This window comes from Pelagicoccus sp. SDUM812005 (assembly GCF_031127875.1).
Classification (GTDB): Bacteria; Verrucomicrobiota; Verrucomicrobiia; order Opitutales; family Opitutaceae; genus Pelagicoccus.
This window is the reverse complement of record NZ_JARXIA010000006.1, coordinates 173015-288357: the sequence shown is the minus strand read 5'-3', so window position 1 is coordinate 288357 and position 115343 is coordinate 173015. Positions and strand designations below refer to the sequence as shown.

Genomic DNA, 115343 nt, shown 5'->3' with positions numbered 1-115343 from the left:
ATACAACCGCGTTCAAAGCGATGTAGAGCGGCAAGAAGAAAACTATCTTCAGGGACCCGACCACTGCCTTTCCTAGGCTTTGCCCCAGGCTGCGCCCCTCCAGGTCCATCTCCTTGCCCTGAAAGAAGAAGAGCGAGCCCTTCACCATGCGGGAGCTGAAATAGGCCGCGCGAAAAAGGCCTCGCCGAATCCAGTGCGACTCGCGCACGTTCTTCATGATCTTCAGGTAAAGGTTCTCCCAGAGCCGCGGCGCCGAAGCCATGATCGTCGGCTTCACTGCCTTCAGGTCGTCGCCCAGCGTTCGCAGGCTAGTAAAGTAGGTGCAGCAGCCGTTGCTCACCGCGATCATGTGAAAGATCCGCTCGTAGCTGTGCCACACCGGCAAGATCGAAAGCAAGCGATCGTCCGGCTCCAAAGGAAACGGCAAGTTGCGCACCTGGGATGCCATGTTCGCATGGGTCAGCTGGACCCCCTTGGGAATGCCCGTCGTGCCCGAGGTATAAATTAAGGTAAACAGGTCCTCCGGCTTGATCTGCGCCATGCGGGCCTCGATCTCGCGATCTCCCGCCGCCCGCAGTTCCTTGCCCCGCTCCACCAAATCGTAAAGCCCCAGCACTCCTTTCGGCGGCTCCGCCTTGGGATCCATCAGGATCAGATGCGTCACCTTGTCTAGCTTCGGCATCACCCGAATCACCCGCTCCAGCAAGCGGACATTCTCCACGAAAACCACCTTCGCGTCCGAATGCTGCAAGATGTATTCAATTTCCTGATTCGTAACGTCCGTCCCGCGCGGAACGTCCGCTGCCCCGCACATCAGGATCGCGTAGTCCGCGATGTTCCACTCCACCCGATTGTCGGCCAGCAATCCCACATGGTCGCGAGCCTCCACCCCGAGCTCGATCAGGGCCGACCCGAGAAAGAGTCCGAAATCGTAGAGGTCGCGGTAGCTGACCGGCTTGTACACGCCCTTACGGACGCGAGATGCGAAGGCAGGCCTGTCGCCATAACGTTCCGCCGCTAAGCGGTACATTTCCGCTAGATTTTCAGATGCGATACCTTGAAACTTCATTACCTGATGGGATGGGGAGGGGGCACTATGACTGATATCAGCCCTTTCCCGTTTCAAGCAAGAAGGCAGGCTTATTGCCCGCGGAAGCGACGCTTTCACATTTTCCCATTGCCACCGCCCAAATCACGAGAGAAGCCTACCGCCTCCAAGACAAATCTCCTATGCCAGTCCTCAGCGTCACAGAATTGACCATCAGCTTCAGCGGCCCCGCCGTACTGGAAAACGCCAGCCTGCACATCGACCGCGGAGAGCGGGTCTGCGTGCTCGGCCGCAACGGCGCCGGCAAGTCCACCCTGCTCAAAGTCATCTCCGGCGAATACGGAGCCAATTCCGGCTCCATCACCTTTCCCGAAGGCGGAGTCGCCACCGCCCTTCCCCAAGAAATCCCCCAGGACCTCGACGCCACCGTCCGCGAAATCGTCACCTCCGGATTCGGCGCCGACGGCGATGCCCTGCTGGCCCTGCACGCCGACCTCCCGCACGAGCACCTCGACCCGGAGCGCCAGTGGCAAATGGAAGCCAGCATCGAGCAAACCCTCAAGGACCTCCAACTCGACCCCGACGCCCACTTCTCCACCCTTTCCGGCGGACTCAAGCGCCGCGCCCTGCTCGGCAAGGCCCTCGTCTGCGAGCCCAGCGTGCTCATCCTCGACGAGCCGACCAACCACCTCGACATCGAGTCCATCCTCTGGCTCGAAGACTTCCTCATCGGCAGCAAGCTCACCCTGCTCTTCGTCACCCACGACCGCTCCTTCCTCAAGAAGCTCGCCACCCGCATCGTCGAAGTCGACCTCGCCCAGCTCAACAGCTTCCGCTGCGACTACGAAACCTACCTTACCCGCAAGGAAGAGCTTCTCGAAATCGAAGCCAAAAACCGGGCCGCCTTCGAAAAGAAACTCTCCCAGGAGGAAGCCTGGCTGCGCAAAGGCATCAAAGCCCGCCGCACCCGCAACGAAGGCCGCGTGCTCGCCCTCAAGAAGATGCGCGACGAGCGGGCCTCCTGGCGCAGCCGCTCCGGCAACGCCAGCTTCTCCCTCCAGCAAAGCAACAACTCCGGCGCCAAGGTCATCACCGTCAAGCAAGCCACCGTCTCCTACGGCGACAAGCAGATCCTCAAGCCCTTCGACACCCAGATCATGCGCGGCGACCGCATCGGGGTCATCGGCCCCAACGGCTCCGGCAAGACCACCCTGCTCAAGCTCCTGCTCGGCAAGCTGCAGCCCACCACCGGCGCCGTCGAGCACGGCACCAAGCTCGAGATCGCCTACTTCGACCAGATGCGCGACCAGCTCGACTACGAAAAGACTGTCTTCGAAAACGTGGCCGACGGAAACGAAACCGTGCCCGTCAACGGCAAGCAGCGCCACGTCATGACCTACCTGCAGGACTTCCTCTTCACCCCCGAGCGAGCCCGCGCCTCCATCAAGACCCTTTCCGGCGGAGAACGAAACCGACTCCTCCTGGCCCGCCTTTTCACCCAGCCGGCCAACCTCCTCGTCCTCGACGAGCCTACCAACGACCTCGACGCCGAAACCCTGGAGCTGCTCGAGGAACGCATCCTGGAATTCGACGGAACCCTACTGCTAGTCAGCCACGACCGCGAGTTTCTCGAAAACACCGTCACCTCCCTCTTCGTCGTGCAAAGCGGCGGCCAGGTGGTCGAGCACCACGGCGGCTACAACGACTGGCAAGCTCGCCGCAAGCAGCAGACCGCCGCCAAGCAAGCCACCAGCGCCGCCAAGCCCAGCCGCAACAGCTGGAAGGAAAAGAAACCCAAGTTTTCCAACAAGCTTCGCAACGAGCTGGAAGCCCTGCCCAAACGGATCGAGGAACTGGAAGCCCGCAAGGAAGCCCTCGTCGCCGTGCTCGCCGATCCCGCCACCTATCAAGAAGGCGAAAGCAAGATCATCGCCCTCAAGTCCGAAATGGGCGAAATCGAGTCGGAACTGGAAACTGCCTTCGAGCGCTGGGAGGAATTGGAGACCCTTAAGGAGTCTCTTACCGACTCCAACGCATAGGCGCCTGAACGCGCCGCATAGAGCTTCCACTCCATTGCGGCTAGGCAAGTCGCTCTACCCGAGCTGAGAAGCGGCGGAAATTAGCGACGGCTTTACATGAAAAACCGTCTTTTCGCTAGTCAGAGTTTCCGCTTATGGACGATAATAGAAGCTCCAACTCAACCGAACGAAACAGAGCAAAATCACCCCTAGCGCCAAACGAGATGAACAAAGCGAAAAATACCAGGAAAGGCTTCACCCTCATCGAACTCCTCGTAGCCGTGGTAATCCTCGGCGTACTCGCTTCCATCGCCGTTCCCCTTTTCAGCAACTACGTCCGCAACGCCCGAGCAGCCTCCTTCTCGAACGACATCCGCCTCCTAGCCAACGCCGGAGCGCAGTACGCACTCGAGTCCGGCTGGTGGGTGGAGGATTCCTCCTCCGGCGAATTTCCCCCGGAGCTTGAAGGCTACGTCTCGCGCAAGAAGTTCGAGCTCGGCAGCCCGCTCGGCGGCAAGTGGGACTACGAGCAATACGACTTGGGCGACTTCACCTCAGCAGTCGGCGTCCACGGCCCCACTCACGGCGACGACATCTTCGTAGTCGTCGACAAGCGCATCGACGACGGAAACCTCTCCACCGGTGTCTTCCAAAAGGTAGACGCAGACCGCTACTACTACGTTATCGAAGAATAGATCGTCTCCCTACCACTGGCCCGTGCGCAGCATCACCAGCGTACAGGCTTCCAAGGTTTCTATTCCCTCCTGCTCCAATCGAGAGCGAACGCCTTGGTTTTCCGTTCCGGGATTGAAGATCACCCGCTGCGGACGCACGCTCAACAGGTCCTCGAGAATCCCGTCGACCCTCGCCGACCCAATATAGAGCGTCACCGTATCCACTGGATTCGGACAATCCGTTAAAGTTCGAACGACCGGGACTCCCAAAATCGACTCCTCCCGCGGGGCAACCAAAGCCACCTCGTGGCCGGCCTCCATCAGCTGGCGCTGAGCCATGTTCGCATAGCGATCCGGCTTGGGACTGGCGCCCACCACCGCAACCACCGGCTTCAATTTCTCCACCGCCTGCCCCTTCACTTGCGAAAGCGATTCGCTCAAAGCCACGCCATCCATCGCCAAGCCCGCGTCCAACTCCAGAAGCGGAACCAACACGAACGCTCGCTCCCGAATCCGCGGATGCGGCACCGCCAAGTCTTCCTCCTCAATTCTTTCGTCGCCGAAAAAGAGGATATCGATATCCAAGGTCCGCGGACCCCAGCGCTCGCCGCGCACCCGCTTGAGCTCCCTCTCCACCTCCAGGCAAAGAGACAACAACTCCCGAGCCGAAAGCTCCGTATCGAAGCGAGCCACCGCATTCACGAACCAGTCCTGCTCCACGCCTCCGACCGGATCGGTTTTGTAGAAGGACGAAAGCTCCACATTTTGGATACGCCCATCGCTAGCCAACAAGCGAATCGCCCGCCGAATATTCCCCACCTTGCAACCAAGGTTCGAACCCAAGCCAATATAAACCTTATTCATCTCGCTCCCTTTGGATAGTGATGCCAACTGCCCTGAAATTACCGTCGATCGGCGCCTCCGGCTTTCGCACCGTGATCTTCGTTTCCTGCACCAAATCGAAATAGCTGAAGATCTCCTCGGACAATTGCTCCGCATAGCTTTCGATCAAATCGCAGCGAGCCTCGTCCATCAACTGCTCCGCCAAGGCGAACACCTCCGCGTAGTTGACCGTCTGCGCCAATATATCGCTGCGGCCTGCCTTGCGCAAATCCACGCCCAGCTCCACGTCGATATAAAAGGTCTGCCCATTGCGCTTCTCGTCCTCCAAGACGCCAATGTATCCAAAAAGTTCTATCCCCTCTAGGAATACTGTATCCAACTTCTTATTCATCCAAGTCATTCCCTCGGTAAATCAAATCCGCCATGCATACCGCGCGAGCGTTTTCGGCCACGTCGTGCACCCGAAACAGCTCAACGCCCGCCGCCACGCCCGCCACCGTCGTGGCAATCGTTGCCTCGAGCCGCAAGTCCACCGGCAAGCCTAAAGGCTCGGCCGTGATCCGCTTTCTCGACGTTCCCAGCAAGAGCGGAAATCCGAAGGACCGCAGCAAATCCAGCCCCCTCAATATTTCCAAGTCTTCCTGGCGCGTCGTCCCGAACCCCACGCCTGGATCCAACACGATCGCCGGTTCCTTAACTCCAGCAGCAAACGCGATTTCCAAGGACCGCTCCCAGCTTTCGCGGATCCGATCCAAGACCGATCCCTCCTTTTCTCCGCTCCGACCGTTACGCATCAAGACCACGCCGGCCCGATACTTGGCGGCGACCTCCGCAAGCTGCGGATCCGACAAAAAACCGTTTACGTCGTTCACGATATTAGCGCCGGCTTCCAAAGCCGCCTCCGCTACCACAGCCTTCGACGTATCGATCGAAAGGATACAATCCGATCTCCGCGAACGTAGCTCGCGGATCACCGGCACCACGCGAGCCACTTCCTCTTCGAACGACACCGGCTCGAAGCCCGGACGCGTCGACTCGCCGCCAATGTCCACGATCGCCGCGCCTTCCTGAAACATCGACTCCGCCCGGGCCACCGCCGCAAACAACTGCAGGTGCTCGCCCCCATCGGAAAAGCTATCCGGGGTGACGTTCAAAATCCCCATCAACAAGGAACGCTCCCCGATCTCCAGCCGAGCTTCCCCTCCCACTTTCCAATACGCTTTCTCAGACACCATGCGACAACGCCTCCTCGCGCTCCAACTTCAAGTACGCTTCTCTCAATTGAGGCAGCAATTCGACCGCGTACTCAGCCTCCTTACCGCCACTCCCTTGAAATCCTTGCACAGAGCGCGGACCGCCTCCCGAACTCGTCAGAAAGACCTCCGAAGCCTCCAATAGGTCCGCCTCCGAAAATGTCCCCTCTTCCACCGGCGCTCCCATTTCGCGGGCAAGCGCAATGACCTTGCGGCGCACGATCCCATCCAAAAGTCCGCACTCCAAGGCTGGGGTTCTCAAGATCCCCTGATGCACGAAGAAAAGGTTGGCCACCGAACACTCGGTCAAGTTGCCATGCTCGTTGCGGAAAACGCACTCGTCGAAGCCTGCCGCCTTAGCCTTCTCCAGCTCTAGCACGGACTCCATGTAGTTCAGGCTCTTATGCCGACTCGTAAACGCCTGCGACGCTTTCACCACGGAGGAAAGCGTCAAACGACTGGGAGCCGCCTCCCCAGCCAAGCCCTTCGAACGGACGAACATCGCGACCAACGGTCCTGCCCCGGAATCCGATATCACGATTTTGAATACACCTTCTCGAACTACTTCCGCGGCGAACAAGCGCCCCGCTTGCTCTCTCAATTCCGCCTCATCGAGCCGCACCGCCAAGCCAGCCCCCAACGCCGCTCCTTCCAACCGCAGCAGGTGCTCGGCAAAGAAACAGGGCTGCCTCTCCAAAAACTTCATCGTTTCGAAAACGCCGAACCCAAAGGCGAAACCGCGGCTACGCACGGGAAGGGCAACCGCATCCCCCTCCATCAGTTCGCCATTCAAAAAAAGCTTACCCATGCAAACTGCCTCCTAAAGCGCTCACCATTGCTTTTGCCTTCAACAAAGTTTCCTCATACTCGCTGGCAGGGTCGCTGTCCCAAACGATACCGCCTCCAACTTGGAAACAAAGCCGACCGCCTGCAATCCGCAATGTCCGGATCGCAATATTTAGGTCCACCTTTCCCGACACGTCGAAATAGCCAATCGCTCCCGTGTAGATGCCGCGCTCTCCCCGCTCCAGCTCGTCGATCACCTGCATGGCCCGAATCTTAGGCGCCCCCGTAATCGACCCTCCCGGAAACAGCGCCTTCACGCAGTCGATCGGCTGCACCCCTGACTCCAAAACGCCGCTCACATCCGCCGTCTGGTGAATCACGGTCGCATAGCGCTCCAGGCGAAAGAGCTCGTCCACCCGCACGCTTCCGGGCTCGCAAACCCGTCCGAGATCGTTTCGCTCCAGATCCACAATCATCAGCAACTCCGAGCGATCCTTCTCCGAGCGCCCCAGCTCCCGAGCATTCGCTTCCGCCTCCTCCTCGCTTACCCCAGCGGAACGGGTCCCCTTGATCGGACGCGTCGTCGCCCGGCCCTGCCCGATCTGCAAAAATCGCTCCGGCGAGGAGGAAACGATCTGTTCGTCCCCAAAATCCAGATACGCCGAATAGGGAGCCGGACTCTTCTCCGCCAACCGCAAGAACAAGTCGAAGGCGCTGCCCGCGCACTTCGCTTCGAAACGCTGCGAAAGGTTTACTTGATAAACGTCCCCGCAACGGATTCGCGAGCGAACTGACTCCACCGCCTCCAGGTATTCGCTCCGCTCGAAATTGGACTGCAAGGCCTCCTGCAAGGAAAACGCCTCAAGCTCAGGGCCCCCCTCCCCTGCAGCAGCGAAGCGCAAGGCCTCCGAGCTGCGACCTTCCTCCACGCCCAGCCCCGTCAACCAAGTCTCGCGCTTCTCGTGATCGAAAACCAAGGCGCCGTCGTAAACCGCGAAACGAACGCCCGGAACCTCCCCGGAAGAGGGTTTGAGCTGCGTGGCTTCCAAGCTCCGCCCCGCATCGTAGGAAAGGTAGCCAATCGGGCCGCCATAGAAAGGCAAGCCGCCGCCCTCTCCCCCAGCATGCCCAGCGAGCTCCCGTTCGATCGCCTCGAAACAGCGCGAAGAGAGGGTCCGCAGCGGGTTCGCCGCCAGAATCGAATACCGCCCCAAGCCGTAAGCCTGCAACCCGCTGTATAGGAAGGCCAGCCCCGGCTGGCCGCACAAACGCTTGCTCACCGCAATCGGATCGAAAGGCACGTCCAGCTTCTCTTGGATCATCTCCCCACCTCCAAGGCATTTCTTAGAAGATCCATCCCGCCCTCCGTCAGGTAGGCCTCGGGATGAAACTGGACTCCAGAAACTGGATACACGCGGTGACGCAATCCCATGATCTCTCCCGATTCCGATCGAGCGCATACTTCCAGACAATCCGGCAGCGTACCCTCCTCCACCACCAAGGAGTGATAACGCGTCACCGCGAGCGGATTCGACAAGCCCGCGAAAAGTCCCTTTCCGTCGTGCCTGACAGCCCGCACCTTTCCGTGCATCGGTTCCGCCGCTTCCACGACACGACCGCCAAAGTACGCAGCGATCGTCTGCATCCCCAAGCATACCCCCAGAAAGGGAATCTCACGATGCAACGCATCCAATATCTCAATACAATTTCCTGTATCCGCCGGACCTCCTGGGCCCGGAGACAGGACGATCAACTCCGGAGCGAGCTCCCGCGCTTCCTCGGATGCAATAGCATCGTTTCGCCGCACCAAAACCTCCCTCCCCAGCATTCTCAAATACTGGGACAGGTTATACGTGAACGAATCAAAGTTATCTATGAGCAAGATCATGGAGCTCAACCGATCCGCCCTTCCTCTACCAAAGGACAGCCCTCTCCGTCGAAGCGAAGCAGGTGCAGGCTTCGCTCGTCCGCCAAGATGCGCTCGAACAGGATCGAGCGATCGAGCGGCGGCATTTCGACCTCGCCCAGCTCCGAGCGCTCGAAAAAGCGAAATTCGCCTTCCTCGATCTGCCGCGGCAAGGCCATCAACGGCGCGGTCACCTGAAAGACGAACATCAACCAGTGCCCCGTCCCCTCGTAGTCCTTTTCCGACAGCAGGCAACGCAGGGACAGGTCACTCGCGGCGAGCTGCACCCCTACCTCTTCCGCAGCCTCGCGGGCGGCGCACTCGTAAGGCGACTCGCCCGTCGCCATTTCCAGCTTCCCTCCCACCGCGCACCAAAGCCCGAGGTTCGGCTGGCGCTTACGCCGAATCAAAAGCAAGCGATCCCTTGCGTCGCGGAAGTACAACAGGGTTCCGATGCGAAAACTGTTGGCGCTGGCGTTGGGATTGGACTGCGTTGCGGACACCAGCGGCATCCTGCGAAAGCCCGCTCCGGCGCCAATGCAAAAAAAGGCGCCGGCCCGAGCCCAGCTGGCGATTCCTAGAATCGAGGCGACTCGCCTTCGGACGCCCCTATGGCTGGCAAGCGCTCGAAGCGGGACGCGACCGACACCCTCTGGCCGCTAGAGGCTGCCTCCTCGCAGGCCACCATCAGGTCGAACACGTGAAAGGCCATCTCTCCGTTCGCCCGATGCGGACGCTCGCCGCGAATCGCGGCCGCCATATCGGCGATTCCCAAAGCCCGAGCCCCTTCGTAGTTGTGCTGCAAGGACAGGCTTTCCCAACTTCCGCTGGCGCGGCAAACCCGCAACTCGCCGTCGAAGCAATTCGGATCCGGCAAGGAAAGGTTTCCCTCCGTCCCGTACAGGGTCAACATCGGCAGGTTGTGCTCGCCTTGCACGTCGAAGCTGAACATGGCGCTCACGGTGGCGCCGTTTTCGAATTCGATAATGCTTACGTTATGCGTCGGCGTTTCCACCGCGATCTTCGATCCCTCCAGCGGACCGCTGCCCACCGTGCGCTCAGCAAAAACCTGCTTTCCCGAGGCGACCACCGATACCGCCGAACCGAACAGGTTAACCAAAACCGTGAAGTAGTAAGGCGCCATATCCAGGACCGGACCGCCGCCCAGCTTGTAGTAGAATTCCGGATTCGGATGCCAACGCTCGTGCCCCGCGCAGGCGAAAACCGCCGTGCCGCCGAAAACCGAGCCGATGAAGCCTTCGTCCACCAACTTGCGAGCCGTCTGCAGCGGCGAGCTCAAAAACGTGTCCGGAGCGCAGCCTACCCGCAGCCCCTTCTTGGCCGCAAGTTCCAGGACCTGCCGTCCTTCCTCGCGATTCGTCGCGAAGGGCTTCTCGCAGTAGGCATGCTTCCCCGCCTCCAAAATGCGCCGGTTCAGCGGGGCGTGAAACTGAGGCGTGGTCAAGTTGAGCACGATATCCAAATCCGGATCCGCGAGCAAAGCGTCCACCGAAAGCGCCTTCGGCACCCTGAACTCCTCCGCTCTCGCCTTGGCCAAGTCCACATTGAGGTCCGCGCAAGCGACGATCTCGATCTCGCTGTAAAGCTTCGCTCCCTTGAAATACTGCGGACTGATATTCCCGCAACCGATGACACCGACTTTCATTACGTCACTCATATATATAGAAGGAAAACGTTACTAGGCTCCCGCCCCCCTAGCCAGCGTAGTTACGCTGTCCGTATAGAGCAGTTCCCACCCTTACCATGGTGCTGCCTTCGGCGATTGCCTCCGCCATGTCGCCGCTCATTCCCATGGAAAGCTCGGGAAGATCCACTCCGAAGCGCTCGCTCAAGGCATCGCGACACTCCCGCAAGCTGGCAAAAGTCCTTCGCGCCACCTCCGGGTCGTCCGAAAGCGGAGCGATCGTCATCAAGCCCTCCACCCTCAAATTCGGACAAGCCAACGCTGCCTCCAGCAAGGCCGGGGCCTGCTCCAGCTCCGCGCCCGACTTCGCCGGGTCCCGCCCCGCGTTGATCTGCAAAAGTACCGCCAAGCTCCGCCCCGCCTCTCCCGCATAGCGGTCCAGGGCCTGAGCGATCTTAGCCCGGTCTACCGTCTGCACCCGATCGAAATGCTCCGCCACCTTCTTGGCCTTGTTGCTCTGCAAAGGGCCGATCAACTCCCAGGCCAGCTCCGCATCCGCCTCGCCCATCTTGCCCAAAGCCTCCTGAACCCGATTTTCCCCCACCGAACGCAAGCCCGCCTGCCACGCATAGCGAGCGACATCCGCTGGATGATTCTTGGTGACCGGCAGCAGCCGCACCGAATCCACCTCGCGCCCCGCCCTGCCGCAAGCAGCAGCGATCTGCTCGTTCACCCGAGCCAAATTCGCCTGAAAATCTTCGTAAGATACTAGCATTAAGATTTCTACTATTTAGTGTTGCCTCAATAAGCCTAAGTTATAAACCTAGTTAAAAAACTCCTCGCATGCAAATAGACAACTTCAAGATCTTCGCCGACTTAGTCGAAACCAAAAGCTTCTCCAAAGCCGCTCGGCTCAACGGCGTGACGCAGTCGGCGGTCAGCCAGCAAGCGAGGTCGATGGAGAAGCATTTCGCCGCCCTGCTCATCGATCGCAGCCAGAAGCAATTCCAGCTGACCCGCGAAGGCGAGCGCGTCTACCAGTCCGCCAAGGAAATCCTGCACGGCTACGAGAAGCTGCTGAGCGAGCTGATGGAGATGCGCAAGGTCATCTCCGGCACCATCCGCATCTCCACCATCTACAGCATCGGCCTGCACGAGCTGCCTCCCTATATCAAGAGCTTCCTCACCGAATTTCCCAACGTGAACGTACGCGTCGAGTACCGACGTTCCAACCTCGTCTACGAGGACATCCTGCACAACTCCGTCGATTTCGGCCTCGTCGCCTTTCCCCAGAAAAACCGCCAAATCGAGATCACCGACTTCCGCAAGGACCGCCTCATCACCATTTGCCACCCGAACAATCCGCTCGCCAAGGAATCCAGCCTCCAGCTCGAAACCCTCGCCAGCCACAAGTTCATCAGCTTCGATCCCGACATCCCCACCCGCAAGGCGGTGGACCAGATCTTCAAGGAGCAAAAGATCGAAATCGATCCCGTCATGGAGTTCGACAACATCGAGACCGTGAAGCGCGCCGTGGAAATCGACGCCGGTATCGCCATCGTGCCCAAAGCCACCGTGCTGCAAGAGATCAAGCAAGGCACCCTCTGCGCCATTCCCATCGACGGTCCCGCCTTCGATCGCCCGCTCGGCATCCTCCACCGCAAAGGTCGCGTGCTCACGCCCGCCATGAAGAAGTTCATCGACATCCTCACCGGACAAGACCTGCTCGGCGACTGAAGCCGTCTCAGCACTTTTTCCTTGAGATTTCGAGACTGGCTGCCCTCATTCGTCACAGCCCTTCAAGGCTACCTGCCCTCTAAGTTGGCCGGAACGCTCGTCCACGGGCGCAGCCGCCATACCCCGAGCTGGATACGGAACGCCGCACCCTCCAGAGACGATCGGATCCTCGATATAGGATAACCGTGTTCGGAAGCGGAACGTTCAATTTTCCGTATTGTCCCCAGCCATTTCCGAATCATATTCTCCACTCGCTCCATCCAGCGGACTGATGCCGCCTGCCTTGAATTCATCGATCGTCGAGCCCATTCAGCTGGATCCCAATGCCGTTCCCAATCTGAACTCGATGAATTTCCCCCCGCACCAGAACCGAAAGCGACACAGTGCAAAGCCCAGACGATAGAGCCTTCCCCATCATAGGCATCGGGGCCTCCGCCGGAGGACTCGAAGCCCTACAAGTTTTCTTTTCAAACGTTAATCCACAGTTCGAAGCCGCCTATGTGCTCATCCAGCACCTCTCGCCTGACTTCGAGTCGAAGATGGATGAACTACTAGCTCGAAAAGTGGCCCTCCCGATCTCGGTAGCCAGCGACAATGTCCTTCTCGAGACTGGCAACATCTACCTGATGCCACCACGCCATGAGATGGTCATAAGCGACGGGCGCTTGCGCCTGATGGCTATCGACAACAGCGATCACCTCAGCTTGCCGATCGATCATTTCTTCAAGTCTTTGGCGCAGGAGGCTGGGTCACGAGCAGTAGCCGTCGTACTTTCAGGAACAGGCACCGATGGGTCACGTGGAATCAAGCACGTGCACGACGCAGGAGGCTTCGTGGTGGTCCAAACCAACGAAACCGCGAAGTTCTCCGGGATGCTCGTAGCGGCCATGGAGACAGGCAAAGTCGATGCGCAACTGGATCCCGAAGCGATCCCTCGGGCGATCATGAACCGTGCGATGCTTTCGCACGGAACCGCAGCTCTAGACGACAATCCGGAGTTCGACCTCAGCACCCGCAAGGTGCTGGAAACACTCAAAAGCCATTTCGGCATCGACTTCTCTCAATACAATCCGTCGATGATCCTACGCCGCATCAATCGCCGGATGGTTCTCGACGGAAACGACTCTCCCGAAAACTTTATCCGACGCCTCGAAGAGGATCCAGAACGCATCTCGGACCTCTACCAGGACCTGCTGATTGGTGTCTCGTCCTTCTTCCGCGATCCCGACGCCATGCAGTCGCTCGATAAAAACACCGTAGCGCCCCTCGTCGATGCGGCGAGCGACCACGACGAAATACGCGTCTGGGTAGAGGGCTGCGCCGCTGGACAGGAAGCATACACTTTAGGCATCCTTTTCCTGGAAAGGATACGCGTGGCGAATAAACGGACCCAACTCAAAATCTTCGCGACTGACGTACACAAAGAGTCGCTAGAAGTAGCCAGCCGGGGAACCTACGAGGCCGACGAAATAGAATGCCTGGACCCCGAACTCCAAGAACGCTACTTCGAACAAGCCGGGGAGAAATATCGAGCCAAGGAATCGCTACGCTCGGTGATCGTATTCGCGATCCACAACGCGCTGGTCTCTCCTCCCTTCACGCGCATGGATCTCATCTCCTGCCGCAATATGCTTATCTACTTCAAGCCAGCGGCTAAGAAGAAAGTCCTATCCCTTTTCCATTTCGGCTTGAAGCGCGATGGCTACCTCTTCCTCGGCTCCAGCGAGTCGCCGTTCGGCCACGAAAACGAATTCGTGACCGTAGACAAGCGTGCGAAGATCTACAAAAAGATCGAAGCCACCCGTACCACGGTTCTTCCCAGCGAGGGACGAACCTTCAACACCTTCGCAGATTATACGCCCCTCCTAGCGCCCGGGCACAGCTGGGAGCAAAAGATAAATCTGAACCACACGCTTCGCACCTACGAAACACTGCTGGAAAATTACATGCCCCGCAGTCTCCTCATCGATTCCGACTATACGATTCTCCACTCCTTCAAAGGAGCGGAAGCCTTCGTCCGCCTCCCGCCCGGACGAGCGACAGTCAAGGTTCCGGACTGCCTGCCAAGAGCTTTGAAAAACCCTGTATCCGCGGTTTTGAGACGAGCGAAAACCGAGGATGGCCCAACCCGCCTCCTTGGAATCGAATTCGAGTCGGCCGACGGGCTCTCAACGCTAGACATAACCGCGCAACAAATCTTCGACGTACGCACCAAGTCGACTCGCTTCCTGATCGCTTTCGAATCTCGAGAAGAGCCCATCGATAAAACGAGCTCGACCCCTACGGTATTCGCGCCGGAAAGAGAGGATCACGTAAAATCCCTGGAGGACGAACTGAGCACGACCCAAGAAAGCCTCAACTCCGCGATCGAGGAACTGGAGGCGAGCAACGAGGAACTGCAAGCAACCAACGAGGAACTGGTAGCAAGCAACGAAGAACTCCAAAGCACCAACGAGGAACTACAGTCAGTCAACGAGGAACTTCATTCCGTTAACGCAGAACACCAGCAGAAGATACTCGAACTGAGCGATGTCACAGCCGACCTTGAGGGCCTGCTCAGAACCTCTGAAGTTGGAGTATTCTTCCTTGATTCCGCATTGAGGTTGAAACGCTTCACCCCCCTTGTCGCTCAGCTATTTCACCTGCACGCTCCAGACATCGGCCGCTCATTGGAAGATTTCACGACGGATCTTCGCTACCCGGACCTAATCGACGACCTGAAGACTGCTTGCGACGGACAAAGCTCCCTCGAACGACAGGTTTCCGACAAGTCAGGAACCCCTTACCTCGTACGCATCCTCCCTCACTACGTCGACGGCCAGCTCCATGGCGTTGTAGGAACCATTGTGGACATCTCTTCCATCAAGGAAGCAGAAGACAAGGCTCGTCTGCTCTCCTCAATCGTCGAAAATTCGGAGGACGCCATCCTCACCCTCTCGCTCGAAGGCAAGATCAACTCCTGGAATCCAGGAGCGACAAAGCTCTTCGGGTTTACTCCTGAAGAGTCGATCGGCGAGGACCCGAGAAACCTAATCGCGAGCACCGACGAGCAAAAGGAGGAGATCAGTCGCTACATCAGCCAAATACGAGAGGGAAAAAACGTAACTCCGTTTCACACCACCCGCAAAACGAAATCCGGCCGACTTGTCCATGTATCCGTCCAGGTCTCCCCTCTCTACGACGAACTCCACGAGCTGACAGGAATTTCGGTCACGGATCGCGACATCACGGACCTTCACGAGTCGCAAGAGCAAGTCCGCCGCACCGCCGTCGAATCTCGGGTTATCCTTGAAAACTTATCCGAAGGTGTCCTGCGCATCAACGAAGCGGGAATCTGCCTGAACGCGAATCCCCAAGCCGTCAGAATCCTCAACCTCGACAGCCTTAAGGACGTGATCGGCAAACCTCTCGACGAGGTGTTTCGCAAGACGGTCACCGACGATTCCGTTAATCTCAAAACCTTCACCACCACCAAATCTCACACGAAATCCGGGGGAGCAATTTCTCGCTTCGTCGTGAACCGGGTCGGCGAAGCAAAGTCCTGGGTCGAAATGTGGACGCACCCGATCGAGTCAGAGGGCGGTTGCGTAATCTCGCTCATCGACATCTCCCTCCGCATCGAAGCCGAAAAGTTCCGCGATTGGCTCACTACGGTCGTCCACTCCTCCCGAGACCTGATCGGCTCTGCCGATCCAGACGGCATCGTGACGTTCATGAATCCAGGCGGCAGAAAAATGCTAGAACTCGGGCCAGACGAAGATATAACCGCCCATAGAATTTCCGACTTCCACGACCCGGAAACCTTCGAGCACATTCGAAAAGTCGGAATTCCAGCCGCCATGAAAAGCGGACACTGGAACGGCAACACAACGGTCCTCACTCGATCGGGAAAAACAATTCCCATCTCCCAAAGCATCTTCGCGCACCGCGACAAGGAGGGAGCCACCTACGCCATATCCACCATCTGCCGCGACATCTCCGAAAGTGCCGCCTACGAGCGAGCCCTTCTCGAGAGCGAGGCAGAAAGCAGACGCTACGCGACCGCCCTCAGCTCGGTAATCGACAACATCCCCGACATTCTCCTCGTGCTCGACCGCAAGCTCGAGCTCGAGTTTGCCAGCCAAAACGCGCGCTCGCTCATGAATACGCTCGGCAGAGAAACCTTTCTGCCGCCAGAGATCGAAAAACTAGCGGAACAGGTACTCTCAACCCGGAAGCCCTACATCGCCCACGACTACACCGGCGTGATCCAACTCCAGTTCGGAAAGCAGCGTCGCTACCTCCTGCCCCGTATCCAACCCAACTTCGGAGGCAGCGGACCTAAAGACGTCACCGGCGTGACCCTGCTCCTGCAAGACGTTACGGAGTTCCGACTGCTTGACGAAGTGAAATCCAACCTGCTGAGCACCGTTAGCCACGAGCTCAAAACCCCCGTCACGAGCATCCGCATGGCCCTGCTACTGATGCTCGAAGAGAAAGAGAAACTGGACGAAGTGCAACTGACGCTAGTGAGCACAGCCTCCGACGAGACGGAACGGTTGCTGCGTACCCTAAACAGCCTGCTCGACCTCACGCGCTTCGAAGAAGGAGATCACCGCTTAGAGCTCAGCGAAATCAAGCCCGGCGAACTGATCAAGGACGTCTTGAACGACTTCGCAAGCGCCATACGGATGCAAGGCAACGCGATCCGCGTCTCAGTGGACGAAGCGATCCCCTCCTTGCAGCTCGATCTGCAACACATGAAGCACACCTTGGGTAACCTGATTGGCAACGCCATCAAGCACAGCCCCAGCGGAAGCACTATTTACATATCCTGCGAGCTTCACGGCGACGACCAAGCTCGCTTCAGCGTGACGGACGAGGGCCAGGGAGTTCCCGAAGAGTTTCAGGATAAAGTCTTCGACCGCTTCTTCAAGTCCCCCGGAAATTCGAAGCCGGGAACAGGCCTAGGGCTCAGCATCGCGAGAGAATTCGTGATCGGCCACCGCGGCTCTATCGGCGTAAAAAACATCGAGGGCAAGGGAGCCTCTTTCTTCTTCATAATTCCGTTTCGACAGCGCTAAAGTACCTTTTTATGGCTTCTCCTACCAAAAAGATCCTCTTGATCGATGACGAACCATCCATCCTGATAACTTTTAAAATAGCCCTCGGACGATTGGGGTACGAGCTCACCACGGAACAAGTTGCCAGTGCGGGATTGAAACTCGCAAAAGAAGGAAACTTCGACCTCGTCATCGTAGACTACCGCATGCCTGGCCTACACGGCGTGGAAGTGATCGCCCAGATCCGACAAGCTGGCTGCGAAATGCCGATCATGCTGATGAGCGCCTCCGATTCCCCGCTCAATACCCTCCCGGCTCAGCTCCGACGCAACACGAGCTTCGAATCCAAACCTTTGAGCCCGGAGACACTGAAAGAAGCGGTGAAAAGCTTGCTCGAACAAACTGGCGATTAAGCCAAACCAGCATAGCAGGCTTCTAGCCACGACAGCTGCAGATAACTCTTTCAGTCTCGCTCAGAACAACGAACGGACTTTCACAGCGTTCGCCTCGCCGACGCTGAAAGGAGTTCGGGGCCGACGATAACCCCTAACGCCGGCCCCGGATTTGTCTGCTTCTGTCAATAAAGACAGTAGCGTCACTCCCTCAATCCCTGTTGCCAGGGACGGACCTCCGAACAGCATCGCCTGCGCCAAAAGCCGACGAGCGTAGGATATGGCTCAAACTATGCCTCCTTTGAGCAATCCCACGAAAAAGCAGCCGCTCAAATCCGAGCAGCGATTCCTGTATCCGGATCCGCTATACGGTAAACTCGCCGCCAGCCGCCTGCAGGTTCAGCTCAATAGGGGCTCGCGCCTTCGGGTTTCCAGCTACTCCTTCTCTCCGTCGTCCCGCTTCTTGCTTTCCACGACTCCCTTCAGGTTCGAGCCGAGGCGCAGCGTCAACAGGTTCGCGAGGCAAAGAGCGATGGCGATTTCGAAGCGGTTGTAAGCGACCGCCATACCGATCGCCCCCGTATTCCAGATGCTCGCAGCCGTAGCCATGCCCTCCACGGAACCGCCATTCTTGAGAATCGCGCCCCCTCCCAGGAAACCCAAACCGCCGATCAAGCCCTGCATGAGACGGGCGTTATCCTCTACGCCTTCGCCAAGGAACGATTCCCCGACAAGGAGAAAGCTGCAGGCGCCGATCGCCACCAAAGGAAAAGTTCTCAGACCCGCGCTGCGCGAATACTTCTCCCGCTCAAACGCGCAAGGCAACGCGAGAAGGAAGGATATCGCAATGGAACCAAGGTGCTTGAGGGCTAAACTGAATTCGAAAGCTTCCATTCCAATTGATATATGACGGTTGAGGCATGCCGAACCGCTAGGCTCCGCTCTCTTCAATAACCTGCGCCCTTCGCCTAAAGTGGCAACTCGTTCAGCGCATCAAACGCCCTCTCGCTTTGTCCGCGACACCGACACTCAGCAAGCCGAGATGATATGAGCGACGACTTGCATTCCAAGCCGCGCCCAACTCCAGTAAAAGATCACGAGGAGAGATCCCCGTATCCTTCCTATTGATACGCCAAGTTCGGAGCCAGCCAACGCTCGGCCACCTCGACCGAAATCCCCTTGCGCTTGGCGTAGTCCTCGATCTGGTCGCGCTCCAGCTTGCCCACGTTGAAGTAGCGAGCCTCGGGATTGCCGAAGTAGAGGCCCGACACGGAACTGCCGGGATTCATGGCGTAACTTTCGGTCAACGAAACGCCCGTGTTTTCCTCCGCCGCAAGCAGCTTCCAAAGCGTGTCCTTTTCCGTGTGGTCGGGACAAGCCGGATAGCCGGCTGCCGGACGCACCCCGCGGTACTCTTCCTTGATCAACTGCTCCACCGAAAGCTCCTCGGCCTTGCCGAAGCCCCACTGATCGCGCACTTGCTTGTGGATGTACTCGGCCAAGGCTTCCGCAAGGCGGTCGCCTAGGGACTGGGCCAAGATCGCCGTGTAGTCGTCGCCCGCTTGCTTGAAGCGGTTCGCGAAGGTCTCGACCTCCTCGCCGGCCGTCACCGCGAAGCCGCCCAAAACGTCCACGCGGCCGCTGGAACGGGGAGCGATGAAATCCGAAAGGCTGTAGTAAGTGTCGTCGCCGACCTTCTCCTTTTGCTGACGCAGGAAGTGGAAGCGTGCTAGCTCTTCTCCCGCCGACTCGTCTTGCCAAAGCACCACGTCGTCGCCATCCGCGTTGGCCGGCCAAAACGCCGTCACCCCGCGCAAGCGGAACGCCTTTTCCTCGATGATCTGCTTGAGAAGCTTCTGGGCGTCCTCGTAAAGCTCGGTCGCCTGCTGACCGTACTTTTCGCTCTTCAGAATCTTTGGGAATACCCCCTTGAGCTCCCAGGTCCAGAAGAAGGGAGACCAGTCGATGTACTCCGCCACCGTGGCGAGATCGACATCCTGCCAAACCTTCACGCCGTAGCCTTCGGGTTTCGCCAAATCCGCCTGCGCCCAATCGGTGGAGAACGCCTTCTCCCGCGCCTCTTGCAGCGGAAGGATGCGGGCTTGGTTAGCGTTGCCCGCCGCGTGACGTTCGCGCAGTGTGGTTTGAGCCGTATCCAATTCCTGGATAAAGGCGGGCTTCTTCTCCGGATTGAGCAGATCGTTGCAAACGCCTACCACCAAGGACGCATCCGCCACGTGCACCACCGGACCGCTGTAGTGCTGGGCAATCTTGATCGCCGTGTGGGCCTTGCTGGTGGTCGCGCCGCCGATCAGGAGCGGCACGGTGAAACCGCGCCGCTCCATTTCCTTGGCTACATGGATCATCTCGTCGAGCGAAGGGGTTATCAAACCGCTCAGACCAATGATATCCGCCCCGATTTCCAGGGCTGTATCCAAAATCTTATCGCACGGCACCATAACTCCGAGATCCTCGACCTCGTAGTTGTTGCAGCCGAGCACGACTCCCACGATATTCTTTCCAATGTCGTGAACGTCTCCCTTAACCGTGGCAATCAACATCTTGCCGCGAGCGGAGCTAGCGTTGTCCGCCTTCTCCGCTTCCATGAAGGGGAAGAGATAGGCCACCGCTTTCTTCATCACGCGGGCGGACTTGACCACCTGCGGAAGGAACATCTTACCTTCGCCGAAGAGCTTACCCACGATCTTCATACCGTCCATCAGCGGGCCCTCGATCACGTCGAGCGGACGAGGCAACTTCTGGCGAGCCTCCTCCACGTCTTCGTCCACGAATGTGGAAATCCCCTTCACCAGCGAATAGGAGAGTCGCTCTTCCACGGTTCCGGAACGCCACTCGTCGACCTTCTCTTCTACCTTCTTGCCGGACGCGTTGGCTTTGACCTCTTCGGCCATTTCGATCAGGCGTTCAGTGGCCTCCGCATTGCGGTTGAGCAAAACGTCTTCCACTGCCTCGAGCAGCTTGGGTTCGACCTCGTCGTAAACCGCCAGCATGCCTGCGTTCACGATGCCCATGTCCAGTCCAGCCTGGATCGCGTGGTAGAGGAACGCTGCATGGATCGCTTCGCGCACGGGATTGTTTCCGCGGAAGGAGAATGAAATATTGGATACGCCGCCGCTAATGCGAGCGTAGGGGCAAAGCCGCTTGATCTCGCGGGTCGCCTCGATGAAGTCGACCGCGTAGTTGGCGTGCTCTTCCATACCGGTGCCCACCGTGAGGATATTCGGGTCGAAGATGATGTCCTCGGGCGGGAAGTTGAGCTTCTCCACCAACAGGTCGTAGGCCCGCTTGCAAATGCGAACCTTGTCTTCGCGAGTCGCCGCCTGGCCTTCTTCGTCGAAGGCCATTACGATCACCGCCGCGCCGTATCGACGAACCAAGGACGCGGACTCCAAGAATTTCGCTTCGCCTTCCTTGAGGCTGATGGAGTTCACCACGCACTTGCCTTGCACGCACTTGAGACCGGCTTCGATCACCGACCACTTAGAAGAGTCGATCATGATCGGCACCCGGGAGATATCCGGCTCGCTGGCCACCAAGTTGAGGAACTTGGTCATGCAGGCCTCGCCGTCGAGCATGCCTTCGTCGAAATTGATATCGATGATGTTCGCTCCGTTCTCCACCTGCTGGCGGGCCACCGCCAAGGCATCGTCGAACTTCTCCTCCTTGATGAGCTTCTTGAAGCGGGGCGAACCAGTCACGTTGGTGCGCTCGCCCACCATGACGAAGGGAGCCTTCTCGCCCTTCACTTCGAAAGGTTCGAGCCCGGAGAGACGCAGCGCCTTCTCGATCTGCGGGATGGGACGCGGCGGATAATTGCGGGACTTGTCCGCGATCGCCTTGATGTGCTCGGGCGTGGTGCCGCAGCAGCCGCCGATCAAGTTGACGAACTTGTTCTGGGCAAAGTCTTCCAAGAAACGGGCCGTGTCCGCCGGCAGCTCGTCGTAGCCCGTTTCGCTCAGCGGGTTGGGCAGGCCGGCGTTCGGGTAACAGGAGATGAAACAGTCGGCGTTCTTCGACAAGGTCTCGATGTAGGGGCGCATGTCCTGGGCGCCCAGGGCGCAATTGATCCCCACGCTGAGCGGACGGGCGTGCGCCACGGAATTCCAGAACGCCTCGATGGTCTGCCCCGAAAGCGTACGGCCCGAGGCGTCCGTGATGGTCACGCTGAGCATCACCGGCATGCGCTCGCCGCGCTCCTCGAAGTATTCCTCCAAGGCGAAGATACAGGCCTTGAGATTGAGCGTATCGAAGGTCGTCTCCGGCAGGAAAATATCGGCTCCCGCCGCTCCGAGGGCGCGAATCTGCTGCAGGTAGGCCAAGCGCAGGTCGTCGAAGGTCACCGCTCGATATTCGGGACGATTGACGTCCGGCGAGAGCGACGCGGTGCGGTTGGTGGGCCCGATGGCCCCCGCCACGAAGCACTCGCGATCGGGATTCTCCGCCACGAACTCCGCGATCGCTTCCTTGGCCAAACGCACCGAAGCGGCATTCAACGCGTCGACCGCGCTCTGCAGCCCGTAATCGGCCTGCCCGATCACGGTCGCGGAAAAGGTATTGGTTTCGATGATGTCCGATCCAGCCTCCAGGAAAGCCTTGTGGATGCCCTTGATCACGTCCGGTCGGGTCAGCGTCAGCAACTCGTTGTTGCCCTTCAAGTCGCTAGGATGGTCCTCGAAGTGGCCATGGCGAAAATCGGCCTCCTCCAGCTTGTAGCGCTGGATCATGGTCCCCATGGCTCCGTCCAAAAAGAGGATACGCTCGCCCAGCAGTTGGCGAAGGCGTTCGTAGGTTCGGGAAAGCGGAAGGGACTGCGGGTCTGGCGTAGACATAGTGATGACTGTGGAAATTCGAAACGAGCACACCATGCAGGCAGCTGCGTCGGGCTCAAGCTCCGACTGGCTTCCCCCGCAAGCTTCTCTCCACCTCCGAAGCGAGGGTGTTTTTGCGCAAGTAATTACCGATTGAAATAGGCGCCGGGACTCAAGTTTTCCGGAAATCGAGCGATTTATCCCCCAGCCAATAAGTACGCCAACTCAAAGCAACGCATGAGCTTCCGCCTTCCGACTCTCAGAAATCGCCAGCCAACCCACACTGCTGCCACGCCAACCAACACCCAGCAATTACCGTTTGGAATGACCCCCATGGGCAAGATCACCGACCAAGACTACTCCTTCATCCGCGACCTGATCTACAAGGAAACTCGAATCAACCTCGGAGACAGCAAACGCGAACTGGTCAGCGCCCGCCTCGGCAAGCGCCTGCGCGCCAACAGCCTGGGCAGCTACACCGAGTACTGCCAGATGCTGCAGTCCCGCCCCAACAGCGGCGAGCTCTACCACCTCATCGACGCCATCTCGACGAACCACACCTTCTTCTTTCGCGAGATCAACCACTTCAACTACCTCAACAGCCATATCCTTCCCCACTTCCTCAACGGCCGCTTCGGCGCCGGCAAGGAACTGAAGATCTGGAGCTGCGCCTGCTCCACCGGAGAGGAACCCTACTCCCTCGCCATCGCCCTCGAAGAATTCCTCGGACAACAGCAGGGCTACGACTGGTCCATCCAGTGCAGCGACATCTCCAACCGCGTCCTGGACTTCGCCTCCAAAGGCATCTACGACCGCGACCGCCTCAAGAACGTGAAAGCCGAGTGGCTCAAACGCTACTTCCAGAAAGGCGAAAAGCAGATGGACGGCTACTTCCGCGTACGCCCGGAAATCTCCAAGAAGCTCGCTTTCCAACGCCTCAACCTCTTCGCCCCGCAATACCCTTGGCGACAGAAGTTCCAAGTCATCTTCTGCCGCAACGTCATGATCTACTTCGATCGCGAAACGCAGCAGGAACTGGTCGGCCGCCTCGCCCAACACCTCGTGCCCGGCGGCTTCCTGCTCATCGGACACGCCGAAAGCCTCGCCGGCATTCGCCACCCCTACCAGTCCATCAAACCCGCGATCTACCAACTGCCCGCCTAAGCGGAGCCGACTTCGCCCCAGCGCCAGCGCCAACACCGCGCAGCCCCGTCCGGTCAGCTAGCCGTTCGCCACGTAAAAAAGCCGCTAATAGCCCCAATATTTCCCAAAGCCGAGTTGCCAGCGAAGGAGGAAGCCCCAAGCGTCAATCCAACGATCGACCTTGAATTTCCAAACCACCAGCTTCCCCGTGCCAGCCAACGACCTTTCCGCTGCGATCCGCGAACTCGCGGGCGACGCCACCAGCGAATCCTCCCTCGCCGCGCTCGGCCCCGGCATCACCTACCTGCTCGAGCTCCCAGACCGCAGCCCCCGCTTCTTCAGCCGGACTGAAAACGCCTTCCCCCCCGCCTTCTACAAGCTGCTCGACGCCGTCACCACCTGGGACGAGCTGGTCGTCGAACCCCAGCGCGAAACCTACCAGCAAGCCGTCGCCCTCAACCAATTCGAGACCGAGGCCCGCTACCGCATCCAGGTCAACCGCCGGGGCGAAACCCTTCCCGTCGTCGACTACCGCGCCCTCGTGCGCAACGAATCCGGCCAAGCCGTCGCCATCGCCGGACGCCTCGTCGACGACACCTTCCACAGCGTCGCCTTCGACGCTCTCGCCCGCCGCTCCTGGAAGGAAATCGCCGGCTGCATGACCCGCCGCTACCTGCACGACTTCAACAACACCATCGCCGGTATCTACTCCCTCAGCGAACTCTACGCGGAGCCAGGCTCGGACCCGAAATCCACCGCCGAAGCCATGGGACACATCCGCGACTGCTCCATCCGCGCCCAGGACCTCACCAAAAAGATCCGCCACCTCACCACCCTCGAAGCCGGCCAGCGGAACTACTTCGACCTCGGCGACCTCGTCAAAGAGCAAAAGGAATACATGGAAGCCCTTCTGCCCAAAGGCGCCGCCATCGAGATCGATGCCGCCAGCGGACAGCACCCCATCCAGATCGACGCCAACCTCTTCCGCCAAGTGATCCTCCACCTCACCGGCAACGCCGCCGACGCCTGCGGCGAGGACGCGGCCCTGCAAATCCGACTCACCCGCGCCAACCTCGACCGACGCGACTGCGCCGTCATCGAATTCTCCGACAACGGCTGCGGCTTCAAGCCCGACGAGCTCGAAAACGCGACCACTCCTTTCTACACCACCAAAAGCAGCGACAAGCACCCCGGACTCGGGCTCAGCATCGCCAGCAAGTTCGCCGCCGACCTGGGCGGCAGCATCAAGCTCGGCAACAACCCTCACCAAGGCGCCCACATCCGCCTCGTCCTCCCCTTGCTCGAGCAAGAAAGCAAGCCTGCCGCCCCGCCAGCTCCGGAGCCCAGCGCCCAAACGCCCGAGCTCCCGCTGGCCGAAGCCCCCGCAACTCCCCCCGTCGAAAAGGCCGCCCCCCGCTCTACCCCACCCAAGGTCCTCATCTACTCCTGGGAAGACATCGCCCGCCACCCCCTGCTCATCGCCCTGCAAAACGCCGGCTGGGACACTCGCATCCACCTCGAGCCCGGCGAGCTCCTGCTCGACCTCCTGCAAGACGGACAGCAGCTCGACGGCGTCATCGTCTTCAAAAGCGCCCTCGACGAAAAAGCCGAACCGCTCATCTCCGAGCTCGGCCACGCCCGCAACTGCGACAAAGTCGCCCTCATCGCCCTCGGCGAAAGCGTCGACGCCCTCTCGCTTTCCGCAAAAAGAATTTGCGGATTGGTAGCCTCCGGCTCATCAAAACCCTCTGCCTTGCTCAACAAACTAGCCAGCTACTTCAACTGAGCCTCCGCTCCGCCTCGCACCGCACGGCCAACCGCCACCCCCGACCGCAACCATGAGATTCTCCGAGCCGAGATCCAGCAACATCCTCGTCCTAGACGACGACGACATCGTCCTTCTCGCCATGAAGGAAACCCTCGAGCGCGAGGGCTACCTCGTGACCGCCTTCACCAGTCCCAACGAAGCGATCAAGGCCGTCGAAGCGAACCGCTTTTCCACCATCATCTCCGACCACCGCATGCCGGAGATGACCGGGCTCGAATTCCTCGACCTCTGCAAGCAAAAGCAGCCCAACGCCTCCCGCATCCTCATCACCGGAGTGCTCACCCTCAACACCGTCGTCGAGGCCGTCAACAAGGGGGAAATCTTCCGCTTCCTCGCCAAGCCCTGGATCCGCGAAGAGCTGCTCGCCACCGTCGAAAACGCCGTCCAACGCTACGCCCTCGTCGAAACCAACGAAAAGCTGCAAGCCGACACCCTCGACCTCAACGAGAAGCTCGTCGCCAGCAACACCGCCCTCGAGGAAAAAGTCCGCCAGCTCCAAGAGCAAACCCTCATGCTCGACGAGGCCAACCAAGCCCTCGAGCGAAACTTCAAGCACTCCCTCGAAATCTGCTTCCGGCTCATCGAAGCCTTCCACCCCATCCTCGGCCAGCAAACCAAGTCCGTCGTCTCCATCTGCTCCGAGATCGCCAAGTCCGAGCTGCTCGAACCCCGCGAAGCGGAAACCCTCAAGGTCGCCTCCTGGCTCTACAACCTCGGCCGCATCGGCCTCCCTCGAGACCTCGTATCCAAAAGCCTCAAGGACGCCCAAAGCCTCGACGAAACCGAGGAAACCCTCCTGCGCCACTACCCCGTCTACGGCCAAACCCTCGCCTCCTTCGTCGAAAACCTCAACGAAGTCGGCCTCGCCATCCGCTACCACCGGGAACGCTTCGACGGACTCGGCTACCCCGACCAGCTTAGCCGCGAGAGCATTCCGGTGCCCGCCCGCCACCTCGCCGTGGCCATCGGCTTCGTCGAGTGCAACCTCCCTCGCGACCAGGCCCTCGAATTCATCATCCGCGAATCCGGACGCGCCTACCACCCCGAAGCGGTCCGGCTCTTCATGAAGAGCTCCAACCTCACCAACCTGCCCAAGAAAGTACGCGAGATCACCCTCGCCGAACTCGAGCCCGGCATGGTCCTGGCCAAAGGCATCTACAGCCCCTCCGGACTCTTGCTCATCCCCGAAGACAAGCGCCTCACCGGCGGCATCATTTCCAAGATCAAGGAACACGACTTCGCCAACCCGCTCACCCAGCGCCTCATGGTTTTCCGCTGAGCCGCCCCGCAGCCGCAAGCCCTGCGACGCCCGGGACTTGCAGAGGGGAAATTGTAAATCAAATGCGCGTAGCTTCACTGAGCGACGCGAGAAACGCATTTGAGAGAAAGAAACTACGCAGCAGAGGGGCGTTCCGCCTAAATTCTGCTTAAGAAGCGCGAAGGCAAAACCGATCTAGCTCATAATAAATCGCATTTCCCACAATTCCACCGAGGAATAATTATGAGCAACCTCACCTTCGACGACACTACCACTCACTCCTCCTTCTCTTCCGGCAAGTTTCTCACCTTCACCCTCGCGGAAGAGTGCTACGGAGTCGAGGTCCTCAAGATTCGCGAAATCATTCGCATGCAGAAGATCACGCCCGTCCCGCAAATGCCGGAGCACGTCAAAGGCGTCATCAACCTGCGCGGCAAGGTCATCCCCGTCGTCGACCTGCGCGTTAAGTTCAACCTCCACGCCGGCGAAGCGACCGAACGCACCTGCATCATCGTCGTCGACGTCGACGGCGGACAAGGCGTCAACCAGCTCCTCGGACTCGTCGTCGACGCCGTGGAAGAAGTTCTCAACGTCACCGAGGGCGACGTGAAGCCATCCCCCGACTTCGGCACCCGACTCAGCACCGAATGCTGCCTCGGAATCGCCAAGATCAAGGACAGCGTCAAAACCCTCCTCGACATCGAAAAAGTCGTTTCCAGCGAACTCGAAGACGCCCTCGGCTTCTAGAGCGCGCTCTCCCAAGGCCTCGCTCAGCCCAGTCAACCCGCGCTCCCCCCGCGCCAGACTGCTGTTCTCCCGCCCCCCCCCAACGCGGAGACTCACTTTACCCCTCCAGCCGCAGTCCTCTGCCAAGCTAAACAGCACCACCTAGAACTCGCATCGACACACCTTTGACCCTATGAGCGGAGCCCCTACCCTCCCATCCCTTTTTCAGCAACGCGTCGTCGTCGGCGTGGGCGACCTGGCAGTTTCCAACAACGGAAACGTAAACCTCAGCACCTTCGCCCTCGGCTCCTGCGTGGGCATCATCGTCTACGACAAGGAAGCCAAGGTCGGCGGCCTGATCCACATCATGCTGCCGGACTCCACCCTGTCCCCTGAAAAAGCCCAAAAACAACCCGCCATGTTCGCCGATACCGGCATGCCCATCATGTTCCGCAACCTCTGCGGCCTGCGGGCAGAACGGCGTCGCATGCGAGCCTTCGTGGCCGGAGGCGCCTCCGTCATATCCGGCTCCGACATGTTCAAGATCGGCGAGCGAAACATCCTCGCCGTCAAGAAACTCATCAACGCTCTCGGCATCCAAGTCGTGAAAGCGGACGTCGGCGGCGTCAACAACCGCACCATCCACCTCAACGTCGGCACCGGAGAAGTTACCCTCAAAACTCCACTAGGAACCTCAAAATTCAGCCTAGCCTAGCCATGACAGTAGAAGAACTCATTCAAAACACGGATACGCTGCCCCCAGCTCCGGAAGTGCTCCCCAAGCTCGTCAAGATCATGAAGGATCCTGACACCGACGCCAACGACATCGTCCAGCTCATCTCCACCGACGCCGCCATCATGGCCGGCGTGCTCAAGCTCAGCAACTCAGGAGCCTACTCGCCCCCATCCCCCGTCACCGACCTGCAAGACGCCGTCGCCATGCTCGGCATCAAGGAAGTCTACCGCATCGTCAACCTCGTCTCCAGCGGCGACTACCTCGACGGAGCCCTCCCCAGCATGGACATCGGCAAGGGCAGCCTCTGGGCCCACAGCCTCGCCGTGGCCCTCATCATGGACCAGATCGCCAAGGACGCCACCGACACGGAAGGCCTCCCCTACACCCTCGGCCTGCTCCACGACATCGGAAAGCTAGGCATGCACCTCGGCTGCGGCGAGCAATACGTCGACATCTTCAAGAAGGTAGAGACCGAGCGCCTCAGCCTCGACAAGGCCGAAAGCCAAACCCTCGGCTTCGACCACGCCCTCGCCGGTTCCAAGATGCTCGAGCAATGGTCCTTTCCCGAAGAGGTCTACCTCCCCATCCGCTTTCAATACAACCCCATCGAAGCGCCCGAAGCGCACCGCAAGCTCGCCGGAGCCCTCCATGTCGCCAACTGGGGAGCCGCCGTCATCGGCTGCAACGACGGACGCGACAGCTGGGCCCTCGACATGATCGAAGGCGCCTTCGAAATCGAACCCAGCCAGCTCGAAATCGCCATCCTCACCGCCCGCGAACAACTCGAAAAAGCCCGCCGCGCCCTCGCAGTCGGAGCCAACTAGACGCCCAGGCCGCGCCCGCCGTTCTCGCTCTAGGAAATACACCCTAGCGAAAGAACGCCGAGCCCTGAGTAATTTCCGCTAAAGCTGCGGACGTTTCGGACGATGATACCTGCCAAGGATCCAACCTGCCAACACACACGCGTTCGAACATGCAACCCGACGACAAGCTCCTCCAAGCCAATCTTCCCGACGCCCTGCAAAGCGCCATCGAAGACCTCGACCGAGCCTACGACGTCCCCAAGCAACTCCTCCAAGCCGACGTCACCGCCTTCGAAGACCTAAGCTGCTGCGTCTTCGCCTACTTCGCCCGCGACGACGTCTTCTACCTCAACGGCAAAGGCCGCCAGCTGCTTCGCCCCCAACGCCCCACCTTCGAGCCTCGCGCCAACACCGCCCCTCCCATCTTCTGGCTCGAGGACGATCCCAACCTGCAAGCCGCCGACAGCTTCGTCGCCAGCCGCCAACGCCCCATCTACGAAACCCGCGAGCTCGTCACCCTCTCCTGGGGCAAGACCTGGCTGCACGGATCCAAATTTCCCATCCGATCCGTGATCGGACAACCCCTCGCCATCCTTTTCGCAGGCCACCTCGTCGCCCCATCCAAGCAGATAAGACTCGTGGCAGAGCATTACCAAACCGCCCAACAAGGCACCGGAGACAACTAAGATGAAGAAGAACGTACTACTCGTAGAAGACGATCCCGCACTGCGCATGGTCATGCGCGAAGTCCTCAAGGACGAGTTCGACGTCGACGAAGCCGACAACGGAGACGACGGCATCCACAAGGGGCTCACCGAAACCAACGACCTCATCATCCTCGACTACCACCTCCCCAAGAAAGACGGGCTGCAAGTCATCGAAGCCGTCAAGGCCGCCCACCCGAACGTCCCCGTCATCGTGCTCACCGGATTCCTCAGTCCCGACTCCGAAGCCCAGTTCAACCAGCTCGGAGCCAGCAAGATCTTTCCCAAGCCCTTCAACTACCGAGCCCTGCTCGAAGTCGTGCGCAACCTCACCGTCAGCCAGGCTCCAGCCCCCGCGCAATCGCAGGCCAGCAGCCCCAAGGCCCAACCCAAGCCGCTCGCCCCCGCCCAGCTGGCGCCCACCGAAGCCGAGATGTTCGCCGACTCCCTCGCCACCGTGGCCGCCCTCGCCGAAAAGCTGGAATTCCTCCAGTCCGTCACCGAAAAATACTGGATCGAACCCAGCGACATCTCCACCATCCGCGAGACCGCGCGCTGCATGGAAGGCGAAATCCAATCCTTCTACGGCAAAGTCAACAACACCCTCTTCGACGCCGGCGGCTTCACCTCCCCCCTCATCGCCCACTCCAAGAAGCCACACCTCTCAGGCAATAACTGAGCCGCTGTAACAAAGCAGCTAATTCAAGACAAATCGTAAAAAAACCACCTCAGAAAACGCCCCCAAAGCCGATTTATAAATCAAACCTGAACTTGGCTGAGCCTCCCACGCGAAAACCGAGTTCCCATCCACTCACCCTAAAATAAGCCACTCAGCTTCAGGAAAATGAAAATTCTAATCGTAGACGACGATCCCGCCATCCGACTCCTGCTCTTCACCGTCTTCGGCGAGGAACACGACGTATCCGTACTCTGCGACGGCCACAACGCAGTATCCGTCCTTTCCGATCCCAACCACCAGTTCGACGTCGTCCTGCTCGACCTCAAGATGCCCCGCCTCTCCGGCGAGATGGTCCTCGAGTTCCTCTCCGGCTGGCAGAACATCAAGACCAAGTTCATCATCATTTCCGGCTTCCACGACGAAGCGCGCCACTTCAAGTACCCCAACCTGGTGGCAACCCTCGCCAAGCCCTTCAACATCAAGGAACTGGTCCGCATCGTCGAAAGCTCGCACGACAGCGTCGCCGCCCGCTAAGCGCCGCCCGCCAATCCACTTTTACCGTATCAGCGGTTCGGATACCCTCCGAACCGCTTTTTTGCGTCCGGCAAGCCAGCAGCTCCCCATAGACCTAGGCGAAAAGAATTAATTCGCGGCTGCATTTTTCACGGGAGTTCACTCTGCATTTGCCATCTGCAACTTGTGGCCTATGGTTCAACTACTGGAATTCCCAATTGATGAACCCCGCTGACTCCATCCTCGACGCCATGCTCGCCCGTACCGGACAATCCACGGTAGAACGCGGCGAAAACGAGGAAATCAAGCTCACCCAAGCCGAAGTCGACCGCATGCTCGAGGACGCCTACAACCTCGGCATCAAGGAAGGCAAGAGGAGCCTCTTCCACGAAGACACCGACATGGGTACCCAGCTCTTCCAGCAGCTGATGGCGTCCCTGCCCGACCACGTCTACTTCAAGGACCTGCAAAGCCGCTTCATCTGCGTCAACCAATCCATGGCCAAGTACCACGGCGTGGGCGACCCCTCGGCCATCGTCGGAAAATCTGACTTCGACTTCTTCGAAGCCTCCTCGGCCCGCGCCAAGTTCGAAGACGAGCAAGAGATCATCCGCACCGGCAAAGGCTGGAGCTTCAAGGAAGAGCTCTCCGTACACGAAGGAAAAAAGGAACGCTGGGTCATCTCCTCCAAGCTCCCCCTCTACGACCCCGACGGAAAAATCTGCGGCACCTTCGGCCTCTCCCGCGACATCACCAAGCAGAAGATCGCCGAACGCGAAGTCTCCCGCCAACGGCGCCTGCTCGAAACCATCGTACAAATCCTCCCCTGCCGCCTCTTCCTGCGCGACCGGGAAGGCAAGTTCATCCTCGTCAACCAAGAGTACCGCAAAGTCGTCGGCATCCCCCTCGACCTCGACATCACCGGAAAGCTCCTCACCGACGTCGTGGACGACCCACGCGCCGACCGCGTATTGGCAGAAGACCTACAAGTCGTCGAAACCGGCGTCCCCGTCACCAACAAGCTCGAGTACGACAAGAGCATCCTCGCCGGAAACCGCTGGGTGCTCACCTCCAAAGTCCCCCTGCGCACCGAGTCCGACAAGATCGAAGGCATCGTCGGCATGTCGCTCGACATCACCGAGCAAAAGAAAGCCGAAGAACTTGCCCGCAAGGCCAAGGAAGCCCTGCAAGCCAAGAACGAACAGTACGAAGAAGAGCTCCTCGTCGCCCGCCAGCTGCAGGAGCAACTCATGTCCATGGGCTTCAACCAAAGCCGCATGTATTCGAAAAGCGGCGACAAGTGGGACTTCCGAGCCTGCTACATCTACAAGCCCAGCCACCACCTCGCAGGCGACTTCTTCTACCTCATCCCCGTCGACGAGAACCGCATCGGCGTGCTCGTGTGCGACGTCATGGGCCACGGCGTCAAAGCCGCCCTCGTCACCATGCTCATCCGCGGGCTCATGACCGAAATCCCCGACATCCTCGGACACCCTTCCAAAGTCCTCCAGCACCTCAACGAAACCATTCTCTCCCTCGCCGAAGACGACGAGTTCCCCCGCTTCGTCACCGCCGCCTACCTCATCGTCGACCTAAGCAAAGGCGAAGCCATCCTCGCAAACGCCGGACACCCCTGCCCCATCCTCAAGAACAACGAGCACGACTTCCAGGAATGCCCCTGCGACATCGTCGGCCCCGCCCTTGGGCTCCTGGGCGGCGAACCCTTCGGCGACACCCAGTTCCCCTTCACAAGCGAGTCCGAACTCTTCCTATTCACCGACGGCATCATCGAACAAAGCACACCCAGCGGAGCAGACTTCGGCAAGGACGGCCTCGTGCACGCCCTCGGCCTCGCCACCAGCCGCAACATCGACGAGCAACTCGAGCAAGTAACCACTTCCCTCACCACCGCCCTCGACGGCCGCCCCTCCAACGACGACATTTGCGTCGTCGCCCTCAAGATCTCCCCCAACGGCTAAGGCTTCCCCCGCTCGGCCAGTTGCTCGCAGGGCAAGGCAAGCCTGCCCAAAGACGCGAAAAACCCGCGATCCACCGCGATTCCCCGACAGGGCTACTTCGCGAACTTCCCGTAGGCCCGAGCTACCTGCCCCGGCGCCACCTTGGAATACGCTTCCTTCATGCGCGGCGGCAGCGAACACTTCAGCAAGAGGCGCTCGTTCTCGCGATCCACGATCATCAGCTTCATGATCTTGTCGCGACACTCCTTCACCAAAGGGGACAGGATAGGCGACACCGGCTCGCCTGACTCGTTGATCATTCGCAGCAGCTCTAGGCCCTTGTCCAAAACGCCCACAAACTTCTTCTTCTTTTCCAAGAACTCCTCGTTCGGCGGCTCGCCCGTCGACCTCATCAACTGCCCTTCCTCGATAAAAAGTTGGTGCAGGTCAGAGCACAAACGCACGTGCTCGCGCAAAATCGCTTCGGTCTTAGCTGGGTTCATGAAAACGGAATCAGGAGCTTGGTCTTACTGGGCCTTCAGCAATTGAAGGCGGCCCACAAGATCGTCTTCCCAATTCAAGTGTTCAAGCCTCCATTGAGCCATTTCCTTCAGAGAACGCAGGTTCTCGCCCAAATTCGCATCGGCTAACTGCTGGCCGTCCTCCGGGTTCAAAATCTCTTCGTAAGCCAACTTCGCCTTCTCCGGCAAGCCGAGCCGCTCGAAGCAAAGCCCGATCTGGTGGATCGCCGGCCAGCGCCAAGCAGGGGCCGGACTGTAGCGAGCAAGAGCCTGGTAGATGGTCAGGGCGCTGCGGAAGTCCCCGTTCTCGTAAAACTCGTTCGCCAGCTCGTTGCCCGTGCGACGCTTCCAGTAGTCGGCATCGCTCACGTAGCCTTCCTTCAAGTTCGTCTGGGACTGCAAGATGTTCACCACCTCGCGCAAAGCCTCCGGCTTGCGATTCAGCTTCTCGTAGGACTTCGCCAGCAAGTAGCGCAACTCCGGGTTGTGCGGACTTTCTGGATACTCGTCCAAGAAATGCTTCAAGTGCGACACCGCCCGCTGGTAGTTGGCCAGCTCATACAACAAGTAGCACATGCGATAGTGCACCCGCAAACGCTCCACCGGCTTCAGCTCCAACCGAAACAAAGCCTCGTACAAACGATAAGACTCCTGGTACTCCTCCCTCTCCTTGTGCGTCTCTGCGATCGCAAGCTTCGCGTTCAAGGAAACCTGCCGATACTTCTCCAACTGGTCGAACGAAACGTTCAGCGACGAGTTCAACACCTTGTAGTAGCGAGAAATCGCCAGCTCCTGGGCCCCCATCTGGCGATAGATGTCGCCCAACTCCATATAAACCTCCGGCAAGCGCCGACTCTCCGGAAACTCCGTAGCGAGCCGCTCGTAGATCGCAGCCGACTTCGGGAACATGCTAGCCTTGCGGTACAGCTCCCCCATCTTGGAAAGCACCAACTCCTTCTCCGGAACCTCCGTCGGCACGCCCAGGGCCGCCGCGAAGTAGCGTTCGGCGAATTCCACTTCGCCCCCCTTCCACTCCGTCACCGCAGCCTCGTAGTAACGCATTACCTGCTCGGACGCCAATTCCGGATCCAGCTCCCGCTTCGGCTGCACGATCACGATGCGGTTCGGATCGAAGGCAGGGGCGCCTTCCTCCTTGGCATCCCCCTTCTTCCCCTCCGCATTCGCGGGAGCAGGAGACGCGGCGAAAGCAGTTGCCGCCAGCAAAGAAACAAGAGCCAAGCTCGTGAAATATCGGACATTATTCATCGCTATTTTTTATTCAGGGTCGCGGAGCTCTTAATCGTGCTCGTATTAGGGGTCGCCGGCGAAAACGGCACCATGGTGCCCGTCCTGCCCGCATTCGTATCCGTCTCGAAATAAATCAAAACCTCTTCCGGCCTCAGCACCGTGGTACGCTGCTCGTCCAAGTCGAAATGCTCCACCAGCTCTTCCTGGACTTTGCTCCGCGTTTCGATGCGACCCGAGACCACCTCGTGCGGCGCCAACTCGATCACGATCTCCGAAAGCATCGCCGCATTGTTCAGCTCGTCCTCCGTCAAAGCCGTTTCGATCAAGTACGGCATGTACTCGCTGGAAACGAAATTGAACTCCGGAAGCGCCGGCGACGGCGGACGCGCGTTGACCGGATCCGCGTCCGAAAACCGCAACGCCGGCGGAACGTCCACCGTCAGGTAGCCATTCTCCAAGCTCGGCTTCTTCTTCTCGCCGCCACCAATCAAAATCAACCCCGAGCGACGCTTGGTAGAGCCAAGGCTCCGCTTCGCCCGCAACGCTCGCTCCGCCTTCGGCTCCGCTTCAGGGACTTCCGCGGAAAACTCTTCCACAGGCGCCTCAACCGATTCCGCGAAGTCCACTTCGTCCACCGGCTCCGACGCCAAGTTAGACTCCCCATCCGCAAAGGCCTCCATTTCCCGCGTCGCCTTCTGGGAGCTCGCAGCATCGTTGTCCGCCCACCCCCGACGCTTGGCGCGGACCTGCCCCAACTCCAAGGAAGCCGCCCAGCCCGCAGCGCCAAAGCCCGCGAGCAAGCTCATGATAAAGAGAGATCTAAGCGTCCGTTTCCAAGTCATCGTCAAAGTGTTTTTCCAGGTCTTAAAGAGAGAGAATCCCCTACCCCTTTACATCGGTAGTTTCCGCCTCTGTCTTGAGTACTGCCGTCCATTTAGAATCCCTCCGGAAGTCCTTCTGGTTTAAGCCCTTGCGCGGCTCTGTAAGTATCGAGCAGATCTTGCTCCGTGTGCACGTCAAGCGGGCCCGCCCGATCGTCCTCGAAAATGCTCCGCATGGCGGAAGGGATATTGTAGGCGTCCCGGTAGTTCGCCAGCCGCTCCACCGACTGAGCCCACACCGCAAACGGCTTCGAAAGCGCCTCGCCGTCACGCTCCGCCAACTCCACCGCCCGATCGATCACCGCCGGATCGCACATCGGAAAGTTGATGTTGAAATTCACATGCACGTCGCAGGGATGGTTCTCCACGATGTGCTGAAAAACCGGCACCGACGGAACCTCGTCGCCCGCCAATTCCACCGGACGCCGCAAAACCGTAGCCCCGAAGTCCAAGGCCACCCGGGCGATCAGCTCGCTCTCCGTGGAGACCACGATCTCGTCCACGAGCTTCGCCTGCCGCAAGATCTCGATGCCCAGTCCCACCAGCGGCTTCCCTGCGAACGGAAGCAGATTCTTGTAAGCCAGCCTCTTGCTGCCCAAACGAGCGATTATTGATCCAACGACATACATAGAAAACGAAAGCTCACCCTAGGCAGGAATTGCCCAGAGAAACGGAAAGAAGATACGATAAGAGTGATTTTTCAAAACGACACCCCCACAAAGCACAAGGCACGCCAACCCGGATTAAGCGTTACCTATCCAACTTATAATCAAACTATTACATAACACCAATAAAAGCTTTCGATCAAAGTTGGGAATTATTTTCCAGCCCTAAAGCAAAGCGTTACCCACGTCTTTAGTCGCCGTGCTTTTTACAAATGAGGATTGATCTTCTCAACAATTCAAACTCTCTATTGGCCAGCTCAAGCGAGGCTCCTGCCATCCAAGACGGACCGTGCAGCCACTCGCGTCCACCTTCCCACCCAGCCGGCAGCCGACGATTAAGCAAAGACCAGAAGAATGACCCGACTTGTACTCTTTGGCGCCGGACTCGCCGCCCCCCCAATCATAGAAAAAGCAAGCGCTTCAGGTCAGATACTCGCCATCGCGGACAACGACGCCTCGAAATGGGGAACCACTTTTCACGGCTATCCCGTAATACCGCCTCGAGAGCTTACCAGCCTATGCCCAGACCGGGTCATAATCTCCGCCACAGCGACTTTCCCAATTTACAACCAACTTTGCGCACTCGGGGTCGATTCTTCCCTGATTGAATCCCCCCTTCTCGCTCATCGCAACCGAGCGCATTGGGACGCCCTGAAAGCCTCCCAGACCGGGCAGCGAATCTTCATCGTGGGTAACGGCCCCAGCCTACGGACTTCCGACTTGCAGACCCTCCACGACCAGCGCGAGCTCTCGTTCGCTTTCAACAAAATCTACCTCGCATTCGAGGAAACCTCGTACCGTCCTAGCTTCTATCTGGTCGAAGACGACCTCGTCGCGAAAAATAACGCCAAAGCAATTCGGGCGCTCACAGGCTTCCAAAAATTCTTCCCCGACTACCTGCTTCCAGTGCTCGGGGACCCAGACGAACAAACTGCGCTGTTCTACTTCGACGTACAGCGCCCAGAAGACTTCCAGCCTCGCTTTTCGGAAGAAAGCCTGCTCGTTCATTCCGGCTACTCCTGCACCTACTCCGCCCTCCAACTCGCCATTTACATGGGATTCCGAGAAATTATTTTTATCGGCTTGGATTTCTACTTCACCCTTCCTTCTCAAGCCGACGACGAAGTGCTGACCAACGAGGCCCAGCGCAACCACTTCGCTCCCGAGTACAGAAAGCAGGGTGAGACCTGGAACCGCCCCTACCTCGATCAAACCCGAGAAGCCTACATACTCGCCAAGCAAGTCGCCGACAGAAAGGGCATAACAATCCTAAACGCCAGCCGGTCCAGCGAGCTAGACGTATTTCCACGAGTCGAATTCGATTCACTGTTTGAAGCGCAATGAAACTAGGCATCGGTATCTGTAACTACAATCGCTCCGCCGATGTGACCCTAGCGGTAGAAGCAGCGCTCCAGCAAACGCTGCGACCCGATCTTGTCCTCGTTCTCGACAACGCGTCGACCGACGACTCCGTCGACGAACTTCGCTCACGCTTCGGCAGCCAGATCGAAATCCTGCAAAATCAAACCAATACCGGTGGAGCTGGTGGATTCTCGAGACTCTCCCAAGAATTGCTCCAACGCGGCTTCGACTACATCGCCCTCCTCGACAGCGACGCATTCCTTCGCCCCAATTGCCTCGAACAGATGCGCCGCGCCTTGAACTCCTATCCGGAAGCTGGAATCTGCGGTGCCCGAATCATGCACGCCGACCAACCCGAGCTCATTCAAGAATGCGGAGCCTTCCTAGACTGGGATACTGCCTCCTTCCGGCTCAACCGCGGAGATCAGCCATTTTCCTCGGAACTCCCCCTCGTCGACTTCGTCGACTACGTGCCAGCCTGCGCCTTACTGGCGCGCCGAGAAACCTTCCAAAATGTCGGTCATTTCGATCCCAGCTTCTTCATCTACTTCGACGATATCGAGTGGTGCCAAAGAGCCCGAAAACAGGGATACATGACGCTCGTCGCCAACCAGGCGTCCGCACTGCACAAGGGGGGCGGGAAAACGAAGACGAACCATTTCCCTACCTACTATTTTTGGCGAAACCGGATCCGCTTCTTCCTAGGAAACGCGAGCAACCAAGCAGCCATAAACGAATTCCTCCTGCAAAACGCGACCCAAGCCATCGCTACCTCACAAACACTCGGCCTTTCGAATTCGGCAGCCATCATTCGGGAAGCCCTGTTCGACGCCTTAGCGCAGCGCTATGGCAAAAAGGACTTTGAAGGCATAGCCCTCGAACTCGATCCCCCATCCCCACTCCTTCTCCCCGCAGAGTACAAAGCGAAAACCGAGGCCGTCGAGCACATCTTCGCTCCCACGCATGCCCACGACGAAATCGCCCTCCAAGACCCCTACTGCAAACGATTGCTAGCCAAACAAAGCCGCAAATTCGCGCCCGTCTTCCAGAAACATCTAAACAACGTGAGAAACGAACTCGCCTCAAAATTCGCTTGAGCGAAACTTCCCCGAGCCGCAAATCCCTATCCTCTCCATGTCTAAACGCATACTTATCGTCGGTTCCGGCTTCTTCGGCTCAGTCTGCGCTCGCGAGCTCGCAGACGCCGGTCACCACTGCCAAGTCATCGAAAAGCGTGATCACATCGGAGGAAACTGCTATACCCGCTACAGCGAGGAGGCCGACTGCCATGAACACGTTTACGGTGCCCATATATTCCATACAAATTCGCAAAAAATCTGGGATTACGTTAACCGATTCGCCTCGTTCAATACCTACGTCAACCGCGTCAAAGCAGCCCACGGAAACAAGATCTACTCCTTTCCCATAAACCTACTCACTCTCCATCAGCTCTTCGGAGTCAACACCCCCGCCGAAGCCAGATCGAAAGTCGCAGCAGACTGCGTTTCCAACAATAATCCGAAGAACATGGAGGAGTACTGCCTCGCCACCTTCGGACGAACGATCTACGAAACATTCTTCTACGGCTACTCATTGAAACAGTGGAACCGGGAGCCCAAAGACCTGCCTGCCGCGATCGCCCGACGGGTACTCATTCGCTACAACTTCGACGACAACTACTTCGCCGACCGCTTCCAAGGCATCCCAATCGGTGGCTACACCGCCATCTTCGAAAAACTGCTCGACGGCATTCAAGTCGACCTCGGAACCGATTTTTTCTCCGACCAAGAAAACTGGATACAAAAATACGATCACGTCATCTTCACCGGCCCCATCGACGCCTACTTCCACCGCCAGTTCGGAGCCCTCGAATACCGCTCCCTACGCTGGGAAACCGAACTGCTCGACAAGGCCGACGCCCAAGGCTGCGCTGTCGTCAACCACACCGACGCCAACATCCCCTACACCCGCACCTACGAGCACAAACACTTCGACCTCGCTTATACAAAAGACAAAACTCTACTCACCAAGGAATATCCGCTCAATTGGGAGCCCGGGAAGCTTGAGGTGTACCCAGTCAACACCGACAAAAACCAAGCGCTCTACGCCCAATACTCTGCCGCCGCTCAAGAACTGGCAGGGAAAGTTACTTTCGGCGGACGCCTCGGCAGTTATCGTTATTACGACATGCACCAAGTCATCGGAGCTGCCCTGAAAACCTCAGCCGACCTCATCGAGACATGGCGCTAGACATCACCATTCTCATACCTGCACGCGACGCCGCCGCCACCATCGAACGCTGCGTTCGCTCCCTTCTCGACCAAGACACCGCCCAAATCATCCTCATCGACGACTTCTCCTCCGATGACACCGTAGCTCGCGCCCAATCCATTGCCGGCAGCCTCCTAAAAGTAGTCTCCCCCGCCGAACACATCAACGTCCCCCACGCCCGCAACGCTGGCCTCGAGGCCGTCAAAACCCGCTACGGCATCTGGTGCGACGCCGACGACTGCTACCTCCCCGGCCGCGTACAACGCCTCTACCATCGCCTCCAAAACGAGGACATTGACTTCATTTCCGATGCACAGGAACTCTACGACGGCAAAACCGGCGAAAAACTTCGCAACCTCCCCATTCCGGCCTTTATCCAAAGCAACCGCGACAAAGCCCGCCTCTTCGAACGCAACTACTTGCCCGGCATCGGCCATATCGCTTTCGATGTAGAACTAGCCCGAAAAGTCGGATACGACGCCGAACAGTTCGGAGGCGACGACAGCGACTTCGTCTTCCGCCTCATCGCTGCCGGGGCCCGAATGGGCGTGTGCCACGAAATAGGATACCGCATGTACGCCTATCCTGGCAGCGACTCCCGCAACATCGCCCGCCAAAAGAAGATGGTCGCTCGAGCCCTCCAAAAGCACGACTACACCTTCGTCCAATCTCTCTACCAAGCCGCTGGCTTCTCAGACCGCGTCACGCATTGGGGCCTCACCTCCATGGCCATCTTCCGCGAAGACCATCAGGCAGCCCTCGACTTCCTAGAATCCGCCAGCCCGAGCGACTGCGACGAAAACCAAATCCTCGAACCAGACGGCCCTTACCCTCTCCCCGAAGGCTGGCGCCGCTCCTTCACACGCGGAACGCTTTATCTACTCCTAGCAGAGCCAACCCTCGCGATCACCCATCTAGAAAAGTGCCTATCCTGTCACCAATCCGCTGATACGCACAACAATCTCGGCCTAGCCTACGCCCAACAAGGCGAAACCGCCCGAGCCAAACAACACTTCGAAAAGGCCCTTACTCTTTTCCCCGGCTACATAGACGCCCTCACCAACCTGGCCCCAAACAGCCGTCCCGCCGTCACCACCCACCCCCTCCGTCTCCAGCCCAGCCGCAGCGACTACTAAATCCCAATCAGCAATGCAACAAACGGACAACGCGAACAAGACGCCATCCCCTTTGCACCACTCCAAGCGCATGCTGTGGCTGGTAGACAAAACCGCGTCAAAAGACTTGAGCAGATACCAGACGCTCCTCGGCTTGATCGAGCAGAACTTCGGTCCGAGCGTACAACTTGAACTTTCTTCGCCTACCGCACACCAAAAAATTACAGAACTCAGCGAATTTCTTTCCCTAGCAGGGAATGAGTTAATTGTAGCCGGAGCTAGCGACCAAATAGTTCTAAATTTCCTCAGGTTACTTCCCGCTTACAAAGGATCACTCATAGTCCTTTCCAGAGAGCCAGTCAGCCTCAGCCTCACCCTACACTACTCTCTCCAAGGCCTACGTTTTACCGCCAATATCGAGCCTATCGATAATATTTCAATAAAATCGGCACTCTCAACAATCATATCAAAAGAGCCTATATCCTTTCCATCTTTCTCTATTGGTAAACGAGAGCACGAGGCACAAACAAGCACTGCTCACAATCTGGAAAGCACCCTAAACCTCTTCGAAATCCTCGAAGCTCATGATCCGCAAAATACCTACAAAAAGTCTCAGTACCTAGCGCACATATCAAACACCCCCCCTCTGGATTGGATAAAAAATAGTAGTGTGGACTACTCACAACTTTTCAACTGGTTAAGCAGGTACCCTAAACGCTTCCTTTCCGACTTCCTCCTATTGGCAATAAGCAGCCGGAACGAGTCATTGGTTGATTTTACCTGCCGTTCACTATTCGAACTGGGAGCCGTGAACCCTCATAAAATATGCGACTCTCTAAAGAGTCTCTCGCCACAATACTCACCGCGACAAGATGCGATCTCAAAACGGGTCTGGAGCTGGTTAGTTCGAAATCTGAATACTCCGAATTGCCCAAGCCTAGTCAGTTCTCTTGATTCAAAGTACGATTTGAAGTCAGACCTTCCAACTACCTCCCAAGAGGATCGCGCAAACTACTTTTTCCAAAAAGCGGTTTTTGAGTTGGATCGAGGATCCGCAGGGAATGCGCTGCAATACATAAGCGCCTACAAGAGAAATGATAGTTTAGCCAAGGGGATCTACACGTCTTTCGCCTGGCAATTCTTCGAGCCCCAATGGAAGTTCGCTCCGATCCTCGAATGGAGGGAGAAAGACGAGGAGCTGTGTTCCCAATCAACCCAGTACTACTGCAATGCGCTCGCAGCATGCGGAAACGAAGACAAAGCCCTTGAAATTCTAGGTGAGGGAGTAACCTCTAACGTACTCGCAGAGATAGCTCTCTCCAGCCGAAAAACCGGTCAACACGAAGCGGCGTTGAAACTCTTTCGCTTAGCCCAATCAAAAGAACCGAAGAACCCGCGCTACATCAGAGAGCTTTCTACCTCACTATTCGTTTCTCAAAAACCAATTGACGATGAACTGTTCTCAACGCTGAAACCCAAACTCGTTTACGATGCTATTTGGAATGCCTACTCATCGCATTGGAAGCACCCAAGCAAAGCTGCGGAGCCGAATCATGAGGACATGTATTCTCGGGTTCTATCTACGGATCCAAGCGGAGCAGAATTCGAATACTATCGAGTCCTCATCACGGCAACAATCTATCTCGGTTCAATCGAGCAAGCAGCAAGCCTCCTTGACAAAGCCTGCGCCAAACTACCAAACCGAAAAGAACAGCTATCGGTGTTGTTTTTGGTAACGCTCGCACTGTGCGGGCACAGCAACCACATCCAAAGTCACCTGGACCTCTTAATGAAGCTTTCAACATGGAGCACCTCCGTCCCCGACCAATTCACGCTAGCTATGCTGAGCGCCCTTTCCGGAGTCCATGAGAATTCATACGAGCTATTGCAACGAGCACATCGATCCAGTCCTGACTTTTTCAAGCCCAGAAATATGGCAAGCTACTGCGCCCTTACGCTCTACCTCATTACCTGCGAGCAACTCGGACACTTCGGTATAGCCCAAGAGCTAAACGCCTTCTGCAAAGAACACTCCGTCATTTACGAATTCTACCGCGAAAGATTTCCTCCTCCAGACCAAGAAGAATCAACCTCCCTAAAGGAACTTCCATTCGAGCTATACATCAGCTGAGCGAACACCCACAAACAAATCGAAAAGCTATGAAAGTCGTAATACTGGCCGGTGGACTTGGAACACGCTTGAGCGAAGAAACCCACTCGAAACCGAAGCCTATGCTCGAGATCGGAGGACGCCCCATTCTCTGGCACATAATGAAGATCTATTCGTCCTTCGGCTTCAACGACTTCATTATTTGCGCCGGATACAAAGGCTACCTCATCAAGGAATACTTCAACAACTACTTCCTTCACAATTCAGATGTAACCTTCGATATGCAAAGCAAGGAAATACACCTGCACGACAACAGCCCCGAACCTTGGAAAGTAACAGTCATCGATACCGGCGAGAATACGATGACCGGCGGTAGGCTAAAACGAGTACAACATCTCCTAAACTCCGAATCATTCTGCATGACCTACGGCGATGGAGTCAGCGATATAAACATCAAGAAACTCGTAGATTTCCACAAATCGCATAAGAAAAAGGCCACGCTCACTGCCGTGATTCCTCCCGCTCGATACGGAGCCCTGGAACTCGAAGGCCCAGCAGTCACTCACTTCAAGGAGAAGCCCCAATCGGACGATTCGTGGATCAACGGAGGCTTCTTCGTACTCGAGCCTTCAGTCATCGACCTCATCCCGGGGGACCACATGCACTGGGAAACCGAGCCGCTCGAAGCCCTTGCCCAAGAAGGCCAACTCTGTGCCTACAAACACCAAGGATTTTGGCGCCCCATGGATACACTACGCGACAAGCTCCAACTAGAGTCCATTTGGAACAAAGGCCAAGCACCTTGGAAACTTTGGTAATGAGTCTATCACTACAAATTGACGAGCTATCAGAGTTCTATCGGACCAAGACAGTCCTAGTAACAGGTCATAGCGGATTTAAAGGAGCCTGGTTAAGCCAATGGCTCGTAGGGATGGGCGCAAATGTCATTGGGCTAAGCAATAACACTCCCACCACCCCATCCCTATCGCAAATCCTTAGGTTATCTGAATCGATTCGCGAAACCTGGATCGACATCAACGACCTCCCTAAAGTCCTTTCAATTGTAGAGAAAACCAAACCGGACCTCGTTTTCCACCTTGCCGCTCAACCTATCGTACTCCATTCGTACAACTCGCCCGTTGAAACGTTCAAAACCAATATTGCAGGAACGACCAATATTCTCGAAGCGCTACGGCAAGCAGGAAAGCGATCTGCTGGCGTATTCATAACCTCTGACAAGTGCTACGAGAACAGCAATGATGGCTTACCCTTCACCGAAAACCATAAGCTAGGTGGAAACGATCCCTACAGTGCCAGCAAGGCATGCGCGGAAATTGCGATTTCCGCCTATCGGGCCTCCTTCTTTCCTCCTGACAATCCACAAACAAAGGTTGGCATAGCAAGCGCAAGGGCCGGAAACGTCATAGGAGGTGGAGATTGGAGCGACCATCGCATCCTACCCGACTGCGCTCGCTGCCTATCCAATGGAATCCCGATCCCAGTACGCAACCCTAGCTCCGTACGCCCGTGGCAACATGTTCTCGAGCCCCTATATGGATATCTCCTTCTCGGCTATCAAATCTACAATTCGCTTTGTAGTGCAAAAGACGCTAGCTTATCCAAATACACTACAGCCTTCAACTTCGGGCCGCCGACCGACCAACAAAGAGACATCCAATCACTCGTCGAAGAAGTCCTGAAACACTGGCCCGGGAACTGGAGGGACCACTCGTCAAGATCCGCAAAGCCAGAAGCAGACACGCTCACGCTCAATTCAGACAAAGCGACGACAACGCTTAGATGGCAACCTTCACTCAGCTTTCAGGAAACGGTTCGCTACACCGTAGAATGGTACCGCAACTTCTACGAAACGAAGAACGATCCTGCCGAATTTACCCGCAAGCAAATCCGAGACTACCAAGAAGCAATCCGCGCGGCCCAAATCTAAAACTTCCCAATGCAGCAAAACCTCGAGACTAAGAAAGCAGAGATCCTGAAACTCGTTCGCGAGTATTCGGAGCTTGCTCATCTTGAAAATCGACCTGGTTGGGATCCCCAAAAAGTCGATACGAATTCTATTCCCTACGGAGGCCGCGTTTTCGATTGCGACGAAGTCGAGGCTGCCGTTTCCTCGACATTGGACTTCTGGCTCACTCTCGGCAAAGAAGGAAAAGCCTTTGAATCGGAACTTTCCAAATTTCTGAACATCAGTTTCTCGGTGCTCACAAATTCCGGCTCCTCCGCAAATTTGCTAGCCATCTCAGCGCTGACATCGCCTCAGCTTCCCAGCGACAAACGGCTGCTCCCCGGGGACGAGGTGATCAGCTGCGCTGCTGGGTTCCCCACCACGGTCGCTCCTATCGTGCAAAACCAATGCATTCCTGTTCTCTTGGACAACGATCCCATCACCGGAAACGCGGATCTTTCCCTCCTCGAGGAAGCCTACCAACCTGGAAAGACCAAAGCCCTCATACTCGCCCATACCCTAGGGAACCCTTTCGACATTTCGTCCGCCCTCTCTTTCTGCCAAAAGCACGACCTTTGGCTGATCGAAGACAACTGCGATGCACTAGGCTCCGCCTACACCTCCTCCAACAACTCTACAACGGATCCAAAAACTCAGTATACGGGGTCATGGGGCGACATCTCCACCCAATCCTTCTATCCGCCTCATCACATGACCTTGGGAGAGGGCGGTGCAGTCAATATCGCTCGCTCTCCCAGACTTAGAAAACTCGTAGAAAGCTTTCGAGACTGGGGACGCGATTGCTGGTGCCCATCCGGCTGCGACGATACCTGCGGCAAACGCTTCGACTGGCAGCGCGGCGACCTCCCCCCTGGCTACGATCATAAATACATCTATAGCCACTTCGGCTACAACCTCAAGCCTCTCGATCCACAAGCCGCCATCGGCCTAGCCCAATTAAAAAAGCTGCCCCGTTTCATAGAGGAGAGAAAACGGAATTGGAACTTCCTTCGTTCTGCCCTCGATAAACTGCAGAATTTCTTCGAATTCGCTTTGCCCACCCACGCCACCCATTGGAAGAATGACGGCTTCGAATGGGATAACAGCGGTAACCGAAGCGACTGCTCCTGGTTCGGCTTCATGCTGATGGTCAAAAAAGAAGCTCCCTTCACAAAAGTGGAGTTCGCCAACCACCTCGAAAGCAAAGGCATACAAAACCGGATGCTCTTCGGCGGAAACCTGACTAAGCAACCTGCATTTATGGACCTACTGAAGCACAATCCAGATGCATTCCGCGTAGTCGGCGGCACACGAGGCGCAGACCGTCTTATGAACGAAGCCGTGTTCATCGGCGTCTACCCGGGCCTCAGCGAGAAGCAACTTACAATCATGGCTGAGACCATACACACATACTGCGCGTCCTTTTAACTCGCTATGACTCCTCCCCTACAAGGATCCAAAAAAAGAAAGGTCGAAACATTCAAATCGGCCATCAAGGAACAGTTCGCCTTCTTAAAAAACGCCGATACGCTCGAGCAAACCTTCACTAGAGCGATTACCCTAAACAAATCGGGCGGACTCCTCATTCCCATATCTCGTATCCACTCCAATGATACAAACTTGATCAACAAGATCTCCGACTGGCGCGCAGCCAACCAATTCGCCTACCCGACCCAGTTCAAAGTTACGGCCGAAGGCACCCAACGTTGGCTCAGGTCCAATCTACTCGGTACAGAGGACCGTATTCTTTTCATCGTCTACAACAAGCACAACACGCCAATCGGCCACCTTGGATTCGCGAATTGCCTAAATGACGATTGCTCCATGGAAATCGACAACGTGCTTCGAGGAGAGCCCGGAGACCAAGGGATCATGTCCGAGGCAATGAACGCCCTCATCCAATGGGCTCAAGAAACACTCTGGCCCGAATCCATCCACCTTCGTGTCCTCAGCGACAATCAGCACGCCTTACGCTTCTACCAGAACCTTGGATTTGCGATCGACTCCCAGACGCCTCTTCAACGGATAGCAGATGAAAACGGACACCAACTGCTTCCTTTCGAAGAGAAATCGTCCAGATCGCCAGACGCATTCTTCATCAACATGCTTCTCGTCCAAAAGGAGCAAGGTAAGCCCGATGAAAAAATTCTCACCGCTGGCCCCTCGATTTCCCAGAGAGAAGTGAGCTTCGGTTTCGACGCGCTCAAACGAGGCTGGAACAACAACTGGGCGAAATACCTGAACGAGTTCGAAGCCGCCTTCGCAAATTACATCGGAGTCAAACATGCAATCGCCACTTCTAGCTGCACTGGCGCCCTCCACATTGCCCTGAAAGCTCTCGGAATCGGGCCCGGCGACGAAGTCATCGTGCCCGACCTAACTTGGGTAGCCACCGCAAACGCTGTAACCTACGTCGGCGCTACACCCGTCTTTTGCGACATCGAAACCAACAGTTGGTGCGTCGACTCCGATTCGTTTCGTTCCCTCATTACTTCTAAAACCAAAGCAATTATACCGGTTCACCTATATGGTCACCCCGCTCGTATGGACGTGATCAATACAATAGCCAAAGAGCACGGGTTGTTCGTGGTGGAAGATGCTGCCCCTTCTATAGGTGCCGAATGCGCTGGCCAACGCACCGGATCCTTTGGCCATTTTTCAGCATTTAGCTTTCAAGGAGCCAAACTCGCCGTCACAGGAGAAGGTGGTATGCTACTCACAAACGACGACGCTCTTTACGATACAGCCGCTTCGATCGCGAACCAAGGACGCAAGGCCGGAACATTCTGGATCGAAAACAATGGGCTCAAGTACAAGATGTCGAATGTACAAGCCGCCATCGGACTCGCTCAGCTTCAAAGAAACGAAGCGATGGTTGAAGCGAAGAGACGGATCTTCTCCTGGTATGAAGACGAACTCTCAAACCTTCCCTTACTTAAACTCAATCGAGAATGCGAATGGGCACGTAGCATCTACTGGATGACTTCAATATTCCTAGACGAGGAAGCGGGTATAACCCGAGACGCTCTTATCGCAGAGCTAGCCAAGCGCAATGTCGATACTCGGCCTACATTCCCCGCCATCTCACAATATTCCATTTGGAAAAGGCCACAATCGCCCCCCCAAAAAAATGCGAAACGCATCGGCGACCAATCTATAAATCTCCCGTCCGGAACGTCCTTGAAACGAGAGCAAGTCCGCTACATTTGCCGTTCCATCAAATCCATCCTGAGCTCGCAGCCGAACGCATGACAGATCCTAAACATCTGTATCATCTATCTCAAGAGGCACGTAGTCTTGTAGTCAAAATGATCTACAAAGCGAAAGCGTCCCATATCGGAGGGGCCTTTTCGGTCATCGACATCCTAACAAGCTTATACCTCGGCAACATTCTCAAAGTGTCACCAGATTCCCCCGACGCACCTGACAGGGATCGACTCATCTTCAGCAAAGGCCATTGCACCTCAGCGCTCTACGCAGTGCTCGCCATGAAAGGCTTCTTCTCAAAAGATCTGCTCGAACGCTTTGGGGAGGATGAGAGTCTACTCCTCTGCCATACCAGCCATCACCTGCCCGGCGTCGAATTCTCTACGGGATCTTTAGGCCATGGATTATCCTTCGCCACAGGTTGCGCTCTCGCCGCCAAACGGCTTTCCAGAACATGGAAAACCTATGCGATACTCAGCGATGGAGAATTAAACGAAGGCTCGACTTGGGAAGCGATCCAATCCGCCGCACACCTACGACTCAACAATCTTGTGGCGGTCATCGACGCGAACCGATCCCAAGGGCTAGGCAACACCGATAGCGTTCTAAAACTCACGCCACTTGCGGGAAAATTCGCGGCGTTCAATTGGGATGTCATTGAAATTGAAGGACACGATCATGAGCAGATTCTTCACGCTACTTCAATCGACCGTAGCGAGCATGACAGCCCTCTGTGCATCATCGCTCACACAACGAAAGGAAAAGGGGTGAACTTCATGGAAGGAAAGCTTGAATGGCACTATCGCAGCCCTAACGAAAAAGAACGCGACCAAGCATTGGAGCAACTATCACGCTAACTTATGCGACAAGCTTTCATAGAAGAACTCACCCTATTGGCGGAAACCAATCTCAACCTATTCCTTATTGTGGGCGACTTAGGCTACTCCGTCGTAGAACCCTTCGCCGAAAGGTTCCCAGATCGCTTCCTGAACGCAGGAGTGGCGGAGCAAAACATGACTGGACTCGCCGCAGGCCTAGCTTCCTGCGGATTTCACGTGTTCACCTACTCCATCGCAAACTTCCCAACACTACGCTGTCTCGAGCAAATTAGAAACGACGTTTGCTACCATAATCTTCCCGTTACGGTAGTGTCTGTCGGAGGAGGAATGGCGTATGGTAACCTTGGATACTCGCACCATGCGACAGAAGATCTCGCAGTAACGCTACCGCTTCCCAATATAAGGGTGATTGCGCCGGGCGACCCTTTTGAAACCCGACTTGCGACTCGGGAACTTTGCAAAAAGCCTGGCCCTTCCTACCTTAGGCTAGGCAAAGCAAGAGAACCAACCATTCACGCCGCCATAGACGGAATCAAGGACCTAAGAACCCTACAAATACTGCAGGAAGGTTCAGACGTTATGTTGGTATCGACAGGAGGAATCCTCGAGCAAGTAAAGGCCGCGGCCGAGCGACTGACTCAGTCGGGCATCTGCGCAGGCTACTCGAGTTCTCCCTACTTGAAACCTTTTGACGAAGCTGGCCTCCTAAGTATCGCGCTAAAAACAAAAATCATAATATCTGTGGAAGAACACGGAGTCGGAGGGCTTAGTAGCCTAATATCAGAGACCTTGCACCGAAACAACATGAACACACTGTTCCGCTGCCTAAAAACACAGACTGAAAACTACAAATTCGTTGGTTCGCAAAAACACCTGAGAGCGAAACATGGTCTCGACGAGGAACACATTTCAAGTTTTGCAATGACCTGCCTAGCCGATCTAGCCGACGCAACCTAAATAATCCCAAATCACTTTAGATGCCATCAAACAACACGAACAGGCCCTACCTCGGATTCGCGATCCCGACATTCAACCGATGCAAACTGCTCGACAATTTAATAGGCCAAATCACTAGAAGTTTCGAAGAGCTAAGCGAAACAAGATTCGAAGTTTGCATCTGCGACAATGGATCCTCGGATGCCACTGAGGAAATCGTACGAAAATGGCAACGCCACTACCCACAGATAAAATACAAGAACAACAGAAGCAATTTAGGACCACAGCAGAACATCACCAATTCGTTTTCACTCACTTCTAGCGAATACGTCTGGATACTCAGCGATGACGATGAAATCTGGGACCATTCGATTCCCACCTTAATCCATGAATTGGAGAGCAACCCAACATCGGACCTTTTCCTCCTAAATCGTTCGCTTTGCACCGTTGATATGGAGTTTAACAAGAACGATGCTTACATCGAGAACAATCAAAGCATAAGTGTCCTACTCAAAGAAAGCGAAGAACTCTCGAATTACCTGAATAAGTGCCTTAACATTAATGGCCTCGGCTGCTACATTTCGTCTTGGGTTGTCAAAAGAAGCATAGGCGAAAAAATTCTTTTAGAAGACGATGAGTTTTCGCGAGAAAACCTATTCCCACACGTATATTTACTATGGAACTACACACTAAATAAAAACCCCATCCGATTGCACTACCTCAACCAACCGTTAGTTAAATGGAGAGCAGGTAACAGTCTCGCTGCGAGAGGACTGCTCGGGAGAGCCATGCATCTCCATCAGCTTTTCCGAAAAATAGCTCCATCAAAGGAATTGTTCTGCCAGTTTGAAAAGATGATTACGCAGCAATACGAGAGGCAATTCACCAAGGATATGATGATCCGTAAGGGGCCACCTCTCGACGAGCTCATCTACGCTCAGGAGCACTTCAATGGCGAATCAAAGGAACAGGCCAGAATCTCCGCCCTAGAAATTCAAGCCACCGCCCTCGCAAGGGCGGAAATGCTTAGAAAGCAACGCGAAGAAAAGGAAGCCGCTGACTCCTAGAAGGGAATTCCTGGCAAGACCCATTGACTCCATACAAACAATACTTTCCCCGAGCAAAAACACATGCCTCCTTGGTTAGAACAAGCCCTCCTAATCCGCAGAGTCGAAGAGCAATTCCTCGAACTCTTCTCTAAGGGACGCCTCAATGGCACCGTACATACCAGCGTTGGCCAAGAACTATCCGCAATCGCCTTCGCTGGCCAACTAGAGAGTAGCGACTCCATATTTTCAAATCATCGTTGCCACGGCCACTACATCGCCTTCACGAAAGACTATGCGGGACTAATTGCTGAGCTGATGGGAAAAAGCACCGGAACCTGTGGCGGCATCGGCAGCAGCCAGCACCTGCAGAAGGGTAACTTCTACTCAAACGGTATCCAAGGCGGAATAGCGCCGAATGCAGCTGGACTGGCCTTAGCTCATAAACTCAAGCGGAACAACGCAATCACGACACTCTTCATTGGTGACGGTACGCTCGGCGAAGGTGTGCTGTACGAGACAATGAACATCGCCTCAAAATGGGAGCTTCCCCTTCTCATCGTTTGCGAGAATAACTTATACGCTCAATCGACTCACCAATCCGTCAATTTGGCCGGCAACATACTGAAGCGCCCAGAGGCCTTCGAAATAGAAACTTTCCACAGCGAGACTTGGACACCTGATGCAATAATCAGGAATGCGAAGAAATCGATAGATTTCGTTCGAACAAACAGCAAGCCCGTATTCCATCTCGTGGATACGTATCGATTAATGGCTCATTCCAAGGGTGACGATGACCGTGATCCCATAGAAATCGAAGCTTACCGTGCCAGAGATCCGATTCACATTTTAGAAAAAGAAAGCAGCGAAGATTTCATCGCTCTCGACCAATCTATAAAAATTCGTATCAATCGAGCGGTTGAGGAAGCGGAACGCGCAAACGAACTTAGCATCGACGAATATTATGAGCCTCCCGAAGAATCGGAAGTAAAACAAGAATGGAGACCCCTCGAAACCGTCGATGAACGTCAAGTTTCGAGACTTAACGCTTTCTTCAAAGAGACAATGCGAAAAGACCCAAAGACAGTCTTCATCGGCGAAGATGTACTCTCCCCATATGGAGGGGCCTTCAAAGTAGCCAAGGACCTGTCAATCGATTTCCCTGACCGCACCTTTTCGACACCAATCAGCGAAGCTGCAATCACCGGCATCGGAAATGGTCTAGCCCTATCAGGATTTAAGCCCTACGTGGAAATCATGTTCGGAGACTTCATGCTATTGGCCCTCGACCAAATAGTGAATCACGCCTCCAAATATTACCACATATACAATAAACAAACCACCTGTCCCATCGTGATACGGACACCAATGGGGGGTCGGCGCGGCTACGGCCCTACTCACTCCCAAAGCCTCGAGAAGTTCCTCGTAGGAATCGATAACGTGACAGTGGTCGCCCTCAACTCGCTTCTCGACCCTTCCCTTCTCTACAATTCTGTACACGAAGAAAAACATCCAGTAGTCGTTATTGAGAATAAAACGGATTACGGAAAGAGACTAACACCGAAGAAGATAACGAACTATCGCATACATAGAAACCAAAAGAAATACCCAACAATACGAATCGCACCAGTCAGATCAAAACCAACTCTAACCATCGTTACGTATGGTGGCTCTAGCGAGTTCGCGATCGACGGCATACGCCCGATTTTCGATAAACTAGACATGAAGGCTGAATTGCTGATTGTCACTAGGCTACACCCACTTGATCTTGAGGAAATTCTAGAGTCAGCCGAACAAACAGGAAGACTTCTCGTCATCGAAGAAGGAAGCGCCTTTTCAGGAATCGGCAGCGAAATCCTGAGCTCAGCTTGCGAACGTGCATCAATCCCCCTCCATTGCCAACGTGTCGCTTCATTACCCGTCCCAATTCCATCACCTAAAAGACTCGAAGAACAAACGCTACCAAACGTCAAATCAATCATTGAAGCCGCAGCGGAACTCATAGGATGAAACCTCCAATCGAAATCCTCATCCCAGCCGAAAACGTCAACGACCAGAGCGTTGCGATCGTACACCTATACTTCGATCAAGGCGCCGAAATCGAAACCGGAGATATTATTCTAGACTTCGAAGGATCGAAGGCTGTCACACCAATCGAATCGCCGACGGCAGGTGTAATCGAATACACGGTTAAACTCGACCAAGAAGTCCCAATTGGACACCGCATCGCTCGAGTTCACGAAACAAAAGAAGACTTCGAAACAAACCGGCTTCAACTTGAGGAGCAAGACCGTAGTACTGACGAAGCTTCAGAAACAATTTTCTCCAGCAGTGCCTTGAAACTCATTAAAAAGTATGGCCTATCCAAAACCGACTTCCAGGACCGAGATCTCGTCTCGATTCATGATGTGCACGCAAAGCTAGGACATACCCACCCAAATTCCTCACCCCCTCTCCAAACGTCCGCGGAGGCAATCCAAACTCCATTGCCAGGAACGCGCCTAGAAAAGCTCAGCCCTAGCAAAGCCAATGAGATTCGTTACTTGAGCTCCGTACAATCCGCAGGCCTGACCAGCATAGTCTTTACAGACCTACAAACGCACGGCCTCTACGAAGCCCTGAGCCTCTCCCTAGCCCACCTTCCCGATTCCATTCTACCAATCGCCGTATACGAATCGTCCCGACTATTGAAGCAATTTCCAAACCTGAATGCCTACTTTATAAACGATCACATTGTGTACTACAACTCTATCGATATCGGAATTGCAATAGACATAGACGACGGACTTAAAGTTGCCAAAATTCAAAACACGCCAAAAAAATCACTACGACAGTTAGAAGAGTCGATCCTTCAACTCGCAAACAAGTACCTCGATCGAAAGCTCGACGGCAACGACCTCACAGGAAGCACTTTCACCATAAGCGACCTGACCGCCACCGGCATCAGCCACTTCACCCCGCTTGTAAACAAAAACCAATCTGCAATCCTCGGCATTGCGCGATCAGAAACGAATGGCTCATCGATCATACTATCCCTCGCCTTCGATCACCGAGTCTCAAATGGCAAAGAAGCGAGTACCTTTCTAGTTGAGCTAAAAAACAGGCTAGAAAGCTACGCAAACCCTTCTCTCGCCCATAAGCAAGAAACCACGCCAACTTGCAGCATTTGCATGAAAACGCTCAACGAAGACAATCAGCTTGGTGGACGCGGCCTAATAAAGGTAACTCAGCATGATGGTCGAGAGCGTTACATGTGCTTTGTTTGTGCCAACGGAGGGTGGTGAATATATAACTTCAATTAACATGGAAGACGACGAAAAAATCAGAGAGATCGTGGCGAGTTTTCTAAAGACCCCACCTTCCTCGATAAACTCAAATACCCCAGTCGGCAAAAAAGCCGTTGCTGGATCAATCATCCTCCATCGGATGTATTCAAAACTATCCGATGCAGGATTCCCCCTCAACGGATCAAAACGAAACATCGAAACCTACGGCCAACTTTTAGAATGCCTCGGAAGCGAGTCAGGCCCTCTTAAACCACGCCTAAAAACAAGAGCAGTCGAGACGACAAAGGCCTCATCCAGCTTCCCATCTACAATTCGTTCCGTCGGTATCGACATTGAAAAAGTATCCCAATTCGAGAGACAGGAAGATTACCGTAGCGCAACCTTCTACAAAGAAAATTTCTCTCCAGAAGAAATAGCTCACTGCATCCTCCAACCTAACCCAATAGAGTCATTCGCTGGACGATTCGCCGCAAAAGAAGCAATCGCAAAAGCGAATAATTCCTTTCGAGACATTCCATTCAATCAGATTTCAATTTCCGCTGACTCCAACGGCAAGCCATCTTTCCCCGGCTTTCATATATCAATCAGTCATACAGAATCTGATGCCATTGCCATCGCGATCCAAACCTAGCTAAGTTTAGCTGCGAACCAGATCACCGAAATGAATGATTCGTATGGCTGCGGATTCACATACAGGTCTTAGCTTACTGACGATTTCCTTGTAATAGGTCACGCTTGAGACGACAATAGCATCCAACTTGCCCAACTCCTCATCGGACACCGCATCCAATGGTCTCACTTTAACTCCAAACACTTCGGAAAAGGGCTCATTGGCCTTACTATCGATCATATAGACAGGTGACATTCCGAGATTTTTCGCGAGTCTCAACACATCCCTCCCACCCTCGCCTGTTCCGTAAACAGCGAATCTGCAATTATTCTCTGAGCACAAGTCCAATGCGTAAAGATAGTAATCGTCACAGTTTCCTTTAATCCGGCTCAATCTCGACAAATAATTAGAAAAAACCATTTCCCTCATCGGCAGAAGAGTCCGATACAAAGCAGACCGCTCTTTCACTATTGAAAGTACCTCTTCGTATTCAGTTTTTCGACTTCTCGTCCACAAAGATAGATCCAGTTCATCCCAATGAGGCAAACTACAGACATTCATCATAATCTCTAAGAATCGGTAGCGCCCACTCTTCAGACTCATCGCTAATCCAGCATTCGCCCTCTCCCCCTCCAACAACGATTGCATGAGGCTTGCGGTCACAACGGTAAAGGCGGGAACCCCAAGATGATGCCAGCTATGTCGCAAGGCACTTGAGCAAACGCCAACGACCCCAATAGGCTTCAGCAATTCGATCAATACTTCAGCTCCACAGGAAACAGCATCGACGAGAATAGCTCCTTCCCTCTTGAGTTCCGCTATAACACCTTGATCACCTTCTAAATAATAGTGTTTGTGAGGCTTAAAATAGACGGTTATCCCGTTCTTCTTTGCTTGCCTGATTATTCGTATATATTCTTCAAAGCAACTTCTCCCGATCGAATAGTCATAAGTACCTCCGATGATAAAAATCGAATCCGATTCCACACTGAGCGAATCAAAAAAACGTGAGTCCCTTTCCTTAACGAATTCTCCGACAGTTCGAATCGCATGCAAGCAATGGATCGAATCAAGAACGGTACAACGGCCATCCCCAAGCCACCCCTTCGGGTCAAACACTTGAACTGTGGAAAATGTGATCATCTTAGCGTAAGAGAGACTGTCCGAGTGTGTCTCGTCATAAGAAGACAACCAATCACCTGGCCCATGATCAAAAGCGTGCAGCTCAACACCTTTTAACTCTAAAATACGTGCGAGAGCTACTATTCCATCAACGCTGGGTGAATGAAAATTATTAAACTCATTACAAGGGAGGTAGAAGCGCTCAACATCTCTATCACTACCCAACTGAGAGTTCACGTAGTCCATCAACCACCCGTACAGTTCACTGCTGGAATTGTAAATTTGAGTAGATACAACTCGACCAAATCCTGAGCCCTCCACTAAGGCGCCAAACTCTGCCAAATCCCTTCCAGCATCGGTTCGATCGGCTGACGCCACCATGAATTCGACTTCTACACCTTCACTACGAAATCGATCGGCAAGAGCGAGAGCATGCATGCTCGACCAACTAGCGATATGGCATAGGACAAGACAACTTCTCGATTTAGAACCTGTTAGCATCGCCTAGTAGCACTCTTCACGATTCAGTGCCTCTCTCAGCATATCGAAAAAGGGGGTCACATCATCCGATTGGAATAGTTCCCTATTTTTGTCTATTTTTCTCAAATGCCAATTCCACCATTGTGTCTCGTTAAGCAATAAAATCTCTTCAGGACTAAATCGAAAACTAACGATTTGCCCTGGATTCCCCATGACGATCGCGTAATCCGGAACATCTTTCGTCACGACTGATGAAGAACCAATAATTGCTCCGTTCCCGATCCGAACTCCCGGCATAATGACCGCATTCCGTCCGAGCCATACATCATTCCCAACCTCCGTCACAGGATTGCATGCACCAAAATGCTCCTCGAAAACTCGATCATCAGTATTGAAAAAGTAACTACTTGTAGAAGCGTATGTCGGATGGTTCTGCACGATCGTAGCACCCATAGCAACAGAGCAAAACGCGCCGATTTTCCGAATTGGCGATCCATCTAGCCGATACGGAACGAGACCAGACTTCAAAGTTGCAAAATTGCTAGTTCGCTGGCCTACAAACAGGAGATTCCCGAATTTTTCTCCTTCATAAAACGGAACATCGCTTCTGAAATTGCAGAACGGCACCGCAAACTCCGCTAAATGCGAGAAGCCCATATTAAGCAACACACAACCCACATTCCGCCAAGCATAGACTCCAATTAGAACGTAGCAATCACTCTCAACCTTCGATTTTCTGAGTTCTGCTGGACTTACAATGGGCGTCTTTCCTTCCTGGCCCCCAACTCTTTCACCAGACCAATCGACAAACGCCTCCACCTTCATTCCGTATTTTTCCCGCACGTAGTCGGCTAGAACAAACGCAATAGGCTCAAGCCCCCAGATAAAGAGGTTCTTCCCGAGCATCGACTCCTCGACCAAAGACAAGTTCAAGGCTATCTCGTTCTCTTTCAGCAACTCAAAGTACGACTGCTTCATTTTCGATAATCGTGTGTTAAATACTCAGCTTCCTTGGTAAATCCGATCCATAATCTTCATGAGGTTCAGAGCGTCCAGTGACGTCCCCTGAAGCACAGGCTGACGCTTTTCTATGCTATCAATAAAATGCCCTATCTCCGATGCCCAGGAAACATCAGTGTGATATACGATATGCTCCTCGTGGGCGAACCCTCCATGGGCATCAGAATCATTACGCTTAATCGCCAGATCCTCATCGCCATAAACGCCTGATGAAGTTTTTAGCCCGTTCAGTATCAAAGCCCCACCCTCCAAAAAGATCTCCAATGAAAACAAATAGCGCCATTGAGTCATCGTCGAATGGAGTGATGCGCACACTCCTGTCTCCGAATTCTTGAAGATTGCAAAAACATTATCCTCTCCTCCATCAATCTTCCAATATAGATTTGAAACCAAAGCATGCACGACATCAAATCCCCCACAAAAATACATGAAAAGATCTAGCATGTGAATGCCTTGGTCCAACATGATTCCACCTCCTGCTAACTTGGGGTCCGCCCTCCACGTCTCGAAATAAGAGTCATCTACTTCCTTTCCATAACGGCCACGCATCCAAAGAATCTTACCTAGTTCCCCTGATTCGATGAGTGACTTCATTTTCTTGATACTCGCGTGGTGGCGATGGTTAAAACCATACATGAGCTTCAACCCCTCCGATTCCGCCTCTACCAGTCGAACTCCTTCAACATCGGCAGCAGTGAACCCCGGTGGTTTTTCCGCGAAGACATGCTTTCCCGACCTTAGGCCGCGCTTAGCTAATTCCGGTATTCGAAAATTGGGAGCACAGACGAAAATTGCATCAATCTCCGGATTCTCCAAGATCTCATTCTCGCTATCGACCACAGCACACAGCGCGTCATCAATCGGCTCGGGGTCAAAGATCGCGACCACCTCAGCCCTACCGTCACCTACAAGAGCCTTGTGGCGAATTCGCCCCATCTTACCGTATCCTATAATTCCTACCTTGAGCATAATTTGTTAGAATTGCTTCACAAAAGCTCGGTAATCCTCAGCTAAGCCTTCGAGAAAGTCCACGCATGTACTTGCGACGTGCGGAGTCATGTAAAAGGGGTCTGGATACATTTCTCTCAATTTCCCTTCATATGGCTCTTTCCAGAACACATCGAACGCCGCTCGAATTCGATGCTGCCCCAATGCCTCATACAAGGCGTCCTCATCTACCACAGGCCCACGAGCCGTATTGACCAAGGCAGCCCCCCTTTTCATCAAACCCAGATGCTTCGTTCCCCAAAAACCACGAGTTCCTTCCTCCAGGGGTATATGCAAAGTAACGACATCGGCCTTAGGGATTAACTCTTCGAGTACATCAAGCGGCGACATCGCCAAATCGTAACCAATCACGTTTACAGTCGGTTCCAGCTTTTTGACAACTCGGCTTCCTATGTTTCCCAAGCCGACTACCAAAACATTCTTTTTCTGGGCTGCTACACGAGTCTCTTTCCGCCAAGCATCCAAGTCTCCGACATTGGAATACAGCATACGGAAAATGAGAGAGACAGCAAACGATGCAGTCTCCTCAAAGATAACGCTCGCAGTTCCTTCGGAAGGAAGGCCAACCTTGATGCCTCGCCGCGCACACTCTTCAAAAGGTACGTTGTCAGTGCCTACCCCGCACTTGAAAATCCCCCTCAAACGCGGCATGGAATCCAGATCGACCGGCCTGCTCCCTAGAACAGCAACCTCGGCATCCGCCGGATCAACGAACTGCTGCGATAGTTCAGGCACAAACGCGTCAAGCGTTCCCGTGTTTTTCCAGATCTTCATAATTCCTTTTCTAGCTACGAACCGTACTCGATCCCAATAAACTTATCCAACCAGATGTGCAGCAGAACCTGGTGGGCTGATTCGGCGATTCCATAGGTTTCAGATGGAACGTAGAAGTTCAGATCCCCCATCGAACGCGACTTGTTCCCTTCTCCCATCCCCGAAAACGTAACGACTTCCATTCCCTTACTTCTAGCGACCTCAATTGTCTTGATGATATTAGGAGAATTCCCTGAAGAGCTAATAGTCACGAGCAGGTCTCCACTTTTTGCATACCAACTCAAGGGAGCGCTAAACGCGTTTTCGTAGCCAAGATCGTTACCCATCGCAGTCAACAAGGCCGAGTCGCTGAAGGAAAACGTCGGCACCCCGCCCGCCTTCGTCCAATCCAAAGCCATATGATTCGAAAATGCCGCACTTGCCCCATTTCCACAAAGATACATATTTCGACCGGCATCCCGAATCGCTAAAGCCTTACGACAAACGATTTCGAAGGCTTCTTCAGTTTCGACCATTTGTCCATCTCGAGCATTTACCACGACAGCATCAAGTGAACGACGCAGCGTGTTACAAAAGGATTGGTAGTATTGGGTATTCGACATACAGGGCTTGCTTCGGCGGCTAATCCAAAGAAACGCGTTCTTCTGGCATTCCGCAAGTACGTTTAGGCATTAGAAGAATCTCCCCAATAACGCACTTCGCCTTCCCCTCCCGAGTCTTCGGAAACCCTCAACAACGATTCAACAAGCCTGAAGTCCGCCTCATTGCTGACCTTAACAGAGTGAAGCGGATCGATCGGAAGAAGAATCCTTCGCGTTCCACAATACCCGCCTTTAAACTTGCGGTAATTCCTCAAAAAGGTGGGCCCATTCCAAATAGTAACCGCCCAATTACAAATCTGAATTTTCGGATTATCCTGCGTTGGAGCGAGAGGAGCTCCGGGCTTGATGTTCACAAACGTTCCCTCCATCGCAGCCTGCATCTGAGTCTCCGTGCATGTTATAAGCGTATCCGCAGCAGAATCATTGCGATAACATTCAATCGCCCTCGTCACATCCTCGACCGTTACCAGAGGGCAAACAGGGCTGATCATCATCAGAGTATCCAATTGTAGAGATTCAATGATATCTGCAGTAAAATCGTCTCCAGTTGAATCATCAGCAGCAAGGCTCGGGTCGCGTTTATAAACTTTTACTCCGCTTTCGATAGCCAGCTCTGAAAGTTCTGAAGAGTCCGTATTAACATAGATCTCGTCCGCAAGACCACTCGCCAAAGCGCAATCGATGGCATAGGAGATCATCGGCTTCCCTCGGAGCAGACGGAGATTCTTCGAACGTAATCGCTTGCTGCCGGCCCGAGCAGGAATGTGCACAACTAACTTCTGGATATCCATACTTTTTCAACTTTCCCGGTACACAGAAAATCGTTTTTCCAGCGTATCCATGAACAAACTATCGATTTCAATTCGCTCGAGAAACATGTCTCCAATCCCTCGAGACAAAACAACTCGCACGTTACTACCAATGTTCTTTTTATCTTTTCTTAAACTTTCTACATACCGATTCAGATCGATCGTAGGAAAGTCCACGCCACGCCATATTTGGCTTAAGACCGAAAAAACCCTTTCCTGCACTTTAGCATCCATCAGCCCAAGTGCCACGGAGACCGAATTCGCAATATCCATCCCAAACGATACCGCGATCCCATGAGGAATCGCATACCGTGTGTACCCCTCAATTGCGTGCCCGAAAGAGTGGCCGTAATTGAAGACGTTGCGAGGCCCCTTGTCGAACTCATCGACCTCGATCATATCCCGTTTTATTTCGAGACTACGCCGCACAAATTCCGTAACGACTTGCCCTCCCTTTAAAGCTTCGACAACTCCAGCCTCTAACGCTGCAAAAGAATCCTCCCCATCTATTAGAAAATAGTGCGCCATCTCACCTACCCCCGAAGCGATCTCTCTCGCATCCAAAGATTTCCGAAATGATGGATCTTGCAGGATCAGTCTCGGAGGATAAAATCCTCCGAGCTGGTTTTTATAGTCTCCAAAATTGATAGATGTTTTGCTCCCGATACAGCTATCGCATTGAGACAAGAGGTTGGTTGGAACAAAGACCCAGTCTACTCCTCTGTACATGATGGAGGAGATGAAAGCCGTAACATCTTGAGTTATTCCACCTCCGACCGCCACCAATCGATTATTTTTCTTAAATCCAGTTTCGATCAGCTGTGAAATGATCGGCATTACGCCCTCATAGCTTTTTAATTCTTCCTTTGGATCCAAACGGATTACCCTGTGAGAGTCGAATGAACTTCCTATCCTATTCTTGTAGATTCGCTCCACGTTCTGGTCGACTAACAAGACATCGCCTTCCTTCAAATGCGAAAGCAAGCTAGCAACGAAGTCATCCACAAACTGTACTTCGTACACCCCCAAGTAAGATCGTACCGAAAAGTTGGATTCACCCGCAGCTGCATTCATACGATCGTGAACCCTCCATCCGCGATAATATTTTGACCGGTTAAATACCGATTCGAATCACTCACCAAAAAACAGGCCACCTCCGCAATTTCCTCTGGTGTCGCCAAACGCTTCAAGGGCACCTGATCAGCCAACTCACACATCTGCTCTTCAGAAAGAGACTCCCGAGTTAGGTCCGTCAGAACGAAGCCCGGGGAAAGCGAATTGATGAGAATCCCATCACTCCCCAATTCCGCGGACAAAGCTCGGGTCATGCCCACCAAAGCGGTCTTACTCGCCGAGTAAAGACTGCGTTGCGCCTTACTCACCTCACTCCAAATGGATGCAACGTTGAGAATTCGTCCCCCACCACACGCTCGCATCCTCCCAGCAACGGCCTGACAAATCAGAAACGGCGCCCTTTGGTTAACCGAATGAACCACGTCATAGTCGGCCGCAGTAATGTCATCTAGGACTTTAATGCGGTTTATCCCAGCGTTGTTTATGCAAGCGTCGATACGCTCAAGCTTCGCCAAAAAGGAGCAAAACGACTCAGCCTCCTGAACGGAGGACAAATCGACATCGTGCCAGTGCACTCCCTCCAGCTCCCCAATCCCTTCTGCCCGCTCGTTGCTTTGACGAGTACCCGTCCCTATCACGGTCGCACCCTCCCTCAAAAGCTGCGCCGCGATCGCTTTCCCTATTCCTCGGGTAGCGCCCGTGACTACAATCGTCTGATTATCAAAGCGTTTTCGCATGTACGTGACCTAAATGGAGATGCTCGATGAAGAGTCAATTCCACGTAACCAACGATAGTGAATCCCTTGGCACCGAGCCCTCCTGCTCCCCCCACGCCCCAAAACCTACACACCCCTGCAAAAGTAGGTCAGCCAAAGGTTTACGCTCGATCTAGAGCCACGACTCCCCATCGTCTCGCCTCATGAACGTACTCGTCGTAGGAGGTGCAGGCTACATTGGAAGCCATTGCGTGCGTCAACTGCAGGTCGCTGGGCATACCCCCATCGTCCTCGATAACCTCGTCAAGGGGCACAAGGAATCCATCCCCGCGGGCGTGAGCTTCCACGAGGTCGACCTCGCCGACTCCCCCAAGGTCATCGAAATCCTCAAGTCCGAGGACATCGACATCGTCATGCACTTCGCCGCCTTCATCGAGGTCGGCGAGTCCATGCAGGACCCCCTCAAGCACTACGAGAACAACGTCGCCAAGACCATATCCCTCCTCAAGTCCATGCGCGAGGCGGGCGTCAACAAGTTCGTCTTCTCCTCCTCCTGCACCGTGCTCGGCGAAGAAGCGGAACCGCCCTTCAACGAAACCATGCCCCTGCGCCCCATCAGCGCCTACGGCCAGACCAAGGCCGACGTGGAAGTCATCCTCGACTACTGCACCAAAGCCTACGGCATGTCCGCCGCCATCTTCCGCTACTTCAACGCCTCCGGCGCCGCGGAAGGCGGCATCATCGGCGAAGACCACTCCCCCGAAACCCACCTCATCCCCATCGCCATCCAAGTGGCCCTCGGCCAGCGCGAAAAGATGATGGTCTTCGGAAACGACTACCCCACCCCCGACGGGACCTGCCTGCGCGACTACGTGCACGTGGACGACCTCTCCCGCGCCCACATCGCCGCCTTCCCGCTTCTCGAGGAGAAGGGCAGGCTCCTCACCTACAACCTCGGCACCGGCACCCCCGCCAGCGTGCTCGAAATCATCAAGACCGTCGAGGAGGTCTCCGGGCGCCCCGTCCCCTACGACCTGGCCCCCAAGCGAGCCGGCGACGTGCCCTCCGCCTACGCCGACAGCGCCAAGGCGAAATCGGAACTCGGCTGGACTCCCCAGTACGGCACCATACGCAGCATCATCGAAACCGCTTGGGCCTGGCACCAATCCCACCCGCGCGGCTACGAAGACGCCTAAGCGACGACTAGGCGCCCCCTCCGAGCGGCCACTCGCAATTCCTACTGGCGTAGTCAGCCTACAACTACACCCAGTCCGCTGCCTACGCAGCCAAGTCCCGCCAACCCGCGTTTAGGTAGAATCGCCAAAACGTGGGTTGTTGCTTTTTTCGGAGGCGTTTCCAACAGTACCCGCTCCTTGAGCACGACCTCCCGAACCAACGACTCCACCCCCATGACGCAGCCCGATCCTTCCGCAAACAATCCTGCGGAGGATTCCCTGGGATCGCAAAACCTCGCCGACTCCCTCCTGGAATACTCGAGCGAAGGCATCATCGTCATCGATCGGACCGGACGCATCCAAAGGGCCAACAAACAAGCCCTGCAATCCCTCTCCATCGCCGCGGACCTCATCGCCGGCGCCTCCATCAACGACGTCTTCGTCGCCACCGACCCCAAGACCGGGCAAGCCCTCAACCTCGCCGACGAGCGCTACCGCAACCCACAGCTTGCCCACGCCCAAGCCAACCTGCACACCCCCAACGGCAACGTCCTGCCCGTCAGCTTCCACCTCAAGCCCAACACCAATCTCCAGCGCCCCGAGCTCTCCGGAGCCCTGCTCTTCTTCAAGGACCTCAGCCGCACCGTCACCACCGAAAACCAGATCCGGCTCATCGCCACCGCCCTCAAAAGCATCGGCGAAGGCGTGCTCATCACCGACACCAACTGGGAAAACGGCGAGGCCCGCATCCTCTACACCAACGACGGCTTCACCCAGATCACCGGCTACACCGACATCGAAGTCATCGGCAAGCCCATCTCCATCCTCAACGGCCCCGCCACCGACGCCTCCGTCATCGAGGAAATGGTGAAGGACATCCAGTCCGGCCAGCCCGCCGCCGGCGAGACCGTCGGCTACAAGAAAGACGGCGCCGAGTTCATCATCTCCTGGAAGGCCTTCCCCGTGCACGGCCCCCAAGGCCACGTCTCCAACTACGTCGTCATCCAACGCGACGTCTCCCACATCCGCCGCCTCGAGCAGGACCTCTTCCAATCCCAGAAGATGGAAGCCGTCGGCCGCCTCGCCGGAGGCATCGCCCACGACTTCAACAACATCCTCGCCGTCATCCTCTCCTTCTCCGATCTCGTCATCGACAAGATCGAGGACGCCGACCCCAACAAGAAGTTCGTATCCGAGATCCGCAAAGCCGCCGAACGCGCCGCCGACCTCACCCAGCAGCTCCTCTCCTTCTCCCGCCGCAACAAGAACCTCAAGCCCGAGGTCCTCGACGCCATCAAGGTCACCCGCGACATGCAGAAGATCCTGCGTCGCCTCGTACCGGAAAACATCCAGTACAACCTTCGCTTCTCCGACACCCCCATCCACGTCAATATCAACCGGACCGCCCTCGAGCAGATCCTCATCAACTTCACCACCAACGCCCGCGACGCCATGCCCGACGGCGGGCAAATGGAGCTTTCCATGGTCAGCTGCGAAGCCGACCAGGCCGAAGTCCTCCTCCCCGACTACATGGACGCCAAGCCCTACCTCGTGCTCAGCTTCCAGGACACCGGCACCGGCATCGACCCCGAAACCCAAAAACGCATCTTCGAACCCTTCTTCACCACCAAGGAGCAAGGCAAGGGCACCGGCCTCGGGCTCGCCACCGTCTACGGTATCGTCAAGCAGGTCAACGGACACATCGAAGTCGCCTCCGAAAAGGGCAAAGGCACCCGCTTCCGCATCTTCCTCCCCATCGTCACCAGCAAGGTTTCCGAAGACGAAGAAGTCGACGAAGGCCTGCCCGAGAACTTCACCTCCACCGAGCGCGAGTCCATCCTCGTCGTGGAGGACGACGAGACCATGTGCGACTGCATCTCCGGCCTCCTCGGACTCTACAACTACCAGGTCTACTCCACCAACTCCGCCGAAGACGCCCTCGACTTCTTCGAAGAGTCGCACGAGGACATCAAGCTCCTCATCACCGACCTCATCCTCCCCAAGATGCGCGGCTCCGAGCTCGCAGAGCGGCTCACCAAGAAAAACAAGGACATGAAGGTCATCGTCATGACCGGCTACTCAGAGGAGCTGCTCTCCCAGTTCGACATCCCCGAGGACGCCATCCTGCTCAAGAAACCTTTCGCCCTCAAGGCCGCCCTCTCCGCCGTGCAAAAGCTCCTCGCCCCCGCCAAGCCCGAGTAGCAGACACCCAGCGCCGATGCAGCGCCGAGCCTCCACCCCCGCCCCCATTGTAAAACGCTCGCGAAAATAGTGCCGCGAGCCCACCGCCTTGAGTACTTCCGTCTAAAACCGAGGGCAATTATCGGTTTTTCTACTCAAGCAACCACCCACCCGCGACGATGATCCGAGTACGGCATTCGCCCTTACTCCCATCTCGCAACCGATTTTCACACCATGGCGTGGTCACCTGACGAAATAAACTCATTCGAAGAAATTGCAGCGAAACTCGCGTCCGAGTCTCACCTCGCTCAACCGGGTACCGACGACGGCCTCATCCCCATCTTCAGCCTCGTCAACGAGATCACCTGGTCCCTCCCCCAAGACCCCGAGATCGTGCAAGGAGTCGTAGGCGTCCAGGAGGTCATCCAAGCCATGCTCGACGAAGCCAAGCTCTTCGACGAAACCTCCGTCCATGCCATGCGAGCCTTCGCCCGCTGGTGCAGCGACGCCGTGGAAAGCCTCCGCAACGACACCCCCATCCGCCCCTTCTCCATCGAGAACTCGAAGGAAACGCCAGTGGCGCCCGCCGCCATCCCCATCGACGACGAGCCGGAAGCCGAAACCAGCGAACCCGAGCCCATGCTCGAAATCCCCGCCGACGACAGCGCCGAGCTCCCCGAGCCCACGCCCCTCCCTAGCTTCGGCGACATAGACTTCTCCACCGCGGAACCGCCCGCCCCCAAGCCCGCCGCTCCCGCGCCGGAGCTCGAGGAAGAACCCTTCTCCTTCGACGCCCCATCCTTCGAGGCGGCCGAAGAGCCCACCTTCGACGCGCCCACCGCTGGCAACGAAAACTGGCCCGAAGAGCGCATCGAGATATTCGCCAAGCTCGCCCAGCAATTTTCCGCAGAGCTGCTGCTCTCCTCCGTCGACAGCGACGAAGGCATGCTGCCCGTCTACTCCCTGCTCAAGGACTTCGAAAACGACTTCGAGACGGACGAAACCGTACATGCCGCCGTCACCCCCGTCCTCGCCAAGATGGACGCCCTGCTCGACAACGCCGCCGCCTACGACCCCTTCGCCATCCAGATCCTCACCGACTTCAACGTTTGGCTGGAAACCGCCCTCAGCGAGATCAAGTCCGGCCGCGAGCCTGGCCCCTTCTCGCCTCCCGAAGAAGCCGCCCCCGTCGAAGCCGACTCCTCCCAGCTCACCACCGGAGAAGAAGAAGACGACGGACTCCTCGCCGAGTTCGCCCAGTACGACGTCGTCATGGACCTCAACATGGAGGAAAACGAAGAGCTCCTCCAAGAATTCCACACCGAGGCCGTCGACCACCTCAGCCAAATCGAATCCGCCGTCCTCGAGCTCGAGCAAGACGTTACTAGCCGTAACGCCATCAACTCGATGTTCCGTTCCTTCCACACCATCAAGGGCGTAGCCGGCTTCCTCAATCTCGTCCCCGTCAACCGGCTCGCCCACGAAGTCGAGTCCCTCATGGACCTCGTCCGTAACGACAAGCTCGAGGTCTTCACCGGCATCATCGACCTCGTCCTCGCCGCCAAGGACACCATCACCAAGCTCATCGAGCAAATCACCGAAGCCCTCGCCAACGGAACGACCCCCAACGAAGTCATCCCCGTCAGCGAGCTCATGGCCCGGGCCCGCTGGGCAATGGAAGGCCCCGACGTCTGGGCCCAAAAGACCGGCGAAGATTCCAACACCATGGCGGTCGCCGCAGACGAGCCCGAGCTCCCCGCGGCAACCGAAGATTTCAGCGACGAAGACCAATCGCCCGCCGCTCCCGCAGCAGCCGCCAAGGCTTCCGCCCCCGCGGCCACGCCCGTCGCTCAACAAGAGCCCGACGCCAAGGCCGCCGCAGCCGCCAAGCGCAAGGCCGCCGAAAACGCCACCATTCGCGTCAACACCACCAAGCTCGACAACCTCATGGACATGGTCGGCGAGCTCGTGATCGTGCAAAGCCAGCTTCTCGAAAGCTCCCGCCAAGACAACGGCAGCGGCAGCACCGCCGGCGACTCCGCCCTCCAGCGCAACATGTCGCAGCTCACCCGCATCACCAAGGAACTGCAGCACACCTCCATGGCCCTGCGCATGATTCCCGTGAAACCCACCTTCCAAAAAATGGGCCGCATCGTCCGCGACATCGGCGCCAAGTGCGGCAAGAAAGTGCGCTTCGAAACCTTCGGAGAAGACACCGAACTCGACCGCAACGTCGTCGAGGAAATCGGCGATCCCCTCGTCCACATGGTACGCAACGCCCTCGACCACGGCCTCGAAGCCGACGCCGAAGAACGCCGCGCCGCCGGAAAGGACGAAGTCGGAAACATCTCCCTCAAGGCCTACCACCAAGGCTCCAACATCGTCATCGAACTCGCCGACGACGGCCGCGGCATCGACCCGGACCGCGTCCTCGCCAAGGCCATCGCCAACGGCATCGTCTCCGAAAGCGACCAACTTTCCAAGGAAGAGATCTATAAGCTCATCTTCGCCCCCGGCTTCTCCACCGCCGCCCAAATCACCGACATCTCCGGCCGCGGCGTCGGCATGGACGTCGTTAAGAAAAACATCGAAAAGCTCCGCGGCAAGGTCGAGATCCAGTCCGAACTCGGCAAAGGCTCCACCTTCCGCATCCTGCTTCCCCTTACCATGGCCATCGTCGACGGCCTCGTGGTCAAGGTCGGCGAAGACCGCTTCATCCTGCCCACCACCTCCGTCAAGGTCGCCCTACGTCCCGACGAAGCCGTACTCGCCAAGGTGCAAGGCAACCAGGAAATCCTCAATATCCGCGGCCAGGTCATCCCCCTCTTCCGCCTCCACCAGCACTTCGCCATCCCCGGCGCCATCTCCAACCCCAAGGACGCCACCGTGGTCGTCGTCGAAACCGGCGGCAAACCCTGCGGACTCCTCGTGGACGACATGGTCAGCAAACAGGAAGTCGTCATCAAATCCCTCGGCGGCATGATGCAAGGCATCCCCGGCGTATCCGGCGGAGCCATACTCGGAGACGGCACCATCGCCCTCATCCTCGACCCGGCCAGCCTCATCTCGGCCGCGTAACCGACTTTTCGATACGAACACCTTACCTCCCCTCCACAGAGCCCGACTTCCCTAAAAAGGAGTCGGGCTTTTTAGGCTTAACATCGCCTGCCGCTCGCCCACCCTAGCGAGGTTACCCATGAAAATCGCCCTCCTCCTCATCGCCTTCGCACCCGCCGTATTCCCCTTCCTCAAGGTCCCTTTCGACGCCACCGTGCTCAAGCACAACCACATCCAACGCATCGGCGGCGAGTCCGTCGCGGACGACGACACTCCCACCGGAGGCAAGTGGATAAACGACGACTACCTCGTCCTCCAGCACGGTACCTGGACCATCCCCAACTGCCTCGACACCGGCTTCCAGCTCGAAGTCCAATTCGACAATGTGCCCCAAGACCTAAGCTACCTCGACCTGGACGTGCGCTACCCGCGCATGCAGCTTCCCAACGGAGGCAGCAAGGAACGCTTTCGCACCCGCGAGCCCGTCGAAGTCTACGACGGCACCGCCATCTTCTACTTCGGCTACTACTTCGACCACGAATACGAACGCGGCCTCGGAGACTGGGTCTTCAGCCTCAGCCACCAAGGCAAGGAAGTCTACCGGACCACCTTCACGATCGTCGATTGCGACCCAAAAGCCGAAACCACTCGCGAGCCCTAAGGCGACCGATCCCAGACTTTCGCAGTCTCAGCAGCGAAGCGAGTCATCGTCAGGGCGGCAGCGCAGCGAGTCAGAACCAAAGCTCCACGATCGCCTGCCAAAACTCGCCATAGCGTACCGGCGCCTCCAAGCTGATGCCCGTCTTCCACCCGCGCACGCACACGTCCAGCACGCCCACGTTCCAAACCGCTAGCAAAAGCAAAACCGCATTCAGCCCCCAGCGCAGCGCCACGTTCGCCTTTTCCATCACCTTCAGGAGCCAGCAAACGCCAAGGCACACAAACAAGGTCACCCCCTCGTAGGCCCGACCGCCAAAGGCCGCCCCAAACCACCACGTTTCCCAAGCCGCGTTCACGTAAACCATTCCGGCCACCGACAAGGGCATCGCCCAAGCGACCCAATCCCGCCGGCTCGCCACGAACCCGAGCAAGCCCACCAAGCCCACCGCGAAAACGGGATGCCAATAAATAAGCCCGTGGAACGGATCGAACAGGGACTTCCAAACCTTCGGAGCTCCCCACAAAAAGCCTTCCCCCGAGTAGGAATAGACCAGCCAGGAGCCATAGAGAAGCTTCCACGCCAGCAGCTGCAGCGAAACGACCGCAGCCATCGCCGCAACGCAAACGCACACCGCCCGCACCGTCGTACGGCGTGTCAAGATTTCAACTACGGCGATCAAGAACGGAAAAAGCAAATACACGCCCGCCTGATAGCGAGTGATCAGCAACATCCCGACCGATACTCCCAGCATCAGCCAATTCCGCTTCAGCGGCGGCATCTCCCGGATCGCGAGCGCCCAATAGAAGCAGGAGACCAGGCACAGGTAGGTCAGGCTATGGGCCATGGCATACTGGTTGAGCTGGTAGTAGATCAAGCAGCCCGCCAGCCAAGCGCTCAACAAGCCCAAGATACTCACCTCCCACTCGAAAAAGCGCCGCAACACCAGGTGGGTCAGCCACAGGCCAAGGGCCGCATAAAACAGGCTCCCCGCATAGAGAAAGCGCTCGTAAACCTTGCCGAATCCATCGGTTCTCACCTCCGCTCCCGCTTTCTCCAACAACAAGGACGTCCCATGCCCCATCGCGAACCAAGGCGCATGGAAAAGGGCCCATCCGACCGGATACTTGTTCGGAATCAAGCCCTGCTCCGTACGCGGCAAATTCACCCGAGCGAAACGCTTCTGCCCATCCGGAATCGTATCGGAAAGTTGGATATCGTTCTCGAAATCCACGTCCTGGTCGAGAGCGGCCGAACGCAGCCAGTAATAGTAGAACGAGGTATCCCAGCCCCATAGGGAGCTCGCATGGCTCTCGTGCTCGAGCGAGTGGACCACGCCTCGGATCCCCACCCAGGACCCCGCCACAGCGAGCGCCATAAACACCACCAGCAAGCCCCTTCCCCTCAATCGATTCATAGCAGGCAAAAGCTGGCAGCTACCACTTCTCCACCGGTCCTTTCGGCACCTTTATCTTTTCCGGCGCCTCCTGAGGCTCATGGGTAATCGACGAATACGGATCCACCGGACGATACTTCTCCTGCAGTTCCCCGTCCTCGCCGCAAAAGCGCTGACGCCATTCGCGGTAGCCCGCCATGATCTCCTCGAAGTGCTCCATGCTCTCCACCTTGATCACGCGATCCTTGAAGTACTTAGACGGCCCGAAGCGCTTTGCGTACCACACCGCTACCTTGCGAAACTGGATACAGCCCTTCAACTCGCCGTAGAATTCGATCATCCGCTCCAGGTGCACTCGCATCAGCTCCACCCGCTGCTCGAAAGTCGGATCCGGCAACAAGTCCCCCGTATTCAAATAATGGAGCGTCTGCTTGAAAATCCACGGATTGTAGAACGCCCCGCGCCCAATGCTCACCCCATCGCAACCGGTGCGCTCGAGCATGATGCGAGCCGCTTCCGGAGTCGTCACGTCCCCGTTTCCAATGACCGGAATCGACTTCACCGCCTCCTTCACCTTGCGAATCCCCTCCAAATCCACGCCACCGGAAAAGCCCTGGGCCCGCGTTCGGCCGTGTATAAAAATCGCCGATACGCCAATATCCTCCAGCGTACGGGCCAACTCCGGCGCCGTGATATTCTCCGAGTCCCATCCCAAGCGCATCTTGGCAGTGATCGGCACCTTGACCGCATCGATCATCCCCTTCACCAGCTCCCGCGTCTTGTCGTGGTCCCTCATCATCGAGGAACCGCTGCCGGTCTTTACCACCTTCTTCACCGGGCAACCCATATTGATATCGATGGACTGCGCCCCCTTCTCGGCTGCGATCACCGCCGCGTCGCGCATCTCCTCCGCCACGCCGCCAAAAAGCTGCACCGCCATCGGCTGCTCCCGCGCATCCGTCGCGATCATCTTGTAGGCCACCGCCCTGCCCTCCAGCAGGGAACGGGCGTTCACCAGGTCGGTGGTCACCAAGCCCAAGCCTCCTAAGCTCTTCGCCGTCAGGCGAAAAGGTAGGTTCGTATAGCCTGCCAAGGGCGACAGGAACAGGTTCGATTCGAGCTCTAGACTACCAATTTTCATTGCAAAAACCTCGCCACCAAAGGCATTACGCCTCCCCCTCACAACCACAAATTTCCACCAAGCGGGAGCGGGCTTGTCTCGAGATCAGCCTTTCCCCACAAACACGCCATCCCAGAAAAAGACCAAAAGCGCAGATTCCAGTCCCTCGACGCCCTACGCGCCGTGGCCTGCTTCCTCGTGATCTGGCAGCACGTCTCCGAAAGCCTGCTCCGGCACTCCAGCGGCGGACAATGGACCAGCCAGCTCGCCAACTACTTTGACTTCGGCCGCATCGGCGTGGTGGCCTTCTTCTGCATCAGCGGCTTCGTCATCCCCCGCACCCTGGAAGGCAACCGCCTGCCCGCCCTCCGCGCCTTCGCCCTCAACCGCTTCTTCCGCCTCTACCCCATCTACTGGGTCGCCCTCGCCATCGGCATCTACTCCCTCTGGCTCGTCAGCGGCCGCCAGCTCCCGCTTTCCACCATCCTCGCAAACGTCACCATGGGAGCCACCTTCGCCGGAGAGCCCCACGTCATGGGCCTTTTCTGGACGCTGGAGATCGAGCTCGTATTCTACGTCGCCACCGCCCTGCTCTACCTCGCCTTCGGCCGCTACAAGCTCCTCTCCGCCCTCGTCGGCTTCGCCCTCGCCTACCGGCTCTGGAAGCTCGACCTGCTCAAGGACACGCCCGGAAACCTGCCCATCCTCGGCTACCTGCTCGCCATCATGTTCACCGGGTCCGCCATGCGCTGCATCTACGACCTGAAGCAAGAACCCCTCTTCTCAAAATCGGAAAACTGGAAAAAAGCGGCCCGCATCCTCTTCGCCATAACGGTCTACCTCGTGGCCCAGCCCGTGATCGAAGGCATCGAAAAAAGCTTCACCGAAAGCGACCCCGTCTGGAACCGCTACGGCTGGGGACATACCCTCGGCCTCGCCCTCTTCGCCCTGTTCTTCTTCCTCCCCCAAACGCCTCGTTGGCTCAGCTCCGCGGGCCGAGTCACCTACTCCGCCTACCTCCTGCACGCCATCGTCTTCACCCTCATCGGCCGGCTCTGGAGCACCCAGGAGCTCCCCAAGACGCGCCTCGAGCTCTTCATCCTCCTGACCACCCTCGTCACCTTTGCCATCGCCGCCCTCAGCTATCGGTACATAGAAAAGCCAAGCATTCGCCTCGGCAAACGCTTGGCCTCGAAATTCCAGTAGCGCGGGAGCGTTCCCGCTGCAGGAGCGAGCCTAGCTCAAATCCCTAGTGCAGCTCCACCCCGACCTTCGCCAAGGCAACGCCCAGGGAAGGATCCGAAGGATGCCCGTTGTACAGCACCGAACCATCGCGATCGATCAGCACCATGCGCGGAATCGAGTCCACCATCAGCATCCCGCTCAGGTCGCCGCCGTTGCGGTCCAGCAGCCAAGGCACCGATTCCATCCCGTGCTGCTCCCGCACAGTCGTCGCGTTGTTCAACTGATCGCGCCGGTCGGTGTTGATCCCCGCCACGAACACGCCTTGCTTGGAGAGCTTCTCCTGCTTTTCCTTCAAAGACGGCATCAAGCGGATGCAAGGCCCGCACCAGCTCGCCCAAAAGTCCACCAGCATGACCTCGTCGTCGCCCATCCACTCGGACAGCGACTTGCTCTCGCCTTCCGCGTTCGCCAACACCATATCCATCGGCACGCGGAAATCCGCCATGGCCGCCTCCTGGGCTTCCTCGCGACGCTGCTGGGCCAGCAACTCCCCGATACCGAAGGCCCCGTTAAAATCCGGAGCCTTCTCGTAGGAGCTCACCGCGTACTTCTCGAAGCCTTCCGTATCGCCTTCCCGATACGCCACCACGCAACGCAACACGTCCGCGAAGCCCGACAGCTGCTGGGCCGAATAGAAGTCGCGCTCCAATCCAAAGCGGAAATCCTCTCCCGCCGCGTCAATGCGCGGGATCAAATCGAACATCGCGGCCGCGTTCCCAGTGGAAAGGGCCCGGATGATCTCCGCCTCCAAAATCCAATCCGCCGGCATGCCAGCCTCCACGCCTGCCGCCAGCTCAGCGGCGAAATCCGACTCCTTGTCCTTCGCCAGCGCGATCAACGCATCGTGCTCCGCCTCGCTGGCCGCAAAGCCAACCAGAGCCGACGATGCCGCCATCGCCACTGCCAAAAAACTACGGGTATACTTGAATAGCTTCATATTCCCAAGAACGCCTCAGCATTTGCCTCGCATGCAAGCCAATTCCCCGCACCCCTACGCATCCCTACACTTTTCCCTTTCACTCCGCCCTTTTCACCTTTCACTCTTCCCCATGCCAGCTCCCACCACCGACCGCGTCCATTCCGCCCTCAAAAAATACTTCGGGCACGACAGCTTCCGCCCCCTCCAAGCCGACATCGTCAGCGACGCCCTCGCCGGCCGCGACGTCTTCGCCCTCCTCCCCACCGGCGGCGGCAAATCCCTCTGCTACCAGCTCCCCGCCGTCCTCACCGAAGGCCTCACCGTCGTCATCTCCCCCCTCATCGCCCTCATGAAGGACCAGGTCGACGGACTCACCGAAAACGGAATCTCCGCCACCTTCCTCAACTCCTCCCTCGCCCAGGGAGAAGCCCGCCAACGCTACGCCAAACTCTTCGCCGGCGAGTACCAAGTCCTCTACGTCGCCCCCGAGCGCCTCATGCTCGGCGGCTTCCTCGAAGACCTCAAGAAGTGGAACGTCTGCCGCTTCGCCGTCGACGAAGCCCACTGCATCTCCGAATGGGGACACGACTTCCGCCCCGAGTACCGCCAGCTCGCCGAGCTCCGCAAACGCTTCCCGGACACCCCCTTCATGGCCCTCACCGCCACCGCCACCGACCGCGTGCGCGACGACATCGTCAAGCAACTCAACCTCCGCTCCCCCACCAACTACGTCGCCTCCTTCAACCGCCCCAACCTCGCCTACCGCATCGAGCAAAAGCAGGCCGTCTTCCGCCAGATCCTCAAGTTCATCCAAGCCCGCCCCTTCGACTCCGGCATCGTCTACTGCTTCTCCCGCAAGGCCACCGAGCAAACCGCCGACCGCCTCCGCCAAGAAGGCATCGAAGCCCTGCCCTACCACGCCGGCATGACGCCCCTCCAACGCGCCAAGAACCAAGAAGCCTTCATCCGCGACGAGGTCAAAGTCGTCTGCGCCACCGTCGCCTTCGGCATGGGCATCGACAAGCCCAACGTCCGCTACGTCATCCACCAAGACATCCCCAAGAACATCGAAGGCTACTACCAGGAAACCGGACGTGCCGGTCGCGACGGGCTCCCCTCCGAATGCGTCCTCTACTTCTCCCCCGGCGACGTCGCCAAGCAGCTCAACTTCATCGCCGAGAAAGAACCCAAGGAACGCGAAGTCGCCAAAGAACAACTACGCCAGATCGTCCACTACGCCGAATCCTCCCGTTGCCGCCGCGAGGTCCTGCTCGACTACTTCTCCGAAAAGTGGACCGAAGGAAACTGCGGCAACTGCGACAACTGCAACCAACCCAAGGAAACCTTCGACGGCACCATTCCCGCCCAGAAGTTCATGTCCTGCATCTTCCGCGTTTCCCAAGCCTCCGGCTTCGGCGTCGGCATCAACCACATCGTCGACATCCTCCTCGGCTCCAAAAACGAGAAGGTCCTCAAATGGGGCCACCACCGACTCACCACCTACAACATCGGCGGCGAGCACAAGCGCGCCGAATGGCAAGCCTTCGGCCGCGAACTCATCCGCTCCGACTACGTCTTCCAAGACCCCGAAGCCTACGGAGCCCTCTCCCTCACCGAAAAAGGCAAGTCCGCTCTGCGCGACCGCACCCCCATCACCCTCACCAAGCTCCCCGTATCCGCCAACGCCCTACAACGCGACCGCAACCGCTCCAAAGGCGGCATCGAGTGCAACGAAGACCTCTTCTCCATCCTCCGCACCCTCCGCAAAGAGCTCGCCGACGAGCAAGGCGTCCCGCCCTACATCGTCTTCTCCGACGTCACCCTACGCGAGATGGCCCGCTACTTCCCCGCCAACGAAGAAAAGCTCTCCGAAATCTCCGGCGTCGGCTACAAGAAGCTCGAGGCCTACGGGGAAGCCTTCCTCGAAGCCATCACCGAATTCATCATCTCCAACCCCGACGCCCCCGACGAATTCCGGTAAGATCGCCCAGATCATTTTAAACCCACCAATTTCTCAGATTTTATAGGATCTTCCGAAGAGGCTACTATCGCGATCAAGCACCTTCCCAATTCGACTCACAAAAGAATCGAATCCACGTTTTAAATACATTCGATTCTAAGCAAATCACCTCTTCAGAAGATCCATCAAAGAAAAATCTGAGCCATCTGTGGTCAAACAACGCAACCCGATCACCCATGTCCGACCAACGCACACCACGCATCTCCATCCTCTACTGCAGCCAGTGCAACTGGATGCTCCGCGCCGCTTGGCTCGCCCAAGAGCTGCTCAACACCTTCGGCCAGGACCTCGGCGAAGTCGCCCTCCAGCCCGGCACCGGCGGCATCATGGAAATCCGCCTCGACGGAGAACTCATCTTCTCCCGCAAGGAAGCCGGACGCTTCCCCGAGTCTAAAGAACTCAAGCAGCTCGTGCGCGACCGCATCGACCCCGACCGCCCCCTCGGCCACAGCGACCGAAAGTAAGCAAGCTCCTCACCCAAAAACTTCGTGTCACTTCGTGACCTTCGTGGGCAACAAACTACCTCACGAACCCTTCCCAAACGCTCGTATCAAACCCGCTGATACAGCCGCTCGGAGTCGCCAAAAACGGACGCTTCACCAAATTCCCGTTGCTCGTCAACAAGTCCAAAGCCTCGTCCAGCTCCATCTGCGGCAGCTTGTCCTTCAAGCCCAGCTCCCGATAGTCGCCGCCTGAAACGTTAAAGAGCTTCCGCAGGTTCATGTCGTGAGTCGCCAGGGCCTCCTTCAGCTCCGCCTTGCTCGGCGTCACCTCGCGAATCGCGATCTCCTCGAAGTTCACCCCCTTTTCCTGCAGCCACTTCTTCGCCTTGCGACATCCATCGCACCCCTTGTACATGTAAAGCTTTATCATCTGCCAGCAGCCAAACTATATCCGCAAACGCACTCAACCCCCTTTTCCAAATTAGCTCCCAACTCGAAACCTTCCGCAACCTGCTCTGCCAGCTTGGCGCCGCCATCCGCGACACCCTCTACGCCCAGCAGCGAACGCCCACCGACCAGCTCTCCGCCGTAGCCGCCCACACCGCCGCCGACACCATCTACCAAATCGACAAGGTCAGCGAGCAGCTCATTCTCGACTGGCTCGCCGCCCATTGGCCCAGCCAACACCCCGTGCGCCTGGTCATGGAAGGTATCGAAGACCACGAACGCGTCACCTTCCCCGCCAACACCCCCGACTCCCAGCTCGCTTACCAGCTCATCATCGACCCCATCGACGGCACCCGCGGCATCATGTACGACAAACGCCCCGCTTGGGCCCTCATCGGCCTCGCCCCCATCCGCCGCCACCAAGCCCCCACCCTCGAAGACATCTCGGTCGCCGTCATGACCGAGCTCCCCACCTCCAAGCAATTCCTCTCGGAACAACTCTCCGCCACCCTCCTCCCCGACCGCTCCACCACCTTCCATCGCCAAGCCACCAACCTCCTCACCGGCCAAACCGACCCCGTACCCCACCGCCCGTCCCAAGCGACCGACCTCAAACACGGCTTCGCCTCCGTCGCCAAATTCTTTCCCCAAGCCAAAACCGCCCTCGCCGCCTTCGAAGAAGAGCTCTTCGCCTCGCTCACCCCCGACTCCGAGCGCGAAGACGCCCTCATCTTCGACGACCAATACATCTCCACCGGCGGCCAGCTCTACGAGCTCATCGCCGGGCACGATCGCCTCGTCATCGACATCCGCCCCCTCGCGTTCTCGAAAAACGGATACCCGCAGTCGCTCACCTGCCATCCCTACGACCTCTGCACCGCCCTCGTCGCCCGAGCCGCAGGCGTCGTGGTCCGCCAACCCCATTCCCCCACGCTCGACATCCCCTTCGATACCACCACCCCGGTCAACTGGATCGCCTACGCCAACCCAGAGCTGGCCAAGAAAATCCACCCCGTAGTCGAACGCCTCATACAAAAGCGCTTCAGCTAAGCCTCGAAAGACGCCAACAGCGGCTTCCAGGCAAGCGGGGGCTCCGCCTCGAAGTCCAAAGCAACCCCCGATTCCGGATGCTTCATCCTCAAGCTGCGGGCATGCAGACCGAACAAGCCATCGTCCCGACCAACTCCGTAAACCGGATCGCCCAGCACCGGACAGCCCGACTTCAAGGAATGCAACCGCAATTGATGCGTCCTTCCCGTCTTCAGCAAACCACGCAGCCAGCTCACCTTCGCCGCCTCGTCTATGCCCAATACCTGAAACGTGCTCGCCGCCGGCTTCCCGCCTCGCTCCACGTTCGCATGCACGCCTCGCCCCAGCGGGGCTATATTCGACTCAACTTTCTGGATACGGCGATCCCATACGCCATCGACGAGCAGCCAATACTCCTTGCGGACGGACCGCGACTCGAACTGAGCCGCTAATTCCTTGAGAAAGCGCTTCCCCTTCCGCAGCACCACCACGCCGCTCGTCAAGCGGTCCAACCGATGGCAACACCAGACCTGCCGTCCCACCCTTTCGGATACGGCGCCCTCGAGGTCGAGCTCACGCTCGCCCCCGCCTTCGCTCAACATGCCGGATGGCTTGTTGACGACGACAAATCCAACATCATCGAAAAGTATCTGAGGGCTTGCTGGCATCGAAATCCAATTCCCCGCAGCCAACCGCTCCGAACGCGGAAGCTCAATCGAAATCTAGTTGGAGGAAATAAGATCCGTCTCGACCTCCACCAAGGCGCTCTTGATGTCCCCCAGCTTGATCGGCTTCGCCAGGAAACCATCCATCCCCGCATCCTTTGACATTTCCATCGACTCCCCCCGCACGTTCGCAGTGAGAGCGAAGATATACGCCCGCTTGGAGGACGAACGGTCCTTCTCGATCTGGCGGATCAAGCGAGTCGCCTCGAAACCATCCATCTCCGGCATTTGGCAATCCATAAACACCAGATCGTAGTCGCATTGCTTCACCGCCTCTACCGCCTCCACGCCATTGGCAACCAAGTCCGCCGTGTAGCCAAACTTCTTCAACATCATGCGAGCCACCTTTTGGTTCACCGAATTATCGTCCGCAACGAGGATCCGCAAAGGCAGGCGCAAAGCAAAACCGCTTTCCGAGATCGAATCCTTCGCATCCGAGCTCAAAGCGCTCACGCGGGACTTCCGGTCTACCGACTTCAATGTTTCAAGCAGCGACGAAACCTTGCACGGCTTGTAAACCCGCTGCTCGCGATGCCCACGCCCGGACGCTTCCCCATGGTTCAAGAGCTGCACGAACAGCTTCGAACGCTTCCTCAGCGCAGCCACCATTTCTCGACACTCCTCCGACTCCAGCGATGCATCCCGGTCGTCCGCAAGCACGATGTCATAAGCAGCCCCTTGAGAACAGCTCTCTATCGAGGAGACAGCAACGGTATCCATTCCCCAACCACGGCTCAGCGACTCCAAGTAGCCGCGCAAGACCGAATTCGGCTGAGCGATCAAAACCTTTTTCCCAACGAGCTCGGCCTGCTCGCCGAACACTGCATCGCAGGCGGCATCGGCCAGGTTCTCGAAAGCGATGTCGAAGTGAAAGACCGAACCGCGCCCCACCGAACTCTCGACCCACATCTCTCCACCCATCAAGCCGGTCAGCTGCTTGCTGATAGAAAGCCCCAGCCCCGAACCGCCGTACTTGCGCGTCGTCGAGGAGTCCACTTGCGAAAAGACCTCGAACAAACGATTGATGCGATCCTTAGGAATCCCGATGCCCGTATCGCGCACCGAAAAGCGTACCTTGCCCTCCGCCGGAGCGTGCACCTGTATCACAACTTCACCTACATCCGTGAACTTGATCGCGTTCCCTACCAAATTCACCAACACCTGACGCAGTCGTGTGATGTCTCCCACCACCTCGCCCGGCGTTTCCCGATCGATGCGGCAAACTAGGTCCACTCCCTTTTCCGCCGCCTTCGAGGCCAACAAGTCGGCCGCCTCCTCCACGCATTCCCGGATGGAGAACGGAGCCATTTCGATCTCCAGCTTTCCGCTTTCGATCTTCGAATAGTCCAGAATGTCGTTGATTAGCGTAAGCAGGGTATCGCCACTGATGCGGATCGTATTGAGATAGTCCCGTTGGTATTCGTCCAACTCCGTCTCGAGCAGCAAGCTCGCCATGCCGATCACGCCGTTCATCGGCGTACGGATCTCATGGCTCATCATCGCAAGAAAGGCGCTCTTCGCCCGCGTCGCTTGATACGCCTCCCGGGCCGCCTGCTTCGACTGCTTCACCGCCTCCGCCAAACGGATCGCCAAGGTCTCGGCTTCCTCCTTCTGCTCGATCAAATTCTTCTTCGCCCCATGCTCCGCCGTCACATCCGAAGCGATCCCGATGTAGCGAGTCACCTCGCCCGCCTCGTTGTGGAAAGCGCGGCCGACGCACTTGATGTACACCTCGCTGCCTCCACGGCGCCGGGCGCAGAGAACCAGGTCGATATTCTCGCCGCTCGCCAAGCTGCTATCGATGGCACGCACCACGCGGTTCGTATCATCCGGGTCGATACATCCCATCCACGAGCGATAGCTGGGCTTAAACGTCGTGCGAGAAACTCCGTACAAGCCAAAAGTATGGTCATCCCAAACCAAGTCGTCCCGCTTCACGTCCCAATCCCAAATCCCCACGTTGGCGCTTTCCATCGCCAAGGCGAAACGACGAGACACCTCCTCCAGCTCCGCGCTTGCCCGGCGCTGCTCGGTGATATCGATTTGGATACCGAAAAAGCGCTTCGTCCCGTCCGCCTTCACGTCCAAAGGCTTGAGATCCAGCGACGCCCAATACTCCGAGCCATCCGGCCGCGCCCCCGCCAGCTCCAAGGAAACCGAATCCCCCAGCTCCATCGCGCGTCCCAAGCGGGCGAGGTAGAGCGGATCGTTTCGCTCCGTCCGCATGTAAGCAAACGGCTCCGAGCGCTGAAGCTCCTCCAGGCTCGAGCCCACCATCTCCACAAACGCATCGTTCGCCCACTCGATCCGACCCGCAGCATCGCACACGAAGATCCCCTCGCCCGCATGCGCGGCGATCGCGGCAAGCGGCTCCATCTCCTCGAGCGTGCGCTCCCTCGACTTATGAAAGTCCCGTAGCTCCGCCGAAAACCGAGACAGGACCTCCACGATCTCCGCCCCAGAACCCGACCGCTCCAAGCCCAGAGAACCGCGCATCCTCTCCACCTCCGCTTTGACCGAATGCAACAAGCGGCTATGCAAAATGCAGAACAATCCGCAGAAGCTAAGCCACACCCCGAAGGACAATCCAGCCACCGCCAAATAAGCCGACTCCAAACGCTCCCCTACGTTCGATCGAAGAACCAGCCAGCCACTGGCCGCTTCGCCGCCGAACTTGGCCGGCTCCGCCGCATAGACCCAACCGCCTCGGTAGGACTCACCCTCCAGGCTCTCGTAGACCAGCCTCAAAACGGCTTTCCTGCCCAGTCCTGCCGGCGTTCGGTTCTCGTCGCCCAAAAGACTTCCGTCCGTGAGCACCGAAAAGCGCTCAACCCCGTTTTCCGGCGCCTCCAAAGGCTGCTCGAGTAAGCGCTGCAAACGGCTCGTTTCGGCAGAAACGATGAGCTTCTTCGCAACGAACTCGCTACTCAGCAAGCCAAGCAAGCAAGTTGCCGCAAGAGCGAGTATGCTCCAGCGCAGCTGGATTCGATTCAAATGGATCATTTTCGGTGGGAAACCGGGCTAAGGATTATAAGGAAAGGGAACGAGTCCTCTCCCTAAACGGCATCAAACCTGCATAGCTGTAAAAACAACCTTAATATTTTTTGAAAACATGCCTCCTATTAGTCTCGCAATTCGTATCCCAAGAGTGATCCTCCGCCCCTCTCGAATCGAAATCGAAAGCCGGCTGAGAACTTTTTGTCAAAATTCCGCGCCAGCGGAACGAATACTCGTCAAACCTAGTCTAAGATCCGATAGATAAAAAGTAATCCTGCTCAAACTCTAGTGAAACCGCTCTACGCAACGAAAATGCCCTCCTTCCATCCCCTACTCGGCGTACGGGAACTGGTTGCGTTCGACCTCGAGACCACAGGGCTTCGCTACAAGCAGGAAGAGATCACCCAAATCGCCGGCGTCCGCCTCGGCGGCGTGATCATGAACGTGGAAGACAGCTTCTGCACCTACGTCGATCCCGGAAAACCCATCCCCGAAGACATCCAGAAGCTCACCCGCGTACGCGACGAGGACGTCAAAGGCGCCCCCAAGCCGCTGGAAGCCCTGCAAGCCTTTTCAGAATGGGTCGGCGACGCCACCCTCTTCGGACACGACATCTACCGCTTCGACTTCAATTTCATCCGCAAGTACGCCCGACAGGAAGGCGTGGAAACCCGCACCGTCCGCTTCATCGATACCATGGATATCTTTGAAGTCATGTGGCCGGACTTCTCCCGCTTGCGCAACTCGCTCGACGACATCGCCGAACGACTCTCCGCAGGCCTCTCTTCCATGAGACGCCACGACGCCCAGAGCGACGCGATCCTACTCGCCCACATCTTCCAGCGCATCCAGGACCATCCCGAGCTCGAAAAGCTCAGCACCCGCGTCCCCGTGCACGAAGAAGAAATTCCAGCCCTGCCCGTATCCAAGCGCCAGAAGGCCGTCTACGAAAAGCAGGAACCCAAGCGCTTCGACTACCTCGCCTACTCCTTCTAGGAGAGCATTCCGCAGGTAGAAACGTCCCTCCGCTCCACCTTTCCGTCGCCTCGGAGCGACATCACGGCCTGCGGCGTACCCTAATATCGGATACGAAAGGAGCTACCCTCTGCTGCCGCCTCGCCGAGCGCCACCCCTCGAGCGAGCCACCGCCCAAACAGGTTTGACCCCGCCCCGCCCCGCGATACCAATCGCCCCATGTCCCTCGCTCCCAAACTCGCCAAGGCCGCCAAAGAGCTCTGCAAAACCGTCGACTCGCTCACCTTTTCCGAACCGGTCGCCTACGTCTACAATCCGCTGGACTACGCTTGGAAGCCGCAACACAGCTACCTCAAAAAGTATGGAGCCGCCCGCAAGCGGGTCGTCTTCATGGGCATGAACCCCGGCCCCTGGGGCATGTCGCAAACCGGCGTCCCCTTCGGCGAGATCGACTCCGTCAAGAATTGGATGGGCATCAACGAGCCCGTCGGCAAACCGACCCCCGAACACCCCAAGCGCCCCGTCGTCGGCTTCGACTGCGACAAGTCCGAAGTCTCCGGGCGACGCCTCTGGGGCCTCTTCGCCGAACGCTATCCCCAGGCCGACGACTTCTTCGCCGAACACTTCGTGCTCAACTACTGCCCCCTCGTCTTCATGGAGGAAAGCTCGCGCAACCGCACCCCCGACAAGCTCCCCGCCGCCGAAAGCGCTCCCCTCTTCCAAGCCTGCAACCTTCACCTCCGCCGCTGCATCGAGATCCTCCAACCGGAGTGGATCGTCGGCGTAGGCGGATTCGCCCAAACCCAGGCCAAGGACGCCCTGCAAGGCATAGACATCAAGCACGGCAAAGTCCTGCACCCCTCCCCCGCCAGCCCCGCCGCCAACCGCGGCTGGGCCGAAGCCGCCACCAAGCAGCTCCTCGCTCAGGGTATCTGGACCGAATAGGACCCGCTCCACCCAGCCCATCCGCCCCGCGCCCGCAGACGCAAAAAAGCCACCGCACAAACCGCGGTGGCCGAAACAATCTCCGCTCTAAGCTGCGGAACGCGAACTACTTGCTCCAGTCGATCCCGTCGAAGTTGGAGCGGTAGGAGTCGCTGAAACAATTACGAGGCGCGTCGCCCTTGCCGTTCTGCCCTCCCGTTTCCGTAGAGGTGGACGACTTCGCTGGCGCTGCCTTGTTCGTAGCTGTTGAGCTGCTCTTCTTTTCGTCTGCCATAGGAATGCTAAATGGTTCGTGCGCCGGATAAAAAAAACGGCGTCTTTACTGTCAATTCCATTCTATCGGCAGGAAACAACGCTTCGAGAGCCCGTTTGAATCCAAACGCCTCCCCCACTCGTATACCATAGCAGAGGGCAACAGAGCGCGCGGAGGAAATGAGATACTCCGGCGCCTGACTTTCGGGAGCTCGGACACAGTCCATAGAGGAGGCTCCCGCCCCGCCGAATCGCAAGAGGCTGGGCTTCCACGAAGCTCAGGCGAACGGCGGAAACACAGCCAGCGAGGAAAAGCCCCGTTCTCGCTGACGACCAGGCCGCCAAGCAACTCGCTTGGCGGCTTCCATCGCTTTCCACTCAGGCAATCGGAATAAAACGCAAACCGTTTGCCTCTCTAGCAAGGACACGCACACTTCCACCCCAGCCCCGGATGAACCTACGACGCGCCGCACTCGCCACCTTAAGCCTAGCCGCAACCACCTTTCTCATGGCCACCAAGAACGAAAACGATACGCCCGCCCCGCAGCCGCAAACCGCCGAAGAACTCGCCGCCTGCGCCGTTCCCTCCGAAGCTAAAACCACCGCCCTGGAGGCCTTCCAAAAAAGCGACTCCGAGTGGAAGGAGCTGCTCAACGGCGACCAGTACCGCGTCCTGCGCCAGCAAGGCACCGAACCGCCCTTCCGCAACCAATACTGGAACAACAAGGACAAGGGAGTCTACCTCTGTGCCGGCTGCCAGGCTCCGCTGTTCGCCAGCGCCCAAAAGTTCGACTCCGGCACCGGATGGCCCAGCTTCTGGGATTCCATCGAAAGCGAAAACGTCGGCGAAACCGTGGACACCAGCCACGGCATGACCCGCACCGAAGTCCACTGCAACCGCTGCGGCGGCCACCTCGGGCACGTCTTCCCCGACGGCCCCAAGCCCACCCGCCTGCGCTACTGCATTAACTCCGCCTCCCTCGAGTTCGTCGCCAAAACCGACCTCGAATCCCGCGAGCTCTCCGCCTACGCCAAGCACGCAAAATAGGTGCCTGCCGCAAGCGAGGTCCCGGACCCGGCCCCTTCGCCGCAAACGACTCGACATCCCTTCCGCTTCCTAAAAGCTGAGGCCCCATGTCAGCGTCCCTACAGAAGCTACTCACCGAACAACCGCCCAACACCTCCGGCCTGCACGAAGCCATGGCCCTCCACAGCGAGGCCATATTCAAGGAATTCAAAGGCATTCTGCCCCTCTTCCTCGGCAAGCGGGAAGGCGGCCCCTTCGTCAACCTCACCCTGCCCACCGCAGTCACCGAAAGCAGCGAAGCCTTGCTGCAAACCATCTGCGACCTCATCTGGGTCTACAACCTGCGCGTCATCTCCTTCGTATCCGCAATCCGGATGCCCAACGAAGAAACCGGCGAAAACGAAATGAGCGCCATGCTCATCACCGCCGACAAAGCCCACGCCTACTTCCAGCTTCCCTGGAAACTCGCCTTCGACGAAAACCAGGACATCGTCTCCTCCCAGCGCTCCTCCCTCGCCACCGATATCATTCCCCGCGAAATCTGGAGCCAGCTCTTCGCCGCCAAAGTCACCCCCGACAGCCGCACCATCTCCTACGATCGCCTGATCGAACGATTCGGCAGCGCTGACGAGATCCCCCAACCCTAGTTCGCGAACGCGCGTGCCCATCTTTCAACTACGAAAAGATCCGATTTTCCCCGATCCGGAACTTGCCGAGGAAGAGGGCATCATCGCCATCGGCGGCGACCTCAGCCCCCAACGGCTCGTCGCCGCCTACTCCTGCGGCATCTTCCCGTGGTACTCGGAAGGCGACCCCATCCTCTGGTTCTCCCCCGACCCCCGCATGGTCCTCTACCCGCAGAACTTCAAGCGCAGCAAGACCCTCACCCGCCTCGTCAACTCCGGGAAATACCAGCTGCGCGTCGACCACGACTTCCCCAGCGTCATCGCCCACTGCGCCAAGATTCCGCGCCCCGGCCAAGACGGCACCTGGATCACCGGCGACATGCAGGAAGCCTACATCCGCCTCCACGAGCTCGGACTCGCCCACTCCTTCGAAACCTACCAGGGCGACACCCTCGTGGGCGGCCTCTACGGCGTTTCGCTCGGCCGCGCCTTCTTCGGCGAATCCATGTTCCACCACGCCCGCGACGCCTCCAAGTTCGCCTTCCATGCCCTCGTCGACTTCGCCCTCGAAAAAGGCTTCCACTTCATCGACGCCCAACAACCCACCAAGCACCTAGCAAGCCTTGGCGCCCAAGAGGTCCCCCGAGCCACCTTCCTCCGCCAACTCGCCGCCTCCCAGCGCCACCCCACCCTCCAGGCCAAGTGGCCCCCGCAGCCCACACCTTAAATGCTCTACCTCATCGCCGTCTCCCTCCTCTGGGCCTTCTCATTCGGAATCATGGGACGCCTCACCGGACTCGACTCCACCTTCGTGGCAAGCGTCCGACTCTCCATCGCCTTCCTCTGCTTCCTTCCCTTCTTTCGTCCCAAGAAACTCAATACAAGCGAGTCCCTCTGCCTCCTCGGCATCGGGGCCCTCCAGTTCGGAGTCATGTACGTTAGCTACATAAAAGCGTACGCCTTCCTTCCTTCCCACCTCGTCGCCCTCTTCTCCGTCCTGACCCCGCTCTACATCGTTCTCGCCCACGAGCTCACCCATAGACGCTGGCGCTGGAGCCTGCTCGGCTGCGCCCTGCTCTCCATAGCCGGAGCCGCCGTCATCAAATACAACTCAGCCCCGGAAGGCTCCATCTGGATCGGCTTCGGCCTTATGCAAATCGCCAACCTCTCCTTCGGCCTCGGACAACTCCTCTACCGCTCCTGGAAACGAAAGCGTAGCCACCTCCACGACAGCGAAGCCATAGCCGCCCTCCTGTTCGGCGGAGCCCTCCTCGCCGTCCTCGGCTTCACCCTCTTCGGCGACAGCAGCAAAACCTCCCCCAGCAGCGAGCAGTGGTACGTGCTCGTCTACCTCGGCGCCATCGCCTCCGGACTCGGCTTCTTCTGGTGGAACAAGGGCGCCGCCCTCAGTTCGCCCGGCGTGCTCGCAGCCTGCAACAACGCCGTTGTCCCCCTCGCCATGGCCGCGTCCCTCTTCGTCTTCGGCGAAGCCCGAGACATCTCCTCCGACTCCGTCCTCAAGCTCGCGATCGGAGCCAGCCTGATCTTCGCCGCCATCGCTTGGGGAAAGACGAGTTCCAAAATCTGAATACAGCACAGAGCTCCCCTGCTGCCGCACAAAAAAAGCGACGCAGGCCGAAGCCCACGCCGCCAACTATACCTGCTAGGTAAAAGCGTTACCCCTACCAACCGTAGAGCGCGCCGACGCTGAACTGGCGGCCGCGCCCTGGCGTTCCGGGGATCTCCTGGAAGTCGTCTTCCCAAAGGTTTTCGACCGAAGCGTTCAGCTCCAGTCCCTCAACCTCAGGTACGGAATAATAAACGCCCACGTGCGTGAAAAACGCGGCATCGTCGCCTTCGCGCAAGACGTTGTCAGCCTGATCGCGGTACTCGTTGTCGATACGGAACTGGATCTGCTCGGTAGCCCGCCAAACCGCAGCCGCCGTCGCGCGGAACTTCGCATAATTCAGTGCATAGAAACTGGCGTCCACGGACGGATCCCCGTAGTCCTCATCCTTGTCCAAAATCGTGGCGCTAGCCAAAAGCTCGAGCTGGCCCATGCGCTTGGAACCGATCACCTCAAAGCCGTAGGTATCGATATCCACGTTCTTGGCAGAGCGAGCGCTGGTCGCTGCGAACGAGTACGTCCAGTCCACCAAGTCCGCATCCTCCCGCACGAACGCCGCCGCCTTCACGCTCCAGTCGGAACGCTTCAACGTCGCGCCAAGCTCCACGTTGCGGGAAACCTCGCGCTCCAGATCCGGATTGCTCGCAAACAAGCCTCCCGTCGCTCCGCCAATCGCCGTGTATCCGGAAACCTGTGACGCCTGGGAGAACGAAAGATAATAGGAATCGTCCCCATTCGTCCAAGTGATATCAGCGATGGGCGAAACCTCGGAAGCGTCGCGATTCGTATCGTCGTAGCTGAGACCTGCCCGAAGGCTGAGGCGACGCTCCCCTTTCTCGGAGAGCAGAAACTCGGGCAAGACGGAAACCTTCGTATAGTCGCGACTGGTAAAGTTGTTCTCCAGCTTCGTCGATTCGATCTCGTCCGTCGCCAGCTGCACCATGTAGTTGATCTTCGCTACGTCGCTCACAGCCTGAACACCGTTGAGCGCTGCAGCGCTGACTTCCGTCTGGTGCACGAAGGATCGATCGTCCACCGAGGCCCGATTGAAGAGGTAGTGGTCATGGTGACGGCGATGATACACCGTCGCTTCCCAAAAGCTGTCAGGCCCGCAACTTTGGGAGTGGTTGAACAGAAACAAGCTGGTACGTACCTCGTCCGACTCGTTCGATCCGTAGGGAGCCGCATAGAGCTCCGGCCAAGCTAAGTACTTCGATTGGTAGCCCGCGAAGAAATCCGTCTGCGCGCTCTCTCCCACCCGCTGCAACCGTCCGCTGTAGCGAACGAAATTGTGGTCCCCGTTTTCGATAGAGCCAGCCGACTCCGAACGGGACGCCTCGACCTCCGCTCCCCAAACCGCGGCTTCCTCCACCGACAACAAGGTCGCCTGATGCAGCCGCTGGTAGTTCAAGCTGTTGTCGCCAAAGCCGACCGCCGCGCTGCCGCCCTCGGAAATCTCAGTCCAAGAATAGTCAACCGTCCCGACCGTGCTGTTGAAACCAGCAAATGCATTGTCGCTCGCCACTAGGAGCCCTGGTCCTTCCAGCATCTCCGGGGCGACGGGAATCTCCGCGAAATAGTGCCCCGTCTGCGGATCCAGCAAAGTCGCTGCCCCCACTCGGAAGCCGGTGTTCTCGAAAATGCCGCCGCGAATGCTCACGTCGCCCTGCGCTTCCGCGATGTTGCGAACCTGCAGATCGAACTGCGGATTCAACTCCAAACGAGAAACCGGCGCCCCATAGGTGGAAGCCGGCTCGACCGTCGCCGTATGCGAACTGCTCACGTACAGCTCAGGGAGCTCCACCGTGTAGGACGGGTCTTCGACCTGGGCTTGGGCAAACAGGCCCCCAACACTCGCCAAAGCGGCAAGCCCGGCTGCCTTCGAAAAACCATTCAACTGCGATTCTGAGATCATAAGACCTTCTAAACACAGGAAAACGAACCATTAGTAAACTAAAAAAGCGTTATCCTTAACAAGCAAACGCGAAGCCTGACTTAACGCTCCACCAGCTCCCGCAGCTGCTCGGCATGCCTAGCCGAATCGACCTTCTCGAGCACTGCCAGGACCTTTCCCTCTGGGTCTATCAGGTAGGCGGACCGCGTTGGCCCCAGGAAGGTCTTCCCGTACATCTTCTTCTCGACCAGAGAATCCGTCGCCTTGGCAAACAAATGCTCCGGATCGGAAACCAAGGGGAAGGACAGCTCCAGCTTGCAGGCGTACTTGAGGTGGGAGCCGGGAGTATCCTTGCTCAGGCCGATCAAGTCATAGCCCAACTTATCCAGTTCCTTGGCAGCGACTTGCATCTGCTGTACCTGCTTGTCGCAGTTGCTGGTATTGTTCCGCATATAGACGGAAACGATCGTCGGGCGACGGATCAGGTCCGCCATGCGGCACGTCCGCTTTTCGCCGCCGTCCGCAAGCTGCACGGAAAAATCGAGGTTTATGCTCTGATTTGCTTCTATCATCTTAAACTTGCTCCGACCCGAACCTCTTCTCGACCAGCCAGGCTCCGACCACCGCCAGCAACAGCAGCACGTTCTGCCCCATCTTGATCAGGTAGTCCGCCGTCGTCTGCAGCTGATTCTCCCCAAAACAACCGCAATCCATCTCCAGACCCCGAGCCATTCCCTGAGCCACCAGCCCAATAAAAAAGACAAGCATCAAAACGGTTAACAACGCTGCCCCCTTCCGCCAGACGCCGCTCACCAGGGCCAGCGCCACCACCAGCTCCACCGCCGGAGCAAAGAACGCCAAGCCTAAAGCCACCTCGTAAGGAAAGAGCTCGTAGGTGAGCAAGGACGAGAGGAAGGCCTCCGGATCCAACAGCTTCACCGTCGCCGCGATCCCGAAAAACAGCCCCACGACCGCGTACAGGATCCAACTGAAAACGCGCGGACTCATCGCTCGCCCCCTTCCACCAAACCAGCCTCCCGGAGCGCTTCCCAGCCTCCTTGGAGCGAATAGATTTCCTCCATCCCCAAGTCCTCCCGCAAGCGAGCCGCCACATGGTGGGAACGCAGGCACGACTGGCTCGAGCAATAAACCACGATCGGATTCCCCGGAACCCATCTCTCCAGCAGCGAGGCGAAGCCAAGCTCCCAGTTCTCCTCGTTGAGCAAGCTAGCCCCCTCCAAATGGGCCGCCTCGTAGTCCGCGTCCATACGGGCGTCGACCCAGAGAACGCCCTCGAGCTCCTGCGCCGCGGCCAGCTCGATCTCGTGCTCCGAGGCGCCGGACGGCACCACCTGCGGACGCGCCAGGTAGCTCGCCGTTCCCAGCACCGCAGAAAGCGCCAAAATAAAAAAGGACTGCCGAATGGCCTGCTTCATGGAACGACATCAAGCAGAGCCTCAACCGCCGAGTCCAGAGCAGAAAGCCTATTCCTTGCGCTCCTGCTCCTCCGGATCCACTTCCATGTTGGCAATGTCGTCGTCGCTCATCTCTCCCCCCGAGTTCCGCTTGTCCTCGAGCAATTGGATGATAGCCGGATTCCACACCCCGACCTGCTCCTCTTGAGCCAGGCGCTGCGCCTCCCCCAGAGCCCCGTCCGAACTGGCTTCCGAAACCTGCCAACGGGCAAAGCCATGGCGCACCAAAATCGCATTCACGTATTCGCCACCCAAGGTCCGGACCTCAGCCGCCATCACGTCCGAGGAAGATACCATGACCGGCTTCACCGAAACCCGCTGCCCGCGCAGCGATTCCTCCAGGAAGGCGAAGATCTTTTCGTCGAGCATCTCCGCCTCCGTCGCCGGAGAGATGCCGAACAGCTTCACCACCACGCGACGTCCATCTCCAAAGTCGACCGCCAGGGCATCCTTCTTCAGGATGTCCCTCACTACCCCTTCTCGATCCTTCTCGTCCGACTTTTTGTTGAGAAAGAAGTACATCGCGAGGATCACGATGGCAACGAGGACGAGAATGGGGACAATAGTCATGGCAGATGGGGGTGGGGAGTTAGAGCTAAGATAGTGAACATCAGGCGTTTTCCAGCAAGGCTATAATCCTCTATTAGACGGCCTACGCCCAAAACCCTTAACAATCAAAAGCGCACCTGGAGCCCCTGATGGGCACTCTTGACATTTTATTTGAATACGGCCCCTCCCGCCCCTACAGCAAAAGGAAATGATCGAGGCCGAACTCATTACTAGCCTACAAAACCCACGGGTCAAAAACCTCGTGAAGCTGCGGGACCGCCGTGCCCGCAACCAACAGGGCGTCTTCATCGCCGAAGGCTACCGCGCCATCTCGCGGGCCATGGAAAAGGACGTCATCCCCCAGGAAGTCTACTTCTGCCCGGACTGCTTCCTCGGCGAAAACGAAGAGGGCTTGCTCGCCCAGGCCCGCTCCCGCGGCGCCGCCCTCTTCGAGCTCTCCAAGCACGCCTTCGAAAAAGTCGCCTACCGCGACCGCCCCGAAGGCCTGCTCGCCGTCATCGAACAGTGGAACTACACCCTCGACGAGCTCACGCTCTCCGATCCCCCCTTCCTGCTCATCGTCGAATCCATCGAAAAGCCGGGCAACCTCGGCACCATTCTCCGCTCCGCCGACGCCGCCGGCGTCGACGCCGTCATCTGCTGCGACTCCGTCACCGACCTCTTCAACCCCAACGCCGTGCGCTCCTCCACCGGAGTCCTCTTCTCCATGCCCACCGTGTCCGCCAGCACCGATGAAGTGATCGAGTGGATACGTGCCAAAGGCATCCGCACCGCCGCCACCACTCCGCACACCGACATCGTCTACACCGATACCGACCTGCGCGGCCCCCTCGCCATCGTCATGGGCTCCGAACAGTTCGGGCTCTCGGAAAAATGGCTCACCCACTGCGACACCAAAGTCCTTATCCCCATGGCCGGCCAGGCCGACTCTCTAAACGTCGCCATGGCCACCCTCATCACCCTCTTCGAGGCCGTTCGCCAACGCGGTTAGACCTCCTTCGGAACGCGCCCGAGCACGCTCCCAGCCTTTCCCTCATCACCCGCCACTCTCCCGCCGTGCGCCTCTCCCGACTCCAGAAAAACTTCGAAAGCCTCGCTTCCGCCGACCCGCTCTGGACCGTCCTCTCCGCCAAGGACAAAAAAGGCGGAAAGTGGGATCCGGAGGAGTTCTACCAATCGGGCGAAGACTGCATCCGCGGACTCCAGGAACGCCTCCAAGGTATCGGAATTCCCATGACAGGCCACAGCGCGCTCGACTTCGGCTGCGGAGTTGGCCGCCTCACCTTTCCCCTCTCCCGCCGCTTCGACCTAGCCATCGGCATCGACATCTCAGCCTCCATGCTCGAGGCCGCCCGACAAAACGCCCACCGCGGACGCCATTGTAAGTTCATTCTCAATACAGAGAAACACCTCGACTGCCTCGACTCGCAATCTCTCGACTTCGCCTACTCCGACATCGTCTTCCAACACATCGCCCCGCGCTACTCCAAGCCCTACTTCCGCGAAATCGCCCGCGCCCTCAAGCCCGGCGGCACCTTCGTCTTCCAGCTCCCCAGCCACCTCATCCATGGCAGCCCCCTGGGCAAGCGGCTCAACTACGCCGCCAAGGCCCTGCTCCAAACCTTCGGACTCGGGCCCGCCTACTTCGAGATGAACGCCATCCCCCGCGACGCCCTCATCTCCTTTCTCGAGCGACAAGCCGGCCTCGTCCACGTCGCAGACTGGGACTACCCCGCCGCCGGCCCCAACTGGCAAAGCTACCTCTACGCCTTCCAGAAACTCTAGCGCGGCTGCATTGCCGAGCCCCCTACCGAAACACCTGCCACAAGAGCCCCCTTCGCGGAGCGAAGACCCAGGCCAGCAGGAACATGCCAAAGATTACCGTGCTGATCGCGCCAGCCGTGGAAATGTCCAGCCACAGGGCGAAGTGCATCCCCAACAGCGCTCCCAAAAAAGCGATCACCAAGGTAATTCCCAGGATCACCGGCAGACGATCCGACAGCAACGAAGCCGTCGTCCCCGGGAAAATCAGCATCGCGATTACCAGAACCGCCCCCACCGCCTCGAAAGAGCTCACCACCACAATCGCCAGCAGCGACATCAGCGCATGGTGCATGGCAGCCGGGTTCATCCCCATCGAGCGAGCCAATCCGGGATCGAAGGAACTCACCACCAGAGGACGATAAAAGAGTATCACCAATCCCACTACCAGCAGCGAAACCACCCCCATGCGAATCACCGAGCCCGGAGCCTCGAAGAGCCCGAAGACCGAACTCAACGGTTCCAGCGTCACGTGCTCGAGTTCACCGTACAACACGCAATCCGTATCCAAATCTACATTCTCTCCGTAGAGCGACACCAACACCACCCCGATAGCGAAGAGCGTCGTGAACACGATCCCCAAGGCGGCATCCGTCTTGATACGCGATTTCTGGTGGATCACCTCGATCAGGCCCGTAGTCAAGACGCCCGCCCCGACCGCGCCCAAAAACATCGGCAAGGTATCTCGGCTCTGCGATACCAAAAACGCGATAACCAAGCCCGGCAAGACGCTATGGCTAATCGCATCCCCCACCAAAGCCATTCGCCGCCATACAATAAAGGTACCCAAGAAACCGCAGGCCGCCGTCACGAAAAAGCCCATCAGGAAAATCCAGATAAACGGATCCAAGAACTCCGTCCAAGGCTCCACAAAAACCTGTTCGAACGAAAACTCGGGAATCAACTCTGACCAAATAGACATCGTATTCAAATCTCCCTTACTGGTTCGGCATCCGGTACCCCGTCGCCTTGTCTTCCGAACTTCCCTTCGTCAGCGACCGCTGCAGATCCGCCAAACTCGGAATCAACTTTCCATGCGGATCCTCCGCCGGATAATCGAGCAGACGCTCCAAGTGCCGCACCGTCTCCTCGCCCAAGATATGCTCGATGACCTCCGCATCGTCATGCACATGGTCCGGCTCGTACTCCGCCTGGTTCGTCAAATAGAGCTCCCACAATCGGTGGTTCCGCACCACCGCGCAGGCCCGCAACCAGCCGTCCGGATTCAAGAAGGCATAAGACTTCCCCTCGATCTCCTTCAGATCGCACACCCCCACGGCCGCCAGCTTCTCAAGCCGCCGCCGCGTCTCGTCCGTTGTTTCGCCCATGCGCAGGGCCAAGTCCTTCACTCTCACGCCCTCGCCCGCAAATCCATAGCTTTCTCGCACCTGATAGATAGCCTTCAACGTATTCTCGTTCTCGATACGCTTTTGGCCCCGGCGACGCTTCCTCCAACGCGACACCAGCCCATGCTTCGGCGAAAACAGAAAACTCAAGGTAAAGATCGAGCTGGCCGCCAGCACCATCAACGGCCCCGTCGGCAGGCTATTGCCGAGGAACGAAAAGAACGCTCCCAGAACTCCCGAAAAGATCCCGAACACGCTCGCCAACACCAACATCCGATGCATGCGGTCCGTCAAAAGGTAGGCCGAGGCCGCCGGGATCACCAGCATCGCCGAAACCAGAACCGCCCCGACCGCCTGCAGAGACACCACCACCGTAAACGCCAGCAGCATCATCAGCAGGTAGTGGAACAGTCCCGCCGGCAAACCCAGCGAACGCGCGAAGCCGATATCGAAACTCCCAAGCAAAAACTGCCGATAGAACAACAGCACCATCAGCACCGCCGCCACCGCCACGCCCGCGATCATCCAAACCTCCGTCGGCGAAACCGCAGCCGCCTGGCCAAACAAAAACTTGTTCACCCCGGACTGCGTGCCCGTCGGCAGCTTCTGTATCCGGTTCATCAACACAATGCCGATCCCGTAAAAGCCCGCCAGCACCATGCCTAGCGAACTGTCCTCCTTGATATGGGTCGTCTTCTTGATCAGGTTCACCACCACCGTCCCCAGCACGCCCGCCACCGTGGCGCCCACGAAAATTGCAAACGGATCCTTCTCGCCCGCCACCAGGTAGCCGATCGCCACCCCCGGAAGCACCGCGTGCGACAGGGTATCGCCAAAGAGCGACAGCTTGCGCACCACGATAAAGCTCCCCAACAAACCACAGCTAATCCCCAGGAAGATCGAGCCCAGCAAAGCCGTCCGCACCACGTCGTCCCGCAAGCTGAAAAAGCGGATCGCCTGCTCCCACACGTTCGTGTCCTGCATGTCGCTGATCCGGGCCGCCTCCGCCGACGCGGCGAACAGCAACACCAAAACGCCCGCCAACGCCCAGCGCAGAGCCGGCGCAAACGACAGGCCGCAAAACCGTTTCCAACTCTCTCCCGCCAGCTTCACTTCGACTCCTTCATGACCGTGTTCGCCACCTCCGAGAGGATGGTCAAACGCCCGCCATAAGTCTTCTGCAACAGCTCCTGCGTAAAAACCTCCTCCGTCGGACCAAAGGCCACCAAACGCATGTTCAACAGCATCAACATGTCGAAATACGTCTGGGCCGTCGGCAAGTCGTGGTGCACCACCAAGATCGTCTTCCCACGCCCCTTCAGCTCTCGCAGCAGCTCGATGATCGCCGCCTCCGTCGCCGCGTCCACCCCGACGAAAGGCTCGTCCATCAAGTACAGGTCGCTCTCCTGGGCCAAAGCCCGAGCCAAAAACACCCGCTGCTGCTGACCGCCCGAAAGATTCGAAATCTGGCGCTTCGCATACGGCAGCATGCCCACCTTGTCCAAGCAGGCTTCCGCGATCTCGCGGTCCGCCTTGCTCACCCGCCCCATCAAGCCGAGCCGCCCGTAGCGCCCCATCAGGACCACATCCATCACGTTCACCGGAAAGTCCCAGTCCACCGACTCACGCTGCGGCACGTAGCCGACCCGCTTCGCCCCCCTCGCGAAGGACTCGCCAAAAACCTTCACCCAGCCACCGGTGATGGGAACGATGCCCATGATCGCCTTGATCAAGGTCGACTTTCCCGCCCCGTTGGGCCCCACGATCCCCACCAGCTTGCCCTCCGGCACCTGCACATCCACCCCGTACAGCACCGGACGCTTGTCGTAGGCGACCGTCAAATCATGCGTTTCCAATGGGATCTCTTGCATACCCCACTCCCATTAGGACCATGCACCCCCGCAAGCAAGCTTAGTTTGAACACTCGGCAAGCACCATTTTGAACAATCAAAGTCAGGATCGCCATATCTTGCAAAGCTCGATTCTCTCAATCGAAAGCCCCCATTCAACGTACTTCCACTAGGGAATCCGCCCAACCGACACCACAACAACTCCCCACCCGCACCCACCATGTCAAAACTCACGCTCGCCGCCCGCTACCTTCTCGCCCTCATGATGCTCGTCTTCGGCCTCAACAAGTTCCTCGGCTTCATGCCCGCCCCGGAACTCTCCGGCCAAGCCGCCACCTTCATGGGCGCCATCGCCAGCTCCTTCGTCTGGCCCACCCTCGGCATCCTCTACATCGCCAGCGCCGCCCTGCTCGCCGCCAACAAAGGAGTCGGGCTCGCCACCGTGCTGCTCGCCCCGCTCGCCTACAGCGCCTTCATGTTCCACCTCACGCTCGACCCCGCCAACATCCTTCCCGCCGGCCTCTTCGTCGCGCTCGTGGTCGTCGTCATGATCGGCAACGCCCCCAAATACAAGGCCCTCCTGAGCTGAAACGCCCATCTTTTTTAAACAAAAGCCTCGCCATGCATTAAATTGGCGAGGCTTTTGCATGTACGCACGCTTTCGCTTGCCCCAAACCGATCTCCCTAGAATCTATCGCGCCACACCAAGCCATGCCATCCTTCGAACAACAAATAAACACCGGCCTCGAAAAAGTGGACCGGGACATCGATCTGCTACTCACCTGCGCTCGCGAAGTGCTGGAGGAAATCGGGGAAGCCGAACTCTCCCCGCTGCTCGTGCGCGAAGATCCGCAGGCCAAACAGGTCCCAGCCGAAAAGACCGCCCAGGTCCTTTCCATCGCCTTCCAGATCATGAATCTGGTCGAGGAAAACGCCGCCAACCAAGCCGGCCGCCGCCTCGAAGCCGAAGGCCAGACCGACTCCGACACCGGCTCCTGGGGCTACTGGCTCAAGCGCATCGCCGAGACCACCCCCTCCAAGGGCGAGCTCTTCGAAACCATCCGCCGCTCTAGCGTGCACCCCGTCCTCACCGGACACCCCACCGAAGCCAAGCGCCCCTCCGTGCTCGCCGCCCACCGCAAGCTCTACGAGCTGCTCGTCGAGCTGGAGAACAACATGTACACCCCCATCGAGCTCGGCGAGTTCCGCGACCGCATCAAGGCCATCATCGAGCTGATCTGGCGCTCCGGCGAAATCCTCGTCGAAAAGCCCGACGTCGCCTCCGAACGCGACAATATCCTCAACTACCTCACCCAGAAATTCCCCGTCGCCATCGAGATCTCCGACGCCCGCTTCCGCGCCGCCATGGCCCAAGCCGGCATCCAGTGGGACGAATCCGACGCCAACTCCTACCCACGCTTCCACCTCGGCAGCTGGGTCGGCGGCGACCGCGACGGACACCCCTTCGTCACCGCCGACGTCACTGCGGAAACCTTCGCCCAGCTGCGGACCGCCGCCCTCGACACCCTTGCCCGCAAGCTCAAGCAGCTCAGCAAGGACATGGCCCTCTCCCAACTCTTCCAGTCCCCGCCCGCCTACCTGCTCGAACGCATCGCCGAGCTCGACCCCAAGTGCGAGGACCCCAGCAAAATCGAAGAGCCCTGGAAACGCTTCGCCGAACTCGTCCGCGACCGCCTCCCCCGCGGCAAGAAAGCCAAGAAAGGCTACGCCCAGCCCAGCGAAGTCAGCGCCGACCTCAAGCTCCTGCAACAGTCGCTCAACGACGCAGGAGCCAAGCGCCTCGCCAACCTCTACGTCCTCCCCATCATCCGCTTCCTCGATACCTTCGGCTTCCACATGGCAGCCCTCGATATCCGGCAAAACTCCGGCTACCACGACCGCGCCATGGCCCAGCTCCTCGTAGCGGCCGGCGTCGAGGACGGAGCCAACTTCCCCGACTGGCCCGAAGAAAAGCGAGTCGCCTTCCTCTCCGAAGAGCTCACCCGAGCCCGCCCCTTCGCCCAAGACCACGAGCACATGGACCTCGAAGTCCGCGAAGCCGTCGGCGCCCTCAAGGAAGTCGCCAACCAAATCCGCGACTACGGACGCGCTGGAGTCGGGCAGCTCATCATCAGCATGACCCGCTCCCTCTCCGACCTGCTCGTCCTCTACACCCTCTGCCGCGAAGCCGGACTCACCCGCATGACGGACAAAGGCAACATCTGCCTCGTCCCCATCTCCCCCCTCTTCGAAACCCTCGACGACCTCGAAAACTCCGAGGCCATCATGGACGCCTTCCTCGCCCACCCCGTCACCCAAGCCAGCCTCCCCTGGCAGCAACGGGCCCTCGACGAAGGCTTCGCCAACTACGGCGTCCCCACCCCTTGCCCCAAGGAGCCGCTGGTACAAGAAGCCATGCTCGGCTACTCGGACTCCAACAAGGACTCCGGCATCATCGCCAGCCAGTGGGGCCTCTACAACGCCCAGACCCGCCTCATCGCCCTCGGCGAAAAACACGGCGTCAAGATCCGCTTCTTCCACGGACGCGGCGGCACCGTCTCCCGCGGAGCCGGCCCCACCCACCGCTTCCTCGAAGCCCTCCCCGTCGGCTCCCTCGCCCCCGGGTCGCGCGTCACCGAGCAAGGCGAAATCATCGCCCAAAAGTACGGCAACTTCCTCACCGCAGCCCGCAACCTCGAGCTGCTCGTGGCCGGCTCCGTCGGCTCCCAGCTCGCCGACAGCCCCAACACGCCTACGCCGGAACTCGCGGAAGCCATGTCCTTCCTTTCCGAATACAGCGCCAAAACCTACCGCGGCCTCCTGCTGGAAGACGATTTCCTCACCTTCTACCGCACCGCCACCCCCATCGACGCGCTCGAGCAAAGCCGCATCGGCTCCCGCCCCTCGCGCCGCAGCGGCAAGCCCAGCCTCAAGGACCTGCGGGCCATCCCTTGGGTCTTCAGCTGGAACCAATCCCGCTTCTACATGCCCGGCTGGTACGGAGTCGGCAGCTCCATCGCAGCCCTCAAGAACCAGAAGCCAGAACTCTTCGCAGCGCTCAAGAACAGCGCCAAGACCTGGCCCTTCCTTCGCTACGTACTCTACAACGTAGAGACCAGCGTCGAAAGCGCCAACCGTTCCGTCATGGAATCCTACGCCAAGCTTGTAGTCGACGACTCGATACGCGACCGCTTCATGAAGCTCATCAACGACGAGCGCAAAGCGACCCGCGAAACCCTCGCCGAGCTCCTCAACGGCCCGCTCGAAAAGCGACGCCCCCGTTTCTACAAGACCCTGCACGCCCGCGACAAGTGGCTCGACCTCCTGCACGCCCAGCAGATCGAGCTCCTCGCCGGCTGGCGCAAGTCAGGCTCCGAAGAAAACCTGCGCAACGTCTTGCAAAGCATCAACGCCATCGCCGCCGGCCTCCGCACCACCGGCTAAGGCTCCGCGCTACCACCCCTCAATCCAAAAACCTAGCCCGTTCCTGCGGGCTAGGCATGCGGCAGGCATCCCGTTTCCCGAACCAGCGGTAGCGACGCCTGGCGACCCAATCGTAAGCCAGGTCCCGCCACGTCGCCGGCACCACGATCAACGGATAAAAGACCAGCCAAACGCCCCCCAGGGCCTTGGCGATCTTCAGCAGCGCCGTGGTACGATAGAAAAGCTGCGTTCCATCGAAGAACGAGATCGTATCCACATTTTCCCGACGCTCAGCCGGCAAGATCCGCTTCGCCGTCTCCCCTTGGATCGGCGAGAAGAAAAGCGTCCTCCGCCCATCCACCCTCAGCAAAAAGTCCACCGACTTATTGCAAAACCCACAAACCCCATCGAAGAAAACTATATTTTTGCTGGGGTGGGCCATACGCACCTACCCTACAACGCAACGCAACCGAGTCAACCAGTAGGGCTGTCGCTTGCGACACGCCGCGTTGCCCGACAGCCGCCCACTACTCCACTTCAAAACAAGCTCGCACCTTCTCGCTCTCAGCGACCCACCGCGTAGGCAGCGCCCCGCATTCCCCCACGGCCTCCTCAAACTCATATTTGATGCGTGCCCCTTTCTTCCAGAATTTCCACCTGCTATCCAACCCAAGCAGATCAGAGCGATAGGGATTCGGATTCATAAACAAATAAAACGCATAGGGCTCTTCCGGTTCATCTGAACCTAATCTGTGATCAAAAAAGTCCTCTTGCCACTCTACCAAGCAGGTCGCTTTGCTTTTAAACTTTCCAACAACCTGCCCCAGCTTGAGACGCGCCCCTAAGCGAAACACGACATGCAGATGGTCCGGCATAAGGACCATGCAATGAAGTGACATATCCCCTTCCAACTCCTGATTCTCCCACTGCTGGACAAGGCTGAGCCAAACCTCATCCGAACAAAGCACTGGAGCTCGATCCCTCGTACAAACAGTCACAAAATAGCGGGCATTCGGCACGGATACCCGACCGCGTCGCAACGCCTGCGTATTACGAATGCGCAACTTGGATCCCATAGGAAATATCCAATCCACGAACTCGAATTTATCAACCACCGCGGCTGACGATCGCGCACCTGCCGATCCCTACCGCCAGTTGACCCTCCATCGCGGCTTGTCGCAAGCGACAGCCCTACACGATTAAACAAAAAAGGACGCCCCCTCTCAGGGGCGTCCTCAAATTTCAAACGCGAGCGCTCGCTTAGCTGAGCGTTACGCCCTTGGCCTTCGCGGCGCGAAGCAAGGCGTCGGCCATGTCGGATGGCGTATCCGCAACTTCGATACCGCACTCCTTGAAGACCTTGATCTTCGCTTCCGCGGTATCTTCCGCGCCGCCGACGATCGCGCCGGCGTGGCCCATGCGACGGCCTGGAGGAGCAGTCGCACCAGCGATGAATCCGGCAACCGGCTTGCTGCAGTTCTCCTTGATCCAGCGAGCCGCTTCGACTTCCGCGTTTCCGCCGATTTCGCCGATGAGGATGATGCCATGCGTGTCCGGGTCTTCGTTGAAGAGCTTGATCACGTCGAGGTGCGAAGTTCCGTTGACCGGGTCGCCGCCGATACCCACGCAAGTGGACTGACCGATGTCCTTAACCGTGAGCTGGTAAACCGCTTCGTAGGTCAAAGTGCCGGATCGCGAAACCACGCCCACGTGGCCCTTCTTGTGAATGTAGCCAGGAGCGATGCCGATGCGGCAGCCGCCCTTCGAGTCTTCCCCTTCGCCTGGGCTTACGAGGCCTGGGCAATTCGGACCGACCAAACGCGTCTTGCTGCCAGCCATCGCCCGCTTCACGCGAACCATGTCGCGGACCGGAATGCCTTCCGTGATCGCGACCGCGAGATCGACCTCCGCGTCGACGCACTCGAGGATCGCGTCAGCCGCGAATGGAGGCGGTACGAAGATTACGGATACAGTCGCGCCAGTCGCTTCGACAGCGTCCTTCACGGAGTTGTAGATGGGCACGCTCTTGCCGTCGTGCTCGAAGACTTGGCCGCCCTTGCCTGGCGTCACGCCAGCTGCAACCTGCGTACCGTAGTCGAGCGAAAGACGCGCGTGACGCGCGCCGAACTCGCCGGTAATGCCTTGGATGATGATCTTAGTCTCGGGTGTGATGAGAATGGACATATCTTAAATGGTGTTGAGGTCGGCAGTTGTTAGGCGACGAGGTTAGCGATCTTTTGCGCGGCGTCCGCCATGCTGTCTCCAGTTACGATCGTGAGGCCGGAGCTATCGAGCGTCTTGCGACCCGCTACGACGTTGTTGCCTTCGAGGCGAACTACCAGCGGCAGCTCGAGACCGACTTCCTTCACCGCTTCCACGATACCGTTAGCGATAACGTCGCAGTCCATGATGCCGCCGAAGATGTTGACGAAGATTCCCTTCACGTTGGGGTCGCCCAAGATGATCTTGAACGCCGCGATCACCTGCTCTTTGGAAGCGCCGCCGCCTACGTCGAGGAAGTTAGCCGGGCTGCCGCCGAAGTGCTGGATGATGTCCATGGTCGACATCGCCAAGCCCGCTCCGTTTACCAAACAGGCGATCGAACCGTCGAGAGCGATATAGGAAAGGTCGTACTTGGAGGCCTCGATTTCCTTCGGGTCCTCCTCGTTCAGGTCGCGCAGGGCCTGGATCTCAGGGTGGCGGTAAAGGGCGTTGGAGTCGAAACTGACCTTCGCGTCCAGAGCGAGCACGTCTTCCGCCTCCGTCGTGATGAGCGGATTGATCTCGATCATGTCCGCGTCCTTTTCCCAGAACATAGTATAGAGATTGCGGATGAGCTTGGCCGCGTTCTTGGACTCGAGCTTGCTGAGACCGAGCTTGGTCACGAGCTCGCGGAGCTGGAAGTCCGCCAGCCCGTAAGCAGGATCGATGAAGACCTTGAAGATGCGCTCGGGCGTTTCCTCGGCAACCGTCTCGATGTCCATGCCGCCTTCAGTGGAGGCCACGATCACAGGACGGGACGTCGCGCGGTCGAGCAGGATGGCGAGGTAGTACTCCTTCTTGATGTCAGCCCCTTCCGTGAAGTAGATGGTCTGCACCTTGCGACCCGCTTCGCCGGTCTGGATGGTGACTAGCGTGTTGCCGAGCATCTTGTTCGCGTACTCGATCGCCTCCTCCTTGGTCTTGGCAAGCTTGACGCCTCCCTTGAAACCGTCGGTGAACGTTCCCTTGCCGCGACCGCCCGCGTGTATTTGCGATTTCACGACAACCAGGCCTTCACCTAAACTGTCGATGCAAGATTCGAACTCCTCGCTCGAACTTGTCGCGGCACCCTTTGGACAAGGGATGCCATATTCTTCAAATAGTTTCTTCGCCTGGTATTCGTGAATATTCATAGCCTGTGCTGGAAAATTAGCGAGCAGAGCAAAAACGCTTCTCACTTGTTAATCAACACCCCAACTGCCCAAAACAAAGAAATGCGTAAGTCCCAAGCTCCGCGAATTAGGGATATTCAGGCCCCAGACGAAGGATATTCATGGAAAGAGGGCCGCTTCGCAGGCAGGCGCCCTTCCCGTTAGCAGAAATAAAAAAGCCGAAAGCCTAGAGCTTCAGGTCGCCCAGCAAGCGTTGGGTCAGGAAACTTGCCTGCATAGCGGACAATTCCTTGATTCCCTTCTTCGCCAAGCCGATCAGTTTCGCCAGCTCGTCTTCCGAAAAGGTTGCTTCCTCGCCCGTGCCCTGCAGCTCGACGAACTCGCCCTTTCCCGTCATCACCACGTTGAAGTCCACGCTCGCGTCGCGATCCTCGATGTAGGGAAGATCCAAAACTGGCTGCCCTTCGTAGATGCCCACGCTGACCGCCGCGATCGAATCGCTGAACGGATTTTCCTTCAAAGTCCCCGCGTCGATCAGCTTCTGCACCGCTAGCCGCGCCGCCAAGTACGCTCCTGTAATAGAAGCCGTACGGGTGCCGCCATCCGCCTGCAAGACGTCGCAATCCACCCAGAGCGTATGCCCAGGCAGCTTTTGCAAATCGATCACCGCTCGCAAGGAACGCCCGATCAAGCGCTGGATCTCCACCCCGCGCCCGTCCTGCTTGCCTCGGCTCGCGTCCCGCTGCTTCCGATCCAAGGTGCTGTACGGCAGCATCGAGTACTCGGCCGTCAACCAGCCGCCCGAAACGTTCTGAGCCCGCATCCAGCCGGGGACTCGCTTTTCCAGCATCGCACCGCAAATCACCTTGGTGTCCCCAAAGCTCACCAGCACAGACCCGGTGGCATTCGCCGCAAAATCGGCTTGGAAAGATATCTCGCGCAAGGCGTCGCAGGCGCGCCCGTCTGGTCTGGAAAAGCTGCTCATAAGTCGCGCAGCACAACCCCTCCCCCACCTCCACACAACTCAAATTCTCCGCAAAAGCGCAGCCGCGCGAAATTCCTCCCATCCACCCAGCCCCCGCCCCGCCGAAAGAAGGATTGAACTTTTCCGACGGAAACCGATCATCCTAGCCAACATGATTTCAACTCGATCTTGTACGCTCCCCGCCCCCGTCCGCCGGCTTCTAGCCGCCTTCCTGTGCGGCCTCGCCGCCCCCGCCCTCGCTTGGACCGCCTCCCTCGAGTGGGCGACCGAAACGCAAAGCTTCGAGACCGAATTCGGCGACGAATCCGTGGAAGCCACCTACCCCTTCACCAACACCGGCGACACCCCTGTCACCATCCTCGAGACCTCCGCCTCCTGCGGTTGCACCGTGCCCACCCTTAGCAAAAAGGTTTACGAACCCGGCGAAAGCGGCGAGCTCAACGCCATCTTCACCATCGGCTCCCGCCAAGGCAAGCAGCGCAAGCTCATCACCGTCGTGACCGAAAACGCCGAAGGAAGCCAAGACACCTACGAGCTGAAGCTCGAAGTCGATATCCCCGTGCCCGTCACCCTCGCCCCCCGCGTACGCTTCTGGAAGCTCGGCGCCGAAGCCAGCACCCAAACCATCGAAATCACCTTCCACGAGAGATCCCCCATGACGCTCAGCGGCCTCGCCCGCAAGGACGCCGACCAACCGGCCCAGTTCGACTACGAGATCGAAACCGTTACCGAAGGGCTCAAATACACCGTCAAGCTCACCCCAAAATCTCTCGACGTCAAATCCCGCGACACCTTCCTGCTCGTCAGCGAACAAGACGAAAACGATATCCTAAAACGGTATCCAATTTACGCCTACGTCCGCTAGCTCAGCGCAAGGCAGGACCTACCCCATTCGCCCACGAAAAAGGCCACCCTGCAAAAGGTGGCCTTAACTGTATCGAAAATCAACCTACGGGCTAGAGCATGCGCCCGGGCTTTACCTTGGTCGCCTCGGGGAACTTCTTCACCCACTTGGCAACCTCGCGCTTGAACTGGTCGACCTGCTGCGGAGCGGCGCCGATGAAACGCTTCGAGTTGCCGATGATCGCCTCCAGCTCCTTCAGGCCGAGCGGAATACGATCGTCCTTGGCAAGCAGGCCGATCAAGTCCGCCTCCTGCCCGCGTCCCTGACGGATAAACTTGCTCGCCTCCAAGGCCGCTTCCTTGATCGCCTCGTGGGCCACCTCGCGGCCCGCCCCGGCCTTCACGCTCTCCATCAGAATGGAAGTCGTCGCCAGGAACGGCAGCTGCACCGCGTTTTCCGCCGCGATCGCCTCCTCGAATACTCCCATGTTGCCGAGCACCGTGATGTACGCCTCGAGCAAACCGTCGATCGCGTAAAAGGAGTCCGGCAGCATCACGCGACGTACCACCGAGCAAGAGACGTCGCCCTCGTTCCACTGGTCACCGACCAGACCGGAAGCCATCGCCGCGTAGCCCTTGAGAAGGGTACAAAAACCATGCACGCGCTCGCTGCTGCGGCAATTCACCTTGTGCGGCATCGCCGAAGAACCGACCTGCCCCTTCAAGAAACCTTCCGTCATCAAGCCCTGCCCCGCCATCAAACGAATCGTATTCGTCATGTTGGCAGCGGCCGAGGAGACCTGCTCGAGAGCCGTAACGGTATCCAAATCCAAACTACGCGGATAAACCTGCCCCACGTTCTTGAGCGACTTCTTGAAACCGAGGTGCTCGACGATCTTCTCCTCGAGCTGCAGCACCTTCTTGGCGTCGCCCTCGAAAAGGGTCTGCTGGTCGAGCTGCGTACCCACCGCGCCCTTCAGGCCACGAGCAGGATAGCGCTCGATCAAGTCGTGCAAGCGGTCGATCGCGATCAAAAGCTCCTGCCCGCCCATCGCCAAGCGCTTGCCCATCGTCGTCGCCTGAGCCGGCACGTTGTGCGTGCGACCGGTGATCATCAAGGTGCGATACTCCACCGCCCGCTCGGAAATCTTGTTCAGCGCCGCGACCACCTTCGTGCGCACCAGCTCCAAGGCACGCAGCACCTGCAGCTGCTCCACGTTCTCCGTCAAGTCGCGGCTCGTCATGCCCACGTGGATGTACTCGTAGCCAGCCAAGGCCGAAAACTCGTCGATACGCGCCTTCACGTCGTGCAGGCAGACCCGCTCCCGAGCGTCGATGGAAGCGAGGTCGATGTTCCCCTTCACCTTCTCGTAGGCCTTGATCGCCTTGACCGGGATGTTCAAGCCCAGCTCGCGTTGGCCCTTCATCACCGCGATCCAGTAATCGCGCTCGATCAGGATACGCCCCTCGGGCGACCAAATTGCCTTCATCGCAGGAGAAGCGTAACGCTCCGCCAACACGTTCGTAATGGGTGACTGTGAGTTTGGCATGATAAAAAAGAGCCCGAACCCTATCCCGCTGGCAACCCAAGGAAAGCTTTTTTACCCCAGCCCCGCCCCGACCGCAAAAAACCTTGGCTCCCACCGCCCCATTCCCCATCACCCCTAAGCGACCAACGAAGAACTTCCATCTCTCTCCCATGACCCAGAAGCCAGGACCCAGCACCGCGCCCAGAACCATCGCCATCGAGCTCAGCACCATGCGCTCCGGCTCCACCCTGCTCAAGGCCCTCATGTCCGCCGCCCCCGACATCTCCAGCCTGCCCGAAGTCAACTTCACCAAATACCAGTCCGCCGACGCCCTCGAAAAAATCCACGCCCTCTGCGACGAACGCATCATCGTGCTCAAGCGCCCCTCCTGGTTCAACGACGCCAGCCGCTACCCCAAGCTCCCCAACGTCCCCGACACCCGACACCTCATCCTCACCCGCGACGTGCACACCAACGTCGCCTCCCTGCGCAAAATGGTCTTCCGCAAGATCGAGCCCCTCATGCCCGAAGGCCCCATCGACCGCTGGCTCGCCAACTACTGGTCCAAGTCCTACGACAGCCTCCTCTCCCGCTTCCCCGACGACGGCCAACGAAACTTCTGGGTCCGCTACGAAGACCTCGTCAGCGACCCCATCCACTGGACCGAAAAAATCTTCGCCTTCCTCGGCTCCGAACGCAGCGAAGGCGTCGACTCCTACCCGCCGCCCAAAGACTACGAATGGAAGTGGGGCTCCGACGACGGCGGCGACAAAATCAAGTCCCTCAAGGTCCAGGCCAACCCCATCCCCCAGTCCTCCCTCGACATCCTCGAGAGAGTCAAAGGCATCCCCCGCGTCGCCGCCACCCGCCAAAAGCTCGGCTACTCCTAGGCAAGTGCAGGCGCGGCCTTGCCCCAGCCCCACCCCAAACCTAGCTCCCCCGCATGCGCCCACTCTTCGCACTCCTCGCCCTCCTCGCTCTCCACGCTTCCCCATGCACGCACTCCGCCGCTCCCAGCAGCGAACACCCCCACGTGCTCGTCATCCTCGCCGACGACCAAGGCTGGGGAGATCTCTCCCTCCACGGTAACCAAAACCTCGATACGCCCGCCCTCGACCGCCTCGCCGCCGAAGGCGCCCAGTTCGAAAACTTCTACGTCCAGCCCGTCTGCTCCCCCACCCGCGCCGAATTTCTCACCGGCCGCTACTACCCGCGCAGCGGCGTCTACTCGACCGGAGCCGGCGGCGAACGCATCGACGCTGACGAACAGCTCATCTCCGAAGTCTTCCGCGACGCCGGCTACGCCACCGGCGCCTTCGGCAAGTGGCACAACGGAACCCAAGCCCCCTACCATCCCAACACCCGCGGCTTCGACGAATACTACGGCTTCACCTCCGGACACTGGGGCAGCTACTTCGACGCCCAGCTCGACCACAACGGCCGCATGGTCGCCAGCTCCGGCTACCTCCCCGACACCCTCACCTCCGCCGCACTCGAATTCATCGAAGAGCAGCAAAAGCGCGGCCGCCCCTCCTTCACCTACCTCGCCCTGCCCACGCCCCACTCCCCCATGCAAACCACCGACGAGGACTGGGCCCGCTTCCAAGGCAAAAAGCTCACCTCCCTCGCCACCGAACCGCAAAAGGAAGACCACCAGCACACCCGCGCCTCCCTCGCCATGGTTGAAAACATCGACCAAAACGTAGCCCGCATCTTCGCCCGTATCCGCGAACTGGATATCGAAGAAAACACCATCGTAGTCTACTTCACCGACAACGGCCCCAACGGCGACCGCTACAACAGCGCCATGCGCGGCAAGAAAGGCTCCACCGACGAAGGCGGCGTCCGCTCGCCCCTCTTCATCCGCTACCCCCAAGCCATCCCAGCCGCCACCACCATCGAAACCATCGCCGGCTCCATCGACCTCCTCCCCACCCTCGTCCAACTCGCCAAGATACCCCACACCCCCAAGCAACCGCTCGACGGCATCAGCCTCGCTCCCGCCCTGCAAGGAAGGCCCGACTGGCAAGCGCCCCAACGCCTCCTCTACTCCTACTGGAGCGGCCAAGTCAGCGCCCGCAGCCAAGACTACCGCCTCGACTCCGCCGGACGCCTCTACCACATCCCCACCGACCGCGGGCAGCTCCACGACCTCGCCCCAAGCAAGCCCGATCTAGCCGCCGCCCTCCAAGCCGCCGCCACGAACTGGAAAGAAGCCCTTCTCACTCCCGACGCCGTCAACCCACAACGCCCCCTCACCATCGGCTACGCCGGACTCGCCGTCACCCAGCTTCCCGCCCGCGACGCCCAATGGAGCGGCAACATCAAGCGCTCCGCCAAATGGCCCAACTGCTCCTATCTAACCGACTGGACCAGCGACGCCGACCGCATCACCTTCCACGCCCACGTCGGCCAAGCCGGCGCCTACCGAGCCACCCTGCTCTACACCGCGCCCCCATCCGCCATCGGCACCACCATCACGCTCGCCGCCGCCGGACAACAAACCTCCGCTCCGATCCAGAAAGCCCACACGCCCCCTGCCTACGGCAGGGAACGCGACCGCGTCGACCGCACCCAAAACGGCGAATCCTACGTCAAAGACTTCGCCCCCCTCGCCCTCGGGACCCTCGAGCTCCACCCCGGCCCCGTCACCGTGGAATTAAAAACCACCGGCAACGCCCCACCCCAAACCCTAGAATTCCGCATGCTCCTCCTGGAGCACTCAAACTAAAGCACACCGTGTTGGAAAAGGCCTACAAACCTAATTTCGTACTATTCGAGTCGGAGTTCACCGACTCGCTCACGAAGTAGATCGGGCGACGCTTCAGTTCCATGAAGCTGCGACCAATGTATTCGCCAATCAAGGACAGGGAGATCAACTGCACGCTCCCGAAAAACGTTACGATCGCCGCTATGCTAGCCCAGCCCCGAGTAGAACCAAATACGAAATAGGATAGCCCCACGTAAACCAGAAGACAGAAAGAAACGAAAATCGAGAGCAATCCGAGAATCCCGCAGAAACGTAAAGGCACGATGGAAAATCCCGTTATGGCATCCACCGCCAAACGAAGCATTTTCGACAAAGGATAGTTCGTTTCACCCGTCTTCCTCGCGGCGCGAGCGTAGGGAAAGGCCACCTGCCTGAACCCAGCCCAAGCAATCATGCCGCGAACGAATCGATGTCTCTCCGGCATACTCAGATACGCCTCCAAGACACAGCGTCGGATAAGGCGGAAGTCCCCAGCGTCGCGCGGAATCCGAGTATCCGAAAGCTTTTCCATTAAACGATAAAACGCATCCGCCGTCGCAAGCTTGAACCAAGATTCACCTTCACGCGACTCGCGTTGCCCATAAACGACATCGAACCCCTCCTGAAGCCTGTCGAACATCGGCTTCAGCAACTCAGGCGGATCCTGCAAGTCCGCATCTATGATAAAAACACACTCACCCCGAGCAATCTCCAACCCCGCAGTCAAAGCGCATTGATGACCGAAATTTCGAGATAGCCGCAAGCCCTTCACCCAATCATGGCGAGCCCCCATGGACTCTACGATTTCCCATGTCCTATCCTTGGAACCATCGTCTACAAGTATCAGTTCAAAACCACCTCCTGCAACTTCGCCAGCGACCCTCTGCACCCGCTCTAGCAACTCCTCCAGGATGCCCTCCTCGTTATAGCAAGGCACCACGATCGACAAACTGATTTCACAATCCTGCTCAGACTTCATTCTCCGTCGTCTCCTCACTCAAACTGACTCGATTTACCTCAATTTTTGAACACCCCAGTCCCAGCAATCTCCGATCGCCTCCACTCCCCTTTTCCGCAGGAGACTTAATCCCCTCAAGAAAAAGCCACACCATTAAGGCTTCGCCCGTTTCAGGAACCTTAGCCCTTAATGACTTCGCGGAACTCTCCCCTCGCGCAAACACCCAAGGCTCAGCCTCGTCCCCATTCACTTGCACCATAACCGTCAGCCGCCGCCCTTCATCCTCAGCATAGTTGACACCCCAAAAATCAAAATCGAGTGTAACCTCGCGTCCCCAATCCGGCTCAGCGAAAAAAATCCCCACGCACACCTTCTTCGAACGAGTCCAAGCGCCCTGCCGCTCTGAATAGGACCAGCCAAACAACTTGTGTGGCTCCGAGTTACCTCCCTTGGAGAAGTCGATTTGAAATGGCGCCAAAATTCGATTTCCGGAAAATGACTCCAGACGATTCGCAACCACGAAGTTTTCACTCCGCTCCTCGAAAACATATAGGGAACCTAAGTAGAAGCCACCTAGCCCTAACACAGCGCACAAAGAAAGATACTTAACGACAACCATCTGATCAGATCCCCAAAACATCCCCCGAATACCAAGCATAAATCAAAAGGGTGTTAGTCACAGCGAAAATCGAAAGCAAAACCGCAAGGAACGCAGGTCGTCGCTCAAGCAAAAGCGCAAACCCCAAATAGATCGGAAACAACACAATCGCATAGCGCAACATCGATTGCGACAAGCTACCCGACAAAAACAGACCAAGATTAAGCACGCAGAATACAAAATCCGAATACATCCTTCGCACGCAGAGCACGATCGCGCCAATCCCCAGAAACAATACCCAAAGTACCAGGAAACGGTTGGCATAGCTTTCGGACGTAAGCAATATCCAGGCGTTGCTCCAAGGTGCGACCGAATGGCGGCCCCACCCTTCGCTCAGTGAATTCAATTGTGCGAACGCATCACCCGTACTCTCAAAGCAATACCACCAAAACAGGAACAGCCCCAGCGGAACCAAGGCTCCCCCCAACAAAACCCGATCATTATCCAGAAGCGATTGCCAAAGCGACTTGCCAGCACGACGACCAGACCAAAGCGATGAAATCCAGCTCCATAAAAAATAGATCCCCACAAACAAGCCGTTCGCTCTAGTCGCCGTAAGGATCGCACCAGCCAAGCCCCCTAAGACAAAACATTCCGAAGCGATAAGATTCACGACCAGCAACGAGATGAACAGAAAAACGCTTTCCGTATAGAAGGCTGAAAAAACAAATCCATGAGGACAAAAGGCAAGCAACAGGCACGCCCACAAGGAGCAATCCTGCGACGCACCTCTCAACCTGCAAAACCGGTAAAACAGGAAGATGCTCCCGATAAAGGCTAGATTCGACAGAAGCACGCCAGCAATCGATACCTTCAACCCCGTAGTCCAGGCAACGAACCGAACGGCAAAGGGAACTACCGGGTAGAACGCGTAGCGACTCTGCCCCGAATCGATGACGCCCTGCCCGACCGCATACCCCTCCCTAGCGATCGGTATGTACCATCCCGTATCCCATTTCTTCAGATACGAATCCAACTGCTCGCCAAACCCGCTGGAGCGTTCCTCCCTATCGATGTAATCCAAAAAACCGAACGTACCGAAAACAAGGACTCTGGATACCATCGCAACGAACAGTAGCGTAACTACGATCCTTTTCGAAAAAATAGGTCCTGCACATTCTTGCTTTTCCATTAGAGAGCGGCAGACGACCAAAAAACCTCAACTGTTACAAGCAATAGGTTCCGCACGATTGCGAATTTGAGCTTTCCGCCAAATAGGGGCAACAACGGAGCATCTTTGCCGAAAACTAGGTAGCCCTTCCTCGCGGGAAAGCAAAAAACTTGTAACTTTTACCCTTCCCCTGAAAATGGTGGAACGTGCCTCAAAACCCTGAAAAAGAATCCAATCCCCGACGCACCCTAAACCCTTTTCGCATCTGGCTATTCGCATGCCTAGCAATCGTGCTTACGCACGCGATCGTGTTCACGGACTGGGGCCTCATCGGCGAGAGAAACCTCAGCCGCCATGTGGTTGGAGAAATCGGATTCAGCGGCTACCTGATCAACGAGCTAGCCCTCGCTTCTAAACATTGGCTCGAAGAACGATCCCTAGCATCCCAATCCACTGCTCCCTATCGGAAGTTCCTAACCAGAGTGAAAGAGGCCAATGGCTCGATTACCGAAATACAATCTCGGAAGAACCTGATATATATCCAGATGGAATCAGTGGACGGCCTTAGCATCGATGCCACCTACCAAGATGCCCCGCTCATGCCCTTCCTGCACGAACTCCGCAATCAAACCTGCTATTTCGAAAATACGATCGACAATACGTCTTCCGGTCGAACTACCGATGGCGAGTTCCTTGCGTTAACGTCCCTTCCGCCTATCAGCGGCACTCCCGTCTACAGAAACTACGACCTTTCAAAAGTGCCCTCCCTCCCGCGCATCCTTAACGCTCACGGCTACTATACTTTTTCAATCCACGGATTCGACGGACATTTCTGGAACCGGGAAGCCTCTCACCACGCCCTCGGCTATTCCGAATCATTTTTCAGAGACGACCTGGACGATAGCGACACCATAGGCTGGGGAATCTCCGATAGATCCATCCTCAGGCAAGCAGCCCAGAAAATATCAGACTCCAAACGCCCTGTTTTCGCCCACATCATTCTCCTAACAAACCACCATCCTTACGATCACGTATCCGAATCAATCGGACACCCAAGCGGCGACATAGCAATAGACCATATCGAATCTCTTAGATATGTAGACAAATCGATTCAGGACTTTTTCGAAATACTCGAACGCGATGGAGCCCTAAACAACTCAATAATTGCGATCTACAGCGACCATGACAGCGCCATTCGGAAGGAGGTCAGTGATGTCGTATCAATTCAATCCCGACAGGTTTATGCCGACTCGATACCATTGATAATATACGGCCTCGAGACTCCTCCGAGACGGATAAGAAAAATTGCCGGGCTACAAGACTTACCCGTAATTGCCCTCCAGGAGCTCGGCATCCCTGTCCCTTACTCTTTTTCAGGAAACTCGCTCGCCTCTCAGCGTCCCACCCTAACTCCTAACAATGAATTCCTCAGTCTCAGATCCGGAAAACTAACACGAACCAGAACCGAATTCGACGCGTCAACACTGACTAGGATGGCCCTACTACGGCCAGACCATCTTAAAAATGAAGAACGATGAGAATATCCCTAATCCATTACTTCTTCGGCTACCTCCTAGCGCACCTCCTCCTCAGCCCTACAACAGGTCAAATTCCACCAAGCGAAGCCTTTGTTCGCACAATCGAATTAAAGGCACACGGCACTCAAAACAGGGCCGATATCCACTACCGATCTCCTAAAATAACTATTAATGGAACGATCGTTCAGGATCTGAAAACGGGAGCGTTCAACTTCAGCGGAGACTACACAACGAAACAGGAACTGGATCCTGGAGTAAAATTGTCATTCCAAACCTACTCGACGTCCGGAAACCTCTTGCTTCTCGACGGGGATCGAAGCGAATTCAGCCAGACTGGCTCCGAACGAACCGCCCGATTCGACTATAAATACACTCTGCAACGACTGCAAATCCCCCTGCGACAAAGCGAGTTCTACATAAAATTTAATTACGTTAAGGAGCATGAGTACTGGGCAGACAATAAATACCCCGACATCGAATTACCGACCCTCAAGATCACTGGTGCAGAACAGAGCGAATCCTTTAAAACTCTCGTTTCCTATTTCCCTACACTGCTGCCTCAGCAAGCGAAAGTCTACTCGTTTCACTGGTTCCAAAGCACGAAAGAATCCGATTTACCCTATCGGCACAAAGCATCAGTTGAGGCCTTCTACCAAGAAGGCGGGAAAAGAGACGACAATGTTCGTATCGTCATAGAAAACGAGTCAACGCGATCACACCATATCAAAGCCATCCCCTTCCAACTCAACCGATCGGGAACAATCCAGCGGCGCCTCGGATATGTTTGGGACGGAGTCCAATGGTACCCGCCCCCTGAAACCAACCTAAAAACGTCCTACGTTATCCCATTCTGGACTTACCTCCTCATCTGTAGCGCCGCCTCGGCCCTTCCTTTTTTACTTTTCTTTCTAGCCGGAAATCAAAAGGCGGGTGTGGCTCGGTCCGGTCTGCGCCTATCGAGCGTCATCCTAGTCCTGCTCGTGCTTTTAGAATTCCCGAGCTCATTATGCCTCATGCTACTCCTATCTTATCTGCTTGCTTTCCTAGGGTCTCGGCACGTCCACAAGAGATACGGACTATATTGGACTCTTCTCGCTTTCGTGGTCGCCAACGAATTTATTTGGACTTCCCTCTTCGAATCAGGTCCCAATAAACTAGGCGCGAATATCCTTTCGATAGCCATCGCAGCCTTAGCGCTGGCGCCCATTGCGAAAGTGAAAAATCGCTGGATGAAATGGGTCTTGGGGAACTCAATAGCAACCGCTATCGGCATATACTATGCAACAATGACCATATACTATTTGTTCTTCGGTGACTATCCCGCTCTCAATGTCCTTCGATATGCCTCCCAAGGAACCGAACTAATCGACTCAATGGTGAGCTATATCGACTCCAGATTCGCGCTGTTCCTTATAATAGCCTTAGTCACCCTCTATCTCGTCAATCGTTCCGCCTTCAAGTCATACGTTCCCCAGCCTCAGCCGAAATAATACGCGTCGCGGTAGGCCTTGGGCGACATGCCGGTTGCCTTGCGGAAGGCGCTGCAGAATGCAGAGCTGTGCGTGAAGCCGGTATTGGCCGCGACCTCCTTGATCGAATACCCCGTGCCTACCAGCTGCTCCCGGGCGGAGCGCAGGCGACAGTCCAATATCATCTGGCGAGGCGAGGTTCCAAAAACGGACCGGAAGCGCTCGTGCAAGTGCGGGACGCTCCAACCCGCCGCGCTCGCGAGAGCCTCGACCTTCAAGGGCTCCGCGTAGCGCGATTCGATGAGCGAACGAACCAAGCGCAAGGGCTCCGGCACGCCAGCCACTTCCCTGCGATGCTCGTACAACTGAGATTCGTACCTTAGTTTCGAATACAGGTATTCCAGCAATACCTTGCGATCGAACTGTTCATCCAAAAACATTCGAATCGTCTCCTCCGCCAAGGAAACCACCTCGCCCACTTCCGGCCACGAGGACAAATGCGGCACCGGCCGTTCCCCCGAAACCCCTTGGATTCGGATCGCGAAGCAGCTGTAGGGCTCCTGCGGGTCGCTCTTCCCGATCGTCTGATCGCCCTCCACATGCCATAGCAGGGCCCCCGGCCTCACCTCTACCCAGTCGCCTCCATGCATCACCCAGCCACGGCCGCTGGTCACCACCTCCACGATCTGCCACCCC

General features: G+C 57.4%; 103 protein-coding genes (2 of these 103 running past the window's edge). 53 read left to right on the top strand and 50 right to left on the bottom strand.

Annotated features, from left to right (window positions below):
* Positions 1 to 1069 carry the 5' portion of an AMP-binding protein gene (locus tag QEH57_RS09895; RefSeq protein ID WP_309006569.1) on the bottom strand. 848 nt of this gene lie to the left of the window's left edge, so the window shows 1069 of its 1917 coding nt (coding positions 1-1069); its start codon is at positions 1067 to 1069; its stop codon lies beyond the left edge, outside the window.
* A 161-nt stretch (positions 1070 to 1230) separates the two neighbouring features.
* Between QEH57_RS09895 and QEH57_RS09890 the strand changes: the two genes are divergently transcribed.
* Both QEH57_RS09890 and QEH57_RS09885 read left to right on the top strand, forming a co-directional pair.
* Positions 1231 to 3087, top strand: a complete 1857-nt coding sequence (locus tag QEH57_RS09890) for an ATP-binding cassette domain-containing protein (RefSeq protein WP_309006568.1) — start codon at positions 1231 to 1233, stop codon at positions 3085 to 3087.
* Positions 3088 to 3290: 203 nt separating this feature from the next.
* Positions 3291 to 3761 carry a type II secretion system protein gene (locus QEH57_RS09885; protein ID WP_309006567.1) on the top strand — a complete coding sequence of 157 codons (471 nt, stop codon included), beginning with the start codon at positions 3291 to 3293 and terminating at the stop codon, positions 3759 to 3761.
* Positions 3762 to 3770: 9 nt separating this feature from the next.
* Here QEH57_RS09885 and folK read toward each other — a convergent pair whose 3' ends face one another.
* From folK to QEH57_RS09840, 9 genes are all read right to left on the bottom strand, one after another.
* Positions 3771 to 4604, bottom strand: coding sequence for a 2-amino-4-hydroxy-6-hydroxymethyldihydropteridine diphosphokinase (folK, locus tag QEH57_RS09880; protein WP_309006566.1), 834 nt, complete (start codon positions 4602 to 4604; stop codon positions 3771 to 3773).
* Entirely contained in the window at positions 4597 to 4974 is a 378-nt protein-coding gene (gene folB / locus QEH57_RS09875; protein WP_309006565.1) for a dihydroneopterin aldolase, read from the bottom strand. Before folB ends, folK begins: the two co-directional genes overlap by 8 nt.
* Positions 4967 to 5818 carry a dihydropteroate synthase gene (gene folP / locus QEH57_RS09870; RefSeq protein ID WP_309006564.1) on the bottom strand — a complete coding sequence of 284 codons (852 nt, stop codon included), beginning with the start codon at positions 5816 to 5818 and terminating at the stop codon, positions 4967 to 4969. Before folP ends, folB begins: the two co-directional genes overlap by 8 nt.
* Positions 5808 to 6644 (bottom strand): aminotransferase class IV, encoded by an 837-nt coding sequence (locus tag QEH57_RS09865; protein WP_309006563.1) that lies wholly within the window; start codon positions 6642 to 6644, stop codon positions 5808 to 5810. The genes folP and QEH57_RS09865 overlap by 11 nt, the downstream gene beginning before the upstream one ends.
* On the bottom strand, positions 6637 to 7944 hold the full coding sequence (gene pabB / locus QEH57_RS09860; protein ID WP_309006562.1) for an aminodeoxychorismate synthase component I: 1308 nt from the start codon (positions 7942 to 7944) through the stop codon (positions 6637 to 6639). Before pabB ends, QEH57_RS09865 begins: the two co-directional genes overlap by 8 nt.
* Complete coding sequence (locus QEH57_RS09855) at positions 7941 to 8510, bottom strand: aminodeoxychorismate/anthranilate synthase component II (RefSeq protein WP_309006561.1); 570 nt, start codon at positions 8508 to 8510, stop codon at positions 7941 to 7943. Before QEH57_RS09855 ends, pabB begins: the two co-directional genes overlap by 4 nt.
* Positions 8511 to 8515: 5 nt before the next feature.
* Complete coding sequence (locus QEH57_RS09850) at positions 8516 to 9040, bottom strand: NUDIX domain-containing protein (protein WP_309006560.1); 525 nt, start codon at positions 9038 to 9040, stop codon at positions 8516 to 8518.
* A gap of 65 nt (positions 9041 to 9105) precedes the next feature.
* On the bottom strand, positions 9106 to 10206 hold the full coding sequence (locus QEH57_RS09845) for a Gfo/Idh/MocA family oxidoreductase (protein WP_309006559.1): 1101 nt from the start codon (positions 10204 to 10206) through the stop codon (positions 9106 to 9108).
* A gap of 37 nt (positions 10207 to 10243) precedes the next feature.
* Positions 10244 to 10948, bottom strand: coding sequence for a YggS family pyridoxal phosphate-dependent enzyme (locus QEH57_RS09840; RefSeq protein ID WP_309006558.1), 705 nt, complete (start codon positions 10946 to 10948; stop codon positions 10244 to 10246).
* Between the two features lie 68 nt (positions 10949 to 11016).
* Between QEH57_RS09840 and QEH57_RS09835 the strand changes: the two genes are divergently transcribed.
* The 3 genes from QEH57_RS09835 to QEH57_RS09825 all read left to right on the top strand — a co-directional run bounded on the left by QEH57_RS09835 (position 11017) and on the right by QEH57_RS09825 (position 17365).
* A complete protein-coding gene (locus QEH57_RS09835; RefSeq protein WP_309006557.1) occupies positions 11017 to 11910 on the top strand; it encodes a LysR substrate-binding domain-containing protein in 894 nt (297 codons plus the stop codon).
* A gap of 383 nt (positions 11911 to 12293) precedes the next feature.
* Positions 12294 to 16973: a chemotaxis protein CheB gene (locus tag QEH57_RS09830; RefSeq protein ID WP_309006556.1), complete on the top strand. Its 4680-nt coding sequence runs from the start codon at positions 12294 to 12296 to the stop codon at positions 16971 to 16973.
* 11 nt (positions 16974 to 16984) lie between these two features.
* Entirely contained in the window at positions 16985 to 17365 is a 381-nt protein-coding gene (locus QEH57_RS09825) for a response regulator (protein WP_309006555.1), read from the top strand.
* A gap of 414 nt (positions 17366 to 17779) precedes the next feature.
* Here QEH57_RS09825 and QEH57_RS09820 read toward each other — a convergent pair whose 3' ends face one another.
* Positions 17780 to 18238, bottom strand: coding sequence for an MgtC/SapB family protein (locus tag QEH57_RS09820; protein ID WP_309006554.1), 459 nt, complete (start codon positions 18236 to 18238; stop codon positions 17780 to 17782).
* 227 nt (positions 18239 to 18465) lie between these two features.
* Entirely contained in the window at positions 18466 to 22194 is a 3729-nt protein-coding gene (gene metH, locus QEH57_RS09815; RefSeq protein WP_309006553.1) for a methionine synthase, read from the bottom strand.
* A 216-nt stretch (positions 22195 to 22410) separates the two neighbouring features.
* Between metH and QEH57_RS09810 the strand changes: the two genes are divergently transcribed.
* From QEH57_RS09810 to QEH57_RS09765, 10 genes are all read left to right on the top strand, one after another.
* Complete coding sequence (locus QEH57_RS09810; protein WP_309006552.1) at positions 22411 to 23337, top strand: protein-glutamate O-methyltransferase CheR; 927 nt, start codon at positions 22411 to 22413, stop codon at positions 23335 to 23337.
* A gap of 160 nt (positions 23338 to 23497) precedes the next feature.
* On the top strand, positions 23498 to 25102 hold the full coding sequence (locus QEH57_RS09805; RefSeq protein WP_309006551.1) for a HAMP domain-containing sensor histidine kinase: 1605 nt from the start codon (positions 23498 to 23500) through the stop codon (positions 25100 to 25102).
* 52 nt (positions 25103 to 25154) lie between these two features.
* A complete protein-coding gene (locus QEH57_RS09800; RefSeq protein WP_309006550.1) occupies positions 25155 to 26423 on the top strand; it encodes an HD domain-containing phosphohydrolase in 1269 nt (422 codons plus the stop codon).
* A 222-nt stretch (positions 26424 to 26645) separates the two neighbouring features.
* Positions 26646 to 27149, top strand: coding sequence for a chemotaxis protein CheW (locus tag QEH57_RS09795; RefSeq protein ID WP_309006549.1), 504 nt, complete (start codon positions 26646 to 26648; stop codon positions 27147 to 27149).
* Between the two features lie 172 nt (positions 27150 to 27321).
* Entirely contained in the window at positions 27322 to 27843 is a 522-nt protein-coding gene (locus tag QEH57_RS09790; protein WP_309006548.1) for a chemotaxis protein CheD, read from the top strand.
* Between the two features lie 2 nt (positions 27844 to 27845).
* On the top strand, positions 27846 to 28688 hold the full coding sequence (locus QEH57_RS09785) for an HDOD domain-containing protein (protein WP_309006547.1): 843 nt from the start codon (positions 27846 to 27848) through the stop codon (positions 28686 to 28688).
* A 149-nt stretch (positions 28689 to 28837) separates the two neighbouring features.
* Positions 28838 to 29353 (top strand): hypothetical protein, encoded by a 516-nt coding sequence (locus QEH57_RS09780; protein ID WP_309006546.1) that lies wholly within the window; start codon positions 28838 to 28840, stop codon positions 29351 to 29353.
* A 1-nt stretch (position 29354) separates the two neighbouring features.
* The gene (locus tag QEH57_RS09775; protein ID WP_309006545.1) at positions 29355 to 30050 is read left to right on the top strand and encodes a response regulator; all 696 of its coding nucleotides are present in this window, start codon (positions 29355 to 29357) and stop codon (positions 30048 to 30050) included.
* 165 nt (positions 30051 to 30215) lie between these two features.
* Positions 30216 to 30584 (top strand): response regulator, encoded by a 369-nt coding sequence (locus tag QEH57_RS09770; protein ID WP_309006544.1) that lies wholly within the window; start codon positions 30216 to 30218, stop codon positions 30582 to 30584.
* A 200-nt stretch (positions 30585 to 30784) separates the two neighbouring features.
* Positions 30785 to 32542: a SpoIIE family protein phosphatase gene (locus QEH57_RS09765; RefSeq protein ID WP_309006543.1), complete on the top strand. Its 1758-nt coding sequence runs from the start codon at positions 30785 to 30787 to the stop codon at positions 32540 to 32542.
* A 92-nt stretch (positions 32543 to 32634) separates the two neighbouring features.
* On the opposite strand, the gene QEH57_RS09760 is transcribed toward QEH57_RS09765, so the two are convergent.
* The 4 genes from QEH57_RS09760 to QEH57_RS09745 all read right to left on the bottom strand — a co-directional run bounded on the left by QEH57_RS09760 (position 32635) and on the right by QEH57_RS09745 (position 35770).
* Positions 32635 to 33024, bottom strand: a complete 390-nt coding sequence (locus QEH57_RS09760; protein ID WP_309006542.1) for a hypothetical protein — start codon at positions 33022 to 33024, stop codon at positions 32635 to 32637.
* Between the two features lie 24 nt (positions 33025 to 33048).
* A complete protein-coding gene (locus QEH57_RS09755) occupies positions 33049 to 34308 on the bottom strand; it encodes a tetratricopeptide repeat protein (RefSeq protein WP_309006541.1) in 1260 nt (419 codons plus the stop codon).
* A gap of 2 nt (positions 34309 to 34310) precedes the next feature.
* On the bottom strand, positions 34311 to 35132 hold the full coding sequence (locus QEH57_RS09750) for a hypothetical protein (RefSeq protein ID WP_309006540.1): 822 nt from the start codon (positions 35130 to 35132) through the stop codon (positions 34311 to 34313).
* A gap of 92 nt (positions 35133 to 35224) precedes the next feature.
* The gene (locus QEH57_RS09745) at positions 35225 to 35770 is read right to left on the bottom strand and encodes a hypothetical protein (protein WP_309006539.1); all 546 of its coding nucleotides are present in this window, start codon (positions 35768 to 35770) and stop codon (positions 35225 to 35227) included.
* A gap of 420 nt (positions 35771 to 36190) precedes the next feature.
* Here QEH57_RS09745 and QEH57_RS09740 point away from each other — a divergent pair, with 420 nt between their 5' ends.
* The 15 genes from QEH57_RS09740 (at position 36191) to QEH57_RS09670 (ending at position 54606) form a co-directional block, all read left to right on the top strand.
* Positions 36191 to 37180 (top strand): 6-hydroxymethylpterin diphosphokinase MptE-like protein, encoded by a 990-nt coding sequence (locus QEH57_RS09740; protein ID WP_309006538.1) that lies wholly within the window; start codon positions 36191 to 36193, stop codon positions 37178 to 37180.
* Positions 37177 to 38295 (top strand): glycosyltransferase family 2 protein, encoded by a 1119-nt coding sequence (locus tag QEH57_RS09735; protein ID WP_309006537.1) that lies wholly within the window; start codon positions 37177 to 37179, stop codon positions 38293 to 38295. Before QEH57_RS09740 ends, QEH57_RS09735 begins: the two co-directional genes overlap by 4 nt.
* Before the next feature lie 37 nt (positions 38296 to 38332).
* Positions 38333 to 39448 carry a UDP-galactopyranose mutase gene (glf, locus tag QEH57_RS09730; RefSeq protein WP_309006536.1) on the top strand — a complete coding sequence of 372 codons (1116 nt, stop codon included), beginning with the start codon at positions 38333 to 38335 and terminating at the stop codon, positions 39446 to 39448.
* Positions 39439 to 40605: a glycosyltransferase gene (locus tag QEH57_RS09725; protein WP_309006535.1), complete on the top strand. Its 1167-nt coding sequence runs from the start codon at positions 39439 to 39441 to the stop codon at positions 40603 to 40605. The genes glf and QEH57_RS09725 overlap by 10 nt, the downstream gene beginning before the upstream one ends.
* A 106-nt stretch (positions 40606 to 40711) precedes the next feature.
* Positions 40712 to 42715: a hypothetical protein gene (locus QEH57_RS09720; protein WP_309006534.1), complete on the top strand. Its 2004-nt coding sequence runs from the start codon at positions 40712 to 40714 to the stop codon at positions 42713 to 42715.
* A 29-nt stretch (positions 42716 to 42744) separates the two neighbouring features.
* Entirely contained in the window at positions 42745 to 43512 is a 768-nt protein-coding gene (gene rfbF / locus QEH57_RS09715; RefSeq protein ID WP_309006533.1) for a glucose-1-phosphate cytidylyltransferase, read from the top strand.
* Positions 43512 to 44642 carry a CDP-glucose 4,6-dehydratase gene (gene rfbG, locus QEH57_RS09710; protein ID WP_309006532.1) on the top strand — a complete coding sequence of 377 codons (1131 nt, stop codon included), beginning with the start codon at positions 43512 to 43514 and terminating at the stop codon, positions 44640 to 44642. Before rfbF ends, rfbG begins: the two co-directional genes overlap by 1 nt.
* 9 nt (positions 44643 to 44651) lie before the next feature.
* Entirely contained in the window at positions 44652 to 46088 is a 1437-nt protein-coding gene (rfbH, locus tag QEH57_RS09705; protein WP_309006531.1) for a lipopolysaccharide biosynthesis protein RfbH, read from the top strand.
* Between the two features lie 6 nt (positions 46089 to 46094).
* Positions 46095 to 47912 (top strand): bifunctional GNAT family N-acetyltransferase/PLP-dependent aspartate aminotransferase family protein, encoded by a 1818-nt coding sequence (locus tag QEH57_RS09700; protein ID WP_309006530.1) that lies wholly within the window; start codon positions 46095 to 46097, stop codon positions 47910 to 47912.
* Positions 47909 to 48724: a transketolase gene (locus tag QEH57_RS09695; RefSeq protein ID WP_309006529.1), complete on the top strand. Its 816-nt coding sequence runs from the start codon at positions 47909 to 47911 to the stop codon at positions 48722 to 48724. The genes QEH57_RS09700 and QEH57_RS09695 overlap by 4 nt, the downstream gene beginning before the upstream one ends.
* Before the next feature lie 3 nt (positions 48725 to 48727).
* Entirely contained in the window at positions 48728 to 49663 is a 936-nt protein-coding gene (locus tag QEH57_RS09690) for a transketolase C-terminal domain-containing protein (protein WP_309006528.1), read from the top strand.
* Positions 49664 to 49683: 20 nt separating this feature from the next.
* Positions 49684 to 50709 carry a glycosyltransferase gene (locus QEH57_RS09685; RefSeq protein ID WP_309006527.1) on the top strand — a complete coding sequence of 342 codons (1026 nt, stop codon included), beginning with the start codon at positions 49684 to 49686 and terminating at the stop codon, positions 50707 to 50709.
* 63 nt (positions 50710 to 50772) lie between these two features.
* Complete coding sequence (locus tag QEH57_RS09680; protein ID WP_309006526.1) at positions 50773 to 52698, top strand: thiamine pyrophosphate-dependent enzyme; 1926 nt, start codon at positions 50773 to 50775, stop codon at positions 52696 to 52698.
* On the top strand, positions 52695 to 53972 hold the full coding sequence (locus tag QEH57_RS09675) for a 2-oxo acid dehydrogenase subunit E2 (RefSeq protein ID WP_309006525.1): 1278 nt from the start codon (positions 52695 to 52697) through the stop codon (positions 53970 to 53972). Before QEH57_RS09680 ends, QEH57_RS09675 begins: the two co-directional genes overlap by 4 nt.
* 19 nt (positions 53973 to 53991) lie before the next feature.
* Entirely contained in the window at positions 53992 to 54606 is a 615-nt protein-coding gene (locus tag QEH57_RS09670; RefSeq protein WP_309006524.1) for a 4'-phosphopantetheinyl transferase superfamily protein, read from the top strand.
* A 6-nt stretch (positions 54607 to 54612) separates the two neighbouring features.
* On the opposite strand, the gene QEH57_RS09665 is transcribed toward QEH57_RS09670, so the two are convergent.
* The 8 genes from QEH57_RS09665 to QEH57_RS09630 form a co-directional block, all read right to left on the bottom strand.
* A complete protein-coding gene (locus QEH57_RS09665; protein ID WP_309006523.1) occupies positions 54613 to 56145 on the bottom strand; it encodes a polysialyltransferase family glycosyltransferase in 1533 nt (510 codons plus the stop codon).
* Positions 56146 to 56211: 66 nt separating this feature from the next.
* On the bottom strand, positions 56212 to 57165 hold the full coding sequence (locus tag QEH57_RS09660; RefSeq protein ID WP_309006522.1) for a CatB-related O-acetyltransferase: 954 nt from the start codon (positions 57163 to 57165) through the stop codon (positions 56212 to 56214).
* Between the two features lie 24 nt (positions 57166 to 57189).
* The gene (locus QEH57_RS09655; RefSeq protein ID WP_309006521.1) at positions 57190 to 58176 is read right to left on the bottom strand and encodes a Gfo/Idh/MocA family oxidoreductase; all 987 of its coding nucleotides are present in this window, start codon (positions 58174 to 58176) and stop codon (positions 57190 to 57192) included.
* 6 nt (positions 58177 to 58182) lie between these two features.
* Positions 58183 to 58989 carry an NAD(P)-dependent oxidoreductase gene (locus tag QEH57_RS09650; RefSeq protein ID WP_309006520.1) on the bottom strand — a complete coding sequence of 269 codons (807 nt, stop codon included), beginning with the start codon at positions 58987 to 58989 and terminating at the stop codon, positions 58183 to 58185.
* 14 nt (positions 58990 to 59003) lie between these two features.
* Positions 59004 to 59591 (bottom strand): SIS domain-containing protein, encoded by a 588-nt coding sequence (locus QEH57_RS09645; RefSeq protein WP_309006519.1) that lies wholly within the window; start codon positions 59589 to 59591, stop codon positions 59004 to 59006.
* 62 nt (positions 59592 to 59653) lie between these two features.
* Positions 59654 to 60382: a hypothetical protein gene (locus QEH57_RS09640; protein WP_309006518.1), complete on the bottom strand. Its 729-nt coding sequence runs from the start codon at positions 60380 to 60382 to the stop codon at positions 59654 to 59656.
* 6 nt (positions 60383 to 60388) lie between these two features.
* Positions 60389 to 61474 carry an AroB-related putative sugar phosphate phospholyase (cyclizing) gene (locus tag QEH57_RS09635; protein ID WP_309006517.1) on the bottom strand — a complete coding sequence of 362 codons (1086 nt, stop codon included), beginning with the start codon at positions 61472 to 61474 and terminating at the stop codon, positions 60389 to 60391.
* Positions 61471 to 62211 carry an SDR family oxidoreductase gene (locus QEH57_RS09630; RefSeq protein ID WP_309006516.1) on the bottom strand — a complete coding sequence of 247 codons (741 nt, stop codon included), beginning with the start codon at positions 62209 to 62211 and terminating at the stop codon, positions 61471 to 61473. Before QEH57_RS09630 ends, QEH57_RS09635 begins: the two co-directional genes overlap by 4 nt.
* Before the next feature lie 182 nt (positions 62212 to 62393).
* Here QEH57_RS09630 and galE point away from each other — a divergent pair, with 182 nt between their 5' ends.
* The 4 genes from galE to QEH57_RS09610 all read left to right on the top strand — a co-directional run bounded on the left by galE (position 62394) and on the right by QEH57_RS09610 (position 69264).
* A complete protein-coding gene (gene galE / locus QEH57_RS09625) occupies positions 62394 to 63386 on the top strand; it encodes a UDP-glucose 4-epimerase GalE (RefSeq protein ID WP_309006515.1) in 993 nt (330 codons plus the stop codon).
* Between the two features lie 177 nt (positions 63387 to 63563).
* Complete coding sequence (locus QEH57_RS09620) at positions 63564 to 65567, top strand: PAS domain-containing protein (RefSeq protein WP_309006514.1); 2004 nt, start codon at positions 63564 to 63566, stop codon at positions 65565 to 65567.
* A 213-nt stretch (positions 65568 to 65780) separates the two neighbouring features.
* Positions 65781 to 68624: a chemotaxis protein CheA gene (locus tag QEH57_RS09615; RefSeq protein WP_309006513.1), complete on the top strand. Its 2844-nt coding sequence runs from the start codon at positions 65781 to 65783 to the stop codon at positions 68622 to 68624.
* A gap of 118 nt (positions 68625 to 68742) precedes the next feature.
* Positions 68743 to 69264, top strand: a complete 522-nt coding sequence (locus QEH57_RS09610) for a DUF3859 domain-containing protein (RefSeq protein WP_309006512.1) — start codon at positions 68743 to 68745, stop codon at positions 69262 to 69264.
* A 70-nt stretch (positions 69265 to 69334) separates the two neighbouring features.
* On the opposite strand, the gene QEH57_RS09605 is transcribed toward QEH57_RS09610, so the two are convergent.
* Together QEH57_RS09605 and dusB are read right to left on the bottom strand one after the other, a co-directional pair.
* Positions 69335 to 70678 (bottom strand): hypothetical protein, encoded by a 1344-nt coding sequence (locus QEH57_RS09605; RefSeq protein WP_309006511.1) that lies wholly within the window; start codon positions 70676 to 70678, stop codon positions 69335 to 69337.
* Positions 70679 to 70697: 19 nt separating this feature from the next.
* A complete protein-coding gene (dusB, locus tag QEH57_RS09600) occupies positions 70698 to 71798 on the bottom strand; it encodes a tRNA dihydrouridine synthase DusB (RefSeq protein ID WP_309006510.1) in 1101 nt (366 codons plus the stop codon).
* A gap of 24 nt (positions 71799 to 71822) precedes the next feature.
* Here dusB and QEH57_RS09595 point away from each other — a divergent pair, with 24 nt between their 5' ends.
* Positions 71823 to 72983 (top strand): acyltransferase, encoded by a 1161-nt coding sequence (locus QEH57_RS09595; RefSeq protein WP_309006570.1) that lies wholly within the window; start codon positions 71823 to 71825, stop codon positions 72981 to 72983.
* 43 nt (positions 72984 to 73026) lie between these two features.
* On the opposite strand, the gene QEH57_RS09590 is transcribed toward QEH57_RS09595, so the two are convergent.
* Positions 73027 to 73959: a TlpA disulfide reductase family protein gene (locus QEH57_RS09590; RefSeq protein WP_309006509.1), complete on the bottom strand. Its 933-nt coding sequence runs from the start codon at positions 73957 to 73959 to the stop codon at positions 73027 to 73029.
* Positions 73960 to 74071: 112 nt separating this feature from the next.
* Between QEH57_RS09590 and recQ the strand changes: the two genes are divergently transcribed.
* Complete coding sequence (gene recQ, locus QEH57_RS09585) at positions 74072 to 75922, top strand: DNA helicase RecQ (protein WP_309006508.1); 1851 nt, start codon at positions 74072 to 74074, stop codon at positions 75920 to 75922.
* A 215-nt stretch (positions 75923 to 76137) separates the two neighbouring features.
* Positions 76138 to 76425 (top strand): SelT/SelW/SelH family protein, encoded by a 288-nt coding sequence (locus tag QEH57_RS09580; protein WP_309006507.1) that lies wholly within the window; start codon positions 76138 to 76140, stop codon positions 76423 to 76425.
* 55 nt (positions 76426 to 76480) lie between these two features.
* On the opposite strand, the gene QEH57_RS09575 is transcribed toward QEH57_RS09580, so the two are convergent.
* Positions 76481 to 76834 carry a Spx/MgsR family RNA polymerase-binding regulatory protein gene (locus QEH57_RS09575; RefSeq protein ID WP_309006506.1) on the bottom strand — a complete coding sequence of 118 codons (354 nt, stop codon included), beginning with the start codon at positions 76832 to 76834 and terminating at the stop codon, positions 76481 to 76483.
* The gene (locus QEH57_RS09570) at positions 76831 to 77076 is read right to left on the bottom strand and encodes a hypothetical protein (RefSeq protein WP_309006505.1); all 246 of its coding nucleotides are present in this window, start codon (positions 77074 to 77076) and stop codon (positions 76831 to 76833) included. The genes QEH57_RS09575 and QEH57_RS09570 overlap by 4 nt, the downstream gene beginning before the upstream one ends.
* Positions 77077 to 77106: 30 nt before the next feature.
* Here QEH57_RS09570 and QEH57_RS09565 point away from each other — a divergent pair, with 30 nt between their 5' ends.
* Complete coding sequence (locus QEH57_RS09565) at positions 77107 to 77901, top strand: hypothetical protein (RefSeq protein ID WP_309006504.1); 795 nt, start codon at positions 77107 to 77109, stop codon at positions 77899 to 77901.
* On the opposite strand, the gene QEH57_RS09560 is transcribed toward QEH57_RS09565, so the two are convergent.
* Both QEH57_RS09560 and QEH57_RS09555 read right to left on the bottom strand, forming a co-directional pair.
* A complete protein-coding gene (locus QEH57_RS09560; protein ID WP_309006503.1) occupies positions 77898 to 78548 on the bottom strand; it encodes an RluA family pseudouridine synthase in 651 nt (216 codons plus the stop codon). The two genes, QEH57_RS09565 and QEH57_RS09560, sit on opposite strands and share 4 nt — an antisense overlap.
* Before the next feature lie 54 nt (positions 78549 to 78602).
* Positions 78603 to 81608 carry an ATP-binding protein gene (locus tag QEH57_RS09555; RefSeq protein ID WP_309006502.1) on the bottom strand — a complete coding sequence of 1002 codons (3006 nt, stop codon included), beginning with the start codon at positions 81606 to 81608 and terminating at the stop codon, positions 78603 to 78605.
* Between the two features lie 306 nt (positions 81609 to 81914).
* On the opposite strand from QEH57_RS09555, the gene QEH57_RS09550 reads away from it, so the two are divergent.
* Positions 81915 to 82598 (top strand): 3'-5' exonuclease, encoded by a 684-nt coding sequence (locus QEH57_RS09550; protein ID WP_309006501.1) that lies wholly within the window; start codon positions 81915 to 81917, stop codon positions 82596 to 82598.
* 198 nt (positions 82599 to 82796) lie between these two features.
* Positions 82797 to 83522 (top strand): uracil-DNA glycosylase family protein, encoded by a 726-nt coding sequence (locus tag QEH57_RS09545; RefSeq protein ID WP_309006500.1) that lies wholly within the window; start codon positions 82797 to 82799, stop codon positions 83520 to 83522.
* A gap of 106 nt (positions 83523 to 83628) precedes the next feature.
* On the opposite strand, the gene QEH57_RS09540 is transcribed toward QEH57_RS09545, so the two are convergent.
* Positions 83629 to 83796 (bottom strand): hypothetical protein, encoded by a 168-nt coding sequence (locus QEH57_RS09540; RefSeq protein ID WP_309006499.1) that lies wholly within the window; start codon positions 83794 to 83796, stop codon positions 83629 to 83631.
* A gap of 429 nt (positions 83797 to 84225) precedes the next feature.
* Between QEH57_RS09540 and msrB the strand changes: the two genes are divergently transcribed.
* From msrB to QEH57_RS09520, 4 genes are all read left to right on the top strand, one after another.
* Positions 84226 to 84822: a peptide-methionine (R)-S-oxide reductase MsrB gene (gene msrB / locus QEH57_RS09535; RefSeq protein WP_309006498.1), complete on the top strand. Its 597-nt coding sequence runs from the start codon at positions 84226 to 84228 to the stop codon at positions 84820 to 84822.
* Positions 84823 to 84908: 86 nt separating this feature from the next.
* The gene (locus tag QEH57_RS09530) at positions 84909 to 85448 is read left to right on the top strand and encodes a hypothetical protein (RefSeq protein WP_309006497.1); all 540 of its coding nucleotides are present in this window, start codon (positions 84909 to 84911) and stop codon (positions 85446 to 85448) included.
* A gap of 13 nt (positions 85449 to 85461) precedes the next feature.
* Entirely contained in the window at positions 85462 to 86154 is a 693-nt protein-coding gene (aat, locus tag QEH57_RS09525) for a leucyl/phenylalanyl-tRNA--protein transferase (RefSeq protein ID WP_309006496.1), read from the top strand.
* Positions 86155 to 87015 (top strand): EamA family transporter, encoded by an 861-nt coding sequence (locus tag QEH57_RS09520; protein WP_309006495.1) that lies wholly within the window; start codon positions 86155 to 86157, stop codon positions 87013 to 87015. It begins immediately after the preceding gene.
* 94 nt (positions 87016 to 87109) lie between these two features.
* Here QEH57_RS09520 and QEH57_RS09515 read toward each other — a convergent pair whose 3' ends face one another.
* The 5 genes from QEH57_RS09515 to QEH57_RS09495 form a co-directional block, all read right to left on the bottom strand.
* Positions 87110 to 88969: a TonB-dependent receptor gene (locus tag QEH57_RS09515; RefSeq protein ID WP_309006494.1), complete on the bottom strand. Its 1860-nt coding sequence runs from the start codon at positions 88967 to 88969 to the stop codon at positions 87110 to 87112.
* Between the two features lie 80 nt (positions 88970 to 89049).
* Positions 89050 to 89520 (bottom strand): peroxiredoxin, encoded by a 471-nt coding sequence (locus tag QEH57_RS09510; RefSeq protein WP_309006493.1) that lies wholly within the window; start codon positions 89518 to 89520, stop codon positions 89050 to 89052.
* A gap of 1 nt (position 89521) precedes the next feature.
* The gene (locus QEH57_RS09505) at positions 89522 to 89956 is read right to left on the bottom strand and encodes a MauE/DoxX family redox-associated membrane protein (protein WP_309006492.1); all 435 of its coding nucleotides are present in this window, start codon (positions 89954 to 89956) and stop codon (positions 89522 to 89524) included.
* Entirely contained in the window at positions 89953 to 90384 is a 432-nt protein-coding gene (locus QEH57_RS09500) for a rhodanese-like domain-containing protein (protein WP_309006491.1), read from the bottom strand. The genes QEH57_RS09505 and QEH57_RS09500 overlap by 4 nt, the downstream gene beginning before the upstream one ends.
* 48 nt (positions 90385 to 90432) lie before the next feature.
* Positions 90433 to 90993, bottom strand: coding sequence for a thermonuclease family protein (locus QEH57_RS09495; protein WP_309006490.1), 561 nt, complete (start codon positions 90991 to 90993; stop codon positions 90433 to 90435).
* Between the two features lie 187 nt (positions 90994 to 91180).
* Between QEH57_RS09495 and QEH57_RS09490 the strand changes: the two genes are divergently transcribed.
* Together QEH57_RS09490 and QEH57_RS09485 are read left to right on the top strand one after the other, a co-directional pair.
* On the top strand, positions 91181 to 91984 hold the full coding sequence (locus tag QEH57_RS09490; protein ID WP_309006489.1) for an RNA methyltransferase: 804 nt from the start codon (positions 91181 to 91183) through the stop codon (positions 91982 to 91984).
* A 65-nt stretch (positions 91985 to 92049) separates the two neighbouring features.
* A complete protein-coding gene (locus QEH57_RS09485; protein ID WP_309006488.1) occupies positions 92050 to 92778 on the top strand; it encodes a methyltransferase domain-containing protein in 729 nt (242 codons plus the stop codon).
* Positions 92779 to 92800: 22 nt separating this feature from the next.
* Here the strand turns inward: QEH57_RS09485 and QEH57_RS09480 are convergent, their stop codons facing one another.
* Genes QEH57_RS09480 through QEH57_RS09470 form a run of 3 tightly spaced genes read right to left on the bottom strand, consistent with a single transcriptional unit; the run spans position 92801 to position 96031 of the window.
* On the bottom strand, positions 92801 to 93736 hold the full coding sequence (locus tag QEH57_RS09480; protein ID WP_309006487.1) for a metal ABC transporter permease: 936 nt from the start codon (positions 93734 to 93736) through the stop codon (positions 92801 to 92803).
* Between the two features lie 16 nt (positions 93737 to 93752).
* On the bottom strand, positions 93753 to 95273 hold the full coding sequence (locus tag QEH57_RS09475; RefSeq protein WP_309006486.1) for a metal ABC transporter permease: 1521 nt from the start codon (positions 95271 to 95273) through the stop codon (positions 93753 to 93755).
* Complete coding sequence (locus QEH57_RS09470; RefSeq protein WP_309006485.1) at positions 95270 to 96031, bottom strand: metal ABC transporter ATP-binding protein; 762 nt, start codon at positions 96029 to 96031, stop codon at positions 95270 to 95272. The genes QEH57_RS09475 and QEH57_RS09470 overlap by 4 nt, the downstream gene beginning before the upstream one ends.
* 199 nt (positions 96032 to 96230) lie before the next feature.
* Here QEH57_RS09470 and QEH57_RS09465 point away from each other — a divergent pair, with 199 nt between their 5' ends.
* Both QEH57_RS09465 and QEH57_RS09460 read left to right on the top strand, forming a co-directional pair.
* The gene (locus QEH57_RS09465; protein ID WP_309006484.1) at positions 96231 to 96599 is read left to right on the top strand and encodes a hypothetical protein; all 369 of its coding nucleotides are present in this window, start codon (positions 96231 to 96233) and stop codon (positions 96597 to 96599) included.
* Positions 96600 to 96721: 122 nt separating this feature from the next.
* Positions 96722 to 99454, top strand: coding sequence for a phosphoenolpyruvate carboxylase (locus QEH57_RS09460; RefSeq protein ID WP_309006483.1), 2733 nt, complete (start codon positions 96722 to 96724; stop codon positions 99452 to 99454).
* 19 nt (positions 99455 to 99473) lie between these two features.
* On the opposite strand, the gene QEH57_RS09455 is transcribed toward QEH57_RS09460, so the two are convergent.
* The 5 genes from QEH57_RS09455 to rph form a co-directional block, all read right to left on the bottom strand.
* On the bottom strand, positions 99474 to 99875 hold the full coding sequence (locus tag QEH57_RS09455; protein ID WP_309006482.1) for a DCC1-like thiol-disulfide oxidoreductase family protein: 402 nt from the start codon (positions 99873 to 99875) through the stop codon (positions 99474 to 99476).
* Between the two features lie 85 nt (positions 99876 to 99960).
* Positions 99961 to 100548 (bottom strand): transposase, encoded by a 588-nt coding sequence (locus QEH57_RS09450; RefSeq protein ID WP_309006481.1) that lies wholly within the window; start codon positions 100546 to 100548, stop codon positions 99961 to 99963.
* 145 nt (positions 100549 to 100693) lie between these two features.
* Positions 100694 to 101617, bottom strand: coding sequence for a succinate--CoA ligase subunit alpha (sucD, locus tag QEH57_RS09445; RefSeq protein WP_309006480.1), 924 nt, complete (start codon positions 101615 to 101617; stop codon positions 100694 to 100696).
* Positions 101618 to 101646: 29 nt separating this feature from the next.
* Positions 101647 to 102828, bottom strand: coding sequence for an ADP-forming succinate--CoA ligase subunit beta (gene sucC / locus QEH57_RS09440; protein WP_309006479.1), 1182 nt, complete (start codon positions 102826 to 102828; stop codon positions 101647 to 101649).
* 205 nt (positions 102829 to 103033) lie between these two features.
* Entirely contained in the window at positions 103034 to 103792 is a 759-nt protein-coding gene (rph, locus tag QEH57_RS09435; protein ID WP_309006478.1) for a ribonuclease PH, read from the bottom strand.
* Positions 103793 to 103943: 151 nt separating this feature from the next.
* Between rph and QEH57_RS09430 the strand changes: the two genes are divergently transcribed.
* Positions 103944 to 104657, top strand: a complete 714-nt coding sequence (locus tag QEH57_RS09430) for a DUF1573 domain-containing protein (protein WP_309006477.1) — start codon at positions 103944 to 103946, stop codon at positions 104655 to 104657.
* A gap of 91 nt (positions 104658 to 104748) precedes the next feature.
* Here QEH57_RS09430 and purB read toward each other — a convergent pair whose 3' ends face one another.
* Complete coding sequence (gene purB / locus QEH57_RS09425) at positions 104749 to 106185, bottom strand: adenylosuccinate lyase (RefSeq protein WP_309006476.1); 1437 nt, start codon at positions 106183 to 106185, stop codon at positions 104749 to 104751.
* A 149-nt stretch (positions 106186 to 106334) separates the two neighbouring features.
* Here purB and QEH57_RS09420 point away from each other — a divergent pair, with 149 nt between their 5' ends.
* Together QEH57_RS09420 and QEH57_RS09415 are read left to right on the top strand one after the other, a co-directional pair.
* Entirely contained in the window at positions 106335 to 107054 is a 720-nt protein-coding gene (locus tag QEH57_RS09420) for a sulfotransferase (RefSeq protein WP_309006475.1), read from the top strand.
* Between the two features lie 53 nt (positions 107055 to 107107).
* The gene (locus QEH57_RS09415) at positions 107108 to 108895 is read left to right on the top strand and encodes an arylsulfatase (protein WP_309006474.1); all 1788 of its coding nucleotides are present in this window, start codon (positions 107108 to 107110) and stop codon (positions 108893 to 108895) included.
* Between the two features lie 22 nt (positions 108896 to 108917).
* Here QEH57_RS09415 and QEH57_RS09410 read toward each other — a convergent pair whose 3' ends face one another.
* The 3 genes from QEH57_RS09410 to QEH57_RS09400 are packed head-to-tail and all read right to left on the bottom strand — an operon-like array spanning position 108918 to position 111661.
* The gene (locus QEH57_RS09410) at positions 108918 to 109892 is read right to left on the bottom strand and encodes a glycosyltransferase family 2 protein (protein ID WP_309006473.1); all 975 of its coding nucleotides are present in this window, start codon (positions 109890 to 109892) and stop codon (positions 108918 to 108920) included.
* Positions 109882 to 110490 carry a hypothetical protein gene (locus QEH57_RS09405; protein WP_309006472.1) on the bottom strand — a complete coding sequence of 203 codons (609 nt, stop codon included), beginning with the start codon at positions 110488 to 110490 and terminating at the stop codon, positions 109882 to 109884. Before QEH57_RS09405 ends, QEH57_RS09410 begins: the two co-directional genes overlap by 11 nt.
* Positions 110491 to 110494: 4 nt before the next feature.
* Entirely contained in the window at positions 110495 to 111661 is a 1167-nt protein-coding gene (locus tag QEH57_RS09400; RefSeq protein ID WP_309006471.1) for a mannosyltransferase family protein, read from the bottom strand.
* A 269-nt stretch (positions 111662 to 111930) separates the two neighbouring features.
* Here QEH57_RS09400 and QEH57_RS09395 point away from each other — a divergent pair, with 269 nt between their 5' ends.
* On the top strand, positions 111931 to 113178 hold the full coding sequence (locus tag QEH57_RS09395) for an LTA synthase family protein (RefSeq protein ID WP_309006470.1): 1248 nt from the start codon (positions 111931 to 111933) through the stop codon (positions 113176 to 113178).
* Positions 113175 to 114668, top strand: coding sequence for a hypothetical protein (locus QEH57_RS09390; protein WP_309006469.1), 1494 nt, complete (start codon positions 113175 to 113177; stop codon positions 114666 to 114668). Before QEH57_RS09395 ends, QEH57_RS09390 begins: the two co-directional genes overlap by 4 nt.
* On the opposite strand, the gene QEH57_RS09385 is transcribed toward QEH57_RS09390, so the two are convergent.
* On the bottom strand, positions 114656 to 115343 hold the 3' portion of the coding sequence (locus QEH57_RS09385; RefSeq protein ID WP_309006468.1) for an AraC family transcriptional regulator. It continues 98 nt past the right edge of the window; only the last 688 of its 786 coding nucleotides appear in the window; its start codon lies beyond the right edge, outside the window; its stop codon occupies positions 114656 to 114658. The genes QEH57_RS09390 and QEH57_RS09385 overlap by 13 nt on opposite strands.

Coding starts and splice junctions, on each gene's coding strand:
- QEH57_RS09890 (WP_309006568.1), top strand. CDS start 1,231: ATGCCAGTCCTCAGCGTCACAGAATTGACCATCAGCTTCAGCGGCCCC.
- QEH57_RS09885 (WP_309006567.1), top strand. CDS start 3,291: ATGAACAAAGCGAAAAATACCAGGAAAGGCTTCACCCTCATCGAACTC.
- folK (WP_309006566.1), bottom strand. CDS start 4,604: ATGAATAAGGTTTATATTGGCTTGGGTTCGAACCTTGGTTGCAAGGTG.
- folB (WP_309006565.1), bottom strand. CDS start 4,974: ATGAATAAGAAGTTGGATACAGTATTCCTAGAGGGGATAGAACTTTTT.
- folP (WP_309006564.1), bottom strand. CDS start 5,818: ATGGTGTCTGAGAAAGCGTATTGGAAAGTGGGAGGGGAAGCTCGGCTG.
- QEH57_RS09865 (WP_309006563.1), bottom strand. CDS start 6,644: ATGGGTAAGCTTTTTTTGAATGGCGAACTGATGGAGGGGGATGCGGTT.
- pabB (WP_309006562.1), bottom strand. CDS start 7,944: ATGATCCAAGAGAAGCTGGACGTGCCTTTCGATCCGATTGCGGTGAGC.
- QEH57_RS09855 (WP_309006561.1), bottom strand. CDS start 8,510: ATGATCTTGCTCATAGATAACTTTGATTCGTTCACGTATAACCTGTCC.
- QEH57_RS09850 (WP_309006560.1), bottom strand. CDS start 9,040: ATGCCGCTGGTGTCCGCAACGCAGTCCAATCCCAACGCCAGCGCCAAC.
- QEH57_RS09845 (WP_309006559.1), bottom strand. CDS start 10,206: ATGAGTGACGTAATGAAAGTCGGTGTCATCGGTTGCGGGAATATCAGT.
- QEH57_RS09840 (WP_309006558.1), bottom strand. CDS start 10,948: ATGCTAGTATCTTACGAAGATTTTCAGGCGAATTTGGCTCGGGTGAAC.
- QEH57_RS09835 (WP_309006557.1), top strand. CDS start 11,017: ATGCAAATAGACAACTTCAAGATCTTCGCCGACTTAGTCGAAACCAAA.
- QEH57_RS09825 (WP_309006555.1), top strand. CDS start 16,985: ATGGCTTCTCCTACCAAAAAGATCCTCTTGATCGATGACGAACCATCC.
- QEH57_RS09820 (WP_309006554.1), bottom strand. CDS start 18,238: ATGGAAGCTTTCGAATTCAGTTTAGCCCTCAAGCACCTTGGTTCCATT.
- metH (WP_309006553.1), bottom strand. CDS start 22,194: ATGTCTACGCCAGACCCGCAGTCCCTTCCGCTTTCCCGAACCTACGAA.
- QEH57_RS09810 (WP_309006552.1), top strand. CDS start 22,411: ATGAGCTTCCGCCTTCCGACTCTCAGAAATCGCCAGCCAACCCACACT.
- QEH57_RS09800 (WP_309006550.1), top strand. CDS start 25,155: ATGAGATTCTCCGAGCCGAGATCCAGCAACATCCTCGTCCTAGACGAC.
- QEH57_RS09795 (WP_309006549.1), top strand. CDS start 26,646: ATGAGCAACCTCACCTTCGACGACACTACCACTCACTCCTCCTTCTCT.
- QEH57_RS09790 (WP_309006548.1), top strand. CDS start 27,322: ATGAGCGGAGCCCCTACCCTCCCATCCCTTTTTCAGCAACGCGTCGTC.
- QEH57_RS09785 (WP_309006547.1), top strand. CDS start 27,846: ATGACAGTAGAAGAACTCATTCAAAACACGGATACGCTGCCCCCAGCT.
- QEH57_RS09780 (WP_309006546.1), top strand. CDS start 28,838: ATGCAACCCGACGACAAGCTCCTCCAAGCCAATCTTCCCGACGCCCTG.
- QEH57_RS09775 (WP_309006545.1), top strand. CDS start 29,355: ATGAAGAAGAACGTACTACTCGTAGAAGACGATCCCGCACTGCGCATG.
- QEH57_RS09770 (WP_309006544.1), top strand. CDS start 30,216: ATGAAAATTCTAATCGTAGACGACGATCCCGCCATCCGACTCCTGCTC.
- QEH57_RS09765 (WP_309006543.1), top strand. CDS start 30,785: ATGAACCCCGCTGACTCCATCCTCGACGCCATGCTCGCCCGTACCGGA.
- QEH57_RS09760 (WP_309006542.1), bottom strand. CDS start 33,024: ATGAACCCAGCTAAGACCGAAGCGATTTTGCGCGAGCACGTGCGTTTG.
- QEH57_RS09755 (WP_309006541.1), bottom strand. CDS start 34,308: ATGAATAATGTCCGATATTTCACGAGCTTGGCTCTTGTTTCTTTGCTG.
- QEH57_RS09750 (WP_309006540.1), bottom strand. CDS start 35,132: ATGACTTGGAAACGGACGCTTAGATCTCTCTTTATCATGAGCTTGCTC.
- QEH57_RS09740 (WP_309006538.1), top strand. CDS start 36,191: ATGACCCGACTTGTACTCTTTGGCGCCGGACTCGCCGCCCCCCCAATC.
- QEH57_RS09735 (WP_309006537.1), top strand. CDS start 37,177: ATGAAACTAGGCATCGGTATCTGTAACTACAATCGCTCCGCCGATGTG.
- glf (WP_309006536.1), top strand. CDS start 38,333: ATGTCTAAACGCATACTTATCGTCGGTTCCGGCTTCTTCGGCTCAGTC.
- QEH57_RS09725 (WP_309006535.1), top strand. CDS start 39,439: ATGGCGCTAGACATCACCATTCTCATACCTGCACGCGACGCCGCCGCC.
- rfbF (WP_309006533.1), top strand. CDS start 42,745: ATGAAAGTCGTAATACTGGCCGGTGGACTTGGAACACGCTTGAGCGAA.
- rfbG (WP_309006532.1), top strand. CDS start 43,512: ATGAGTCTATCACTACAAATTGACGAGCTATCAGAGTTCTATCGGACC.
- rfbH (WP_309006531.1), top strand. CDS start 44,652: ATGCAGCAAAACCTCGAGACTAAGAAAGCAGAGATCCTGAAACTCGTT.
- QEH57_RS09700 (WP_309006530.1), top strand. CDS start 46,095: ATGACTCCTCCCCTACAAGGATCCAAAAAAAGAAAGGTCGAAACATTC.
- QEH57_RS09695 (WP_309006529.1), top strand. CDS start 47,909: ATGACAGATCCTAAACATCTGTATCATCTATCTCAAGAGGCACGTAGT.
- QEH57_RS09690 (WP_309006528.1), top strand. CDS start 48,728: ATGCGACAAGCTTTCATAGAAGAACTCACCCTATTGGCGGAAACCAAT.
- QEH57_RS09685 (WP_309006527.1), top strand. CDS start 49,684: ATGCCATCAAACAACACGAACAGGCCCTACCTCGGATTCGCGATCCCG.
- QEH57_RS09680 (WP_309006526.1), top strand. CDS start 50,773: ATGCCTCCTTGGTTAGAACAAGCCCTCCTAATCCGCAGAGTCGAAGAG.
- QEH57_RS09675 (WP_309006525.1), top strand. CDS start 52,695: ATGAAACCTCCAATCGAAATCCTCATCCCAGCCGAAAACGTCAACGAC.
- QEH57_RS09670 (WP_309006524.1), top strand. CDS start 53,992: ATGGAAGACGACGAAAAAATCAGAGAGATCGTGGCGAGTTTTCTAAAG.
- QEH57_RS09665 (WP_309006523.1), bottom strand. CDS start 56,145: ATGCATGCTCTCGCTCTTGCCGATCGATTTCGTAGTGAAGGTGTAGAA.
- QEH57_RS09660 (WP_309006522.1), bottom strand. CDS start 57,165: ATGAAGCAGTCGTACTTTGAGTTGCTGAAAGAGAACGAGATAGCCTTG.
- QEH57_RS09655 (WP_309006521.1), bottom strand. CDS start 58,176: ATGCTCAAGGTAGGAATTATAGGATACGGTAAGATGGGGCGAATTCGC.
- QEH57_RS09650 (WP_309006520.1), bottom strand. CDS start 58,989: ATGAAGATCTGGAAAAACACGGGAACGCTTGACGCGTTTGTGCCTGAA.
- QEH57_RS09645 (WP_309006519.1), bottom strand. CDS start 59,591: ATGTCGAATACCCAATACTACCAATCCTTTTGTAACACGCTGCGTCGT.
- QEH57_RS09640 (WP_309006518.1), bottom strand. CDS start 60,382: ATGGATATCCAGAAGTTAGTTGTGCACATTCCTGCTCGGGCCGGCAGC.
- QEH57_RS09635 (WP_309006517.1), bottom strand. CDS start 61,474: ATGAATGCAGCTGCGGGTGAATCCAACTTTTCGGTACGATCTTACTTG.
- QEH57_RS09630 (WP_309006516.1), bottom strand. CDS start 62,211: ATGCGAAAACGCTTTGATAATCAGACGATTGTAGTCACGGGCGCTACC.
- galE (WP_309006515.1), top strand. CDS start 62,394: ATGAACGTACTCGTCGTAGGAGGTGCAGGCTACATTGGAAGCCATTGC.
- QEH57_RS09615 (WP_309006513.1), top strand. CDS start 65,781: ATGGCGTGGTCACCTGACGAAATAAACTCATTCGAAGAAATTGCAGCG.
- QEH57_RS09610 (WP_309006512.1), top strand. CDS start 68,743: ATGAAAATCGCCCTCCTCCTCATCGCCTTCGCACCCGCCGTATTCCCC.
- QEH57_RS09605 (WP_309006511.1), bottom strand. CDS start 70,678: ATGAATCGATTGAGGGGAAGGGGCTTGCTGGTGGTGTTTATGGCGCTC.
- dusB (WP_309006510.1), bottom strand. CDS start 71,798: ATGAAAATTGGTAGTCTAGAGCTCGAATCGAACCTGTTCCTGTCGCCC.
- QEH57_RS09590 (WP_309006509.1), bottom strand. CDS start 73,959: ATGAAGCTATTCAAGTATACCCGTAGTTTTTTGGCAGTGGCGATGGCG.
- recQ (WP_309006508.1), top strand. CDS start 74,072: ATGCCAGCTCCCACCACCGACCGCGTCCATTCCGCCCTCAAAAAATAC.
- QEH57_RS09580 (WP_309006507.1), top strand. CDS start 76,138: ATGTCCGACCAACGCACACCACGCATCTCCATCCTCTACTGCAGCCAG.
- QEH57_RS09575 (WP_309006506.1), bottom strand. CDS start 76,834: ATGATAAAGCTTTACATGTACAAGGGGTGCGATGGATGTCGCAAGGCG.
- QEH57_RS09570 (WP_309006505.1), bottom strand. CDS start 77,076: ATGGGCGGCGAGCCAGTCGAGAATGAGCTGCTCGCTGACCTTGTCGAT.
- QEH57_RS09565 (WP_309006504.1), top strand. CDS start 77,107: ATGGAAGGTATCGAAGACCACGAACGCGTCACCTTCCCCGCCAACACC.
- QEH57_RS09560 (WP_309006503.1), bottom strand. CDS start 78,548: ATGCCAGCAAGCCCTCAGATACTTTTCGATGATGTTGGATTTGTCGTC.
- QEH57_RS09555 (WP_309006502.1), bottom strand. CDS start 81,608: ATGATCCATTTGAATCGAATCCAGCTGCGCTGGAGCATACTCGCTCTT.
- QEH57_RS09550 (WP_309006501.1), top strand. CDS start 81,915: ATGCCCTCCTTCCATCCCCTACTCGGCGTACGGGAACTGGTTGCGTTC.
- QEH57_RS09545 (WP_309006500.1), top strand. CDS start 82,797: ATGTCCCTCGCTCCCAAACTCGCCAAGGCCGCCAAAGAGCTCTGCAAA.
- QEH57_RS09540 (WP_309006499.1), bottom strand. CDS start 83,796: ATGGCAGACGAAAAGAAGAGCAGCTCAACAGCTACGAACAAGGCAGCG.
- msrB (WP_309006498.1), top strand. CDS start 84,226: ATGAACCTACGACGCGCCGCACTCGCCACCTTAAGCCTAGCCGCAACC.
- QEH57_RS09530 (WP_309006497.1), top strand. CDS start 84,909: ATGTCAGCGTCCCTACAGAAGCTACTCACCGAACAACCGCCCAACACC.
- QEH57_RS09520 (WP_309006495.1), top strand. CDS start 86,155: ATGCTCTACCTCATCGCCGTCTCCCTCCTCTGGGCCTTCTCATTCGGA.
- QEH57_RS09515 (WP_309006494.1), bottom strand. CDS start 88,969: ATGATCTCAGAATCGCAGTTGAATGGTTTTTCGAAGGCAGCCGGGCTT.
- QEH57_RS09510 (WP_309006493.1), bottom strand. CDS start 89,520: ATGATAGAAGCAAATCAGAGCATAAACCTCGATTTTTCCGTGCAGCTT.
- QEH57_RS09505 (WP_309006492.1), bottom strand. CDS start 89,956: ATGAGTCCGCGCGTTTTCAGTTGGATCCTGTACGCGGTCGTGGGGCTG.
- QEH57_RS09500 (WP_309006491.1), bottom strand. CDS start 90,384: ATGAAGCAGGCCATTCGGCAGTCCTTTTTTATTTTGGCGCTTTCTGCG.
- QEH57_RS09495 (WP_309006490.1), bottom strand. CDS start 90,993: ATGACTATTGTCCCCATTCTCGTCCTCGTTGCCATCGTGATCCTCGCG.
- QEH57_RS09490 (WP_309006489.1), top strand. CDS start 91,181: ATGATCGAGGCCGAACTCATTACTAGCCTACAAAACCCACGGGTCAAA.
- QEH57_RS09480 (WP_309006487.1), bottom strand. CDS start 93,736: ATGTCTATTTGGTCAGAGTTGATTCCCGAGTTTTCGTTCGAACAGGTT.
- QEH57_RS09470 (WP_309006485.1), bottom strand. CDS start 96,031: ATGCAAGAGATCCCATTGGAAACGCATGATTTGACGGTCGCCTACGAC.
- QEH57_RS09465 (WP_309006484.1), top strand. CDS start 96,231: ATGTCAAAACTCACGCTCGCCGCCCGCTACCTTCTCGCCCTCATGATG.
- QEH57_RS09460 (WP_309006483.1), top strand. CDS start 96,722: ATGCCATCCTTCGAACAACAAATAAACACCGGCCTCGAAAAAGTGGAC.
- QEH57_RS09455 (WP_309006482.1), bottom strand. CDS start 99,875: ATGGCCCACCCCAGCAAAAATATAGTTTTCTTCGATGGGGTTTGTGGG.
- sucD (WP_309006480.1), bottom strand. CDS start 101,617: ATGTCCATTCTCATCACACCCGAGACTAAGATCATCATCCAAGGCATT.
- sucC (WP_309006479.1), bottom strand. CDS start 102,828: ATGAATATTCACGAATACCAGGCGAAGAAACTATTTGAAGAATATGGC.
- rph (WP_309006478.1), bottom strand. CDS start 103,792: ATGAGCAGCTTTTCCAGACCAGACGGGCGCGCCTGCGACGCCTTGCGC.
- QEH57_RS09430 (WP_309006477.1), top strand. CDS start 103,944: ATGATTTCAACTCGATCTTGTACGCTCCCCGCCCCCGTCCGCCGGCTT.
- purB (WP_309006476.1), bottom strand. CDS start 106,185: ATGCCAAACTCACAGTCACCCATTACGAACGTGTTGGCGGAGCGTTAC.
- QEH57_RS09420 (WP_309006475.1), top strand. CDS start 106,335: ATGACCCAGAAGCCAGGACCCAGCACCGCGCCCAGAACCATCGCCATC.
- QEH57_RS09415 (WP_309006474.1), top strand. CDS start 107,108: ATGCGCCCACTCTTCGCACTCCTCGCCCTCCTCGCTCTCCACGCTTCC.
- QEH57_RS09410 (WP_309006473.1), bottom strand. CDS start 109,892: ATGAAGTCTGAGCAGGATTGTGAAATCAGTTTGTCGATCGTGGTGCCT.
- QEH57_RS09405 (WP_309006472.1), bottom strand. CDS start 110,490: ATGGTTGTCGTTAAGTATCTTTCTTTGTGCGCTGTGTTAGGGCTAGGT.
- QEH57_RS09400 (WP_309006471.1), bottom strand. CDS start 111,661: ATGGAAAAGCAAGAATGTGCAGGACCTATTTTTTCGAAAAGGATCGTA.
- QEH57_RS09390 (WP_309006469.1), top strand. CDS start 113,175: ATGAGAATATCCCTAATCCATTACTTCTTCGGCTACCTCCTAGCGCAC.